At 73.1% G+C, this 111,393-nt stretch carries 101 protein-coding genes and 1 pseudogene (1 of these 102 cut by a window edge); 48 read left to right on the plus strand and 54 right to left on the minus strand.

Annotated features, from left to right (window positions below; genetic code table 11):
- On the plus strand, positions 1-102 hold the final stretch of the coding sequence (locus QA634_RS12970) for an inositol monophosphatase family protein (RefSeq protein WP_012332403.1). It extends 708 nt beyond the left edge of the window; 102 of the gene's 810 nt are visible here — the last part of the coding sequence; the start codon falls outside the window, past its left edge; its stop codon occupies positions 100-102.
- Here the strand turns inward: QA634_RS12970 and QA634_RS12975 are convergent.
- From QA634_RS12975 to QA634_RS12995, 5 genes are all read right to left on the minus strand, one after another.
- Positions 62-598: an autotransporter domain-containing protein gene (locus QA634_RS12975; protein WP_150108641.1), complete on the minus strand. Its 537-nt coding sequence runs from the start codon at positions 596-598 to the stop codon at positions 62-64. The genes QA634_RS12970 and QA634_RS12975 overlap by 41 nt on opposite strands.
- Before the next feature lie 203 nt (positions 599-801).
- Positions 802-1,026: a hypothetical protein gene (locus tag QA634_RS12980; protein WP_012332404.1), complete on the minus strand. Its 225-nt coding sequence runs from the start codon at positions 1,024-1,026 to the stop codon at positions 802-804.
- Positions 1,027-1,093: 67 nt separating this feature from the next.
- On the minus strand, positions 1,094-3,328 hold the full coding sequence (locus QA634_RS12985) for a xanthine dehydrogenase family protein molybdopterin-binding subunit (RefSeq protein ID WP_012332405.1): 2,235 nt from the start codon (positions 3,326-3,328) through the stop codon (positions 1,094-1,096).
- The gene (locus QA634_RS12990; protein WP_012332406.1) at positions 3,321-4,379 is read right to left on the minus strand and encodes an FAD binding domain-containing protein; all 1,059 of its coding nucleotides are present in this window, start codon (positions 4,377-4,379) and stop codon (positions 3,321-3,323) included. Before QA634_RS12990 ends, QA634_RS12985 begins: the two co-directional genes overlap by 8 nt.
- Positions 4,376-4,882 (minus strand): (2Fe-2S)-binding protein, encoded by a 507-nt coding sequence (locus QA634_RS12995; protein ID WP_012332407.1) that lies wholly within the window; start codon positions 4,880-4,882, stop codon positions 4,376-4,378. Before QA634_RS12995 ends, QA634_RS12990 begins: the two co-directional genes overlap by 4 nt.
- Before the next feature lie 378 nt (positions 4,883-5,260).
- Between QA634_RS12995 and QA634_RS13000 the strand changes: the two genes are divergently transcribed.
- Entirely contained in the window at positions 5,261-6,490 is a 1,230-nt protein-coding gene (locus QA634_RS13000; RefSeq protein WP_012332408.1) for a sensor histidine kinase, read from the plus strand.
- 111 nt (positions 6,491-6,601) lie between these two features.
- Here QA634_RS13000 and QA634_RS13005 read toward each other — a convergent pair whose 3' ends face one another.
- Positions 6,602-7,675: a patatin-like phospholipase family protein gene (locus QA634_RS13005; RefSeq protein WP_012332409.1), complete on the minus strand. Its 1,074-nt coding sequence runs from the start codon at positions 7,673-7,675 to the stop codon at positions 6,602-6,604.
- 158 nt (positions 7,676-7,833) lie between these two features.
- Between QA634_RS13005 and QA634_RS13010 the strand changes: the two genes are divergently transcribed.
- From QA634_RS13010 to egtD, 4 genes are all read left to right on the plus strand, one after another.
- Positions 7,834-8,454: a DUF1989 domain-containing protein gene (locus tag QA634_RS13010; protein ID WP_012332410.1), complete on the plus strand. Its 621-nt coding sequence runs from the start codon at positions 7,834-7,836 to the stop codon at positions 8,452-8,454.
- A gap of 179 nt (positions 8,455-8,633) precedes the next feature.
- Positions 8,634-9,401, plus strand: a complete 768-nt coding sequence (gene gntA / locus QA634_RS13015) for a guanitoxin biosynthesis heme-dependent pre-guanitoxin N-hydroxylase GntA (RefSeq protein ID WP_012332411.1) — start codon at positions 8,634-8,636, stop codon at positions 9,399-9,401.
- Positions 9,401-10,348, plus strand: a complete 948-nt coding sequence (locus QA634_RS13020; RefSeq protein ID WP_012332412.1) for a methyltransferase — start codon at positions 9,401-9,403, stop codon at positions 10,346-10,348. The genes gntA and QA634_RS13020 overlap by 1 nt, the downstream gene beginning before the upstream one ends.
- Entirely contained in the window at positions 10,345-11,310 is a 966-nt protein-coding gene (gene egtD / locus QA634_RS13025) for an L-histidine N(alpha)-methyltransferase (RefSeq protein ID WP_012332413.1), read from the plus strand. The genes QA634_RS13020 and egtD overlap by 4 nt, the downstream gene beginning before the upstream one ends.
- A gap of 248 nt (positions 11,311-11,558) precedes the next feature.
- Here the strand turns inward: egtD and QA634_RS13030 are convergent, their stop codons facing one another.
- Positions 11,559-11,897 (minus strand): hypothetical protein, encoded by a 339-nt coding sequence (locus QA634_RS13030; protein ID WP_012332414.1) that lies wholly within the window; start codon positions 11,895-11,897, stop codon positions 11,559-11,561.
- A gap of 174 nt (positions 11,898-12,071) precedes the next feature.
- Entirely contained in the window at positions 12,072-13,886 is a 1,815-nt protein-coding gene (locus QA634_RS13035; protein ID WP_012332415.1) for a hypothetical protein, read from the minus strand.
- A gap of 389 nt (positions 13,887-14,275) precedes the next feature.
- Here QA634_RS13035 and frc point away from each other — a divergent pair, with 389 nt between their 5' ends.
- The gene (frc, locus tag QA634_RS13040) at positions 14,276-15,553 is read left to right on the plus strand and encodes a formyl-CoA transferase (protein ID WP_012332416.1); all 1,278 of its coding nucleotides are present in this window, start codon (positions 14,276-14,278) and stop codon (positions 15,551-15,553) included.
- Positions 15,554-15,675: 122 nt separating this feature from the next.
- On the plus strand, positions 15,676-16,608 hold the full coding sequence (locus tag QA634_RS13045; RefSeq protein ID WP_012332417.1) for a methionyl-tRNA formyltransferase: 933 nt from the start codon (positions 15,676-15,678) through the stop codon (positions 16,606-16,608).
- Positions 16,609-16,662: 54 nt separating this feature from the next.
- Here QA634_RS13045 and QA634_RS13050 read toward each other — a convergent pair whose 3' ends face one another.
- Both QA634_RS13050 and QA634_RS13055 read right to left on the minus strand, forming a co-directional pair.
- Positions 16,663-17,328: a glutathione S-transferase family protein gene (locus QA634_RS13050; RefSeq protein ID WP_012332418.1), complete on the minus strand. Its 666-nt coding sequence runs from the start codon at positions 17,326-17,328 to the stop codon at positions 16,663-16,665.
- A 273-nt stretch (positions 17,329-17,601) separates the two neighbouring features.
- Positions 17,602-19,140 (minus strand): sensor histidine kinase, encoded by a 1,539-nt coding sequence (locus QA634_RS13055; protein WP_012332419.1) that lies wholly within the window; start codon positions 19,138-19,140, stop codon positions 17,602-17,604.
- Positions 19,141-19,368: 228 nt separating this feature from the next.
- On the opposite strand from QA634_RS13055, the gene QA634_RS13060 reads away from it, so the two are divergent.
- The 4 genes from QA634_RS13060 to QA634_RS13075 all read left to right on the plus strand — a co-directional run bounded on the left by QA634_RS13060 (position 19,369) and on the right by QA634_RS13075 (position 24,297).
- Positions 19,369-19,824: a (2Fe-2S)-binding protein gene (locus tag QA634_RS13060; RefSeq protein WP_012332420.1), complete on the plus strand. Its 456-nt coding sequence runs from the start codon at positions 19,369-19,371 to the stop codon at positions 19,822-19,824.
- 16 nt (positions 19,825-19,840) lie between these two features.
- On the plus strand, positions 19,841-22,129 hold the full coding sequence (locus QA634_RS13065; RefSeq protein WP_012332421.1) for a xanthine dehydrogenase family protein molybdopterin-binding subunit: 2,289 nt from the start codon (positions 19,841-19,843) through the stop codon (positions 22,127-22,129).
- 112 nt (positions 22,130-22,241) lie between these two features.
- Positions 22,242-22,856, plus strand: coding sequence for a uracil-DNA glycosylase family protein (locus tag QA634_RS13070; protein ID WP_012332422.1), 615 nt, complete (start codon positions 22,242-22,244; stop codon positions 22,854-22,856).
- A gap of 121 nt (positions 22,857-22,977) precedes the next feature.
- Positions 22,978-24,297 (plus strand): Hsp70 family protein, encoded by a 1,320-nt coding sequence (locus QA634_RS13075; RefSeq protein WP_012332423.1) that lies wholly within the window; start codon positions 22,978-22,980, stop codon positions 24,295-24,297.
- Positions 24,298-24,397: 100 nt separating this feature from the next.
- Here QA634_RS13075 and hemH read toward each other — a convergent pair whose 3' ends face one another.
- Positions 24,398-25,480 carry a ferrochelatase gene (gene hemH, locus QA634_RS13080; protein WP_012332424.1) on the minus strand — a complete coding sequence of 361 codons (1,083 nt, stop codon included), beginning with the start codon at positions 25,478-25,480 and terminating at the stop codon, positions 24,398-24,400.
- A 269-nt stretch (positions 25,481-25,749) separates the two neighbouring features.
- Between hemH and QA634_RS13085 the strand changes: the two genes are divergently transcribed.
- From QA634_RS13085 to ung, 4 genes are all read left to right on the plus strand, one after another.
- Positions 25,750-27,795, plus strand: a complete 2,046-nt coding sequence (locus QA634_RS13085; protein ID WP_012332425.1) for a hypothetical protein — start codon at positions 25,750-25,752, stop codon at positions 27,793-27,795.
- A gap of 23 nt (positions 27,796-27,818) precedes the next feature.
- On the plus strand, positions 27,819-28,397 hold the full coding sequence (locus tag QA634_RS13090) for a hypothetical protein (RefSeq protein ID WP_012332426.1): 579 nt from the start codon (positions 27,819-27,821) through the stop codon (positions 28,395-28,397).
- 74 nt (positions 28,398-28,471) lie between these two features.
- On the plus strand, positions 28,472-29,989 hold the full coding sequence (locus QA634_RS13095; RefSeq protein ID WP_012332427.1) for a bifunctional metallophosphatase/5'-nucleotidase: 1,518 nt from the start codon (positions 28,472-28,474) through the stop codon (positions 29,987-29,989).
- 12 nt (positions 29,990-30,001) lie between these two features.
- Positions 30,002-30,706: a uracil-DNA glycosylase gene (gene ung / locus QA634_RS13100; RefSeq protein WP_012332428.1), complete on the plus strand. Its 705-nt coding sequence runs from the start codon at positions 30,002-30,004 to the stop codon at positions 30,704-30,706.
- 18 nt (positions 30,707-30,724) lie between these two features.
- Here ung and aqpZ read toward each other — a convergent pair whose 3' ends face one another.
- Both aqpZ and QA634_RS13110 read right to left on the minus strand, forming a co-directional pair.
- A complete protein-coding gene (gene aqpZ / locus QA634_RS13105) occupies positions 30,725-31,456 on the minus strand; it encodes an aquaporin Z (protein ID WP_012332429.1) in 732 nt (243 codons plus the stop codon).
- Positions 31,457-31,683: 227 nt separating this feature from the next.
- Complete coding sequence (locus QA634_RS13110; protein WP_012332430.1) at positions 31,684-32,772, minus strand: inositol-3-phosphate synthase; 1,089 nt, start codon at positions 32,770-32,772, stop codon at positions 31,684-31,686.
- A 427-nt stretch (positions 32,773-33,199) separates the two neighbouring features.
- Here QA634_RS13110 and QA634_RS13115 point away from each other — a divergent pair, with 427 nt between their 5' ends.
- Positions 33,200-33,658, plus strand: a complete 459-nt coding sequence (locus tag QA634_RS13115) for a MaoC family dehydratase (protein WP_012332431.1) — start codon at positions 33,200-33,202, stop codon at positions 33,656-33,658.
- Positions 33,659-33,693: 35 nt separating this feature from the next.
- Here QA634_RS13115 and QA634_RS13120 read toward each other — a convergent pair whose 3' ends face one another.
- Positions 33,694-34,581, minus strand: coding sequence for a peptidylprolyl isomerase (locus QA634_RS13120; protein WP_012332432.1), 888 nt, complete (start codon positions 34,579-34,581; stop codon positions 33,694-33,696).
- A 141-nt stretch (positions 34,582-34,722) separates the two neighbouring features.
- A complete protein-coding gene (locus QA634_RS13125) occupies positions 34,723-35,037 on the minus strand; it encodes a hypothetical protein (protein ID WP_012332433.1) in 315 nt (104 codons plus the stop codon).
- A gap of 200 nt (positions 35,038-35,237) precedes the next feature.
- Between QA634_RS13125 and QA634_RS13130 the strand changes: the two genes are divergently transcribed.
- The 7 genes from QA634_RS13130 (at position 35,238) to alr (ending at position 44,014) form a co-directional block, all read left to right on the plus strand.
- The gene (locus tag QA634_RS13130; protein ID WP_012332434.1) at positions 35,238-37,994 is read left to right on the plus strand and encodes a bifunctional acetate--CoA ligase family protein/GNAT family N-acetyltransferase; all 2,757 of its coding nucleotides are present in this window, start codon (positions 35,238-35,240) and stop codon (positions 37,992-37,994) included.
- A gap of 605 nt (positions 37,995-38,599) precedes the next feature.
- Positions 38,600-39,004 (plus strand): 30S ribosomal protein S6, encoded by a 405-nt coding sequence (gene rpsF, locus QA634_RS13135; RefSeq protein WP_012332435.1) that lies wholly within the window; start codon positions 38,600-38,602, stop codon positions 39,002-39,004.
- Between the two features lie 2 nt (positions 39,005-39,006).
- Entirely contained in the window at positions 39,007-39,258 is a 252-nt protein-coding gene (gene rpsR / locus QA634_RS13140) for a 30S ribosomal protein S18 (protein ID WP_012332436.1), read from the plus strand.
- Positions 39,259-39,367: 109 nt separating this feature from the next.
- Positions 39,368-40,327 (plus strand): DUF2232 domain-containing protein, encoded by a 960-nt coding sequence (locus tag QA634_RS13145; protein ID WP_012332437.1) that lies wholly within the window; start codon positions 39,368-39,370, stop codon positions 40,325-40,327.
- 58 nt (positions 40,328-40,385) lie between these two features.
- Positions 40,386-40,955 (plus strand): 50S ribosomal protein L9, encoded by a 570-nt coding sequence (gene rplI, locus QA634_RS13150; RefSeq protein WP_012332438.1) that lies wholly within the window; start codon positions 40,386-40,388, stop codon positions 40,953-40,955.
- Between the two features lie 273 nt (positions 40,956-41,228).
- A complete protein-coding gene (locus QA634_RS13155) occupies positions 41,229-42,716 on the plus strand; it encodes a replicative DNA helicase (RefSeq protein WP_012332439.1) in 1,488 nt (495 codons plus the stop codon).
- Positions 42,717-42,919: 203 nt separating this feature from the next.
- Positions 42,920-44,014, plus strand: coding sequence for an alanine racemase (alr, locus tag QA634_RS13160; protein ID WP_012332440.1), 1,095 nt, complete (start codon positions 42,920-42,922; stop codon positions 44,012-44,014).
- On the opposite strand, the gene QA634_RS13165 is transcribed toward alr, so the two are convergent.
- Positions 44,002-44,574 carry a cytochrome b gene (locus QA634_RS13165; protein ID WP_012332441.1) on the minus strand — a complete coding sequence of 191 codons (573 nt, stop codon included), beginning with the start codon at positions 44,572-44,574 and terminating at the stop codon, positions 44,002-44,004. The two genes, alr and QA634_RS13165, sit on opposite strands and share 13 nt — an antisense overlap.
- Before the next feature lie 241 nt (positions 44,575-44,815).
- Here QA634_RS13165 and radA point away from each other — a divergent pair, with 241 nt between their 5' ends.
- The 4 genes from radA to QA634_RS13185 all read left to right on the plus strand — a co-directional run bounded on the left by radA (position 44,816) and on the right by QA634_RS13185 (position 49,468).
- Positions 44,816-46,249 (plus strand): DNA repair protein RadA, encoded by a 1,434-nt coding sequence (gene radA / locus QA634_RS13170; RefSeq protein WP_012332442.1) that lies wholly within the window; start codon positions 44,816-44,818, stop codon positions 46,247-46,249.
- Between the two features lie 182 nt (positions 46,250-46,431).
- Positions 46,432-47,028 carry a CvpA family protein gene (locus QA634_RS13175; RefSeq protein WP_012332443.1) on the plus strand — a complete coding sequence of 199 codons (597 nt, stop codon included), beginning with the start codon at positions 46,432-46,434 and terminating at the stop codon, positions 47,026-47,028.
- A 172-nt stretch (positions 47,029-47,200) separates the two neighbouring features.
- Complete coding sequence (gene purF / locus QA634_RS13180; protein WP_012332444.1) at positions 47,201-48,700, plus strand: amidophosphoribosyltransferase; 1,500 nt, start codon at positions 47,201-47,203, stop codon at positions 48,698-48,700.
- 6 nt (positions 48,701-48,706) lie between these two features.
- Positions 48,707-49,468: an SDR family NAD(P)-dependent oxidoreductase gene (locus QA634_RS13185; RefSeq protein ID WP_012332445.1), complete on the plus strand. Its 762-nt coding sequence runs from the start codon at positions 48,707-48,709 to the stop codon at positions 49,466-49,468.
- A 4-nt stretch (positions 49,469-49,472) separates the two neighbouring features.
- On the opposite strand, the gene QA634_RS13190 is transcribed toward QA634_RS13185, so the two are convergent.
- Entirely contained in the window at positions 49,473-51,098 is a 1,626-nt protein-coding gene (locus QA634_RS13190) for a methyl-accepting chemotaxis protein (RefSeq protein WP_150108643.1), read from the minus strand.
- Between the two features lie 293 nt (positions 51,099-51,391).
- Here QA634_RS13190 and QA634_RS13195 point away from each other — a divergent pair, with 293 nt between their 5' ends.
- Both QA634_RS13195 and QA634_RS13200 read left to right on the plus strand, forming a co-directional pair.
- Positions 51,392-51,799: a dihydrofolate reductase gene (locus tag QA634_RS13195; RefSeq protein WP_012332447.1), complete on the plus strand. Its 408-nt coding sequence runs from the start codon at positions 51,392-51,394 to the stop codon at positions 51,797-51,799.
- A 21-nt stretch (positions 51,800-51,820) separates the two neighbouring features.
- Positions 51,821-51,988, plus strand: coding sequence for a hypothetical protein (locus QA634_RS13200; RefSeq protein WP_012332448.1), 168 nt, complete (start codon positions 51,821-51,823; stop codon positions 51,986-51,988).
- A gap of 3 nt (positions 51,989-51,991) precedes the next feature.
- Here QA634_RS13200 and der read toward each other — a convergent pair whose 3' ends face one another.
- The 3 genes from der to QA634_RS13215 all read right to left on the minus strand — a co-directional run bounded on the left by der (position 51,992) and on the right by QA634_RS13215 (position 54,835).
- A complete protein-coding gene (der, locus tag QA634_RS13205; protein ID WP_012332449.1) occupies positions 51,992-53,332 on the minus strand; it encodes a ribosome biogenesis GTPase Der in 1,341 nt (446 codons plus the stop codon).
- A gap of 115 nt (positions 53,333-53,447) precedes the next feature.
- Positions 53,448-54,158, minus strand: coding sequence for a tetratricopeptide repeat protein (locus tag QA634_RS13210; RefSeq protein ID WP_012332450.1), 711 nt, complete (start codon positions 54,156-54,158; stop codon positions 53,448-53,450).
- Between the two features lie 83 nt (positions 54,159-54,241).
- A complete protein-coding gene (locus QA634_RS13215) occupies positions 54,242-54,835 on the minus strand; it encodes an NnrU family protein (protein ID WP_012332451.1) in 594 nt (197 codons plus the stop codon).
- Between the two features lie 136 nt (positions 54,836-54,971).
- Here QA634_RS13215 and QA634_RS13220 point away from each other — a divergent pair, with 136 nt between their 5' ends.
- On the plus strand, positions 54,972-56,129 hold the full coding sequence (locus QA634_RS13220; protein WP_012332452.1) for a hypothetical protein: 1,158 nt from the start codon (positions 54,972-54,974) through the stop codon (positions 56,127-56,129).
- A gap of 19 nt (positions 56,130-56,148) precedes the next feature.
- Here the strand turns inward: QA634_RS13220 and QA634_RS13225 are convergent, their stop codons facing one another.
- The 7 genes from QA634_RS13225 to rimP all read right to left on the minus strand — a co-directional run bounded on the left by QA634_RS13225 (position 56,149) and on the right by rimP (position 64,659).
- On the minus strand, positions 56,149-56,574 hold the full coding sequence (locus QA634_RS13225; RefSeq protein ID WP_012332453.1) for an acyl-CoA thioesterase: 426 nt from the start codon (positions 56,572-56,574) through the stop codon (positions 56,149-56,151).
- A complete protein-coding gene (gene truB, locus QA634_RS13230; RefSeq protein ID WP_012332454.1) occupies positions 56,567-57,631 on the minus strand; it encodes a tRNA pseudouridine(55) synthase TruB in 1,065 nt (354 codons plus the stop codon). Before truB ends, QA634_RS13225 begins: the two co-directional genes overlap by 8 nt.
- Before the next feature lie 104 nt (positions 57,632-57,735).
- Positions 57,736-58,155: a 30S ribosome-binding factor RbfA gene (gene rbfA / locus QA634_RS13235; RefSeq protein WP_012332455.1), complete on the minus strand. Its 420-nt coding sequence runs from the start codon at positions 58,153-58,155 to the stop codon at positions 57,736-57,738.
- A 149-nt stretch (positions 58,156-58,304) separates the two neighbouring features.
- Positions 58,305-61,250, minus strand: a complete 2,946-nt coding sequence (infB, locus tag QA634_RS13240; RefSeq protein WP_012332456.1) for a translation initiation factor IF-2 — start codon at positions 61,248-61,250, stop codon at positions 58,305-58,307.
- Positions 61,251-61,390: 140 nt separating this feature from the next.
- Positions 61,391-62,164: an RNA-binding protein gene (locus QA634_RS13245; protein WP_012332457.1), complete on the minus strand. Its 774-nt coding sequence runs from the start codon at positions 62,162-62,164 to the stop codon at positions 61,391-61,393.
- Positions 62,165-62,349: 185 nt separating this feature from the next.
- Positions 62,350-63,984 carry a transcription termination factor NusA gene (gene nusA, locus QA634_RS13250; protein ID WP_012332458.1) on the minus strand — a complete coding sequence of 545 codons (1,635 nt, stop codon included), beginning with the start codon at positions 63,982-63,984 and terminating at the stop codon, positions 62,350-62,352.
- A 69-nt stretch (positions 63,985-64,053) separates the two neighbouring features.
- Complete coding sequence (gene rimP, locus QA634_RS13255; RefSeq protein WP_012332459.1) at positions 64,054-64,659, minus strand: ribosome maturation factor RimP; 606 nt, start codon at positions 64,657-64,659, stop codon at positions 64,054-64,056.
- A 314-nt stretch (positions 64,660-64,973) separates the two neighbouring features.
- Here rimP and QA634_RS13260 point away from each other — a divergent pair, with 314 nt between their 5' ends.
- The gene (locus QA634_RS13260; protein WP_012332460.1) at positions 64,974-65,720 is read left to right on the plus strand and encodes a hypothetical protein; all 747 of its coding nucleotides are present in this window, start codon (positions 64,974-64,976) and stop codon (positions 65,718-65,720) included.
- 33 nt (positions 65,721-65,753) lie between these two features.
- Here the strand turns inward: QA634_RS13260 and urtE are convergent, their stop codons facing one another.
- From urtE to urtA, 5 genes are all read right to left on the minus strand, one after another.
- Positions 65,754-66,449: an urea ABC transporter ATP-binding subunit UrtE gene (gene urtE / locus QA634_RS13265; protein ID WP_012332461.1), complete on the minus strand. Its 696-nt coding sequence runs from the start codon at positions 66,447-66,449 to the stop codon at positions 65,754-65,756.
- A gap of 14 nt (positions 66,450-66,463) precedes the next feature.
- Positions 66,464-67,258, minus strand: a complete 795-nt coding sequence (urtD, locus tag QA634_RS13270) for an urea ABC transporter ATP-binding protein UrtD (protein ID WP_012332462.1) — start codon at positions 67,256-67,258, stop codon at positions 66,464-66,466.
- Positions 67,255-68,403 carry an urea ABC transporter permease subunit UrtC gene (gene urtC, locus QA634_RS13275; protein WP_012332463.1) on the minus strand — a complete coding sequence of 383 codons (1,149 nt, stop codon included), beginning with the start codon at positions 68,401-68,403 and terminating at the stop codon, positions 67,255-67,257. The genes urtD and urtC overlap by 4 nt, the downstream gene beginning before the upstream one ends.
- Positions 68,404-68,405: 2 nt before the next feature.
- Positions 68,406-70,043 (minus strand): urea ABC transporter permease subunit UrtB, encoded by a 1,638-nt coding sequence (gene urtB, locus QA634_RS13280; RefSeq protein ID WP_012332464.1) that lies wholly within the window; start codon positions 70,041-70,043, stop codon positions 68,406-68,408.
- Between the two features lie 198 nt (positions 70,044-70,241).
- Complete coding sequence (gene urtA / locus QA634_RS13285; protein WP_012332465.1) at positions 70,242-71,528, minus strand: urea ABC transporter substrate-binding protein; 1,287 nt, start codon at positions 71,526-71,528, stop codon at positions 70,242-70,244.
- 404 nt (positions 71,529-71,932) lie between these two features.
- Between urtA and QA634_RS13290 the strand changes: the two genes are divergently transcribed.
- The 3 genes from QA634_RS13290 to guaD are packed head-to-tail and all read left to right on the plus strand — an operon-like array spanning position 71,933 to position 76,388.
- Complete coding sequence (locus QA634_RS13290) at positions 71,933-73,597, plus strand: alpha-amylase family protein (RefSeq protein WP_012332466.1); 1,665 nt, start codon at positions 71,933-71,935, stop codon at positions 73,595-73,597.
- 41 nt (positions 73,598-73,638) lie between these two features.
- Positions 73,639-74,982, plus strand: a complete 1,344-nt coding sequence (gene gltX / locus QA634_RS13295; RefSeq protein ID WP_012332467.1) for a glutamate--tRNA ligase — start codon at positions 73,639-73,641, stop codon at positions 74,980-74,982.
- Between the two features lie 41 nt (positions 74,983-75,023).
- Positions 75,024-76,388 (plus strand): guanine deaminase, encoded by a 1,365-nt coding sequence (guaD, locus tag QA634_RS13300; RefSeq protein ID WP_012332468.1) that lies wholly within the window; start codon positions 75,024-75,026, stop codon positions 76,386-76,388.
- 24 nt (positions 76,389-76,412) lie between these two features.
- Here guaD and otnK read toward each other — a convergent pair whose 3' ends face one another.
- The 3 genes and pseudogenes from otnK to ltnD form a co-directional block, all read right to left on the minus strand.
- The gene (gene otnK / locus QA634_RS13305) at positions 76,413-77,681 is read right to left on the minus strand and encodes a 3-oxo-tetronate kinase (protein ID WP_026190651.1); all 1,269 of its coding nucleotides are present in this window, start codon (positions 77,679-77,681) and stop codon (positions 76,413-76,415) included.
- 41 nt (positions 77,682-77,722) lie between these two features.
- Complete coding sequence (otnI, locus tag QA634_RS13310; protein ID WP_012332470.1) at positions 77,723-78,505, minus strand: 2-oxo-tetronate isomerase; 783 nt, start codon at positions 78,503-78,505, stop codon at positions 77,723-77,725.
- Between the two features lie 123 nt (positions 78,506-78,628).
- Positions 78,629-79,526 (minus strand): annotated as a pseudogene (gene ltnD / locus QA634_RS13315) (L-threonate dehydrogenase).
- A 263-nt stretch (positions 79,527-79,789) separates the two neighbouring features.
- On the opposite strand from ltnD, the gene QA634_RS13320 reads away from it, so the two are divergent.
- The 4 genes from QA634_RS13320 (at position 79,790) to QA634_RS13335 (ending at position 82,641) form a co-directional block, all read left to right on the plus strand.
- Positions 79,790-80,839 (plus strand): LacI family DNA-binding transcriptional regulator, encoded by a 1,050-nt coding sequence (locus QA634_RS13320; protein ID WP_012332472.1) that lies wholly within the window; start codon positions 79,790-79,792, stop codon positions 80,837-80,839.
- Positions 80,840-80,852: 13 nt separating this feature from the next.
- Complete coding sequence (otnC, locus tag QA634_RS13325; RefSeq protein WP_012332473.1) at positions 80,853-81,509, plus strand: 3-oxo-tetronate 4-phosphate decarboxylase; 657 nt, start codon at positions 80,853-80,855, stop codon at positions 81,507-81,509.
- Positions 81,510-81,571: 62 nt separating this feature from the next.
- On the plus strand, positions 81,572-82,282 hold the full coding sequence (pyrF, locus tag QA634_RS13330; protein ID WP_012332474.1) for an orotidine-5'-phosphate decarboxylase: 711 nt from the start codon (positions 81,572-81,574) through the stop codon (positions 82,280-82,282).
- Positions 82,283-82,296: 14 nt separating this feature from the next.
- Positions 82,297-82,641 carry a DUF1330 domain-containing protein gene (locus QA634_RS13335; protein WP_012332475.1) on the plus strand — a complete coding sequence of 115 codons (345 nt, stop codon included), beginning with the start codon at positions 82,297-82,299 and terminating at the stop codon, positions 82,639-82,641.
- Between the two features lie 167 nt (positions 82,642-82,808).
- Here the strand turns inward: QA634_RS13335 and QA634_RS13340 are convergent, their stop codons facing one another.
- Entirely contained in the window at positions 82,809-84,023 is a 1,215-nt protein-coding gene (locus QA634_RS13340) for an NADP-dependent isocitrate dehydrogenase (protein ID WP_012332476.1), read from the minus strand.
- A 277-nt stretch (positions 84,024-84,300) separates the two neighbouring features.
- On the opposite strand from QA634_RS13340, the gene QA634_RS13345 reads away from it, so the two are divergent.
- Positions 84,301-85,053, plus strand: coding sequence for an RNA methyltransferase (locus QA634_RS13345; RefSeq protein WP_012332477.1), 753 nt, complete (start codon positions 84,301-84,303; stop codon positions 85,051-85,053).
- A 98-nt stretch (positions 85,054-85,151) separates the two neighbouring features.
- On the opposite strand, the gene QA634_RS13350 is transcribed toward QA634_RS13345, so the two are convergent.
- The 7 genes from QA634_RS13350 to QA634_RS13380 all read right to left on the minus strand — a co-directional run bounded on the left by QA634_RS13350 (position 85,152) and on the right by QA634_RS13380 (position 91,512).
- A complete protein-coding gene (locus QA634_RS13350; protein WP_012332478.1) occupies positions 85,152-86,447 on the minus strand; it encodes an O-acetylhomoserine aminocarboxypropyltransferase/cysteine synthase family protein in 1,296 nt (431 codons plus the stop codon).
- A gap of 16 nt (positions 86,448-86,463) precedes the next feature.
- A complete protein-coding gene (locus QA634_RS13355) occupies positions 86,464-86,871 on the minus strand; it encodes a response regulator (protein ID WP_012332479.1) in 408 nt (135 codons plus the stop codon).
- Positions 86,872-87,136: 265 nt separating this feature from the next.
- Positions 87,137-88,417 carry an O-acetylhomoserine aminocarboxypropyltransferase gene (locus QA634_RS13360; protein WP_012332480.1) on the minus strand — a complete coding sequence of 427 codons (1,281 nt, stop codon included), beginning with the start codon at positions 88,415-88,417 and terminating at the stop codon, positions 87,137-87,139.
- Positions 88,418-88,540: 123 nt separating this feature from the next.
- The gene (locus QA634_RS13365; protein ID WP_012332481.1) at positions 88,541-89,008 is read right to left on the minus strand and encodes an arsenate-mycothiol transferase ArsC; all 468 of its coding nucleotides are present in this window, start codon (positions 89,006-89,008) and stop codon (positions 88,541-88,543) included.
- A 38-nt stretch (positions 89,009-89,046) separates the two neighbouring features.
- Positions 89,047-89,535, minus strand: coding sequence for a UPF0262 family protein (locus QA634_RS13370; protein ID WP_012332482.1), 489 nt, complete (start codon positions 89,533-89,535; stop codon positions 89,047-89,049).
- A gap of 86 nt (positions 89,536-89,621) precedes the next feature.
- Positions 89,622-90,917 (minus strand): histidinol dehydrogenase, encoded by a 1,296-nt coding sequence (hisD, locus tag QA634_RS13375; RefSeq protein ID WP_012332483.1) that lies wholly within the window; start codon positions 90,915-90,917, stop codon positions 89,622-89,624.
- 154 nt (positions 90,918-91,071) lie between these two features.
- A complete protein-coding gene (locus tag QA634_RS13380) occupies positions 91,072-91,512 on the minus strand; it encodes a DUF2948 family protein (protein WP_043702376.1) in 441 nt (146 codons plus the stop codon).
- 182 nt (positions 91,513-91,694) lie between these two features.
- On the opposite strand from QA634_RS13380, the gene QA634_RS13385 reads away from it, so the two are divergent.
- Entirely contained in the window at positions 91,695-92,006 is a 312-nt protein-coding gene (locus tag QA634_RS13385; RefSeq protein ID WP_415926906.1) for a hypothetical protein, read from the plus strand.
- Between the two features lie 36 nt (positions 92,007-92,042).
- Here the strand turns inward: QA634_RS13385 and murA are convergent, their stop codons facing one another.
- Together murA and QA634_RS13395 are read right to left on the minus strand one after the other, a co-directional pair.
- Complete coding sequence (gene murA / locus QA634_RS13390; protein WP_012332486.1) at positions 92,043-93,332, minus strand: UDP-N-acetylglucosamine 1-carboxyvinyltransferase; 1,290 nt, start codon at positions 93,330-93,332, stop codon at positions 92,043-92,045.
- 128 nt (positions 93,333-93,460) lie between these two features.
- A complete protein-coding gene (locus tag QA634_RS13395; RefSeq protein WP_168169152.1) occupies positions 93,461-93,613 on the minus strand; it encodes a hypothetical protein in 153 nt (50 codons plus the stop codon).
- A 182-nt stretch (positions 93,614-93,795) separates the two neighbouring features.
- On the opposite strand from QA634_RS13395, the gene hemA reads away from it, so the two are divergent.
- Complete coding sequence (hemA, locus tag QA634_RS13400; RefSeq protein ID WP_012332488.1) at positions 93,796-95,040, plus strand: 5-aminolevulinate synthase; 1,245 nt, start codon at positions 93,796-93,798, stop codon at positions 95,038-95,040.
- A gap of 117 nt (positions 95,041-95,157) precedes the next feature.
- On the opposite strand, the gene QA634_RS13405 is transcribed toward hemA, so the two are convergent.
- The 6 genes from QA634_RS13405 to QA634_RS13430 all read right to left on the minus strand — a co-directional run bounded on the left by QA634_RS13405 (position 95,158) and on the right by QA634_RS13430 (position 102,103).
- On the minus strand, positions 95,158-95,667 hold the full coding sequence (locus tag QA634_RS13405) for a GNAT family N-acetyltransferase (protein ID WP_012332489.1): 510 nt from the start codon (positions 95,665-95,667) through the stop codon (positions 95,158-95,160).
- Complete coding sequence (hisG, locus tag QA634_RS13410) at positions 95,664-96,647, minus strand: ATP phosphoribosyltransferase (RefSeq protein ID WP_012332490.1); 984 nt, start codon at positions 96,645-96,647, stop codon at positions 95,664-95,666. The genes QA634_RS13405 and hisG overlap by 4 nt, the downstream gene beginning before the upstream one ends.
- The gene (locus QA634_RS13415) at positions 96,644-97,780 is read right to left on the minus strand and encodes an ATP phosphoribosyltransferase regulatory subunit (protein ID WP_012332491.1); all 1,137 of its coding nucleotides are present in this window, start codon (positions 97,778-97,780) and stop codon (positions 96,644-96,646) included. The genes hisG and QA634_RS13415 overlap by 4 nt, the downstream gene beginning before the upstream one ends.
- A 100-nt stretch (positions 97,781-97,880) precedes the next feature.
- On the minus strand, positions 97,881-99,479 hold the full coding sequence (hisS, locus tag QA634_RS13420; RefSeq protein ID WP_012332492.1) for a histidine--tRNA ligase: 1,599 nt from the start codon (positions 99,477-99,479) through the stop codon (positions 97,881-97,883).
- A gap of 125 nt (positions 99,480-99,604) precedes the next feature.
- Positions 99,605-100,864 carry an O-antigen ligase family protein gene (locus QA634_RS13425; RefSeq protein WP_012332493.1) on the minus strand — a complete coding sequence of 420 codons (1,260 nt, stop codon included), beginning with the start codon at positions 100,862-100,864 and terminating at the stop codon, positions 99,605-99,607.
- Between the two features lie 231 nt (positions 100,865-101,095).
- The gene (locus QA634_RS13430) at positions 101,096-102,103 is read right to left on the minus strand and encodes a bile acid:sodium symporter family protein (RefSeq protein WP_012332494.1); all 1,008 of its coding nucleotides are present in this window, start codon (positions 102,101-102,103) and stop codon (positions 101,096-101,098) included.
- 129 nt (positions 102,104-102,232) lie between these two features.
- Here QA634_RS13430 and QA634_RS13435 point away from each other — a divergent pair, with 129 nt between their 5' ends.
- The 6 genes from QA634_RS13435 (at position 102,233) to QA634_RS13460 (ending at position 107,674) form a co-directional block, all read left to right on the plus strand.
- Positions 102,233-103,084, plus strand: a complete 852-nt coding sequence (locus QA634_RS13435) for a LysR substrate-binding domain-containing protein (protein ID WP_012332495.1) — start codon at positions 102,233-102,235, stop codon at positions 103,082-103,084.
- Between the two features lie 216 nt (positions 103,085-103,300).
- Positions 103,301-103,462 (plus strand): YqaE/Pmp3 family membrane protein, encoded by a 162-nt coding sequence (locus QA634_RS13440; protein WP_083784669.1) that lies wholly within the window; start codon positions 103,301-103,303, stop codon positions 103,460-103,462.
- Between the two features lie 60 nt (positions 103,463-103,522).
- Entirely contained in the window at positions 103,523-105,529 is a 2,007-nt protein-coding gene (gene uvrC / locus QA634_RS13445; RefSeq protein WP_012332497.1) for an excinuclease ABC subunit UvrC, read from the plus strand.
- Positions 105,530-105,688: 159 nt separating this feature from the next.
- The gene (gene pgsA, locus QA634_RS13450) at positions 105,689-106,291 is read left to right on the plus strand and encodes a CDP-diacylglycerol--glycerol-3-phosphate 3-phosphatidyltransferase (RefSeq protein ID WP_026190647.1); all 603 of its coding nucleotides are present in this window, start codon (positions 105,689-105,691) and stop codon (positions 106,289-106,291) included.
- Positions 106,288-106,539 (plus strand): molybdopterin converting factor subunit 1, encoded by a 252-nt coding sequence (gene moaD, locus QA634_RS13455; RefSeq protein ID WP_012332499.1) that lies wholly within the window; start codon positions 106,288-106,290, stop codon positions 106,537-106,539. Before pgsA ends, moaD begins: the two co-directional genes overlap by 4 nt.
- A gap of 106 nt (positions 106,540-106,645) precedes the next feature.
- Positions 106,646-107,674 carry a DUF3616 domain-containing protein gene (locus QA634_RS13460; RefSeq protein ID WP_012332500.1) on the plus strand — a complete coding sequence of 343 codons (1,029 nt, stop codon included), beginning with the start codon at positions 106,646-106,648 and terminating at the stop codon, positions 107,672-107,674.
- Between the two features lie 148 nt (positions 107,675-107,822).
- On the opposite strand, the gene QA634_RS13465 is transcribed toward QA634_RS13460, so the two are convergent.
- The 3 genes from QA634_RS13465 to QA634_RS13475 all read right to left on the minus strand — a co-directional run bounded on the left by QA634_RS13465 (position 107,823) and on the right by QA634_RS13475 (position 111,097).
- Positions 107,823-108,728 carry a metal ABC transporter substrate-binding protein gene (locus QA634_RS13465; protein ID WP_012332501.1) on the minus strand — a complete coding sequence of 302 codons (906 nt, stop codon included), beginning with the start codon at positions 108,726-108,728 and terminating at the stop codon, positions 107,823-107,825.
- Positions 108,729-108,810: 82 nt separating this feature from the next.
- Positions 108,811-110,391 (minus strand): hypothetical protein, encoded by a 1,581-nt coding sequence (locus tag QA634_RS13470; protein ID WP_012332502.1) that lies wholly within the window; start codon positions 110,389-110,391, stop codon positions 108,811-108,813.
- 34 nt (positions 110,392-110,425) lie between these two features.
- Positions 110,426-111,097 carry a cysteine hydrolase family protein gene (locus QA634_RS13475; RefSeq protein WP_012332503.1) on the minus strand — a complete coding sequence of 224 codons (672 nt, stop codon included), beginning with the start codon at positions 111,095-111,097 and terminating at the stop codon, positions 110,426-110,428.
- Positions 111,098-111,393 lie beyond the last annotated feature (296 nt).

Consider the following 111,393-nt stretch of genomic DNA (forward strand, 5'->3'; position numbering starts at 1 on the left):
CTCCGCCGGCGCGGCGCCCTGCGCGCCGGGTCCAAGGCCATGGTCGAGGACCTGCGCCGGCTCAGCGCCGGCCTCGACGACGCGGTCGGAACCGCATCGTGAGCCCGCCGCTCACCGCGAATCCGTCGCCGCCGGCCCGGGCGACGCTCGTGCCGCCGGCGAGCGTGGCGCTGAGGACCGGGATGATGTCGGCGCGCAGGCCGGCCTCGACCTGGCCATAGGTCGCGCGGCTCGCCCGCCCGAGCTGCGTCCGGATCGGGAGCGCCGGCAGCGTCGTGACGGAGGTGACGATCGTGCGCGCACCGTCGAGGAATTCCCGCTCGGCGGTCAGGTGCAGGAAGCCCGTCACCGTTCCTGCGAAGGCCGCGAGGGGCGCCGTGCGCGGCTGCGCCCCGGCCCGCGCCACCAGCGAGGCGAGATCGGTGCCGCGCACGCTCTGGGTCTGGGCCGCGTCGCCGGCCTCGGTGTAGCCGTCGACGCGCGTGGTCGCGTCGGTCAGCGCGGTGACCGGGCCGAGGCGCCGGCCGTCCGTCGCGCTGGCCCCGCAGGACGCCGCCGCGTCCGCCTCGCCTGCATCCGCCCCTTGGTTCCATAAGATCCCTTATGCGAATCGGGTGTGTCGGCGCAAAGGAGACTTGTCGTCCGACATCTGGTTGATGGCTTGGCCATCTCCCATTTCGGCAATGCGGATGTCGGCGTCGCTCAGGCGCCGTGCCGGATCGCACGACCGGCCTTCCCCGCCGGGCAGCACAATCGAAGGCCCAGAGCAGGCTTGCGGCTTCGGCCCGAGCGAAGCCTGCCCTAGCGGTGCACCGGCCCTTCCGACTTCGCCGTGCCCAGGATGCACAGCGACACCCCGACCACGCCCACGACCGTGCCCAGCGCCGATTGGTGGATGAAGGACCAGTAATAGCCCGGGCCGCCGACGGCGATCCCGGCGAGGGTCAGGAGCAGGCCGCGGAGGAAGACCGGCGGCTTGGCCTCCGGGAGTTTGGCGTGCGGCGTATAGGTCGGGGTGGCGTCCATGCGCGGCCTCGCGGAGCGTCCCCCGTCAACGTCCGGCGCGCGGCCCGGGGTTCCGGGCCGCGCGCCGTCACAGCAGCTGGTCGAGCGTGATCGGCAGGCTGCGCACCCGGATGCCCGTCGCGTGCCAGACCGCGTTCGCCACCGCGCCCGCCGTTCCGGTGATGCCGATCTCGCCCACCCCCTTGATCCCGAGGGCGTTGACGTGCGGGTCCGCCTCCTCGACCAGGATCGCCTCCAGGGCGGGCACGTCGGCATTCACGGGCAGGTGGTACTCGGCGAGGTTCGCGTTCATGATCCGGCCGGTGCGGGGATCGTGGACGGCCCTCTCGTGCAGGGCGAAGGACAGGCCCCAGATCATCCCGCCGTAATATTGGCTGCGCACGAGGCGCGGGTTGATCACGCGCCCCGCCGCGAAGGCGCCCACGAGCCGCGTGCAGCGCACCTGCCCGAGATCCGGATCGACCTTCACCTCCGCGAAGACGGCGCCGTGGGCGTGCATCGCGTAGGCCTCGCGCGCCGCCGGATCGCCCGCGCCCTTGCCCCGCCCCTCGACGGAGGCGCGGCCCGCCCGGGCCAGGATCTCCGTGAAGGCCTCGCCGCGGCCCTCGTCGTCGCGGCGCAGCAGCCGGCCGCCGCGGGCGACCACCCCGGCATTGCCGGCCCCGAAGAGCGGCGAGCGCTCGTCCGCGGTGGCCAGCGCGGCGAGTGCGGCGATCGCGGCGGCGCCCGCCTCGTGGATCGCCGCCCCGGCCGTCGCCGTGTGGGCGGAGCCGCCGGCGATGCCGCCGTTCGGGAGCCGGGAATCGCCCATCCGGAACGCGACGGCGTCGATGTCGAGGCCGAGGGATTCGGCGGCGATCTGGGCCAGGGCGGTCCAGGCCCCCTGCCCCATGTCGTGGGCGCCGATCTCCACCGCAGCCCCGCCATCCGCCCGGATCTCGGCGCGCGCCTCGGCCTCGAACATCAGCGCCGGGAAGGTCGCGGTCCCGAGGCCCCAGCCCACCAGGAGCCCGTCGGTGTCGCGGCGCTGCCGCGGCGCGCGCGGGCGCCCGGCCCAGCCGAAGCGCTCCGCGCCCTGCCGGTAGCACTCGCGCAGGGCCTTCGACGAGAAGGGCCGGCCGGATGCGGGCTCGCGCTCGGCGTAGTTGCGCAGGCGGAATTCCAGCGGGTCGAGCCCGCAGGCCTCGGCGAGTTCGTCGACCGCGCTCTCCAGCGCCGCGCTGCCCGTCGCCTCGCCGGGCGCACGCATGAAGAGCGGCGTGCCGGTGTCGAGGCGCAGGGCCCGATGCGTCGTCCTGAGGGCGGGCGTCGCGTAGAGCGTGTGCGACACGCCGCCCGCCGGCTCGATGAAGTCGTCGAAGCGGCTGGTCGCGGTCAGCGTGCCGTGGTCGAGGGCGGTGAGCCGGCCCTCGGCATCGGCGCCGAGCCGCAGCCGCTGGCGGGTGGGCGCGCGGTGCCCGACCGGCCCGTACATCTGATCGCGGCGCAGCACCAGCTTGACCGGCCGCCCGGCGAGGCGGGCCGCCATGATGCCGAGCACCTGCGGCCCGGAAATCATGCCCTTCGAGCCGAAGCCGCCGCCGAGGAAGGGGCTCCGGATGTGGACGTCGTCGGGCGCGATGCCGAACAGGCCGGCGATCCGCCCCTGGGCCATCGCCATGCCCTGGCTCGGCGTGTCGAGGGTCAGGCGGTCCCCGTCCCAGGACACCACCACGGCGTGGGGCTCCATGGCGTTGTGGTACTGCGCAGGCGTCTCGTAGGTCGCGTCGATCCGCGCGGTCGCCCGGGCGAGGCCGTCCTCGACGTCTCCGACCGCGAGGTCGGCCGGCTCCCCGACCCCGACCGCGGGCGGCGCGAAGGCAGGCCCGGCGTCGAGCCCGATCGCGGGCGGCTCGCTCTCGTAGGTCGGGGCGAGCAGCGCGGCGCCCTCGGTCGCCGCCTCCAGCGTCTCGGCGATCACCACGGCGATCGGCTGGCCGGGATAGCGCACCTCCGGGCCCTGGAGCAGGTCGAGCCGGAAGGTGAAGGGGTCGTGCTTCTCGTCGGGGTCCTGCGCCAGGGGCGGCGCGTTCTCGGGCGTCATCACCGCGACGACCCCCGGATGCGCCAGGGCGGCCGGCGCGTCGAGGCCCGCGACGCGCCCGCGGGCGATGCTGCTCGTCGCGAGCACGGCGTGGAGCAGGCCCTCCGGGTGGTGGTCCGCCGCGTAGCGCGCGGCCCCCGTCACCTTGAGGGTCCCGTCGCGCCGCGTCAGGGGCTGGCCGAGATTCGAGCCGTGGCGGAGGCGGGCGGGCTCAGGCATGGGCGTGCTCTCCGGGGGCGGGGGCGAAGACCGAGGCCGGCAGGGCCGGCAGGCGCTCCGGCGTGCCGGCGGCCGCGCGGGCGAGCGCCCGGGCGACGAGGCGCCGCGCGAGCGGGATCTTGAACGCGTTGTCGCCCGAGGGGACCGCCCCGGAGAGCGCGGCCTCGCCCGCGCGGGCGAAGACTTCCGGCCCGGGAGCCGCGCCGGCGAGGAGCGCCTCCGCCTCGCGCGCGCGCCAGGGCTTCGCCGCCACCCCGCCGAGGGCCAGGCGCGCCTCCGCGATCCGCTCTCCGTCGAACCGCAGGGACGCCGCCGCCGACACCGACGCGAAGGCGTAGGACGTGCGCTCGCGCAGCTTGAGGTAGCGCGAGTGGCCCGCGAAGGCGGCGGCCGAGGGCGGAAGCCGGAGGGCGACCACGAGCTCGCCCGGAGCCAGCAGCGTCTCCCGCTCCGGGTGATTGCCGGGCAGGAGGTGGAAGCCGTCGAGGGGCAGGTCGCGCCGCCCCTGCGGGCCCTCCACCTCCGCGACCGCGTCGAGGGCGACCAGGGGCACGCAGAAATCGGACGGGTGAGTGGCGATGCAATGCGCGCTCCAGCCGAGCACCGCGTGCGCGCGGGTCTCGCCCCCGCGCGCGTCGCAGCCCGCGCCCGGGACGCGCCGGTTGCAGGCGCTCGCCGGGTCGTAGAAGTAGGGGCAGCGCGTGCGCTGCAGGACGTTGCCGGCCGCGGTGGCGGCGTTGCGCAGCTGCGCGGAGGCGCCCGACAGCAACGCCTCGGCCACGGCCGGACAGGCGCGGGCGAAGTCCGGGTCGGCGGCGAGGTCGGCGTTGCGCACCAGCGCACCGATGCGGAGGGAACCGTCGGGCAGGGTCTCGATCCGGTCGAGACCGGGCAGCCGCGTGAGGTCGACGAGCCGCGTCGGGCGCTCGATCCCTCCCTTCATCAGGTCGACGAGGTTGGTGCCGCCGGCGAGGAAGGCGGAGCCCGCCCCGGCGCCGGCCGCCACCGCCTCCGCGATCGTGGCCGGGCGAAGGTACTCGAACCGGTTCATGCCGCCTCTCCCCGGCCCTGCTTCTCCGCTCTGGCGAGGCGCGCCCGCGCGTCGCGCACCGCCTCGGTGATCCCCGCATAGGCGCCGCAGCGGCAGAGATTGCCGCTCATGCCCTCGCGGATGCGCTCGGGATCGTCCCCCGCCAGCCCCTCGCGGATCAGCCCGATCGCCGACATGATCTGCCCCGGGGTGCAGTAGCCGCATTGCAGCGCGTCGTGGTCGAGGAAGGCCTCCTGCACCGGATGGAGCGCCCCGTCCCGCGCCACGCCCTCGATCGTCACGACCTCGGCGCCGTCGAGGCTGACCGCGAGCGCCAGGCAGGCATTCACGCGCCGCCCGTCGACCAGCACCGTGCAGGCGCCGCACTGGCCGCGGTCGCAGCCCTTCTTGGTGCCCGTGAGGGCGAGCCGCTCGCGCAGGAGGTCGAGGAGCGTCACCCGCGCATCCTCCAGGACGAGCGCGCGCGCGTCGCCGTTCACCGTGAGTGTGATCGGTATGGTCATGCCGGCTTCCTGTTCGGAACCCTTACACTAGGTGCCGCGGCGGGGCCGGCCAGCCCCGCTCGTCCCCGGCCCCGCTCCCGCGACACCGTGTCGGCCGGTCCTCGACCATTCCGGCCGCCGCGGCGCCGGCGGGAAGACCAGTTCAGACCCCGCGCGCCGCCCGCTCGCGCCGGACCGCGCAAGGTGGCGACCGGGGGCAATGCTCCGGCACGGCGTCGCTCCACTGCATGGTCGGAATCCTGACAGTCAACGCGGCCGGCTTGCCTTTGCGGACGGCCCATGCCACGCCCCGCGAAGGCATCGCTCGGCTTGGTCGCGGTCCGTCGATCTTTGGGGTGAGCCCGCGAGACTTGCGAGCGGCGACGGCGGGAGTTCCGGTTGAGTGAGCGTGAGGAGCCGGCCGCCGTCGCGGCCGAGCGGGTGACGGAGCTGGAGGCCGAACTGGCGCGGCTGCGCCGCTCCCTCGACGAGGCGACCCGGCGCGCCGCGGCGGAGACGCCGACGAGCCATGCCGGGCACGAGCGGGAACTGGCGGAGGCGAGGGCCGAACTCGCCCTCGCCCAGGCCCGGCTCGCCGAGCTCGAACAGTCCAATGCCGGTCTCCACGCCGAGCGGCTGAGTCTGACGGCGAGCGAGGCGCGCTACAGACTCGCGGTCGAGAGCGCCCGCGACTACGCGATCTTCACCACGGACCTCACCGGCCGCATCACCGGCTGGAACACCGGGGCGGAGGGCCTGCTCGGCTGGAGCGAGGCCGAGGCCCTGGGGCAACCGCTCAACCTCATCTTCACGCCCGACGACGACCGCGCCGCCATCGCGGAGGCGGAGATGCGCCTCGCCGTCACCGAGGGCCGGGCCGAGGACGACCGCTGGCACCAGAGGCGCGACGGCAGCCGGTTCTGGGCCAACGGGGTCATGATGCCGCTGCGCGACGACGCGGGCGCGCTCGCGGGCTTCCTGAAGATCCTCCGCGATCGGACGGCGCAGAAGAAGGCCGAGGAGCACCAGGCGCTGCTGCTGAACGAGCTGAACCACCGGGTGAAGAACACGCTCGCCACCGTCCAGGCCTTCACCACCCAGACCCTGCGCAGCGCCGCCTCCCTGGCGGAGGCCCGAGAGGCGATCACCGCCCGCCTGATCGCCCTGTCCAAGGCGCACGACGTGCTGACGGACGAGAACTGGCAGGGGGCGGACCTCGCCCAGATCGTCGCGGACGCCCTGCGCCTGCACGGCGACGGCCAGCGCTGCCGCTGGCAGGGCAATCCGATCCGGGTCTCCGCGCGGATCGCGCTCGCCCTCGCGATGGTGCTGCACGAACTCGCCACCAACGCGACCAAGTACGGCGCGCTCTCGAACGCCCACGGGACCGTGGCGGTGACGTGGCGCATCGCCGAGGAGGACGGGGAGCCGCGCCGCGCGCCGCGCCTGAGCCTTCACCTGCGCTGGGAGGAGCGCGGCGGCCCGCCCGTCCTGCCGCCGACGCGCCAGGGCTTCGGCTCGCGGATGATCGAGCGCGGCGTCGGCAGCGAACTCGGGGGCACGGTGCGGCTCGCCTACCCGCCGGAGGGCGTCGTCTGCGACCTTCACCTGCCGCTGGAGATGGGCTGATCCGCCGTCCGGACGCTCAATTCCGGACAGCGGATGACACGCCCGCGCGGCGCTTGAGCGACGCCGACATCCGCGTGACGACGCAATCCGTCGGGTGTCGTGTGACGCCCCTCAGGGCAGGCGCGCCCGCCCGAGTCCGTCCCCCGCCCCGTCCGGGACCGACAGGTAGGTGAGCCGGTCCGGTCCGGGCGCGGCCTCGCGCAGGCGCTCGAGGCCGCGACGGATGTCCCGCCGCCCCGCGGCCCAGCGGTCGCGGATCGAGGATGGGGAGAAGTCGAGGGTCTTGGCCGAGACCTCGTCGGGTCCGCCCTGATAGGCGAGATGCAGCAGGGTGGCCCGGGCGCCGTCGGGCTCCAGCCGGGCATGCAGCGCGTAGTCCCGCCGCAGCGCGGCCACGCTGCGCCGCGTCGCGCTCGCGAAGATGAGGTCGTGCGCCCGCTCCAGCACGGCGTCGAGGCTGCGCGGGCGCGGCGCCCGCAGGCTGAACAGCTCGGCCGCGATGCAGAGGAGGTCCCGCTCCGGCGGATCCGCCAGCACCAGGTCGAGCGGCACGTTGTTGGTGTAGCCCGCGTCGCAGTAGAGGCGCCCGGCGATCTCCACCGGCGGGAAGGCCGGGATGATCGAGGCGCTCGCCAGGATGTGGTCCGGCCCGATGCCCCCATCCGCCGTGTCGAACCGCACCTCGTCGCCGGTCTCGACATCGACCGCGGTGACCGTCAGCCGGGTGTCGCCCCGGTTCAGGCGGTCGAAATCGACAAGCCGCGTCAGGGTCGCGCGCAGCGGCGCGAGATCGTAGAGGGCGACGTCGTTCGGCATCCAGGGCAGGGCCGACCACAGGCCCGGGAAGCGCTGGCGGAAGAGCGAGGGCCGGCCGGCCAGGGCCGCGAGCGCGGAGTGGAGGCCGTTATAGGTCTGGCGCAGCTTGGTGGCGCCGGTGGGTTCGCGCAGCGAGTGGACGGCCGCCTCGGCCCAGAATTCCCGCAGGCGGTCGAGGCGGGCCTCGGGCGGGTTGCCGACCAGGAGCGCGCCCGTCACCGCGCCGATCGAGGCCCCGACGATGCGGCGCGGCCGGATCTCCTCGGCGATGAGGTGCTCGCAGATGCCCGCCAGGTAGGCGCCGAGGGCGTTGCCGCCGCCCAGAACCAGGGCGACGTCTTGCGGCAGGGTTCGAGAGGGTGACGGCAAGGCGGGATCCGGGCTGAGGGCGTGTCCGGCTCAATGTCGCGGTTTCGGGCCGGTTCCCCTTCGGGAGCCGGCGGGTGCGGCGCCTCCCGCGCGCTTTCGCCGCGCATCCGCCCGCCCGTCCGGACGTTGCCGCCGCGGTCGTCGAGAGGGGCAGAGGCATGTCGCAGCCGGGTGAGCCGCCGGTCCCGGGTCGGGTCTACGAGATCCCGCCGCGCTCGGGGGTCGCCTTCGCGCTCGACCGCGGGCAGCGCCTCACCGTGATCGATCCGCAGGGGGAGCAGGTCGCGGACCTCCTGGCCTTCCGCCGCGGCGACGTGGAGGAGGTGATCTCCTCGGGGCGCACCATCGACTATGTCGGGCGCATCTTCCTGAGCACGGGCGACCCGCTCTACTCGAACCGGAGCGCCGTGCTCCTGCGCATCGTCGAGGACACGGTCGGCCGGCACGATTTCCTGCTGACGCCCTGCTCGGCCGACACGTTCCGCATCATCTACGGCGACGCGCACCCGCATCACGGCTGCTTCGGCAACCTCGCCCGGGCGCTCGCGCCCTACGGGGTGACGCCCGACCGGATCCCGGTCGCGTTCAACGTCTTCATGCACGTCACCGTGGACGGGGCGAGCGGCGCGATCGCCGTCAGGCCACCGCTCAGCCGCGCCGGCGACCGGGTCGTGTTCGCGGCCGAGGCCGATCTGGTGATCGGGCTCACCGCCTGCTCGGCGCTGCAATCGAACAACTACGCCTTCAAGCCGATCCACTACCGGGTGGATGCTGCCTGATTCCGCGGTGATCGCCCGACCGGGGGCAGGAACAACCCCTACCCGACGAGGTTGTCCCGCCGCCGTGGATGCGTCGCGCGCGATTCTTTCACCGCGTTCTGTTTTCGGCACCCGCCGCGCCAGCGCGCGGCGACGCCGTCGACGGCTCCCTCACCCTGGAAAACCTTGTCCTGCGTGCCATGACCTTTCCCGAGGATGATGCCGACCACCCCCTGGCCAACCGCTTCAGGGCCTTCCTGCGCCGCCCGGCCTTCCCCTGCGTCGGCGCGAAATCCGCCCTGCAGCGCGGGCAACTGCGGCTCGTGGTGGCGGGCGACCTCGCGGCGGGGCGCGACGACGACCGGATCTACCCGGCGCTGCTCGCCTTCGTGGCGCGCACCCGCGAGGCGCCCGGGCTGTTCCAGAGCTTCGCGGTGCTGTTCGAGGGGCCGACCTCCCTGACCGAGGAGGCTTTCGAGACGCATCTCTGGGCGCGCATCCAGGCCCTCTCGGACCGGGACAGCCGGGTCGGCCTGCCCTACGACCCGCGCGTGCGCGCGGACCCGGACGACCCGCACTTCGCCCTGAGCCTCGGGGGCGAGGCCTTCTTCGTGGTCGGGCTGCATCCCGGCGCGAGCCGGCCGGCCCGGCGCTTCGAGGCGCCGGCGCTGGTGTTCAACCTGCGGGAGCAGTTCGTGCGATTGCGCGCGGAGGGGCGCTACGAGAGCCTGCGCGCCGCGATCCTGGACCGGGACCTGGCCTGGACGGGCTCGATCAACCCGATGCTGGCGCGGCACGGCGAGACCTCGGAGGCGCGCCAGTACAGCGGGCGGCTGGTCGGCGAGGCCTGGACCTGCCCGTTCCGCCGCCGCGAGACCGCGCCGCGCGGCGATCCCGACCAGGTGGCGCGCGACCTGCGGGCGGGCGCCTTCCTGGCCCCGCCGCGGGCCCGCACGGAGCAGCTGTGATGATGGCGCTGGACCAGGGCAAGGAGGCGGCGCTGCTGGCGCTGGTGGAGGCCGTCCGCGCCACCGGCTACCGCTTCACCACGGTGACGCCGGCGACGCATGCGCGGGTGAACGGCCGCCCGCAGAACCGGGAGGCGCGCAACCTGCGCGACGTTCTCGGCTGGAGCCGGCCGTTCCGCCCGCACCTCCTGCCCCCGCCGCTGCTGGCGGCCCTGCGAGAGGCCGCGGCGGTCGTGCCCGAGGGCGATCTCCTGCGGCCGGCGCTCAGGCTGTCCAGCCTCGACGGCGAACTCTTCCTGCACTCGGCCTTCCCGCCGCTCGCCGCCGATTCGGTCTTCTTCGGGCCGGACACCGTGCGGTTCGCCGCAGCCGTGCTGGACCATCTCGCCGCGCGCGAGCGCCCGGTGCGGCGCGCCGTCGACATCGGCTGCGGCTCGGGCGCCGCCGGCATCCTGATCGCCAAGCGCGCCCCCGGGGCCGAGGTGGTGCTGGTCGACATCAACGAGAAGGCGCTGCGGGCGGCGCGGCTGAACGCGCGGGCCGCCGGGGTCGCGAACGTGCGCGCGCGGCCCAGCAACATGCTGTCCGGCGTCGAGGGCGCCTTCGACCTCATCGTCTCGAACCCGCCCTTCATGGTCGACGCGGCCGGCCGGGCCTACCGGGACGGCGGCGGCGCCCTCGGCACGGGGCTCTCCCTCGCGGTCGTGCGCGCGGCCGCCGAGCGCCTCGCCCCGGGCGGGACGCTGGTTCTGTTCACCGGCGCCGCGATCGTCGAGGGGGCGGACCCGTTCCGGGAGGCGGCGGCCGCCGCCTGCGAGGCGGCCCGCCTCGCCTGGACCTACCGGGAGGTCGACCCGGACGCCTACGGCGAGGAACTCGACGGGCCGGCCTACGCGGCGGCCGAGCGGATCGCCCTCGTCGTCCTGACCGCCACGAGGCCGGAATGACCGACGTGACCGCAATGCCCGCCGCGCCCGATCGCGCCGCCGAGACCGAGGCCTTCCGGTGCGACGCGCTCGCCGGGCTCGGCCGCACGCCGAGGTCCCTGCCCGGCAAGTACCTGTGGGACGAGACCGGCTCGACGCTGTTCGACCGGATCTGCGGCAGCCGCGACTATTACCCGACCCAGCAGGAGATGGGGCTGCTGCCGGAGGTGGCGGCCGAGGTCGCGGGCGTGGTCGGGCGCGGCGCCACCATCGTCGAGTACGGCAGCGGCGCGAGCCGCAAGATCCGCACCCTGCTCGACCGGCTCGAGGCCCCTGCCCGCTTCATCGCCCTCGACATCTCCTGGGACTTCCTGGTGGCGGCGATCGACCGGCTCGCCCGGGATTACCCGGCCGTGGCGATGCGGCCGGTCCACGCCGACTACGCCCGGCCGATCCGGCTGCCGATCGACCTCGGCGGCGGCCCGGTCCTGGGCTTCTTCCCGGGCACGAGCATCAGCAACTTCGCGCCCGACGGGGCCGTGGCCTTCCTGGGGCGCGTGCGCGACACGCTCGGGCCGAGCCGCCTCCTGATCGGGGTCGATCCGACCCACGACCCGGACCGGCTCCTGCGCGCCTACGGCGGCAGCGACGGCCTGATGGCGGCGCTGCACCTCAACCTGCTGGCGCGCGCCAACCGCGAGATCGAGGCCGGCTTCGATCTCGACGCGTTCCGGCACGAGGCGCGGGTGGTGGAGGATCCGTTCCGGGTCGAGGCCCATCTGGTGGCGCGGCGGCCGACCGCGTGCCGGATCGCCGGTCGGGTCATCGACTTCGCGGCCGGCGAGAGCATCCACACCGACAATTCCTACAAGTACGCGCCGGACGCCTTCCGGGCCCTCGCTTTCGCGGCGGGCTGGGTGCCGAAACGGGTCTGGGTCGACGCGGAGGGGCTCTTCAGCCTGCACCTTCTCAGATGCGATTAAGCGATTGCGGGAGAAGGACGAAGCGGCGCCCCGCGCCGGGCCGAGGCGAGCCGCGGCGGGGTGTCAGCATCGTCCCGTAACTGTCTGATCAAAAGTGACTTTCATGCACCGGAGCCGGGCGCCGATCCGTCCCGGCGGGCGGGGGTGCCCCGCCTCTGCCGCGAGGCGCCCCGGCCCGCATGGCCCGCTCCGTCGTGGACGGGCCGGGAGCGAACCCCCGCCCCGCCCCGCGGATCGCGCCGCGCGCCTCAGCGGTAGCCGTCGTAGCGCTCGCTGCTCCGGCTCATGCCGCGGGCCACGTAGTCGCCCGTGATCGAGCGCTGGCCGAACATCAGCCACGCGAGGCCGAAGCCGATCGCGCCGGCGACGAACCAGCCCGTCATCGTGGCCCCGTCCACGTCGCCCACGTAGTCGCGCCCGCGCTGCACGTAGCGCGAGCCCTGCTCGGCGACGTCGTCCCAGCGGTCAGAGGCCTGGTCGGCGAGATTGCGCGCCGCGCTCGTCGCCTGATCGTAGAGGCTCTCGCCGCCCTGGCCGCCGCGGCCCGTGGTGCTGCGGGGGCCTCCGGCTTGTGTTCCACCAGCCATGTCCATCCTCCTCCGGTCTGACGGCCGGGGACCGGGCCGGCCCCACGGCGATGGCGCCCCCACAACGCCGTGCCGCGCGACGGTGTTCCGCCGGGCGTCGGCGCTCCGCCGCGCGACGGAGCGCCGACGCGGGACGGTGGTGCGGAGCGGGGTGCGCGACCGCAGCGGGCGCCGTCACTCGGTCGGGGACGCGGGGGCGTCGATCTCCTCGGGGTCCGGCCCCCAGGCGCCGAGCGTGTGCGTCTCCGCCCGGACGAGATGCTCCGGCGGCGCCCCGTCAGGGCACGCCTCCGGCGGGCCCTCCGCCAGCGCCGCGAAGGCGGCGCGGATCTCCGGATCGCCGAGGGCCCGCGCGAAGGCGTCGCGGTCCGCGCAGGTGAGCCTGCGGCCCTCGAAGCGGGCGTAGACCAGCCCCGTCGCGGGCTCGGCGAAGCGGATCAGGCGCATCTTGCGGGCGCAGTCGCGCAGGAAGCCGGTGTTGCGGGAGGGCGCCATCGCGTCGGCGCCCGGATAGACCTGCGGCGGGCCGCCGGCGTCGACGTTGATGCGCCGGAAGCGCTCGATGTCGAGGAGGCGGGCCGGATCGAGGATCGTCATCTCGCCGTTCCAGCCGAAGGCGACGGTGCGCGGGCGGCAGCCCTGCGCCACGCTGTTGTCCAGGAACTCCGTGTGCACCCGCCGGTCCGGCTTCAGCGCCCAGGTGAAGAACAGCCGCGGCATGCCGGTGAAGGCCTCGACGTTGTGGGCGAGGAGGTCGTCGACGGCCTTGTAGCGGCCGAAGCGCTCGCCCCGCAGCCATGCCCGCTCGACCGTCGCGTCCGGCGGCGTGATCATGAACAGCATGTAGATCCGGTCGCCGAAGCGGGTGAGGAGCTGACTCCCGTCCTCCGCCCGCGAATCCGCCGCGAAGCTGTCGAACCGGAACCGGTCGATCAGCAGGTGCGACATCCGTCCCTGGCGCGCCTTGGCCGCCATGTAGCGGTCGAGCTTGGTGTTGACGATCTCGACCTCGTGGCCGGTCAGCGTCCCCGCGTAGCGCCGCGCAGGGCCGAGCGAGGCGTAGTCCAGCAGGAACTTGCGCCAGATGTCGGGGCTGATGAGGGCGAAATCGGACCAGTCCGCGCCGATCCGCCCGGCCAGCGCCCGCTGCAGGGGCCGCATCGTGCTCTTGCCCGAGGCCGAGGCGCCCTTGACGTTCATGACGATCGGCCGGGCCTGCGGGGTCAGCACGCGGTAGCCCTCGCGCAGAGCCGCCTCCCGGAACCACGGGTCGAGGAGCCGGCCGATCTCCCGGCTGCCGTGCCCGTTCGAGACCAGCGGCGCGGCGATCCGCAGGATCAGGGCACGGTCGCGCAGCAGCCGGCCGCGCTGGCGGATGATCCCCGCCACGGCCCGGCGCAGCGCCTCGCAGGCGGCGCGCGCGAGGGAATCCTCCTCCCGCGCCGCCCGCTCGCAGGATTCGGCGAGGATCCGGAGCGCCCGCTCCTCGACCGGCTCCGCCGCGGGGCCGGGCGCCGGAGCGGCACGGAACCGCGACAGCCAGCCCTTCCTCGCCGGCGGCGGCGGCGGCGCGAAGATCGCGTCGAGGACGCGCTCCATCCGGGCGGAGGCCCGCGCGTCGACGCCGTCGAGGGCCGCGCGGAGCTCGGCGTGGCGGGGCCGGATCGCGGTCGCCAGGATCCGCTCGGTCATCCGGCGGAAATTCACCCCGAGATCCGCGTATTCCTGCCCGGTCGGGACCGAGAGGTCGGCGGTGACGCGCACCAGAACCTCGTGCACGGCCAGCCGCTCGGGCCGGAACGCGACCAGATCCTGCGGCGCCAGACCGCAGACCCCGGCGAGGTCCTCCGCGTCGGCGAGCCGGGTCGAGACGTTCTCGGGCCGAAACACCGTCGCGAGGGGCAGGAAGGCCCGCGGCAGAGTCGATTCAATCCCCGGATTCCAGGGACCGAAGGCGGTCAAGGTCTCGTCGGACGGGTCGCTGAGCATCGGCGGGGCCCTCCTCGCGAAGCGTCTCCTATTTGACACATGGTATCTGGTATGCCAACTTCCCATTGACGCCGCCGCGAGGCGGTGCAAGACCGGCCGCCCGGGTGCGCCGCGTCGCTCGGCGCCGGATCCTGTCCGGCGAGGGCGGCGCAGCCGCGAGGGCGCACCGGCGCGAGCGAGGGAGCGCCCGATGGTGAGAGAGTCGAGGTCGTTCGCGACCCGTCCGACGTCCGGACGCGTCGCGCCGGGGCCCGCCGCCCGCCCGCTCCCCGCCGCCTGCCCGAATCCCCCGCGAGACCGCCGTGGAGCCCGGATCACGCCTGCCGTGACTCGGGCCGTCTCATCCGGCTCCGGCCGGCCCCGCAACCGCTCAAGGTGAAGACACGCGCATGACCAAGGCACTCGAAGGCGTGAAGATCCTGGATTTCACGCATGTCCAGTCCGGGCCGACCTGCACGCAGCTGCTGGCGTGGTTCGGCGCCGACGTCATCAAGGTCGAGCGTCCGGGCGTCGGCGACATCACGCGCTCGCAGCTGCAGGATGTGCCCGACGCGGACAGCCTGTATTTCACGATGCTGAACTCGAACAAGCGGTCGATCACGCTCGACACGAAGAACCGGAAGGGCATGGAAGTGCTCGAGGATCTCGTGCGGACCTGCGACGTGCTGGTCGAGAACTTCGCCCCCGGGGCGCTCGCCCGGATGGGCCTGACCTGGGAGCGCATCCAGGCGCTCAACCCGCGCATGATCGTCGCCTCGGTCAAGGGCTTCGGCCCGGGCCCGTACGAGGATTGCAAGGTCTACGAGAACGTCGCGCAGTGCGCCGGCGGCGCCGCCTCCACGACCGGGTTCCGGGACGGCCTGCCGCTGGTGACCGGCGCGCAGATCGGCGATTCCGGCACCGGCCTGCACCTCGCGCTCGGCATCGTGACGGCCCTCTACCAGCGCACCCATACGGGCCGCGGCCAGCGCGTCGACTGCGCCATGCAGGACGGGGTGCTGAACCTGTGCCGGGTGAAGCTGCGCGACCAGCAGCGCCTGAGCCACGGGCCGCTCAAGGAGTACAGCCAGTTCGGCGAGGGCGTGCCCTTCGGCGATTCCGTGCCGCGCGCCGGCAACGATTCCGGCGGCGGCCAGCCGGGCCGCATCCTCAAGTGCAAGGGCTGGGAGACCGACCCCAACGCCTACCTCTACTTCATCACGCAGGCGCCGGTCTGGGAGAAGATCTGCGACGTCATCGGCGAGCCGGAATGGAAGACCCATCCCGACTACGCCAAGCCGGCCGCCCGCCTGCCCCGCCTGAACCAGATCTTCGAGCGCATCGAGCAGTGGACGATGACGAAGAGCAAGTTCGAGGCGATGGAGATCCTCAACCGCTACGACATTCCCTGCGGCCCGATCCTGTCCATGAAGGAGCTGGCCGAGGAGCCGTCGCTGCGGGCGACCGGCACGATCGTGGAGGTCGAGCACCCGGTGCGCGGCGCGTACCTGACCGTCGGCAACCCGATCAAGCTGTCCGACAGCCCGACCGAGGTGAAGCGCTCGCCGCTGCTCGGCGAGCACACCGACGAGGTGCTGCGCGAGGTGCTCGGCTACGGCGAGGAGCGGATCGTCGACATCGCCGCCTCGGGGGCGATCGGCGCCTTGCCGAAAATCGCCGCCGAGTAGGCCCTGACGCCGCGGCGCCCGCTCCCCGGGCGCCGCCCACCGGACGCGACGGCCGCCGCGCCTCCCGCGGCGGCCGAACGGGGAGGCTTGCGCGCGACGAAGCTCCCCTGACGGAGGCCTTTATGCGCATCGCACTCATCGGTCAGCAGGATTTCGGCAAGGCCGTGCTCGAGGCCTTCCTGGAGCGGGGCGACACGGTCGCGGGCGTGTTCTGCGCGCCCGACCGGGAGGGTGCCAAGCCCGACGCGCTGAAGCGCGAGGCGGAGGCCCGCGGGCTGCCGCTCCACCAGTTCCCGAGCCTCAAGAGCCAGGACGCGGCCGACACGCTGCGCGCCCTCGACGCCGATCTCGGCGTGATGGCCTACGTGCTGCAATTCGCGCCCCAGAGCTTCGTGACGATCCCGCGGCACGGGACGATCCAGTACCACCCGTCCCTGCTGCCGGCCTATCGCGGTCCCTCCTCGATCAACTGGCCGATCGCCAAGGGCGACGCGCGCACCGGGCTAAGCATCTTCCGGCCGACGGACGGCCTCGACGAGGGACCGGTGATCCTGCAGAAGACCTGCGAGATCGGCCCGGACGACACGCTCGGCGACGTCTATTTCGGCCGGCTCTTCCCGATGGGCGTTGCCGCGATGCTGGAGGCCGCCGATCTCGTGGTGGCGGGACGCCACCGGGAGGTGGTGCAGGACGAGGCGCAGGCGAGCTACGAGGGCTGGTTCTCGGCCAAGGCCGCGCGCCTGTCCTGGGACTCCCATATCGATCACCTCTACAACCTGATCCGCGCCGCCAACCCGGCGCCGGGGGCCTGGACCACCCTGGAGGGGCGCAAGCTCCAGTTCTTCGACTGCCGCAAGCACCCGGTGCGGCGGATCGCCGAGGTGAAGGGGGCGCTCGGCGAGGTCGTGGCGGTCGGCGAGGAATCGATCCGCATCACCGCCCAGGGCGGCCAGATCGAGCTGTTCAAGCTGAAGCCGGAGGGCGGGTCCAAGATGTCGGCCGGCGCCTTCGCGCGCGAGGGCGGGATCCGGGTCGGTCATATCCTCGGGACCTGAGGGGGAGACGGGGCGGCGTCCGATCGCCGCCCCCGCCGCGCGCGGGCGCCGCGCCTATCCTCCGAGCGGCGCCGGGCGCGGCGAGACGCCCTGCGCGAGCGCCGCGTCGCGCTCCGCCGCGCAGGCGCGGGCGTGGGCCGGACGCGCGCGCAGGCGCGCCAGGTACGCCCTGGCGAAATCCGGGACCTGCTCGTCCAGCCCCGCCATCTCGGCCAGCATCAGCGCGTAGCCGAGGCTGATATCCGCCGCGGTGAAGCGGTCCGCCGCCGCGTAGGTCCGGTCCCCGAACAGGCTGCCGAAGGCGCGCAGGCGCGAGCCGAACCAGCGGGCGTAATCCTCCACCACCTGCGGCAGGCGCCGCTCGGGCGGCTCGAAGCGGCCGTAGCGGAGCACCAGCGTCTGCGGGACGGTCAGCGTCGCCTCGCCGAGATGCAGCGCGTTCAGGTAGGCGCCGTACTCCGCCTCCTCGGGCGCGACGCCGAGGTTCCCCGGGCTGTAGCGGGCCCCCAGATAGGCGCAGATCGCCGCCGACTCCGTCATGACGGTGTCGCCGTCGCGGAAGGCCGGGATCGTGCCGAGCGGGTTGACCGCGAAGAAATCCTTGCGGTGGGCCCGCGGCGGGAAGGGCAGCACCACGAGTTCGTAGGGAAGGCCGATCTCCTCCAGCATCCAGAGCGGCCGGAAGGAGCGCGCGCCGACGCAGTGATGCAGCCTGATCATGCGGTCGCCTCCCCGCGCGAGAGCATCGTCCGACGAAGGGATGCCGGTTCGTCGCAGACAATGCGGCCCTATCAAAGACCGGGAGCGGCGACCGACGCCGCATGACCGGGCGCTGCTTGACGTCTTTGGTTCTGCCGCATGTCCTACGCTGAACCGGCATCCCCCTTCAGCGGGACATGCTCCAGCCTCGCGCGGGCGGGGCCGCATGGCAAGGCGCGCGGTCCCGCTCCTCGGGCGGATCCCCGGTGCCGGATCGATCGCCGGAGAACCGCCTCACGCGGCCCGGGCCGGGCGGGTCGGCGGCTTGTCCTCGGTCACGTCCACCGCCGGCAGCGCGTCCATGACCCGGGAGGCCGGGAAGGTCACGATCACCTCGGTCCCCTCCCGCGGCTTCGACTTCAGCTGGAAGCCGCCGCCATGCAGGTCGACGAGCCCCTTCACGATCGGCAGGCCGAGGCCGGACCCCTGCTCGGCCGTCTTGATCGCCAGAGAGCCGCGGCCGAAGGAGGACATCACGGTCGGGATCTCGTCTTCCGGGATGCCCGGCCCCGTATCCTTGATGCTGACGTACTGGCCGCCCGACGAGGTCCAGCCGACCTTGATGGTGATCTCGCCCCCGGGCGGCGTGAACTTGATGGCGTTCGACAGGATGTTGAGCACGATCTGACGGACGGCGCGCTCGTCGGCCCAGAGCCGCGGCAGGGACGGGTCGACGAGTTCCCGGAAGTTCTGGTTCTTCGCCCGCGCCCTGAGGCCCATCATGTGCCGGCACTCCTCGACCACGTAGGCGAGCTGCACCGCCTCCTCGTTGAGTTCGTAGCGCCCGGCCTCGATGCGCGACAGGTCGAGGATCTCGTTGATCAGGTTGAGCAGGTGCAGGCCGCTCTCGTGAATGTCGGTCGAGTATTCCTGGTAGGAGGGCGAGGCGTGCGGCCCGAAGACCTCGTTCTTCATCACCTCCGAGAAGCCCAGGATGGCGTTGAGGGGCGTGCGCAGCTCGTGGCTCATGGTGGCGAGGAAGCGCGACTTGGCGAGGTTCGCCTCCTCGGCGCGGCGGCGCGCCTCGTCGGAATTGGCCTTGGCCTGTTCGAGCTCGCCGAAGATCGCGTCCTTCTCGGCCCGCGATTGCAGCGCCGCCACGGTCGAGCGGAAGAGATGATTCGACAGGACCAGGAAGAAGAGCTGGGCGCCGACCGCCATGGCGACGAGCATCACGGATTCGAAGCCGCGGGTCACCAGGAGCAGGCCGAGCGTCGCGAGGCTGAGCGGAACCAGCCCCGCCCCGGCCGCGAGCGGCACGGTGGCGGCGAGCATCGTGGTCCCGGCCGCGACGATGACCAGCACGAACAGCACGAAGGTCTGGGCGTTCGCGGCCTCGACCGAGAAGGGCAGCAGCGCGAGGAGCGCCCAGGCGGTGCTCTGGGTCACCTCGCCGATCACGGCACGCCGCCGCGAGCCGCGCAGGGCCACCGAGTCCGGCGCCTGGCGCAGGAAGCTGCGCGCGAAGACCGCGACCGCCGCGATGCTGCCGAGCACCCCGCAGAGCCACACCGCGCTCCACACCAGCGGCAGCCAGACCGCGGAGGCGGCGGCGACGCAGAGCGCGAACAGCGTCAGCGGCAGGAACGCCCCGATCCGGTACTGGGCGAAGATGCGCAGCAGCTCGTAGTCGAAGGCGCGCTCCAGCCCGATCGAGGAGGTCAGCCGCTCGCGGGCCGAGCGCACGTCGCGCGCGCGCTGGCGCCGCCGCGCCGCCTCCTCGGCGGTCGGGCCCCGCCCGCGCCGCACCATCTGGGCCGTGACTTCGGACATGGGCTCGGGTCGCGCCGCTCCTGCCTCCCGGACGGGGACGAGGACCGAGGCTTGCGGAAAATTATTAAGGTTGCCCTGCCCTGACCGGAGAAACACCGGCCTATCCCGGGCCTGCGCACCGCGCACGCGCATGTGCGGCAGCGCACAAACGCCGCGCTTGCGCCCGTGCCAGGTGTCGCGGCACACCAGCCGCGCTGGAACCACTCCAGAGTATCGTCGGAGCGTGCGATGCCGAAGCTCACCGTCAACGGCAGAACCGTCGAGGTCGATGCCGATCCCGAGATGCCGCTCCTGTGGGCGATCCGGGACCACCTGAATCTCACCGGCACCAAGTACGGCTGCGGCATCGCCCAGTGCGGAGCCTGCACCGTCCACATCGACGGCCAGCCGGCCCGCGCCTGCCAGGCACGCATCGGCGACCTCGCCGAGGCGAAGATCACCACGATCGAGGGCGTCTCCGGCAAGGTGGCGGAGGCGGTCCAGGCCGCGTGGCGCAACCTCGACGTCGTGCAGTGCGGCTATTGCCAGTCCGGCCAGATCATGTCAGCGATCGGGCTGCTCTCCGAGAACAAGGCGCCGAGCGACGCGGAGATCGACGGCGCGATGGACGGCAACATCTGCCGCTGCGGCACCTACCAGCGCATCCGGGCGGCGATCCACGACGCCGCCCGCGCCCTCGCCTGACCCCCGGAGGCTGTCCATGGTCCACGTGCTGGGCGCCAAGCGCCCCTCCGAGCGCCCCTCCGAGCGCGCCCCCGAGCGCCCCTCGGCACCCTCCCGCCGCGCCTTCCTGGCGGGCGCCGCCACGGCCGGCACCGCCCTCGTCGTCGGCTTCCATCTCGGCTCGTCCGGAGCCCGGGCCGAGGCCGCGGGCCCCGACCTCTCGAAGGTCCCGGCCAAGCCCAACGCCTTCGTGCGCATCGCCGCCGACGACAGCGTCACGGTGGTGATCAAGCACCTCGACATGGGCCAGGGCAACACGACCGGGCTCGCCACGATCCTGGCCGACGAGCTCGATGCCGACTGGGCGCAGGTGCGCACCGCCTTCGCGCCCGCGGACGCCTCGCTCTACAACAACCTCGCCTTCGGCCCGATCCAGGGCACCGGCGGCTCCACGGCCGTCGCCAATTCCTGGATCCAGCTGCGCAAGGCCGGGGCCGCCGCGAGGGCCATGCTGGTCTCCGCCGCCGCGGCCGCCTGGCAGGTGCCGGCCGCCGAGATCACGGTGCAGAAGGGCGTGATCCGCCACGCCGCAAGCGGCAAGGAGGCCCGGTTCGGCGCCTTCGCGGCGGCCGCGGCCGCGCAGCCGGTGCCCGAGACCCCGCGCCTCAAGGAGCCCGGGGAGTGGACGCTGATCGGGACCAAGCTCCCGCGGCTCGATTCCGCCGCCAAGACCGACGGCAGCGCGGTCTACGCCCTCGACATCCGGCGCCCGAACCAGCTGACCGCCGTGGTGGCGCGCCCGCCGCGCTTCGGCGCTGCGCTGAGGTCCCTCGACGACGCGGCCGCCCGCAAGGTCGCGGGCGTGGTCGACGTGGTCAGGATCCCGATGGGCGTCGCGGTCGTCGCCCGCGACACCTGGTCGGCCATGAAGGGCCGCGAGGCCCTGCGGATCACCTGGGACGACGCGGGCGCCGACCGGCGCTCCTCGGAGCAGCAGCTCGCGGAGTACAAGGCGCTCGCCGCCAAGCCCGGCCTCGTCGCCGCCAGGCAGGGCGACGCGGCGGGCGGGATCAAGGGGGCGGCCAAGGTGCTGGAGGCGGAGTTCGCCTTCCCGTTCCTCGCCCACGCCCCGATGGAGGTGCTCAACGCCACGATCGAGAAGGCGGCGGACGGCACCTACCTGATCCATGCCGGCTCGCAGTTCCAGACCATCGAGCAGGTCGTGGCGGCGCAGATCCTCGGCACCACGCCCGACCGGATCCGCATCAACACGGTCTGGGCCGGCGGCTCCTTCGGCCGGCGGGCCACCACCTCGGCGGATTACATCGCGGAGGCGGCCGCCATCCTCAAGGCGACCGGCGAGGGCCGGCCGATCCACCTCGTCTGGACGCGCGAGGACGACATCACGGGCGGCTATTACCGGCCGGCCGCCTATCACCGCATCCGCGCCGGTCTCGACGCGGCGGGCGCCATCACGGGCTGGGAGCACACGCTCGTCGGCAAGTCGATCCTGATCGGCACGCCCATGGAGGCGATGCTGGTCAAGGACGGCGTCGACGCGACCACGGTCGAGGGCGCCGCGGACACGCCCTACGCCCTGCCGGCCTATCGCTTCGAGGTGCACAACGTGCGCGACGCGGTGCCGGTGCTGTGGTGGCGCTCGGTCGGCCACTCGCACACCGCCCAGGCCATGGAGGTGTTCATCGACGAGCTCGCCCACGCGGCGGGCAAGGACCCTGTCGCCTACCGGCTCGGCCTGCTGCAGAAGGCGCCGCGGCTGTCGGGCGCCCTGCGCCTCGCGGCCGAGAAGGCCGGCTGGAGCGAGCGCCAGGAGAAGCCCGGCCAAGCGAAGCCCGGCCAAGCGAAGCCCGGCCAAGCGAAGCCCGGCCAGGGCCTCGGCGTCGCCGCGCACGAATCCTTCGGGTCCTACGTGGCGATGGTCGCCGACGTGACGGCCGAGGCCGGCAAGGTCAAGGTGAACCGCATCGTCGCGGCGGTCGATGTCGGCGTGCCGGTGAACCCGGACGTGATCCGGGCCCAGGTCGAGGGCGCGGTCGGCTTCGCGCTCTCTTCGGTGCTGCGCAACCGCATCACCTTCCGGGACGGCGTGGTGCAGGAGACGAACTTCGACGCCTACGAGCCGACCCGGATGAGCGAGATGCCGCGGGTCGAGGTGCACATCGTGCCCTCGCGGGAGGCGCCGACCGGGATCGGCGAGCCCGGCGTGCCGACGCTCGCGCCGGCGATCGCGAACGCGATCTTCGCCGCGACGGGCCAGCGGCTGCGCTCGCTGCCCCTCGACCTCGCGGCCCTGCGCGGGGTGTGATGGCGCACCGCGCCCAGGCTTCCCGGGCGCTATCCCGGACCTGACCAGACGTTTCGAGACTTTCCCCAGCGCGGCTCCGGCCGCGCTTCTTTTTTGAGCCCCGCCCCCGACCATGACCGAATTCGACGAGGTGGCCGCCGCCCTGAGAGCCTGCCGCCTGTGCCGGGACGCGCCCCGCCACGGCGGGCCGCTCCCGGTCGAGCCGCGGCCGATCGTGCAGGGCAGCGCGACGGCGCGGCTCTGCATCGCCAGCCAAGCGCCGGGCCACCGGGCCTTCCGGAGCGGACGGCCGTTCCAGGACCCGTCCGGCCGGCGCCTGCGCGCCTGGCTCGGCCTCGACGAGGCGACCTTCTACGACCCGGCCCGGATCGCGATCCTGCCGATGGGGGCCTGCTTCCCGGGCCACGACGCGGCGGGCGGCGACCTGCCGCCGCGGCGCGAATGCGCCGAGACCTGGCGCGCCCGCCTCCTCGCCGGGCTGCCCGCCCTCGACCTCGTCCTGGTGATCGGGCAATACGCGCAGGCGTGGCACCTCGGCCGCGCGCCGGGCGGCCTGACCGGGACCGTCGCGCGCTGGCGGGAGCTGTTCGCCGAGCCCCGTCGGCCCCGCGTGCTGCCCCTGCCCCACCCGTCCTGGCGCAACAGCGGCTGGCTCAAGCGCCATCCCTGGTTCGAGGCGGAGCTCCTGCCGGTCCTGCGCCGCGAAGTCGCGCGCCTGACCGGCTGAGCGACGGTCCGGCGAGCTTGACGGCGGCGCGCCGCCGCCGGATGAGCAGCGCCCCCCACGGGTCGCGGGCGCGCCGCGCCCGGCCGCCCAGCCCGCTCGCCCCCTGATCCGGAGCCGCCCGATGCCCCAGCCCGTCTCCATCGGGATCGATTTCGGCACGACCAACACCGTGCTGGCGCTGGCCGGCCCCGAGGGCGGCGTCGAGGCGGTCACCTTCCGGCACGGCGCGGAGGAGCGGCGCACCTACCTGTCGGCGCTGGCCTTCTGGCAGGAGGGGCGCGGCGCCGCTGCGGGCACGCGGCTCGCGGGCGGGCCCTTCGCGGTCGAGGCCTTCCTGGAGGGCCATCTCGGCCTGCGCTTCATCCAGTCCTTCAAGAGTTTCGCGGCGAGCGCGGCGTTCCGGGAGACCCGGATCTTCCGCGAGCGCTACCAGTTCGAGGACCTTCTCACAGCCTTCCTGCGCACGCTCCAGCGCGATGCCGGGGCGGGGCTCGACCTCACGGGCGCCCGGGTGGTGGTCGGCCGCCCGGTGCGCTTCGTCGGCCAGAACCCCGACGAGGCGCTGGCCATGCGCCGCTACGCCGCCGCCTTCGCGCGGCTCGGCCCCGGCGAGACGCTCACCGCCTACGAGCCGGTCGGGGCCGCCTTCTTCTTCGCCCGCCGCCTGGAGGGCGCGGCCACGGTCCTGATCGCGGATTTCGGCGGCGGGACCAGCGACTTCTCCGTGATGCGGTTCTCCCGGGAGGGCGACGGGCGGCTCACCGCCACCCCGCTCGGCCACAGCGGCGTCGGCGTCGCGGGCGACGCCTTCGACGCGCGCATCGTCGAGCACCTCGTGGCCCCGCGGCTCGGCAAGGGCGGCAGCTACCGCGGCATGGGCGGCAAGGTCCTGCCCCTGCCCTCGCACTACTACGCGAACCTGTCGCGCTGGCATCAGCTCGCGCTGATGAAGTGGTCGGGCGACCTCCAGGACCTGCGCGACCTCGCCCGCGCGGCGGTGGATCCGGCCCCGCTGGCGGACTTCGTCGCCCTGATCGAGAACGACCTCGGCTTCCCGCTCTACCAGGCCGTCTCCGCCACCAAGGTGGCGCTCTCGGCGCGGGACGAGGCGGAGTTCCGCTTCGTCGGGCCGGGGACGGGGCTCGACATCCGCGCGACGCTCGACCGCGCGACCTTCGAGTCGCTGATCGCCCCGGAGGTCGCCCGGATCGCGGCGGCGGTGGACGACGCGCTCGCCGCGGCGGCGGTGCCGGCGGGGGCGATCGACCGGGTCTTCCTCACCGGGGGCACCTCGCTCGTCCCGGCGGTCCGGGCCCTGTTCACGGAGCGGTTCGGGGCCGGGCGGGTGGCGAGTTCGGACCAGTTCGAGTCGATCGCGCACGGGCTCGCCCTGCTCGGGCAAATGCCGGATGCGGAGCGCTGGGCGACCGGGCGGCTCTGATCCGCCATCCGGTTGATGGCTCCGCCGCGCGGATGTGGGCTTCGCTCACGTGCCGCGCAGGCTCGTGATCCGGGATCCGCTTGATCAAGCCGATCCCGGATCAGTCGATCCAGCCGCGCAACTCGCGCTGCACGACGTGCTCGATCACCCGCATGCCCTCCGGCCCGTCGTTGAGGCAGGGCAGGTAGGCGAAGTGCGTGCCCCCGCCCTCCTCGAAATAGTGGCGGTTCTCACCGTCGAGTTCTTCCAGGGTCTCCAGGCAATCCGCCGTGAAGCCCGGCGCCACGATGGCGAGGCGCTTCACCCCCGAGGCGGCGAGTTCCTTGACGGTCTCGTCCGTGTAGGGCTTCAGCCACTCCTCGTTGCCGAAGCGGGACTGGAACGTCACCCGCATGCGCTCGGGCGCGTAGCCGAGCGCCTCGCGGATCAGCCGCCCGGTCTTCACGCATTGGCAATGGTAGGGGTCGCCCTTCAGCAGGTAGGATTTCGGCACGCCGTGGAAGGAGGTGAGGATCACCTCGGGCTCGAAGTCGAGCTTCTCCAGGTCGCGCCGGATCGCGCTCGCCACCGCGTCGATGTAGACCGGGTCGTCGTGGTAGGGCGGCGAGACCCGGACGGTCGGCTGCCAGCGCATCTTCATCAGGGCCCGGAAGGCCTGGTCGCAGGCGGTGGCCGAGGTGGCGGCGGCGTATTGCGGGTAGAGCGGCACCAGCAGGATGCGGTCGCAGCCCTGGTCGAGCAGCGCCTGGATGCGCCCCTCCACCTCGGGCTTGCCGTAGCGCATCGCCCAATCGACCACGACGCGCCCGCCCATGGCGGCCTGCAGCTTCTCGGCCTGACCCCGGGTGATGGTCTTGAGCGGACCCTCGTCGAGGTCGTTGTTCCAGATCGAGGCGTAGTCGCGGCCCTTCGGCCCGGGCCGCTTCGTCAGGATCACGAGGTTGAGGAGCGGCCACCAGATCGCGCGCGGCACCTCGATGACGCGCCGGTCCGACAGGAACTCCTTGAGGTAGCGGCGCATCGGCCAGTAGCTGGTGGCCTCGGGGGTGCCGAGATTCATCAGCAGCACGCCGACGCGTCCCCAGGCCACGCGCGCATGCTCCGCCGGCAGGGCGCCGGGCGCGACCGGGCTCACGGGCGTGGCACCGCGTTCGAGCACCGCCGGCTTCGTCACCTCGTTCATGTCCGTCCGATCAGGTTACGCCGGAGCCTCGCCGCGGCGTCGTTCCGCACCGCGCCCTACATAGCGCGGCGCCGGCCCGATCCAACGCGTCGAGACGCAGCAGCCCCGTGGCGAAGGTCGCGCGGCGCCCGCGCGGCGACAACGAAATCTTGACCATGACGGCGCTTTCCTGGTGACCGCGCCGCCGGCCCAGCGTCGCCGCGTCGCGCAGACGCGGGATCCCGGCCTCCGGGGCGAATCTCGGCAAGGTTGATCCGGACCACTCAGCGGTGCTCAGTCTCCCCTACGACGTCCCCGGCACGCTGCTCGCCGGGCTCCTGGCCGGGCCGGTCCTGCTCGGCCCCGGGGCGCTGCTCGCCCAGGGCCTGGCGATGCCCGGCTGGCAGGAGGCGCGCACGCGCCTCGACCGGGCCGCGCTCGCGCTCCTCGCCGGCCTCGCGGGCCTGCCCGTGCTCCTCGACCTCGCCGGGCGGCTCGGCCCCGGGGCGATGGTCGCGGCCGCGCTCGCCCTGGCGGTGCCGGGCACCGTCCTGCTGGCGCGGCCGGCCCCCGATCCCGTGCCGCGGGGCGTGCTGGTGCGGACCTTGCTCGGGATGGCGCTCTACGCCGCCTTCGCGACGCTGATGCTGGTCGACTGGCCCGTGACGGGCGGGGCCCTGCGCAGCGTGCTGATGGCGGATTACGTCAAGCACGCCGCCGCAACCTGGGCCATCGCGGAGGCCGGCACGCCTCCCTACGACCCGACCTTCCTCACCGCGGAGCGGCCGGCGGTCTACTACTACTTCTTCTACACGCTGACTGCCGCGGTCGAGCGCCTCGGCCTGGGAGCGATCGCGGGCCGGCAGGCGGCCTTCGGGCTCGCCCTCTGGACGGGGCCCGTGCTCTTCGCCCTCGCCCGGACCGTCTACGCCGCCGCCCGCCTCGACCGGCCGCGTCCCGGCGCCTGGAGCATCGGCGCGTGGCTGGTCCTCCTCCTGCTCACGACCGGGCTCGACATCCTCGGCGTGGCCGCGATCGGCGTCCTGTCGGGCGGCGAGAACTGGCTCGCCGATTTCGAGCAGTGGAACGAGCAGGTCGCGGCGTGGCTCACCAGCGCGCTCTGGGTGCCGCACCACGTGGCCGGCCTCGTCGCCGCCATGGTGGGCCTGATGGCGCTCGCCGCCGAGGACGAGGCGCCGGCCGACCGCTCGCGCAGCCTGCGCCGGGTCGCGCTCGCCGGCCTCGCCTTCGCGTCCCTCGCCGGCCTCTCGATCTACCTCGCGATCGGGGCGGCGGCGACGCTTGCCCTCTGGCTCGGGCGGCTCGCGTGGCGGCGACGCTGGGCGAGCGTCGCGCGGGGCCTCCTCTCGGGCGCCCTCGCCCTGGCCCTCGCGGGCGCGTGGCTCGCCTCGATCCTGCGCGGCCGCGTCCTCGGCGCCGAGCCGCCCCTCGCCCTGCAGATCCGCAAGTTCATCATCGCCGACACGGTCCTGCCGCCGGACAGCGCGATCCAGTCCCTCACCAACCTGATCGCCCTGCCCCTCAGCTACGGCCTCGAATTCGGCGCCTTCCTGATCGGCACGCTCGCCTTCTGGCGCGACGGCGCCCTGTCGCGCCCGCGCAGCGAACTCGCGGTGCTCCTCGCCCTCGCCGCGCTGGCGTCGCTCCTGATCGGCTCCTTCCTGCGCTCCAGCGTCCTGTTCAACGACCTCGGCTGGCGGGTCATGCTGTTCGCGCAGCTCGCCGCGCTGCTCTGGACGCTCGCCGCCCTGCGGGCGAGCTTCGCGCTGCGCCCCTCGCCGGTCCTCGGCGGGTCGCGCCGGGCCGCCCTGGGCTTCCTCGCCTGCATGGGGCTCAGCTTCGTCGGCGAGGCCTACGGGATGGTCCAGTACCGGCGAAACTCCGTGATGACGGCCGAGGAGATCGCCCTCCTGCCCCAGGAGCGCGCCGCCTGGGACTGGCTCGACCGCAACCTCCCGGCCGGCACCGTGGTGCAGGGGCGGCCCGACCCCACCCGCAACCGGGCCTTCGGCTACGGGCTCTACGGGCGCTTCCGCACGGCGGTGTCGGATCCCTACAACGGCATCCTGTTCGGCGCCGCCAGGCAGGAGGTGGCGGCCCGCATCGCGCGCCTTTCCCCGATCTTCGCCGATCCCTCCCTCACTCTCTCCGAGGCGATGGGCCGCGCCGCCTCCGCGGGCGTCGACGTGCTGGTGGTGACGGCGCTCGATCCGGTCTTCGCGGCGCCCGGCGCCTGGCCGCGCGCCGCGACGCCCCGCCACGCCAACGCGGGCGTGATGCTGTTCGCGGTCCCGCCGGCCGCCCGCGCGCCATGAGTGTCGGGCCGGAAGATCGGACGATGACGGGCAGGTTCCTGCGCGGCCTCCTGGCGGCCGCCCTCACCTACGGACTCGCGCTCCTCCTCGGCGCGGCCCTGTTCCTGGCGGTCATCCGCCTCGGCGTGTTCGGCTTCCTGCCGATCCTGTTCTACCGCGGCCTCGCCGGGCTCGGCCTGACGCTCCTCCTCCTCGGCGCCGCGATGGCCTGGGTGACGGGGCGCCGCCGCTTCGGCCTCGACCTCGCGCGGCGGGACGCGCTCGGGGCGAGCGTCACCGCGGTGGCGCTCCTGCTCGCCTTCTTCACCCTCGGCCCGGTCACGATCGACCGCTCGATCTCCGTCTTCCTGCTCGGCCGCTTCGCCGGGGCGCCCGAGGGGCTCGAGCGGCGCGCCGTCGAGGACGCGTTCCTGCGCGTCTACGTCGCGGATTGGGCCCAGATCCCCCGACGCCTCGACGAGCAGGTGGCCTCCGGCAACCTCGTGCGCGAGGGCGACCGCTACCGCCTGACGCCCCAGGGCGCGCGCTTCATGGGCACGGCCCGCGCCATGGCGCGGCTGTTCGGGACGGATCCGCGCTTCGTCGGCCCAGCCCCGCCCTGACCGCGGGGCGTCTTTCCCCGGTCAAGAAGCTCGGCCACAGAGGGGCGGATCCTCTCCCAGCCGAAAGGTCGCCCATGCCGCGCCCCAGCCGCCGCGAGACGTTCGGCCTCGGCCTCGCCGGTCTCTCCGCCACGCTCGCGGGCGGGCCGGCGCGGGCCTTCGGCCCCGACGTCGACTTCACCCTGGTCCTCGTCAACGACATCTACCGGATGGGCGCGCGGGACGGGCGCGGCGGCTTCCCGAAGCTCGCCGCCATCGTCAAGCAGGAGCGCGCCCGCGGGGTGCCGGTCCTGGTCTGCCACGCCGGCGACACGCTCTCGCCCTCGCTGATGTCGGGCTTCGACCAGGGCCGGCACATCGTCGCCCTCACCAACCTCATCCGTCCGGACGTGTTCGTGCCCGGCAATCACGAGTTCGATTTCGGCCAGGCGGTGTTCCGCGAGCGGATGGCGGAGGCGAATTTCCCGGTCTTCGCCGCCAACCTGCGCCAGGCGGACGGGTCGCGGCTCCCGGGCCTGCAGGATGCCGAGGTGCTGGATCTCGGCGGCGTCAGGGTCGGCGTGGTCGGCATCGCCCTGCCGGAGACGCCCTCGAAGTCGCAATCGGGCGATTGGCGCTTCGGCCCGGCCCTGGAGACGCTGCGCCGCGAGACCGCGTCGCTCCGGGCCGCCGGGGCCGAGTTCGTGGTCGCCGTCGCCCATACGGACCGGGCCACCGACCAGGCGCTGGTGGCGAGCCGCCTCGCCGACGTGGTCCTGTCGGGCCACGACCACGACCTCGCGCTCGGCTACGACGGCCGCACCGTCTTCGTGGAATCGAGCGAGGAGGCGAACTACGTCACGGCGGTCGACATCCGGATCGAGGTCCGCGGCACCGGCCAGGAGCGCCGGGCGATCTGGGTGCCGCGCTTCCGCATCCACGATTCGAGCGCGATCGAGCCGGACCCGGAGGTCCAGGCCGCCGTGGACCGGCTGGAGGCGGAACTCTCCCGCGAACTCGACCTGCCGCTCGGCCGCACCGGGACGGATCTCGACACCCGGATCTCCACCGTCCGGGCCTCCGAGTCGACCTTCGGCAACCTCGTGGCGGACGCGCTGCGCGACGCGACCGGCGCGGCCCTCGCCATCACCAACGGGGGCGGCATCCGCGGCAACCGGCTCTACCGGGCGGGCAGCGTGCTGAGCCGCCGCGACGTGCTCACCGAACTCCCCTTCGGCAACACGACCGTGCTGGTCGAGATCAGCGGCGCGCAGGTGCGGGCGGCCCTGGAGAACGGCCTCGCCGAGGTGGGGCATCCCGCGGGACGCTTCCCGCAGGTCTCGGGCCTCACCGTCACGGTGGCGGCGAAGGCCCCGGTCGGCCAGCGCGTGATCGAGGTGCGGGTCGGTGCCGAGCCCCTCGATCCGCAGCGGCGCTACACCGTGGCGTCGAACAACTTCATGCTCGGCGGCGGCAACGGCTACGGCATGCTGGCGGAGGGCCGCACCCTGATCGGCGCCACCGACGGGACGCTCGTCGCCAACGCGGTGATGACCTACATCCGCACGCACGCGCCGGTCTCGATCGAGGCCGGGCGCATCCTGATGCGCTGAGTCCGAGTCCCGATGCGAGATGCCGACACCGTCGCGGGGGCGCTCTCCCGCTTCCGCGCGAGCGGCTCGCCCTGGCTCGCCCTGCCCTTCTTCCAGGACGGCAGCGCCGAGCGGGTCGCGGAGGCGGTCGATGCGAGGCGGGCCCAGGGCGCCGTGATCCTGCCCCCGCCCGACAGCGTCTTCGCCGCCCTGACCCTGACGCCGCTCCCCGAGGTGCGGGCCGTGATCCTCGGCCAGGACCCCTATCCGACGCCGGGCGACGCGCACGGCCTCGCCTTCTCGTATCGCGGCGCCCGGCGCCTGCCGGCCTCGCTGCGGGTCATCCTCGCCGAGATGGCGGAGGATACCGGCGCGCCGATGCCGAAGACGGGCGACCTCAGCGCCTGGGCGCGCCAGGGCGTCCTCCTGCTCAACACGGCGCTGACCGTCGAGGCCGGACAATCCGGCGCCCACCTCGCCCTCGGCTGGTCGGACCTCACCGATCAGGCCGTCGCGGCGGTCTCCGCGCGGCAGGAGGCGGTCGCCTTCCTGCTCTGGGGCGCGCCGGCCCGGCGACGGGCGGCCCTCGTCGACCGCGACCGCCACCTCGTCCTCGAAGCCGGCCACCCCTCGCCCCTCAACCGCCGGGGCGACTTCCGGGGCGCCCGGCCGTTCAGCCGGGCGAATGCCTGGCTCGCCGAGAAGGGCAGGCCCGCGATCGACTGGCGTCTGGCCTGAGGACGTCTGGTGTGAGGCTCACGGGACGGCGGGCTTCGGGGCGGCGCCCGTGACCTCGGCCGCGGGTTCCTCGCTCAGCCAGCGGAAGAGCTTGCCCCCGAGCGCGCCGCCCAGGATCGGCGCGACCCAGAACAGCCAGAGCTGGAACACCGCCCAGCTGCCGGCGACCAGGGCCGGTCCGGTGCTGCGGGCGGGGTTCACCGACAGGTTGGTGATCGGAATGCCGACGAGGTGGATCAGCGTCAGGCCGAGCCCGATGGCGATCGGCGCGAAGCCGGCCGGCGCCTTCCCGTGCGTGGCGCCCATGATGATGAACAGGAACATCATGGTGAGCACGACCTCGGCCAGGAAGGCGGAGCCGACCCCGTAGCCGCCGGGCGAGTGCGCCCCGTAGCCGTTGGCGGCGAAGCCCTTGGCGGCGTCGAAGCCGGGCGCCCCGCTGGCGATCACGTAGAGCAGCATGGCCGCGACCACCGCCCCCGCCACCTGCGCGCCCACGTAGGGGCCGATCTCCTTCGAGGGGAACCGCCCGCCGACCGTGAGCCCGATCGTGACCGCCGGGTTCAGGTGGCAGCCGGAGATCGGCCCGATCGTGTAGGCCATGGTGAGCACGGTCAGTCCGAAGGCGAGGGCGACGCCCAGGAGCCCGATCCCGACCTGCGGGAAGGCGGCGGAGATCACCGCGCTGCCGCACCCGGCGAATGTCAGCCAGAAGGTGCCGATGCCTTCGGCGACGCATTTGCGAAACATCGTGACGCCTCCCATGGAGTCCGAGCGTCGCGCGCCATCGACAGCAAGTTCACGAAAGCCTGCTGTGAGCCTTGACGCAGCACCGACCGGTTCGTGGTCCCGGGACAATACGCGAAGCGCCGAGGCAGGCAAGTGGAGGCGAGATCACGGGCGTGCGATCCGATCGCGAGCTCTCGCACGGCGATCAACCGGCCGCATTCACGCCGGTCGCGCGAGATGGCGGGCGCTCAGCCGGGCTCGGATTCCCCGGCCACGAAGCGGAGCGTGCGCCGATGCGCCTCCTCGTCGCTGAATTGCTGCGGGGGCGACTTCATGAACCAGCTCGACGGGCCGGTGAGCGCCCCGCCGAGGCGGCGGTCCAGGGCGAGCTTGGCGCAGCGCACCGCGTCGATGACGATGCCGGCCGAGTTCGGCGAATCCCAGACCTCAAGCTTGAGTTCGAGGTTGAGCGGCACGCCCCCGAAGGCGGTGCCTTCGAGGCGGATATGCGCCCATTTGCGGTCGCTCAGCCAGGGCACGTAGTCGCTCGGCCCGACATGGATGTCGGAGGGATCCAGAGGCCGGTCGACCTGGCTGGTGACCGCCTGGGTCTTCGAGATTTTCTTCGATTCGAGGCGCTCGCGCTCCAGCATGTTGCGGAAGTCGGAATTGCCGCCGAAATTGAGCTGGTAGGTGCGGTCGAGGCGCACGCCTCGCTCGCCGAACAGGTGCGCGAGCGTGCGGTGGACGATGGTCGCGCCGACCTGGCTCTTGATGTCGTCGCCGATCAGCGGGAGGCGGCGCGCCGCGAAGCGCGCCCGCCACTCGGGGTTGGAGGCGATGAAGACCGGGATGCAGTTGACGAAGGCGCAGCCGGCCCTGAGCGCCGCCTCGGCGTAGTGCTCGGTGGCGGCCTGCGACCCGACCGGCAGGTAGGAGACCAGGATCTCCGCTCCCGCGCGCTCCAGCGCCGCCGCCACGTCGACCGGGGCCTCGCCCGATTCCGGCACCATGTCGCGCAGGTAGCGCCCGATCCCGTCGAGGGTCGGGCCGCGGGCGACGGTCACGCCGGTCGGCGCGACCTCGGCGAAGCGGGCCGTGTTGTTCGGGGGCGCGGCGATCGCCTCGGCGAGGTCGCGCCCGACCTTGGCGGCCGACACGTCGAAGGCCGCCACCACCTCCACGTCCGCCACGTGGTAGCCCCCGAGCACCACGTTCATCAGCCCCGGAACCACCTCGTCCGGGGCGGCGCCGCGGTAATAGGTGAGGCCCTGGACGAAGGACGACGCGCAGTTCCCGACGCCCGCGATGGCGACCCGCAGAGTCCTCTGTCGCAACGCACGCACTCCCCTGTCGCGAGGCGGCCCGGCGGGGCATCCCCGGGCCGAACCGACGGGCCCCGGCCCTCGCGCCCGGCGCCCCAGGGGGTAAGTAGAACACTCTCCAGGAGTATCATCCCCCCGTCGAACGCGGATGCATCGCGCCCGGCGAGGCTCTCATGCGCTGTCCAGACGTGATCGTCCGGACAGCGTACGACAAGCTCGCGCGGCGCGTGAGCGACGCCGACATCCGCATGGCGACGCAATCCGTCGGATGTCGGATCTATGCCGGCGGCCCGGGATGCCGACGCATCGGGCCGCCGACCACCTCGAAGTGGCGGCACACGCCGATGGTCTGACGAAAAATGGCCTGGCGAAAATTCCAGAACGGCCCCAACGGTCCTGCGAGGTGACCGTTGAGATCGGCTCCGGGCGGGAGGATGGCATGCAGGCATTCGACGGGCCGGAGGCCCTGGCGGCGGCGCTCGGGCAGGAGTTGGGCGTCGGCGGCTGGATCACCGTGGATCAGGCGATGATCGACCGCTTCGCGGAGGCGACCGGGGATCGCCAGTGGATCCACGTCGATCCGGAGCGGGCCGCGCGCGAATCGCCCTACGGCACCACGGTGGCGCACGGCTACCTAACCTTGTCGCTGGTGCCGCTGTTCATCGCCGAACTGCGCCGGCTGGACGGCCTGCGGCTGAGCCTCAATTACGGGCTCGACCGCGTCCGGTTCCCGGCGCCGGTCCTGGCGGGCGCGCGCCTGCGCGGCCGGGTGCGGCTCGCGGCGGCGACCCCCGTGCCGCCGCGCGGGCTGCGGGTGACCTACGGCGTCACGGTCGAGATCGAGGGCCAGGAGCGACCCGCCTGCCTCGCCGATGCGGTGGTGCTGCACCATTGGTGACGGGACGGCCCGAGGGCCGCCCGCGCGGCGGGCCGCTACTTGGCTTCGGCCGGCTTGGCTTCCGTCGGCTTGGCTTCGGTCGGTTTGGCCGGCGCGGGCGCCTCGGTCTTCTCGATCTTCGCCTGCTCGCGCAGCTTGGTGATGATGTCCTGCTGCGTCTTGCGCGTCAGGTAGGTGTCGATCTGCTCCTTCATCTCGTCGAAGCCCGGCACCGGCTTGGTGCGCTTCTCCTCGACCTTGATGACGTGCCAGCCGAACTGCGTCCTGACCGGGTCCGACACCTTGCCCTGGTCGAGCTTGAAGGCCGCCTCGGCGAAGGCCGGGACCATGCGCTCCTTGGTGAACCAGCCGAGATCGCCGCCCTCGGCCTTGGAGCCGGGGTCCTTGGAGGTCTCGGCCGCCACCTTGGAGAAGTCCTCGCCGCCCTTGATCCGCGCCGCGATCTTCTTGGCGTCGGCCTCGTTGTCGACGAGGATGTGGCGCGCATGCACCTCCTCCTCGGGCTTCAGCGTCTTGACGGTGTCGTCGTAGAGCTTGCGCGCCGCCTCGGGCGTCACGGCCTTCTTGGCCTCCCGCTCCAGGTACTCGTCGAGCAGCAGCTTGTCGCGGAAATAGGCGAGCTTGCGGGTGAAGTCCGGGCTCTCGGCGACCTTGGCCTTCTCGGCGGCCTGGGCGCCGAGCTTGAGGTCCACCATGTAGTCGACGAGGAGCCCCTTCTTCTGCTCGTCGCTCACGCCCGGCAGGGAGAGCGCCGGGTCGTCGGCCGCGACCGCGAGGTCGGCGGCCGTGACCGGGCTGCCGTTGACGCGGGCCACCACCGTGTCGGGCGCCGGGTTCGGCGCGGGCGCCGTCTGGGCGACGGCGGGCAGGGCGAGGCCGAGCACGAGGGCGGCCGTGCGCCAGGAAAGGGAAACTGTCTGCATCGGACGATCCTTGCGCCGCGAAGGTCGGGTTGGTCCCGGACGGACGCGGCGGACAGGTGGCGCAGTTCGCCCGACAACACAAGAGAGTCCCGCGGACGCAGCCCCGCGGGGGCGGAGCGGCGTCCCGGGCCCCCGTCGCGCTCAGAAGCCGGGCGCCATCACCTCGACCCGGTCGCCCCGGCGCGCGAAGGCGATCTCGGCCGGGGCCTCGTCGCGCTGCCCCGGAACCGACAGGCTGACCCGCTGGTCGGGGGCCAGGGTCGCCACGAGGCGGACGGGCCGCTCCGCCGAGGCGAGGGTCGCCACCACCCGGTACCCGTCGCGCTCGACCGTGTAGTAGGCGACGCCCCGGTAGGGGCCGAGATCGAGGTTGTGGGCGTGACCCGGGCGGAGCTCCGTCGCGCCGGCGGCGCCGGCCGAGAGGAGGACGAGGGCGAGGGAGACACGAAGGCGCATGAATCTGCTCGGTGCGGTTCTGTCCGGCGCGATGGGCGCTCCGGAAAGCCGGATGACCGGGAGACCTCAATTTATTTTAGCCATGCTGCGCCGCAACGCAAATTTTTGCATTGCCACCTTGCGGCCGCGGAATGGCAAAGCTGGACGTTGCGAGGCGCCGCGCCATCTCGGCGCGGCCGGCCGATTGGGGGGCCTCACCGATGAGCACCTATCGCTTCGACCGCATCCTCTCGCCGCGCAGCGTCGCGCTCGTAGGGGCGAGCGAGCGGCCCGGATCGTTCGGCGCCGCGATCCTGCGCAACCTGCGCGAGGCCGACTTCCCGGGACCGATCTGGCCCGTGAATCCCCGGCACGACACGGTCGACGGGCTGCCCTGCCACCGCTCGCTGGAGGATCTGCCGGAGCCCGCGGACCTCGTCGTGGTGGTCTCGCCGGCCGAGAGCGTGCCCGGCGTGGTCGCGGCGGCCGGGGCGCGCGGCTGCGGCGGGGCGCTGATCATCTCGGCCGGCCTCGGCGCGGGCGAGGGCTCGCTCGCCGAGGCGGCGCGCCTCGCCGGGCGGGCGCACGGCCTGCGCCTGCTCGGCCCGGAATGCATGGGGCTCGCGGTGCCGGCGGCGCGGCTCAACGCGAGCCTGCTCGCGCATCGGCCGCCCCGGGGCGACCTCGCCCTCATCACCCAGTCCCGGACCGTGGCGGCGGGCATCGCCGAATGGGCCTCGGGACGGGGCTACGGCTTCTCGGGCGTGCTCTCGGTGGGCCAAGCGGTCGACGTCGACATCGCCGATTGCCTCGACCACTTCTCGGCCGATCGCGGCACCCGGGCGATCCTCCTGCACCTGGAGACGATCCGCGACGCGCCGAAATTCATGTCGGCGGCCCGCGCCGCCGCCCGCGCCAAGCCCGTGGTGGTGCTGCGCTCGGGGCGGCACGAGACGGCGCGCGCGGACGGCCGGCCCGTCACCCACAGCGGCATCCTGGCCAAGCCCGATGCGGTCTACGACGCGGCCTTCCGGCGGGCCGGGCTGCTGCGGGTCAACGCGCTCCACGAGATGTTCTCGGCGGTCGAGACGCTCGGGCGTCAGCGGCCCTTCCCCGGCAAGCGCCTCGCGATCGTCACCAACGGCCGCGGCGTCGGGGCGCTCGCGGTCGACCGGCTCGCCGATCTCGGCGGCACCCTCGCGACCCTGTCGCCGGCCGCGGCCGAGCGGCTCGACGCGGCGCTCCCGCCGACCGGTCTGCCGGCGCGCCCCTGGGCCAACCCCCTCGACCTCGATGCGGACGCGGACGGCACCCGCTACGCCGCCGCCCTCGACGCGCTCATCGCCGACCGGGAGAACGACGCCGTGCTGGTCATCAACGTGCCGACCGCCCTGTCGGGCGGCGAGGCGGTGGCGGGCGCCGTGGCCGAGGCGGTGCGCCGCGGGCGCAAGGCGAGCCTGCGCGCCAAGCCGGTCTTCGCCGTCTCGGTCGGCGACAGTCTCGCGGCGACCGAGGCGCTCGGGGCGGCGGGCATCCCGCGCTTTCCCACCGACGCCGAGGCGGTGGAGGGCTTCATGCACCTCGTGCGCTACCGCGAGGCGCAGGACGACCTGATGAAGACGCCCGACTCGCTGCCCAAGGACTTCTCCCCGGACGTGGCCGCCGCCCGGACGATCGTCGCGCGGGCGGTCCGGGAGGGCCGGACCTGGCTCGACCCGCGCGAGGTGGCGGCCCTGTTCGCCGCCTACGCGATCCCGATGCTGCCGGTGCACTTCGCCGCCGATGCCGACGCGGCCGCCGAGACCGCCTGGCCGATGATCGCGGCCGGCGCCACGGTGGCGCTCAAGGTCGTCTCGCCCGACATCGTCCACAAGTCCGACATCGGCGGGGTGCATCTCGACCTCACCAGCGAGGCGGCCGTGCGGGAGGCCGCCGCCGATATCCTGGCCCGGGCCGCCCGCGACCGGCCCGAGGCGTGCGTGAGCGGCTTCGTGGTCCAGCCGATGCTGCGCCGGCGCAAGGCGCGCGAGCTGATCGCCGGCCTCACCGACGACCCGGTCTTCGGTCCGGTGGTGGTGTTCGGGCGGGGCGGCACCGCGGTCGAGGTCATCGACGACCGGGCGCTCGCGCTGCCGCCCCTCGACCTGCGCCTCGCCGCCGAGCTGATCGGGCGCACCCGCGTCTCGCGCCGGCTCAAGGCCTACCGGGACGTCGCCGCGGCGGACGAGCGGGCGATCGCGCTCGTCCTCGTCAAGCTCGCGCAGCTCGCCGCGGACCTGCCCGAGGTGCGCGACCTCGACATCAACCCGCTGCTGGCCGACGAGACCGGGGTGATCGCGGTCGATGCGCGCGTCGCCGTGGCGCCGAGCCCGGCCGCGGGGCGTCGCGATGCCGGCCGCGGCCCGAGCCACGCCCGCTTCGCGGTGCGGCCCTACCCGACCGAGTGGGAGCGCAGGATCGCGCTCGACAGCGTCAGCGCCTTCATCCGCCCGGTGCGCCCGGAGGACGAGGGCCTGTTCGAGGACTTCTTCCGGCACGTGAGCGAGGCGGACTTGCGCCTGCGCTTCTTCGCGCCGGTGCGCGACTTCAGCCACGCCTTCCTGGCCCGCCTGACCCAGCTCGACTACGCGCGGGCGATCGCCTTCGTGGCGCTCGACGACGAGACCGGCGCGATGATGGGGGCGGTGCGGCTCCACGCCGACGCCAACCACGAGACGGGCGAGTACGCGATCCTGATCCGCTCCGACCTGAAGGGGATCGGGCTCGGCTGGGCGCTGATGGGGCTGATGCTCGACTGGGCCCGCGCCGAGGGCATCCGCCACGTCGAGGGGCAGGTGCTGCGCGCCAACACCACCATGCTGACCATGTGCCGCAAGCTCGGCTTCGCGGTGGGGACGGACCCGTCGGACCCCGAGGTGATGCTGGTGCGCCTCGATCTCGCCGCCGCGAGCCCGGCCGAGCCGGTCGAGGCCGGCTGACGCGGCGAAGCGGCCCTCTGCCCGCCCGAGCGGAGCCTGCCTCCGCCATCCCGCAGCGATTGCGGCAGCCATCGCCGAGGGATCGGGCTGCTTCGGGATGACGCGACGGTCACGAACCCAGGAACGCGTCCCGGCGACGTGCGGAATTCCGATTCATGACGCAGCCGCTCCCCGGGTGCACGGGGTCCGGCTGCTGGCCGACTGCACGGCCGAGCCGCCCGCTCTCGACGATGGGTCTTGGGCCGTTGACCTTGGGCCGTTGACCTTGGGCCGTTGACCTTGGGCCGTTGACCTTGGGCGGTCGAACAGGCGGACGCGTTCATCGCCTGAGTGCCATCCGCGCGTCGGCGGCCGCCGCCTTGCCATCCCGCGAAAACCTGCTATAGCCCGCGCCTCGCGTTCGCTCCGGCCGGGGGCTGAACGGACGGTGCCGCTCGCCGGCACAGGGGTTCGCGCCCCGGCGTCCCGTGTCTCCGCCTTCGAACAACCGCTCGGGCCTCTGCAGGCTCGAAGGGCTTGGCGCCGTGCGACGCGAGTGAGAACCGGCCCGAACGCCCGTCGTCAGACATCCGGCAGGACGGCTCCATTCCGACGAAAGGCCCACCATGGCTCTGTACGAGCACGTGTTCCTGGCGCGCCAGGACGTGACCTCGCAGCAGGTCGAGTCGATGATCGAAGCCTACAAGGGCGTCATCGAGTCGAACGGCGGCAAGGTCGAGAAGACCGAGATGTGGGGCGTGAAGTCCCTCGCCTACCGCATCAAGAAGAACCGCAAGGCCCACTTCACCCTGCTCAACATCGACGCGCCGCCGGCCGCCCTGGCCGAGATGGAGCGCCAGATGCGGATCTCGGAGGACATCCTGCGCTTCCTGACCATCCGGGTCGACGCGCTGGAGGGCGAGCCCTCCGCGATGATGCAGAAGCGCGACCGCGACGAGCGCAAGGACCGCGAGCGCGGCCGTCGTCGGGACGATGACGGCTACGTCGGCGAGCGGAACGAGGAGGGCTGATCATGGCATTCGGTGCTGGTGGCGGCGGGGGCCGCCGTCCGTTCTTCCGTCGGCGCAAGACCTGCCCGTTCTCGGGCCCCAACGCCCCGAAGATCGACTACAAGGACGTGAAGCTCCTCTCCCGCTACGTGTCGGAGCGCGGCAAGATCGTTCCCTCCCGCATCACCGCGGTCTCGGCCAAGAAGCAGCGCGAACTCGCCCAGGCGATCAAGCGCGCCCGCTTCCTCGGCTTCCTGCCCTACGTCATCCGCTGAGGCGGAACGACGCGCACCAACCCGGCGGTCATCGGGCCGCCGGGGTCGCTGGGGCAGAGTGGCCCCTAACCCTGCCGATCCCCGGCAGCGGGACAGCGGACCGGATTCGATGGCTTCCTCCCTCGGCATCGGCGTCGTCGCCGGCCTCGCCTCGGCCCTGCTCATCGGGGTCATCGTCACGGCGACGCCGCTCGCGCTCCTCCTCTACCTGCTCGCGCCGCTGCCGATCCTGATCGTGTCGCTGGGCTGGCGCCACCGCACCGGGCTCGTCGCCGCCGCGACCGGCACGCTCGCGCTGATGCTCGCCGCCTCGCCCCTGCGCGGCCTCGCCTTCCTGGTCTCGACGGCCCTGCCGGCCTGGTGGCTCGGCTACCTCGCCCTGCTCGGCCGCCCGTCCGGGTCCGGCGCCCCCGGCGCGATGGAATGGTACCCGCTCGGCCGCCTCCTCGCCTGGATCGCCGGCACCGCCGCGGTCGCGCTGATCCTAGTGGTGGTGATCTCCTCGGGCGATTTCGCCGCCTACGAGGAGCGCATGCGGCGCATCGCCCGCGGCGTGACCCAGATCGAGATGCAGTCGGTCCGGCCGGACGCCGAGACCCTGCCGGAGGGCGACCTCGCCCGCATCGCCGACCGGCTCTTGCGCATCGCGCCGGCCGTGATGGGCACGACCTTCACCCTGCTGCTGACCTTCTATCTCTGGGCGGCCGGCCGCATCGTCCAACTCTCGGGCCGCCTGCCCCGGCCCTGGCCGGACCTGCCGGCGACCGCCATGCCCCGGGCCGTCGTCGCCGGGCTCGTCGCGGCCGCCGCCCTCGGCCTCGCCCCCGGCTTCCCTGGCATCTTCGGCATCGGGCTCGCGGGAGCGCTGGGGGCCGCCTTCGCGCTCCAGGGGCTCGCCGCCCTGCACGACCGCAGCCGCGGCAGGCCCGGCCGGGCGCCGCTCCTGATCGGCCTCTACCTGCTCGTGTTCCTGACCCAGGGGATCGCGCTCACCGCCCTGGCCCTGTTCGGGCTCGCCGACACCCTGTTCCGCCTGCGCCGCCGCCCCGCGGAGGTGCCCGCCCCCTGACCGGTTCCGGGCCCGAACCGGCCCGGTCCCCTCCATCCGCTGACAAGGAGTGACGACGATGGAAGTGATCCTGCTCGAGCGCGTGGCCAAGCTCGGCCAGATGGGCGAGACCGTGAAGGTCCGCCCGGGCTTCGCCCGCAACTACCTGCTCGCCCGCGGCAAGGCGCTGCGCGCCACCGAGGCGAACAAGAAGCGCTTCGAGGACCAGCGCGCCCAGCTCGAGGCCCGCAACCTGGAGCGCCGCACCGAGGCGCAGGCCGTGGCCGAGAAGCTCGACGGCCAGAGCTTCGTGCTGATCCGCCAGTCCGGCGAGACCGGCGTCCTCTACGGCTCGGTCTCGACCCGCGACCTCGCCGAGGTGCTGACCCAGAACGGCTTCACGGTGGGCCGCGAGCAGTTCAGCCTCAACCAGCCGATCAAGACGCTCGGCCTGCACAATGTCCCGGTGGTGCTGCACCCGGAGGTCGAGGTGACCGTGACGGTCAACGTCGCCCGCAGCCCCGAGGAGGCGGAGCGCCAGGCCCGCGGCGAGTCGACCACGGTGCGCGACGAGCTCGACCTGGAGGAGCTCGGCCTCGAGGTCGGCGCCGCCCTGGCCGAGGCCGGGCCGGACGCCGGGGAGCGCTGAGCGCGCGTCGGGGCGCGAGTCTGGGAAAGCCGGGAGAGCGGGGACAATCCGCCCTCCGGGCTTGACTTGTTCCGGTTTCGTTCCAGCATGGCGGGGCTCGATGCCGGCGGCATCGGGCCCCGTTTGCGTTTCCCCCGGCACGATGGTGGGGTGCGCGGCCCGCAGCCGCGGGTCGCGCTCCGCGGAAAGCTTCGGTCAACCATGCCGGTGCAAGGGTCGCCGGATCGTCCAGGGGCACGCGCCGCCCCGGGCGCAACCACACGGAGACGCCGGATGGCCATTCCCAGCACCCTGACGGCGAACCTGGAGCCCGTGCCCCAGGAATACCGGGTCGCGCCCCACAACATCGACGCGGAGCAGGCCCTGCTCGGCGCCATCCTGGTCAACAACGACGCCTATTACCGCGTCTCGGACTTCCTCCTGGCCGAGCACTTCATGGAGGAGGTGCACCGGCGGATCTTCGAGGTGGCGGTCAGCCTGATCAAGGCCGGCAAGCTGGCGAGCCCGATCACGCTCAAGACCTTCCTGGGCGACGCGGATCTGGGCGGGCTCACGGTGAGCCAGTACCTCGCGCGGCTCGCCGCCGAGGCGACGACCGTCATCAACGCCGAGCATTACGGGCGCACGATCTACGACCTCGCCCTGCGGCGGCGCCTGATCACGATCGGCGAGGATCTGGTCAACGGCGCCTACGAGGCGCCGGTCGAGACCTCGCCCCGCGACCAGATCGAGGCGACGGAGCGGCGCCTCTACGAACTCGCGGAGACCGGCAAGTACGACGGCGGCTTCCAGAAATTCTCCGAGGCGCTCACCGCCGCCGTCGACATGGCCGCCAAGGCCTACCAGCGCGAGGGGCGGCTGTCGGGCATCGCCACCGGCCTTTCGGACCTCGACGGCAAGATGGGCGGGCTGCAGCCCTCCGACCTGATCATCCTCGCGGGCCGCCCCGGCATGGGCAAGACCTCGCTCGCCACCAACATCGCCTTCAACATCGCCAAGGCCTATGCCGGCGAGAAGCAGCCGGACGGCACGATGAAGACCGTCAACGGCGGCGTCGTCGGCTTCTTCTCGCTCGAGATGTCGGCCGAGCAGCTCGCCACCCGCATCATCGCGGAGCAGTCGGGCGTCGCCTCCTACAAGATCCGCCGGGGCGACATCCGCCCGGAGGATTTCTACAAGATCACCGACGCCGCCCGGGACATGCAGACGATCCCGTTCTACATCGACCAGACCGGCGGCCTCTCGATCGCGCAGCTCGCCGCGCGGGCGCGGCGGCTGAAGCGCCAGCGCGGCCTCGACCTCCTGGTGGTCGACTACCTCCAGCTCCTCTCCGGCGCCTCCAAGAAGGGCGACAACCGCGTGCAGGAGATGACCGAGATCACCACCGGCATGAAGGCCCTCGCCAAGGAGCTGGAAGTGCCGATCGTCGCCCTGTCGCAGCTCTCCCGCCAAGTCGAGTCCCGCGACGACAAGCGGCCCCAGCTCTCGGACCTGCGCGAATCGGGCTCGATCGAGCAGGACGCCGACGTGGTGCTGTTCGTCTTCCGCGAGGAATACTACGTCAAGAACAAGAAGCCGCGCGAGGGCACCGAGGAGTTCTTCACCTGGGAGGCGGAGATGAACCGCGTCTACGGCAAGGCCGAGGTGATCATCGGCAAGCAGCGCCACGGCCCGACCGGCACGGTCGAGCTCCAGTTCGACGCCGAGATCACGCGCTTCTCGAATCTCGCGCAGGGCGACCGGCTGCCGGAGCCGATGTGATCCGGCATCCGCTTGATCGCAGCGGATCCCGGATCACGCGCCTGCGCGGCGCCTGCGCGCGGCGCCTGAGCGAAGCCGACATCCGCCTTGCCGAAATGCGAGATGGCGAAGCCATCAACCGGATGGCGTATGATCCGGCTATAAGCCGGGCCGGGGACGATCCCGCCGGATCGCCCCGCCCCCTCCGCTGCGGACCAGAGGCGATGACGGCCACCTCCCCCCACGGCGCCCGCCTGACCATCAACCTTCGCGCCCTCGCGGCGAATTGGCGGCGCCTCGCCGAGGAGGCCGCGGGGGCCGAGTGCGCCGCGGTGATCAAGGCCGACGCCTACGGGACCGGCATCGACCGTGCCGGCCCGGCCCTGTGGCGGGCGGGCTGCCGCACGTTCTTCGTCGCCCACCTGTCCGAGGCCGAGCGCGCCCGCGCGGCCCTGCCGGAGGCGGTGATCTACGTGCTGAACGGCCTGCCCCCGGGCAGCGCGCCGGCCTACCGGGACCGCGCCCTGCGGCCCGTGCTCGGCTCCCGCGAGGAGATCGAGGAATGGGCGGCCTTCTGCCGGGCGCGGGGGGAGCGGCTGCCGGCGGCGTTGCACGTCGATACCGGGATGAACCGGCTCGGCCTCTCCCCCGACGAGGCCCTGGCGCTCGCCGGCGGCGCCGCGCTAGAGGATGTCGCGGCGAGCCTGCTGGTGAGCCATCTCGTCAGCGCCGAGGTGCCGGGCGACGCGGTCACGGCGCGCCAGGTCGCGGATTTCGCCAGGGTGGCGGCGGCCTTCCCGGGCCTGACGGCCTCCCTCGGCAACTCGGCCGGCACGTTCCTCGGCGCGCGGGCGCGCCACGAGATGGTGCGGCCCGGCTACGCCCTCTACGGCGGCAACCCGCGCCCCGGCGGTCCGAACCCGATGCGGCCGGTGGTGCGGCTCGACGCGACGATCCTGCAGGTGCGCGACGTCCCGCCCGGCGCGACGGCGGGCTACAACGCCCGCTGGACGGCGCCCGGTCCGCGCCGGCTGGCGACGCTCTCGCTCGGCTACGCGGACGGCTACCCGCGGGCGGGCTCCGGGCGGGCGGAGGCGGTGGTGGCCGGCCGGCGCTGCCCCGTGGTCGGCACGATCTCGATGGACCTCGTGATCCTGGACGTGACCGACGCGCCGCCGGAGGCCGCGCGGCGCGGCGCCCGCGCGACCCTGATCGGCGAGGGTCTCGACATCGACGAGGTCGGGCAGCGGGCCGGCACCATCGGCTACGAGATCCTGACCAATCTCGGGCGGCGCTCCGAGCGGGCCTATATCGACTGAGCGCCGCGGGCGCGCCGCCCGGGCCACATCCGCGCCAGCACCTCGTCGCGCCGCACGAGGGCGTGCCACGCCACCGCCAGGAAGTGGAGCGCGAGGAGGAGACCGATCGCCCAGGCCCCCCAGAGGTGGATCTCGCCCCCCAGATGCGACAGCGGCTTGTCGATGGGCACGAGCCGGGGCCAGGAGAACAGGCCGAACCAGGGCAGCGCGTAGCCGCCGGCGCCCGAATCGACGTAGCCGCTCAATGGCATCAGCAGCATCAGGGCGTAGAGGCAAAGATGGGCCGCGCGCGCCGCCGCGCCGGCGAGGCGGGACGGCCGCACCCGGAATCCGGGCGCCCCGGCGATCCAGCGGCAGAGGACGCGCAGGGGCAGCAGCACCAGCACGGTCATGCCGATCGACTTGTGCAGGTCGAGGAGTTCCCGCCGGGGCGAGGTGCCGGGCGGCAGGGTGCTCGCCCAGACGCCGATGGCGAGGGCGACCAGGATCAGGGCCGCCATGCCCCAGTGGAAGGCGCGGGGGGCGCCGGCGTAGTGGTGGGCTTGACCGTCGGGGGACATCGTGGCGATCCGTGCGTGCGATCTCCCCCGCGCTGTCCGGCCCGATTGCGGCCGCAGCGCGACGCTCAGGTTGCTGGCGCGTGACTGTTGCGATCCCGGGACGGCGGGGACATATCGGGAACATCGGCGACCTCCGGCCGCGTTCCGCGAGACGACCGTGGCGGCACCGTCGCATCCTCGCGCCGCGCCCGCCCCGGACCGCGGCGACCATCCCGACCTTCCCGCGCGAGGCAGACCATCGATGGCCAAATCCCACCAGACCTTCGTCTGCCAATCCTGCGGTGCGGTCTACAATCGCTGGCGCGGGCGCTGCGAGGCCTGCAACGGCTGGAACTCGATCGTGGAGGAGACCGGCGCCGGGACCCAAGCCGCCGGGCCGGTGGCGACGCGGCCGAGCCGGGCCAAGGGCCGGGTCTTCCCCCTCGAAGGGCTCGCCGGCGAGGTCAAGGACGCGCCCCGCACCCCCTCGGGCATCGCCGAGCTCGACCGGGTCACCGGGGGCGGCTTCGTGCGCGGCTCGGTCATCCTGCTCGGCGGCGATCCCGGCATCGGCAAGTCCACGCTGCTGATGCAGGCCTCGGCGGCCCTCGCCGCCCGGGGGGAGCGCGTCGCGTACATCTCGGGCGAGGAGGCGGTCGGGCAGGTGCGGCTGCGGGCGGAGCGGCTCGGCCTCGCGGGGGCGCCGGTCGAGCTCGCCGCTGAGACCAACGTCGAGGACATCGTCGCCACCCTGAGCCAGGGACGGCCGCCGGCCCTCGCGATCATCGACTCGATCCAGACCATGTGGACCGAGACGGTCGAATCGGCGCCGGGCACCGTCACGCAGGTGCGCGGCTCGGCCCAGAGCCTGATCCGCTTCGCCAAGACCAGCGGCACGGCGGTGATCCTGGTCGGGCACGTCACGAAGGACGGTCAGATCGCCGGGCCGCGCGTGGTCGAGCACATGGTCGACGCGGTCGCCTCCTTCGAGGGCGACCAGGGCCACCACTTCCGCATCCTGCGGGCGGTCAAGAACCGCTTCGGTCCGACGGACGAGATCGGCGTCTTCGAGATGACCGACGGCGGCCTCGCCGAGGTGCCGAACCCCTCGGCCCTGTTCCTGGCCGGCCGCGACCTCGCCGCGCCCGGCACCGCGGTCTTCGCCGGCATGGAGGGCACGCGGCCGCTCCTCGTGGAGATCCAGGCCCTCGTCGCCCCCTCGGCGCTGGGCATGCCGCGCCGCGCCGTGGTCGGCTGGGATCCCAACCGGCTCTCGATGGTGCTGGCGGTGCTGGAGGCCCATGCGGGCATCCGTCTCGGCACCCACGACGTCTACCTGAACGTGGCGGGCGGCCTGCGCATCGGCGAGCCGGCCGCGGACCTCGCGGTCGCCGCCGCCCTGGTCTCGTCGCTCTCCGCCACGCCCCTGCCCTCCGACGCGGTCTATTTCGGCGAGATCGGCCTGTCGGGGGCGGTGCGGCCGGTGGCGCAGGCGAATGCGCGGCTGAAGGAGGCGCAGAAGCTCGGCTTCGCCCGGGCGCTGATGCCGCAGGGACGCGGGGAGGCCGGCGAGCGCGGCTTCCCCGCCGAGGCGCTCGCGCACATCACCGACCTCGTGGCCGGCATCGCCTCGGGCAGGCCGGTCGGCCGCGGCGCCAAGCGCCCCTGCCTGCCGGCCTACGATCCGGAGGGGTGACCGTCGCGCGGCGCGCGGCACGGCGCGTGGAAGCGGGCCGCCCGGCCGCCGCGGACCCCGTCCGCGGGGCGCGCCTCCGGTCCGCCGGGTGACGGATCGGCCATGGCGGAGTATAGGTCTGGCGCGGCCAGGAGCAGCCGCGCCCACGAACCAACGCCGCCCGCTCCCGGTGCGTTCCTGCGATGCCCTTCTCCGTTCTCGATCTGGTCGTCCTCGGCGTGGTGGTCATCTCGGCGCTGCTCGCCGCGGTGCGGGGCTTCACCCGCGAGGTTCTGGCGATCGTCGCCTGGGTCGTGGCCGCCGCCGTCGCCTGGAAACTCCACCCCGTGCTGCAGCCGCTGGTGCAGCAGCACGTCTCCAGCGAGACCGTCTCGCGCGTCGTCGCGATCGCGGCGATCTTCCTCGGCACGCTGCTCGTCGTGTCGATCATCACCGTGAAGGTCTCGGACCTGATCCTCGATTCCCGGATCGGCGCCATCGACCGCAGCCTCGGCCTCGCCTTCGGCGCCGCCCGCGGCTTCCTCATCTGCGTGATCGGCTGGGTCTTCCTGGCCTGGCTGGTCCAGGGCAAGGTTCCGGACTGGGCCCAGCAGGCGCGCAGCCGCGAGATCCTGGACAATACCGGCCAGAAGCTGGTGGCGATGCTGCCCGGCAACCCGGACGAGCTCCTGAAGCAGTTCCGCAAGCCCAAGCCCGAGGCCGACCCCGGCACGGAGGCCCCGGCCGAGGCCGATACCACGCCCCAGCGCCGGACGGATGCCACCCCTGCGCGCCGGTAGCGGCCGGCGCCTTGGCTCGGCCGCACTCCGCGCCTACATGACGAACTCGTCACCGGGCCGGTTCGGCCGACCCGGTCAATCCGTCGTGGACGAGTCGGGAACCGGCCTCGCGCCCGGGCGCCGCGTCGTCTAGCGAGGGCGGTGGCAGGGCCGGCCGCGAGGGACTTTCATCATGGCAGCACGGTGGGAATCGGGCCGGACGGCCTCCGCGGGCAGCGCGGATTTCGGCGGCCTCGACCTCGACGGCGACACCCTGCGCGAGGAATGCGGGGTGTTCGGCATCCACGGCCATCCCGACGCGGCGGCCATCGTGGCGCTCGGCCTCCACGCCCTCCAGCATCGCGGCCAGGAAGCGGCCGGCATCGTCTCCTTCGACGGGAGCGTGTTCCATTCCGAGCGCCGGATGGGCCTCGTCGGGGATTCCTTCTCGGATCTCGCCACGATCGAGCGCCTCAAGGGCCTCTCGGCGATCGGTCACGTGCGCTACTCGACCACCGGCGAGACGATCCTGCGCAACGTGCAGCCGCTCTTCGCCGAGCTGGAGACCGGGGGCCTCGCGATCGCCCATAATGGGAACCTGACCAACGGCCTGCTGCTGCGCCGCCAGCTCGTGCGCGACGGCGCCATCTGCCAGTCGACCTCCGACACCGAGGCGATCCTCCACTTGGTCGCCCGCAGCCGGCACGTGCGCATCATCGACCGGGTGATGGACGCCCTGCGCCAGATCGAGGGCGCCTACGCGCTCGTCATGCTGACGAACAAGAAGCTGATCGGCGCCCGCGACCCGCTCGGCATCCGTCCGCTCGTCCTCGGCGAGCTCGACGGCCGCTACATCCTCGCCTCCGAGACCTGCGCCCTCGACATCATCGGCGCCCGCTTCGTGCGCGACATCGAGAACGGCGAGATCGTCGTCATCGACGACGACGGCATCCGCTCGATCCGCTTCGCCGCCGAGGCGCCGATGCGGCCCTGCATCTTCGAGTACATCTACTTCGCCCGCCCGGATTCGGTGGTGAACGGCAAGAACGTCTACGCGGTGCGCAAGAGCATCGGCGTCGAGCTCGCCAAGGAGGCGCCGGCCGAGGCCGACATCGTGGTGCCGGTGCCGGATTCCGGCGTGCCGGCGGCGCTCGGCTACGCCCAGGAGACGGGGCTGCCCTTCGAGATGGGCATCATCCGCAACCACTATGTCGGGCGCACCTTCATCCAGCCGACGCAATCGGTGCGCGAACTCGGCGTGCGCATGAAGCACTCGGCGAACCGCGCCGCCATCGCGGGCAAGCGCATCGTCCTCGTCGACGACAGCCTCGTGCGCGGCACCACCTCGGTGAAGATCGTGCGGATGATGCGCGAGGCCGGGGCGAGCGAGGTGCATTTCCGCATCGCCTCGCCGCCCATCACCCATCCGGACTTCTACGGAATCGACACGCCCGAGAAGGAGAAGCTGCTCGCCGCCACCCACGACCTCGAGGGCATGCGCCGCTACATCGGCGCCGACTCGCTCGCCTTCCTGTCGATCGGGGGCCTGTACCGGGCGATGGGCGAGGAGGGCCGCGACCCGGCCTGCCCGCAATACACCGACCATTGCTTCACGGGCGATTACCCCACCCCGCTGACCGACCTCGCCGTCGCCTCGCCGCGGCGGATGGCGCTCCTCGCCGAAGCCGACTGAGACCCGATGTCCGACCTCCCGTCCGCAGAGACCAAGCCCCTCGCCGACCGCATCGCCGTGGTCACCGGCGCCTCCCGCGGGATCGGGCGCGCGGCCGCCCTGGCCCTCGCCGCCGCGGGCGCCCACGTGGTCGCGGTGGCGCGCACGCAGGGGGCGCTCGAGGAACTCGACGACGCGATCCGGCAGGGCGGCGGCACGGCGACCCTCGTCCCCCTCGACGTGACCGATTACGACGCCATCGACCGGCTCGGCGCCGCGATCCACGAGCGCTGGGGGCGGCTCGACGTCCTGATCGGCAATGCGGGCAATCTCGGCCGGCTGATGCCCCTCGGCCACGTCGAGCCGAAGCTGTGGGCGAGCGTCATGGACGTGAACCTGACGGCGAATTGGCGCCTGATCCGCTCCCTCGACCCGCTGCTGCGGCGCTCGGATGCGGGCCGGGCGATCTTCATCACCTCGGGCGCCGCGGCGAGCTGCAAGGCCTATTGGGGGCCCTACGCGGTGTCGAAGGCGGCGCTGGAGGCGCTGGTGCGGACCTACGCGGCCGAGACCGCGTCCACGCCGATCCGGGCGATGCTGGTCAATCCCGGGCCGCTGCGCACGGCGATGCGCCGGGCGGCGATGCCCGGCGAGGATCCCGAGACCCTGCGCACGCCCGAGGACCTGGCGCCGCACGTGGTGCGCCTCGCGAGCCCCTCCTGGCAGGAGACCGGGCTCATCTACGACTTTCCGAGCGACCGGGTGCTCACGCCCCAGCGCCCGGCCTGAGCGCTCAGGCGGCCCGGACGGCCGCCAGGAAGGCGCCGACCTCGCCGACCAGCCTCTCGGACTGCCCGGAGAGGTCGCGGGCCGCGTCCTGCACCTGGGCGGCCGCCGCACCGGTCTCCTCCGCCCCGTCGCGCAGGACGAGGACGTTCGCCCGGACGCTCTCGGTCCCGCGCGCCGCCTCCTGCACGTTGCGGGTAATTTCCTGCGTGGCGGCTCCCTGCTCCTCCATGGCGGCCGCGATGCTGGCGGCGTGCCGCGCCATCTCGGCGATCACCTCGCCGATCTGCCGGATGTCCCCGACGGCCGCCTGGGTGGCGGCCTGGATCTCGCCGATCTGACCGCCGATCTCGTCGGTGGCCCGGGCGGTCTGGCCGGCGAGTTCCTTGACCTCGGCGGCGACCACTGCGAAGCCGCGCCCCGCCTCCCCGGCCCGCGCCGCCTCGATCGTGGCGTTCAGCGCCAGCAGGTTCGTCTGCGCGGCGATGCCCGAGATGGCCGAGACGATGCCGCTGATCCGCTCCGCGGTCTCCGCCAGACGCCGCACCGTGGCGTCGGTGCGGCGGGCATCCTCCACCGCCCGTCCGGCGATGCGCGAGGATTGCGCCACCTGGCTCACGATCTCGTGGATCGAGGCCGCCATCTCCTCGCTCGCGGCGGCCACCGTCTGCACGTTGGCCGTGGTCTGCTGCGCGGCCCCGGCCACGGCGGCCGCCTGGACCGCGCCCCGCTCCGCGACCGAGGCCATCACACCGGCCGTCGCCTCCATGCCCCGCACGGCGCCCGAGAGGCCCTCGCGCAGGGCCGCCACCGTCCCTTCGAGCCTGCGCGTGAGCGCGTCGAGCTGGCCGGCGCGGGCGAGCTTCGCGCGGGCCTCCGCCGCCTCGCGGGTCTCCAGTTCGCGCCGCGCGAGGGCATCGTCCCGGAAGACCTGGAGGGCGCGGGCGAGCGCGCCGACCTCGTCGCGCCGCTCGGTCCCGCCGACCGCGACCGCGAGGTCGCCGCTCGCGAGCCTGCTCATCGCCGCGGTGGCACGGCCGAGCGGGCGCGAGACGCCCCGCACGGCGACGAGCCCGAGCAGGGCGCAGGACAGCGTGAGGCCCGTCACGGCCAGGCCCAGCTGGCGCCAGGACGCGGCGGTGACGCTCTCGTGAGCCCTGTCACGGGCGGCGGCGAGTTCGCCGAGATTGGCCTCCACCCGGCTGCGAACCGCGCGGAGCGCGGCCTCGCGCGCGCGCTGCCCCTCCTTGGAGGCCAGCGCGAAGGCCGCCTCGTTCTCGTTGCGAAGCGCGAACGCCACCACCCGGTCGGCCACTGCGAAATAAGCTGCGATCTGCTGCCCGACCGCCTCGGCGGTGCTGCTCCGCGCGGGCGTGTCCGCGAGCCGCGCGAGCCGGTTTTGGGCGGCGCCGGCCGCGTCCTTCGCGGCCACGTAGCGGTCGTGGTAGCCCCGCAGCGCCGCCGGATCGGTCTCGATGATGATGTTGCGCTCCTGGATCGTCGTCTCGCCGACGGCGAGCGCGACCTCGAAGGCCCCGACGACGCGGGCCGCCTGCAGGTCGACGAGCCGCTGGGTGGTCCGGTCGAGCTCGGAGAAGACGCCATCCGCCAGGCCCAGCAGACCGATCGTCACGCCGATGAGAATCAGGATTGGGATTGCAATTTTTCCCAGGATAGGAATATCATCTATGATTCTCCGCACGATACCCTCCTGGGAGCGCCGCTCCGGTGAATTAATCTTTCTTATACGGCTCGATTGCAAGTTTATGCATCGGGTATTAACAAAAGGTTATTGACTTACGTTACGTCATCAGATCCCCTTGGTCGGGCCGCGGCCTGGGCGGCGCGGCCGAGCGACCGTGGCGCCGGCCCCGTCGACCCGGCCCCGTCGACCCGGTATGACGCGGTGCAAGGCGGAGAGACGCGATGATCGACGTGCGGGCGATGTGCGCCATCGGGCAGCGGGGCCAGCTCGGCCTCGACGGGCGGCTGCCCTGGGAGGGCAACGCGGATCCGCTCTACGTCGAGGACGTGACCCGCTTCTTCGCCGAGACGCAGGGCCACGTGCTGATCGCCGGCCCGAAGACGATCGAGGCGGTGCCCGCCTTCGCGTACCGGGACCGGACCATCGCCATCATCCGCTCGCACGAGGATCCGGCCGCGGTGCTCGCCCGCTACAGCGGGCGGCGGATCTTCGTCGGCGGCGGGGTGGCGGTGTGGAACGTCTACGCGCCCTTCATCCAGCAATGGGACATCACGCGCCTGCCCTACGACGGCGAGGCGGATCGCTGGTTCGACCCCGCTTGGCTGGTGGGCGGCAAGCTGCGAGGGTGACGGCGCGAGGGGATCGATTCGATGACCGCACAGGACCAGTTCAAGCGCCAGCCGCGCCGCAAGGCGGAGAAGGGGCGCGTCCTCACCGTCTCGGCGGAGCAGAAGGCCGCCTACGAGGCGCTGATGCGCGAGAAGGAGGAGCGGGAGGCCTACGCCAAGCACCTGCCCGGCGACCTGAAGCCCCGCTGAGCCTCACTCCCCCTTGTCGAACGGATTGCGCGACGTGCGCAGGGACAGCCGGATCGGCACGCCGGGCAGGTCGAACGCGTCCCGAAGCCCGTTCACGAGGTAGCGCGTGTAGGATTTCGGCAGCGCGTCGAGCTGGTTGCCGAACAGCGCGAAGTGCGGCGGCCGGCTCTTCACCTGGGTCGCGTAGCGGATCTTGATGCGCCGGCCCGACACGGCGGGGGGCGGGTTGGCCTGGACGGCCTCGGACAGCCACTGGTTGATCCGCGCCGTCGGCACCCGCCGGTTCCAGACGTCGGAGGCCGAGACGACGCCCTGCATCAGCCGGTCGATGCCCTCGCCCGCGAGCCCGGAGAGCGGCACGATCGGGGCGCCGCGCACCTGGGGCAGGAGCCGCGCCGCCTTCTCCCGCAACTCCTTGAGCAGGCCGGGCTGGTCGGCGACGAGGTCCCACTTGTTGAGCCCGATGACGAGGGCGCGGCCCTCCTGCTCGACGAGGTCGACGATGGTGAGGTCCTGCTTCTCGAACGGGATGGTGGCGTCGAGGAGCACCACCACCACCTCGGCGAAGCGCACCGCCCGCAGCCCGTCCGAGACGGCGAGCTTCTCCAGCTTGTCGTCGACCCGGGCGCGGCGGCGCATCCCCGCCGTGTCGTGCAGCTTGATGCGGCGGCCGCGCCACTCCCAGTCGAGGGAGATCGAGTCGCGGGTGATGCCCGCCTCCGGCCCGACCAGCAGCCTGTCCTCGCCGAGCATCCGGTTGATCAGGGTCGACTTGCCGGCATTGGGGCGCCCGACGATGGCGACCCGGAGCGGCTTGCCCTCGCCCTCCTCGTCGTCGTCCTCGGCCTCGGGCAGGATGTCGGCCAGCGCGTCGATGAGCTGCCCCATCCCCTCGCCGTGCTCGGCCGAGACCGGGACCGGGTCGCCGAGGCCGAGCCCGAAGGCCTCGTAGGCGCCCGCCAGGCCGGCGCCGCCCTCCGCCTTGTTGGCGAGCAGGATCACCGGCTTGTCGGCGCGCCGGACGAGCTCCGCGAAGGGCTGGTCGGCCGGCAGCAGGCCGGCGCGGGCATCGACCACGAAGAGCACCGCGTCGGCCTCCGCGATGGCGGCCTCGGTCTGGGCGCGCATCCGGCCGGCCAGGGATTCCGCGTCGGCCTCTTCGAGGCCCGCCGTGTCGATGATCGTGAAGCGCAGGTGCCCGAGCCGCGCCTCGCCCTCCCGGCGGTCGCGGGTCACGCCCGGACGGTCGTCCACGAGGGCGAGCTTGCGGCCGACGAGGCGGTTGAACAGCGTCGACTTGCCGACGTTGGGACGCCCGACGATCGCGACGATGGGCATCGACATGGGAGAGGTCCTGGGCGAGGGGCGCAGTGCAGGTGCAACGCGGAGGGCGCGGGGTCCGTCCTCTCGGACGGAGCCCCCCGCGCCGGTGGATCTCGGGACGGTCGGGCAGGCGCGGCTAGCGCGTCACCTCCGGCGGCGGCGGGGCGGCGGGCGCGGCCGGGCCCGCGTCGCTGACCTGGACCGGACCGCCCGCCGCGAGGGCGACGTAGACCTCCAGGCGCTGGCGCAATCCGGGCGGCGTCTCGCGGTCGGCGGCGATCTGGTCGAACCAGCGGCCGGCGCCCTCGAAGTCGCCCTTGCGCATCGCCGTCAGGCCCAGCATCTCGCGGGCGGTGTGGCGGAAGGCGTTGCCGGAGGCGGCGAGCCCCTGGAGCGTGTTCAGCGCTTCCGGGTCGTCGGAATCGAGGCGCAGGAGCGCCCCGCGCAGGCGCGCCGCGTCGCGCAGGCCCGGCCCGACCCCGGTATCGGCCGCGATCGCCGCGTAGGCCCTGGCGCCGGCCGCCGGATCGGCCTTGCCGGCCTCGGCCGCGGCGCGGAACTGGGCCAGGATCCGGTAGCCGTGGGGGGAATCCGCCGCGAGCGTCTCGAAGGCCTTGGCCGCCTCGCCGCCCTTGTCCTTGCTGGCGCGCACCGCCTCGTCGAAGCGCCGGCTCGCCGCCTCGGCCTGGACCTGCTGCTCGTGCTGCCAGAAGCGCCAGCCGCCGACGCCGATCACCACGAGCACCGCGATGCCGATGAAGACGCCGCTGTAGCGCTTCCAGATCTCGGCCGCGCGGTCTCGCCGGTAATCCTCGTTGACCTCGCGTATGAACTCGTCTTCTTTCATCTCGGACCCGCTCGCCGGAAGCATGCCGCGCGCGCCCGCGACAGGGCGGTCCGCCTAGCACGAACGCGCGCGGATGGCGAGGCTCAGGCCTGTCCCGGCCACACCGCGACGCCGATCAGCCAGGGATGCAGCACCCGGGCGAAGACGAACCACGCGACGACCCCGATCCCCACCGCGAGCGCGTCGTTGCGCCAGCCGGCGGGCGCCGCCGCCGGACCCGCATGGGCCTTCACCTCGTCGCGGCGCTTGACGCTGATGCGGGCCGCCACCGCCCAGGCCAGGATGCTGCCGAACAGGAGGATCGAGCCGAGATCGCCGTTGGCGAGGAGGTGCGCCGCCGCCCAGATCTTCACGCCCGCCAGCATCGGGTGCTTGAGCGCGCCCTTGATCCGCCCCGGCAGGTAGGCCGCCGCGAAGGCCACGAAGGCGACGAGAACGAGGAGGAGCGCGAGGTGGCGCGTCCAGACCGGCGGCGACCAGATGTCGATGTAGCCCTCCGACCGGTAGCGCCCGTAGCCGATGCCGAGCACGATCAGGCCGACCAGGGCGAGCACCGAGTAGCCGAGCTTGTAGGGCCCCTCCCCGACCCGCGCGATCAGGGCCGCGCGCGGCCCCCGCAGCATGGTGAAGGCGTGGGTGCCGAGGAACAGCGCGAGGCCCAGGAGGAGGACCGGCATGGGCGAAAAACTCCCTGGGCGAGCACTCCCCGGGCGAGCACTTCCCGGGCGAGGGCTCCGTGAATCGGCGCCGTCGGGCTAACCGGCCCGCAAGGAATTCTCGGCCAAGCTCCCCGCCCCTGTCCAGGTCGAGACGATGCGTCGCCTGCTCCTTGCCGCGTGGCTCGGCGTCGCGGCCTGCCGCGCCGTCGCCGAGCCGGGCCCGCCGCTCTCGGCGCTGACGCTGGTCGGTCCGGCCCGGCCGGTCTTCCGGGCCCGGGTGGATGCCTGCGACGGGCACGACGTGCCGGACGCGCCGGTGCGCGCCTTCCGGGATGCCGGGGGCGGCCTGGTGATGTTCGGGCTGCACTACCGCAACCGCGCCCTGCGGGGGCCCGACCTCGATCACCTCGCGATCGATTGCCGGATCGTGCTCGATTCGGGCCTCGCGGCCGAGCCCGAGCGCTACGACGACCGCAGCTGGGTCACCGCGACCTGGACCGAGGACGGGCGCGCGGTCGCGGCCCTCCTCCACCACGAGTACCATGCCGAGGCGCATCCGGGCCGCTGCCGCTCGGGCGAGATGATGGCCTGCTGGTACAACACCATCCTGGCGGCCCGCTCGGGCGACGGGGGCGCGCGCTTCGAGCGGGCGAGCCCGCCCGCCGTGGTGGCCGCGCCGCCCTTCCGGCAGGAGGTCGAGCAGGGCCGCCACCGTGGTTTCTTCAACCCCTCGAACATCGTGCGGGACGGGCGCTACTGGTACTTCCTCGCCTCGAACACCGGCTGGGACGGCCAGCCCTTCGGCGTCTGCCTGTTCCGCTCGGACGACGTCGCCGATCCCGGCCGCTGGCGGGCCTGGGACGGAACCGGCTTCACGGTCGCCTTCCCGGACCCCTACCGCAAGGGTGCGAGGCCGGCCGGCGCCTGCCGGCCGGTCTGGCCCTTCCCGGCCCCGGTCGGCTCGGTCAGCCGCCACCGCGGCACCGGCGCCTGGATCGCGGTGTTCCAGGCGGAGGCGGGCGGCGCCTTCCCGCGCTCCGGCTTCTACTGGACCACCTCACGCGACCTCCTCGCCTGGGACGAGCCGCGCCTCCTCCTCGAGGGCCCGACGCTCTACGGCGATCCCTGCCGGGCCCGGGGCGACCTCATCAGCTACCCGTCGCTGCTCGATCCGGGCGCGCGGGGCCGCAACTTCGACGACGTGGGCGAGCGCGCCGAGCTGTTCTACGCGGTGCTGCGCCGGAACGGGTGCGAGATCACCTCCGACCGCGACCTCGTGCGGCGGCCGGTGGCGATCAAGGTGTGGCCGTAGGGGCGAACCGGGCCGCGCGTCACGCCACGCGCAGCCGCTCCGCGGCCTCGCGCGCCGCGCCCTCCAGCGGGCGCGGCCGGCGGCTCTCCGCGTCGATGACCACGCAGGCCGCCTCCGCCTCCCCGACCAGGCGTCCCTCGGCGAGGATGCGGTTGCGGAACCCCAGCGAGCTGCGCCCGATCCGGGCGAGCCAGGTCCCGGTGCGCACCCGGCCGGGGAAGTGCAGCTCGCCCCGGTAGTCGATGACGAAGCGGGCGATGACGAGGGCGCAGCCCTCCGCCAGCACCGGCCTCAGATGCGCGGCGAAGAACTGGACCCGGCCGCTCTCGCAGAAGCCCGCGAAGACCGCGTTGTTGACGTGGCCGTTCGCGTCGCTGTCGCGGTAGCGCAGGACGTCCTCGGTCCAGAGGATCCGGGAATCGTCGGGCGGCGCGGCCTCAGCCATGGCGCGGAGCGGTGCCGCCGAGGTGGAAGACCCGGTGCGGCACGAGTTCGCCCCGCTCGACGTCGCCCACCGCCACCAGCACCCCGTTGCAGGTCGCGTAGGCCTTGCCGGCCACCGGCGCGTCGCGCCCGCGCAGGATCACCGATTGGCCCCGCATCAGCCGCATCGCCATGTCGCGGGAGACGGGCACGCAGGCCACGGCGTCGAGGGCGGTCTCGACGGGCCGGAGCACCGCCGCCACCTCGTCGCCCTGCGCCGCTTCGAGCGCGCCGAGGGTGCAGGACTGGTCCTCCGCGAAGGGACCGACCCGGGTGCGGCGCAGGGCCGAGACGTGGCCGAGGCACCCGAGCGCCCGGCCGAGATCGCGGGCGATGGCGCGCACGTAGGTGCCCTTGCCGCACTCGGCCTCGATGATCGTCCGCTCCTCCGCATGGGCGACGATCGCGAGCCGGTCGATCTGGACCGGCCGCGCCACGAGCTCGACCACCTCGCCGTCGCGGGCGAGGTCGTAGGCGCGCTCGCCCTGGATCTTGATCGCCGAGTAGCGCGGCGGCACCTGCTCGATCGCACCGACGAAGCGCGGCAGCACCGCCTCGACCTCCTCGCGGGTCGGGCGGCTCTCGGAGGTGGCGACGGCGCGGCCCTCCGCGTCGTCCGTGTCGGTCTCCGTGCCCCAGGTCACCGTGAAGACGTAGGCCTTGCGCCCGTCCATCACGAAGGGGACGGTCTTGGTCGCCTCGCCGAGCGCGATCGGCAGGATGCCGGAGGCGAGCGGGTCGAGGGTGCCCGCGTGGCCGGCCTTCTTGGCGTTGAGCGCCCGCTTCACCGCCGCGACCGCGTGGGTCGAGGTCATGCCGACGCCCTTGTCGAGGATCACCCAGCCGCTGATCTCGCGGCGCTTGGGACGGTCGCCTTTGGGCCGGTCGCCCTTCGGCCGGTCACTCTTGGGGCGGTCGCCGCCGGGCCGGTCGCCCTGCGGGCGCCCGCGGTCGCGAGGCGGCCGGCCCTCGCGCGGTGCGGCCGGACTCGACCCGGCAGCCTGGTCCTCGTGCATCATCGCTTCCCGTCCCATCCAAAGCCGGGCGGACGCGGCCCGGCTCGCCGGCGCGCTCCCCCCTGGTCAATCCTCGCGGAAGCGCGCCGTTGCGGCGGCGCGGCAGCTCACGCGTCGGGATCGCCGGCGTCGTCCTGCTCGCCGCCGAGGTCCCGCTGCACCTTCTCGCTGCGCAGCAGCCGATCGATCCGCGCCGCCTCGTCGAACGTCTCGTCGCGGCGGAAGCGCAACTCGGGCGCGAACTTGAGGTTCACGCGCCGGGCCACCTCCTGCCGGAGCGCCTTGCGGTTGCGCTCCAGCGCCTCCAGCACCGGGGCCTCGTCCTGGCCGCCGAGCGGCATGACGTAGGCGGTGGCGAGCTTGAGGTCCGGCGACATCCGGACCTCCGGCACCGTGATGACGTGCCGGCTCAGCACCGGGTCCTGCAGGTCGCCGCGGCTCAGCACCTCCGCGATGGCGTGGCGGACGAGTTCGGCCACGCGCTGCTGACGCTGCGAGGGGCCGGCGGTTTCGGTCGGTTTGCGCATCGTGTCTCAATCCGGGCTTGAACCGGGGCCGCCGGGCGGCCGGGGTGACGCCTTCAGGGTTCTGAACCGACGAGCCCGGGGCGAGGGCGCCCCGGGCTCGGCAGAAACGGGGCCGCCCGGCGGGGCGGCCGAACGGCGTCAGGGGCGGATCAGAGCGTCCGCCGCTCCTCGTGCACGATGTAGCACTCGATCACGTCCCGGACGCGCATGTCCTGGTAATTCTCGAACGCCATGCCGCATTCCTGGCCGGCCGAGACCTCGCGCGCGTCGTCCTTGAAGCGCTTGAGCTGCGAGAGCTTGCCCTCGTGGACGACGACGTTGTCGCGGATGAGCCGGACGTTGGCGCCGCGCTCGACGCGGCCATCCTCGACCCGGCAGCCCGCGATCTTGCCGACCTTCGAGACGTTGAAGATCTCGAGGATCCGCGCCTCGCCCAGCCGCTCCTCGCGGAGCGTCGGCGGGAGCAGGCCCGACATCGCCGCCTTCACGTCATCCACGAGGTCGTAGATGATGTTGTAGTAGCGGATCTCGACGCCGGAGCGCTCGGCGGCCTCGCGGGCCTCCTTGTGGGCGCGCACGTTGAAGCCGATCACCACGGCGCCGGAGGCCTGGGCCAGGGTGATGTCCGACTCCGTGATGCCGCCCACGCCGGTGTGCAGGATGCGCGCCCCGACCTCCTCGTTGCCGAGCTTGTCGAGGGCCCCCGCGATGGCCTCCACCGAGCCCTGCACGTCGCCCTTGACGACGAGCGCGAACTCCTTGCGGCCGGCGCCCTCCTTGAGGTCGCGCATCATGTCCATCAGCGAGCGGCCCGAGGCGGCACCCGCCGCGGCCGCGCGCTCGCGCTTCACGCGGGCCCGGTACTCGGTGACCTCGCGGGCGCGGGCCTCGTTCTCGACCACCGCGACGCGGTCCCCCGCCTCGGGCGTGCCGTTGAAGCCGAGCACCTCGACCGGGACCGCCGGGCCCGCCTCGCGCACGTTGCGGCCGGTATCGTCGATCAGGGCGCGCACGCGGCCCCACTCGGCGCCCGCCACCACGATGTCGCCCGTGTGCAGCGTGCCGCGGGCGACCAGCACGGTGGCGACCGGGCCGCGGCCGCGGTCGAGCTTGGCCTCGATCACGGTGCCTTCCGCCGAGCGGTCGGGATTGGCGCGCAGGTTCAGCACCTCGGCCTGCAGGGCGAGGCCCTCCAGGAGTTCGTCGAGGCCCTGGCGGGTCTTGGCCGAGACCTCGAATTCGAGGGTCTCGCCGCCCATCGATTCCACCTGCACGTTGTGCTGGAGGAGTTCGGTGCGCACCCGCTGCGGGTTGGCGTCGGGCTTGTCGACCTTGTTGATCGCCACGACGAGCGGCACGTCGGCCGCCTTGGCGTGGGCGATCGCCTCGATCGTCTGGGGCATGACGCCGTCATCGGCCGCCACCACCAGCACGACGATGTCCGTCACCTTGGCGCCGCGGGCGCGCATGGAGGTGAAGGCGGCGTGGCCGGGGGTGTCGATGAAGGTGATCTTGCCGCCGGAGGGCGAGGTCACCTGGTAGGCGCCGATATGCTGCGTGATGCCGCCCGCCTCGCCTTCCACGACGTTGGCGTTGCGGATCGCGTCGAGGAGCGAGGTCTTGCCGTGGTCGACGTGGCCCATGATGGTCACGACCGGGGGCCGCGGCTGGGTGTCCTCGTCGACGTCCGGCTCGTCGAAGAGCCCCTCCTCGACGTCGGATTCCGCCACGCGGCGCACCGTGTGGCCGAGTTCCTCGGCGATCAGCTGGGCCGTGTCCGAGTCGATCACGTCCGTGATCTTGTGGATCTGGCCCTGCTTCATCAGCAGGCGGATGACGTCCACCGCCCGCTCGCTCATGCGGTTGGCGAGTTCCTGGATGGTGATCGTCTCCGGGATGACCACTTCGCGCGACAGCTTCTCTTTCTGCTCCATCTGCCGGTGGCCGGTGAGGCGCTGGGTCCGGCGACGGAAGGAGGCGAGCGAACGGGTCCGCTCATCCTCGCCCGAGGTCGCGGTGGCGATGGTCAGGCGGCCGCGGTTGCGGTCGCCGCCCGGGGATTTCGGCGTCTTGGGCGGGCTGATGATCTTGAGCGGCATGCCGGGCCGCCGGATCACCCGCTTGGTGTCGGCCTCGTCGTCCGCCGGGGCGGCGGCCGGGCGGCCGGTGGCCGGGGCGGCCCGCGCGGGCGTCGCCGCGGTCGGCTGCGCGCTCGCGGCCGGCTTCGGCTCGGGCTTGGGCTCGGGCGGCTTCGGGGCCGGCCGGGCCATGAAGTTCAGGTCGCGGGGCTTGCGCGCATCCGCCGTGAGGACGCGGCGCGGCTCGGCCGGGGTCGCGGGCCGGGCCGCGGCGGCCGGCCGGCCGGGAACCGCGGCCGGGCGCGGGCCCGGAGCAGCGGGGCGCTGGCCCGGAGCGGCGGGGCGCGGGCCCGGTGCCGCGGCGGTCGGGCGCGGCGCCGCCGCGGCGGGCCGCGGGGCGACGGGGGCCGCCGGTGCGGCAGCCTGCGCGGCGGGCGCGGGCGCCTCGAAGGCGGCGGTGGCGGCCGCAGCCCGGGCCGCCTCCTCGTTCGCGCGGCGCTCGGCCTCCTCGGCGGCGCGGCGCTTGCGCGCGTCCTCCTGGCGGCGGCGCTCCTCCTCCTCGCGCTTGCGCGCCTCGGCGGCCTCGCGCTCGCGGGCTTCCGCGGCCTCGCGCTCGGCGCGGCGGCGGGCCTCGTCGGCGGCGCGGCGGCGCTCGTCCTCCTCGCGCCGGCGCGCATCCGCCAGCGCGGCGAGGCGGGCATTCTGCTCCTGGTCGCTCAGCGTGCGCAGCACCACGCCCGAGCGGGCCGGCGCCTGGCGCGGCTCGCCGGAGCGCGGCGGGGCGCCCGAGGCCGGCCGGCTCGGGGCCGGCGCCGGTGCGGTCTCCTTCGGGGCGGCAGCCGGCGCCTGTGGGGCACCGATGACGCGCCGCTTCACTGTCTCGACCACGACCGACTTCGAGCGGCCATGGGAGAAGCTCTGGCGTACGATGCCCTGCTCGACCGGACGCTTCACCGAGAGCGTCTTGGCGGGGCCACCGTGCAGCGTCTTGTCGCCCGGATTCTTCGTCTCACTCATTCAGTTCAGATCCTGGGGGTTCTCAGCGTCCCGGGATCCGGCCTCCCGGAGGCCGCCTCCCACCTGCATCCCGGGAACGCACCCGGGAGGGGCCGATCCCATTCACTCAATCACCGGCCTTCCGGGGACCGGTCACGATCTCATTCCGTCGCCTGGACATCGTCCGGGAGGGCCGTGTCGGCGTCGCCGTGCGGCGCCAGCCCGACATCCCCCGGCGCGGCCTCCGCACCGCGGAAACGGCGGAGCCGACGCCAACGCGCGAGCAAGCCGGCCGTGCCGGCCCCCGCGGTGAGGGCAGCGTGTATCACATGATCCCGGCCCAAGGCCATGTCCAATTCAACACCGGACAGGTCGTCCACCACCGGGATCTCGCATATGGCATCGCCGTAGCGGCGGCGCAATGCCTGGGCGAGCTTGCGCCGCCCGTCCGGGCTGGCGTCGCTGGCGTGCAGGAGGGCCGCCACGCCCTCCCGGCTCGCCACGGCGCTCTCCACCTTGGTGAAGCCCGTGACGACGCAGCCCGCCTTGTTGGCGAGCGAGAGGCCCTGGCGCAGGTCCTGGCGCAGGGCCGCCTCGATCACATCCGCGAGATCCGGCGGCACGGCCGTCGCCTTGCCCTTGAAGGCGCGCTGGAACAGGCGCTTGCGCAGCGCCTCGGCGACCGCCGCGCGGGTCGCGCTGACCCAGGCGCCCCGCCCCGGCAGGCGCGCCCTCAGGTCCGGCACCACCGTCCCGTCCGGCGCGAGCGCGAAGCGGATCATCCCGGAGGGGTTCTGCGCCTCCCGGGTGACGAGGCAGGTGCGCTCAGCCCGCGCGCGGCCGCGCCCGATCCCGGCATCGAGGATGTCGGGCGGCAGATCGTCGGGCAGCGAGTCGTCGGGCGACAGGTCTTCGGGGATCGCGGCGTCCTGCATGGGGGGCCAAGGGTGGGGGCCAAGGGTGGGGGCCAAGGGTGGGGGCCAAGGGTGGCGGGCAAGGGTGGCAGCAAGGGTGGCGGGCACGAGTGGCGGGTCTTGGATGATCGGGGAACGTCGGAGGCGCGGCGCCGGATCCCATCCCTGCCGCGAGAGGCGGGGCGCCGCGCGGCAGCGGCGGCCGATCAGGTCGGCTGGCCCTCGGCCTGAGCGGGCTCGGCCTCGGCCTCGTCCTGCTCGGCCTGCTCGTCCTCGGCGGGCGCCTCCTCCGGGGCCTCGATCCAGCCGGCCCGCACGCGGGCGGCCACGATCATCGCCTCGGCCTCGGCGCGGGAGAGGTCGAACCCGTCGAGGTAGCCCGGGTGACGCACCGCCTCGGGCCCGCGGCCCTCGGTGTAGCCGACGAGATCGTCGGTGGCGCATCCGGCCAGGTCCTCGACCGTGCGCACCTCGTTCTCGCCGAGCGCCACCATCATGGGCGTGGTGATGCCGTCGATCTCGCGCAGCTCGTCCTCGACGCCGAGTTCGCGGCGGCGCGCGTCGTTCTCGGCCTCGATCCGGGCGAGGTATTCCTGGGCCCGGCTCTGGATCTCGGCCCCGGTCTCCTCGTCGAGTCCCTGGATGTTGGCGATGTCGCCCGGCTCGACGTAGGCGATCTCCTCGACGGAGCGGAAGCCCTCCGCGGCCAGGAGCTGGCCGACCGTCTCGTCGACGTCGAGCGCCTGCATGAAGGTGTTGGTGCGCTCGACGAACTCCTTCTGCCGGCGCTCGGATTCCTCGGCCTCGGTCAGGATGTCGATGTCCCAGCCGGTGAGCTGGGAGGCGAGCCGCACGTTCTGGCCGCGGCGGCCGATCGCCAGCGAGAGCTGGTCGTCCGGCACCACCACCTCGATGCGGTCGGCCTCCTCGTCGAGCACGACCTTGACCACCTCGGCCGGCTGGAGCGCGTTGACGATGAAGGTCGCCTGGTCCTGCGACCACGGGATGATGTCGATCTTCTCGCCCTGCAGCTCGCCGACCACGGCCTGGACGCGCGAGCCGCGCATGCCGACGCAGGCGCCGACCGGGTCGATCGAGGAGTCGCGCGAGATGACCGCGATCTTGGCGCGCGAGCCCGGATCGCGGGCCACCGCCTTCACCTCGACGATGCCGTCGTAGATCTCGGGCACCTCCTGGGCGAAGAGCTTCGCCATGAATTGCGGGTGCGAGCGGGACAGGAAGATCTGCGGCCCGCGCACCTCGCGGCGCACGTCGAACAGGTAGGCGCGGATGCGGTCCCCCGGCCGGAAGGTCTCGCGCGGGATCGATTCGTCGCGGCGCACGATGCCCTCGCCGCGGCCGAGATCCACGATGGTGTTGCCGTACTCGACGCGCTTGACGAGGCCGTTCACGATCTCGCCGATGCGGTCCTTGTACTCCTCGTACTGGCGGTCGCGCTCGGCGTCGCGGACCTTCTGAACGATGACCTGCTTGGCCGACTGGGCGGCGACGCGGCCGAAATCGAAGGGCGGCAGGGTGTCGGCGATGACGTCGCCGATCTGGGCTGCCGGGTTGTGCCGGCGGGCGGTCTCGAGGTCGATCTCGCGGGCATCGTTCTCCACCTGCTCCACCACCAGGAGGTGGCGCGAGAGGCGCAGCGCGCCGGTGCGGGGGTCGATCTCGGCATGGACGTCGGTCTCGGCGCCGTAGCGCGAGCGGGCGGCCTTGGCGATGGCCTCCTCCATCGCCCCGATCACGATGGACCGGTCGATGACCTTCTCGCGGGCGACGGCGTCGGCGATCTGGAGCAGTTCGAGTCGGTTGGCGCTGACGACGGCCATGGCTGCTGATCCTTCCCTGGATTCGAGGGCGCCTCGCGGCGCGGATGCCGTTTCGTGTGCGTGGTGCGGTCAGAGGGGCGCGCCGGGCGCCTCGTCCTCGCCCTCCTCATCCTGCGCCGGGGCCGAGCCGCGGCGCAGGGATTCGCGGATGAGGTCGTCGGTGAGCACGAGGTGCGCCTCCCCGATATCGGCGAGGCGCAGCTCGTAGGAGGCGGGCGTCCCCTCCTTCGCGTCGGGCAGGTCGATGCGCACGGTCGCGCCCTCGGGCGCCCGGATGAGGCCGCGGAAGCGCTTGCGCCCCTCCAGCGGCACCGCGAGCTCCACCTTGGCCTCGTGCCCCGCCCAGCGGGCGAAGTCGCCGGCGCGCACCAGCGGCCGGTCGATGCCGGGCGAGGAGATCTCCAGGTGATAGGCCCGGCCGATCGGGTCGTCGACGTCGAGGAGCGGCGAGATGGTGCGGCTCACCGCCTCGCAATCCTCGACCGTCATGGTGCCGTCCGGCCGCTCGGCCATGATCTGGACCGTGCAGCCGTTCTGGCCGGTGACCCGCACCCGCACGAGGCGGAAGCCGAGCCCTTCGAGCGAGGGCTCGACGATCTGCGCCACGCGGGCGGCGACGCCGGTCTCGGTGATGAGCCGCTTCTCGGTCGCGTGATGGTCTGGGGCGTCGGTCATGGTGCTCGCCGGGGCGTCCTCGGGGACGGGCTGGCGTTCCGCTCGCGCTCGCCCGAGGCCGCGGCAATAAAAAAGAGCGGGTCCCGAGGGGCCCACTCCCGCACCGCAGCCTCATCGACCGCGAACAGAACTGATGGCGGAGAGATAGTCCCACCGCGCGAAAAATGCAAGCAGACCGGCCACGACGCCCGCGGCGTTCGGCCGCCCGGCCGGCGCCGCCAAGATCGGGACGGAGCGCCCGCCGAGACTCCGTTGACACTCCCCCCGGAAGCAGTCAATCCAGTGTGACTTCATCCAAAAGCCGGGGCTGCGGGATGAACCCTGTCGAATATCTCCGGGATTTCGCCAAGCAATACCCCACTCAGGGTGCGATTCTCGCCTCGGCAATCGCCTGCTTCGCGGCGGTGGCGCTCATCGAGCAGTTCGGGACGCGGCTCGAGAGCGCGATTCCCGCGGTCGTCTACGTCCTCGCGGTCGGGGTCGTGCTCTTTCTGCTGGTGAGATTCCTCAGCGAGCCGATCGCGCAGCGCGCTTCGGGCTGGTTCATCGCGCTGCTGATCGTCGCGTGGCTGCCGCTCTTCGTGTGGAGCCGGTCCCGGCCCGAGAATGAGCGGCTCGCCTGCGTCGTGTATTTCTGGCTACCCTGCCGCATCGCCGCCGACGCCGCCGCCTCGCAGGCGCAAGCCGCGCCGCCGGCCGGCATGCCGGCACCTGCGAAGCCGGCCGGCGCGACGGCAGCTCTGGCCGGTCCGGCCGCCGAGGCCAGGGCGAAGTACCAAGTCTACATCCAGTTCGCGGGCTTCCCGCGGCCCGCCATCGCGGCCCTCGCCAACGCCCTGGCGGCCCAGGGCTGGGCCGTGCAGGGGGCCGGTGCCGGCGGCGAGCGGGTCGCGGCCGCCGCGACCCTCGCCGAGGTGCGCTACGGCGACCCCGCCGCCAAGCCCGCCGCCGAGGCGCTCGCCGCCGCCCTCAATCAGAGCGGGATCGTCCCCAGGACCGTCAGGGCGGTCCCGCTGGCGATCATCAGGCCGAACGTGCTGGAAGTCTGGATCGGGCAGTAGCGCGGCGCCCCGCGGGCGCGCCGCGGCGGCGGCTCACACCGACAGCCAGCGCCGCACCTGCGCCTCGACCATCTCGGATCTCGGCCCGGCCTCCACCACCTGCCCGCGATCCATCACGGCGTAACTGTCGCACAGGTCGCGCGCCCACTCGAAATACTGCTCGACGAGGACGATCGCCATCTCGCCCTTGCCGCGCAGGTAGTCGATCGCCCGGCCGATATCCTTGATGATCGAGGGCTGGATGCCCTCGGTGGGCTCGTCGAGGACGAGGAGGCGCGGGCGGGTCACCAGGGCCCGACCGATCGCGAGCTGCTGCTGCTGGCCGCCGGAGAGGTCGCCGCCGCGGCGCCAGAGCATGTCCTTCAGCACCGGGAACAGGTCGTAGATCTCCGCCGGCACGTAGCGGTCGCGGCGCGTCAAGGGCGCGAACCCGGTCTCCAGGTTCTCCTTGACGGTGAGCAGCGGGAAGATCTCGCGGCCCTGGGGCACGAAGGCGACGCCCCGGCGCGCGCGGTCGTAGGGGGGAAGCCGGCTGATCTCCTCGCTGGCCAGCCGCACCGCGCCCTTCGAGACCGGCTGCTGGCCCACGATGGCGCGCATCAGCGAGGTCTTTCCGACGCCGTTGCGGCCGAGCACGGCCGTCACCTTGCCGACCTCGGCGGTGAGGGAGACGCCGCGCAGGGCCTGCGCCGCGCCGTAATGCAGGTCGATCGCCTCGACGGTGAGCATGCTGCCGGACCCCCTCAGCGGCCGAGATAGACCTCGACCACCCGCGGGTCGGCCGAGACGGAATCGATCGAGCCCTCGGCCAGCACCGCGCCCTCGTGCAGGCAGGTGACGCGGCAGCCGAGGGCGCGCACGAAGTGCATGTCGTGCTCGACCACGATCACCGCGTGGTCGCGGGCGATGCGCCGCAGCAGCGCGGCGGTCGCCTCGGTCTCCGCGTCGGTCATGCCGGCCACCGGCTCGTCCACGAGGAGCAGCTTCGGGTCCTGCGCCAGCAGCATGCCGATCTCCAGCCACTGCTTCTGGCCGTGGGAGAGGTCGGCGGCCGGCCGCGCCCGGTGCGCCAGCAGGCCGGTCGTGCCGAGGATCGCGTCGATGCGCTCCGCCTCGACCCGGTTGCGCCAGCCGAACAGCGAGGCGGTGGCGCCGCGCGGCCCCTTGAGGGCGAGCAGGATGTTGTCCGCCACGCTGTGGCTCTCGAACACGGTCGGCTTCTGGAACTTCCGGCCGATGCCGAGTTCGGCGATGTCCGCCTCGTCCATGCGGGTGAGGTCGTGCACGCCGTCGAACATGACGGTGCCGGAATCCGGCCGCGTCTTGCCGGTGATGCAATCCATCATGGTGGTCTTGCCGGCCCCGTTCGGGCCGATGATGGCGCGCATCTCGCCGGGCATCAGGGTCAGCGACAGGCCGCGCAGGGCGCGGTAGCCGTCGAACGTGACCCGGATGTCATCGACGTAGAGGAGCGTGCTGGTGAGGCGCCGCTCCTGGGCGGGACCCGCCGGGGGGTCGAGGGCGATCGCCGCGCTCATGAGCCGCGTCCTTCCTCGGCGAGGGCCGGCTCGACCTCCCCCGGCGCCGGCCCGGGCAGGGTCGCCCGCGCGCGCCGGCTCCCGAGCCGCTCGACGAGCGTGCCCACGATGCCGCGCGGCAGGAACAGGGTGACGACGACGAAGAGGGCGCCGAGCATGAACAGCCAGGCGTCCGGCATCGCGCCGGTGAGGAGCGTCTTGGCGTAGTTGACGAGGACGCCGCCGAGGGCGGCCCCGACCAGGGTGCCGCGGCCGCCGACCGCGACCCAGATCACCGCCTCGATGGAGTTGGCCGGCGTGAACTCGGACGGGTTGATGATGCCGACCTGCGGCACGTAGAGGGCGCCGGCCACGCCCGCCATCATGGCCGAGACCGTGAAGGCCAGGACCTTGAAGTGGGCCGTGCGGTAGCCGAGGAAGCGCGTGCGCGATTCCGCGTCGCGGATCGCGATCAGCACCTTGCCGTAGGCGGAGGTCGTCATGACGCGGGCGACCAGGTAGGCGAGCGCCAGGGCGGCGGCGGTGAGGACGAACAGCGTCACCCGGGTGCCCTGCGCCTGCACGTTGAAGCCCAGGATGTCCTTGAAGTCGGTGAGCCCGTTATTGCCGCCGAGGCCCATGTCGTTGCGGAAGAAGGCGAGCATCAGCGCGAAGGTCATCGCCTGGGTGATGATCGACAGGTAGACCCCGGTCACCCGCGAGCGGAAGGCGAGCCAGCCGAACACGAAGGCGAGCAGGCCCGGCACCAGCAGCACCATCAGCGCCGCGAAGGGGAACCAGTCGAAGCCGTGCCAGTACCAGGGCAGGTCCTTCCAGTTCAGGAAGACCATGAAGTCGGGCAGGATCGGGTGGCCGTAGACGCCGCGCGGGCCGATCTGGCGCATCAGGTACATGCCCATCGCGTAGCCGCCGAGGGCGAAGAAGGCGCCGTGGCCGAGGGACAGGATGCCGCAATAGCCCCAGACGAGGTCGAGGCTGAGCGCCAGGATCGCGTAGCAGAGGTACTTGCCCATCAGCGAGACCGCGTAGGTGGGCACGTTCGCCGCCGAGCCCTCGACGGTCGCGAGGTTGAGGACCGGCACCGCCACCGCGAAGGCGAGGAGGACGGCGAGGAAGACCCAGCCCTTCCGGTCGATCAGGGTCATGCTCACGCCTCCACCGCCCGGCCCTTCAGCGCGAACAGGCCGCGCGGGCGCTTCTGGATGAACAACACGATGAAGATCAGGAGCAGGATCTTGCCGAGCACCGCCCCCGCGTAGGGCTCCAGGAACTTGTTCGCGGCGCCGAGGGTCAGGGCCGCGACGAGCGTGCCCCAGAGATTGCCGACGCCGCCGAACACCACGACCAGGAAGGAATCGATGATGTAGCTCTGGCCGAGGTTGGGCGAGACGTTGTCGATCTGCGACAGCGCCACGCCCGCGATGCCGGCGATGCCCGAGCCCAGCCCGAAGGTGAAGGCGTCGATCCAGGGCGTGCGGATGCCCATGGCGGCGGCCATGCGCCGGTTCTGCGTCACCGCCCGGGTCTTCAGGCCGAAGGAGGTCGCCTTGAGGATCAGGTTGAGCCCGACGAAGACGGCGAGCGCGAAGACCACGATCCAGAGCCGCCCCCAGGTGATCGCGAGGCCGAACACGTCGACGGCGCCGGACATGTAGGACGGCGCCCCGACCTCGCGGTTGGTCGGCCCGAACAGCGAGCGGACCCCCTGCTGCAGGATCAGGCTGACGCCCCAGGTGGCGAGCAGCGTCTCGAGCGGCCTGCCGTACAGGAAGCGGATGATGCCCCGCTCGATCACGATGCCGACCGCGCCCGCCACCAGGAAGGCGAGCGGGATGGCGATCGGCAGCGACCAGTCGAACAGGCCGGGCGCCCGCTGGCGGATCACCTCCTGCACCAGGAAGGTCGTGTAGGCGCCGAGCATCACCATCTCGCCATGCGCCATGTTGATGACGCCCATGACCCCGAAGGTGATGGCGAGCCCGATCGCCGCGAGCAGCAGCACCGAGCCGAGGGAGATGCCGTACCAGGCGTTCTGGAGGTTCGCCAGGATGGCGAGGCGGAACGCGATGCCGGCGACCGCCTTGGCGCCGGCCTCGCGCAGGGCGGCCGGCGCGTCCGCCGGCAGGCCGCGCAGGATCGCGAGCGCGTCGCCGTCGCCGCGGGCCTGGAGCACCGCCACGGCGGCGACGCGCTGGGCCTCGCTCGCGTCGGGCTTGGCGAGGAGGGCGGCGGCGCGGGCCTCCTCCAGGGCGCGCCGCACGCCCGCATCGCTCTCGCGGGCGAGCGCCGCGTCGAGGGCCGGCAGGGCGGAGACGTCGCGCGCCTTGAACACCGCGTCCGCGGCGGCGCGGCGCCGGCCGGCCTCGGGCGCGACCAAGTTGAGGGTGCCCTGCGCGGCGTCGATGGCGCGGCGCACCCGGTTGTTGACGCGCACGGGCCTGAACCCCTCCGCGCCCGGCACCGCGGCGCCCGTGCGGGCGAGCGTCAGCGCGGCGCCGTCCCGGATCGCCAGGGCCCGGTCCTCGGGGCGGTACAGGAGCCTTCCGTCGGCGAGCGCGCCGAGGACGAGGCCGGCCCGCGCGTCGCCGCTCGCGGCGAGCGCGGCGATGCCGGCCTCGATCTCGGCGTAGCTGTCGCTCGCGAGCCGGGCGTAGGCGGCCTCCGCCGGCGCCGGCGCCGGCGCCGGCGCTTGGGCCTGGGCCTGGGCCTGGGCCTGGGCGTGCGCGGCCGGCAGGGCGGCGGCGAGGACGACGAGGGTCAGGACGAGGGTGAGCCAGCGACGCATTCGGTGTTCCGATCGTTGAACCGGGCCGCGCCGCGGATCAGGCGCGAGATCCCTCCCCGCGCGGCGGAGGGGCCCGCGCCGCGCGGCGCGGGGGGATTGCGCATCACGCGCCGGGCCGGCCCCCGGCCCGGCGCGCGACGGTGGGGGAACGGGAGCCCGGCGGACCCGCCCGAGGCGCAGCCGCCGGGGAAGGGCGGCTCACGCGCCGCCGCACTTCTTGGTCTTGGTGTTGTAGTTGCCGCAATTGAGCTTCACCCAGTCGGCCTCGAGCTCCTTGGAGCCGTCGAGCTCCTTCGACCACGCATCGCCCGGGACCAGGCCGTCCGTCTTCCACACCACGTCGAACTGGCCGTCGCCCTTGATCTCGCCGATGAAGACCGGCTTGGTGATGTGGTGGTTCGGCAGCATCTCCGACGTGCCGCCGGTCAGGTTGGCCTGCTTGGTGCCGGGCAGCGCCGCGATCACCTTGTCCGGATCGACCGAGCCGGCCTTCTCGACCGCCTTCACCCACATGTTGAAGCCGATGTAGTGGGCTTCCATCGGGTCGTTGGTCACCCGCTTCGGGTTCTTGGTGAATTCCTTCCACTTGGCGATGAACGCCTTGTTGTCCGGCGTGTCGATCGACTCGAAGTAGTTCCAGGCCGCGAGGTGGCCGAGCAGCGGCTTGGTGTCGATGCCCGCCAGCTCCTCCTCGCCGACCGAGAAGGCCACCACCGGGATGTCGGTCGCCTTGATGCCCTGGTTGGCCAGCTCCTTGTAGAACGGCACGTTCGCGTCGCCGTTGATCGTCGAGACCACCGCCGTCTTCTTGCCGGCCGAGCCGAAGGCCTTGATCGCGGCGACCCGGGTCTGCCAGTCGGACTGACCGAATGGGGTGTAGTTGATCGAGATGTCCTCGGGCTTCACGCCCTTCGACCTGAGGTAGGCTTCGAGGATCTTGTTGGTCGTGCGCGGGTAGACGTAGTCCGTGCCCTCCAGCACCCAGCGCTGAACCTTCTCCTCCTTCATCAGGTAGTCGACGGCCGGGATCGCCTGCTGGTTCGGGGCGGCGCCCGTGTAGAACACGTTGCGCTCGCTCTCCTCACCCTCGTACTGCACGGGGTAGAACAGGACCGAGTTCAGCTCCTTGAAGACCGGCAGGACCGACTTGCGCGACACGCTGGTCCAGCAGCCGAACACCGCCGATACCTTGTCCTTCGAGATCAGCTCGCGCGCCTTCTCGGCGAAGAGCGGCCAGTTCGAGGCCGGGTCGACCACGACCGCTTCGAGCTTCTTTCCCAGCACGCCGCCCTTTTTGTTCTGCTCATCGATCAGCATGAGCATGACGTCCTTGAGGGTCGTCTCGGAGATGGCCATCGTGCCCGAGAGCGAGTGCAGGATGCCGACCTTTATCGTCTCCTGCGCGAACGCGGCGGTGGACGCCACCGTGCCGAGCGCGAGCCCGCCCGCGACGGCGGCGCGCGAGAGCCATGCCTTCCAGGACATCGTCATGTTTTCCTCTTCCCCCGACCTCTCGTCCGGTCGCCCCCCACCGGCAAGCGATGTGCCAATTTCGCGTGCGCCGACAGCCTAGGCCGGGGGGCCGGATTCGGTCCGAACCGCGGCCGGACGCCGGCATTGCAGCGCAAACGGGCAGGCCTGCGCCGCCGTCGAGCCCAAAGGCGCGTCACGCTGCCCATCAGGCCGGCAATTTGCCGCCGAAGTGGCGCGGCCGCCGCGATTCCGCGCCGGGACGGCACCCAGATCGGCCGATCGCGCTCGCGAGCAGGCCTCGCTCGGGTCGAAGCCTGAAGCCTGCCCGAGGTCTCCGCCTGTGCCGCGTAACCTCCGCTGAGCCGGCATCCCCTTCGTCGGGAAATGCTCTAGCTGTGCGGCCAGGGGAGACGCCGATGATCGAGGACCTCTGGTACAAGAACGCCGTCATCTACTGCCTGTCGGTCGGCACCTTCATGGATGCGAACGGCGACGGCATCGGCGACTTCTCCGGCCTGGAGCGGCGCCTCGACTACCTGGTCGGGCTCGGGGTGACGGCCCTCTGGCTGATGCCGTTCCAGCCCTCGCCGATGCGCGACAACGGCTACGACGTCAGCGACTATTACGGCGTCGACCCGCGCTACGGCACGCTCGGCGACTTCGTGGCCTTCACCCACGCGGCCAAGCAGCGCGGCCTCAAGGTCCTGATCGACCTCGTGGTCAACCACACCTCCGACCGCCATCCCTGGTTCCAGTCGGCCCGCTCCGACCCGGATTCCCCGACCCGCGACTGGTACGTCTGGTCGAAGACCAAGCCCCCGCACGCCGACAGCGGCGTCGTCTTCCCGGGGGTGCAGAAGACCACCTGGACCTACGACCGGGCGGCGCGGGCCTATTATTTCCACCGCTTCTACGATTTCCAGCCCGACCTCAACACCGCGAACCCGCGGGTGCAGGCCGAGATCCTGAAGATCATGGGGTTCTGGATCCAGCTCGGCGTCTCGGGCTTCCGCATGGACGCGGTGCCCTTCGTGATCGCCGAGAAGGGGCCGGAGGTGACGGGGGCGCCGGTCGAGCAGTTCGGGATGCTGCGCCAGTTCCGCGAGTTCCTGCAGTGGCGCCAGGGCGACGCGATCATCCTGGCCGAGGCGAACGTGCTGCCGCGCCAGGACCTCGACTATTTCGGCGAGGACGCCGACCGCATGCACATGATGTTCAACTTCCAGGTCAATCAGGGCCTGTTCCACGCCCTGGCGACCGCCACGACGGAGCGCCTGCTCGACTGCCTGGAGAAGACGCGGGCGCGGCCGGCCTCGGCGCAATGGGCGCAGTTCCTGCGCAACCACGACGAGCTCGACCTCGGGCGCCTGTCGGCGGAGGAGCGGGAGGCGGTCTTCGCCGCCTTCGGTCCCGACCCGGACATGCAGCTCTACGGGCGCGGCATCCGCCGGCGCCTGCCCCCGATGCTGAGCGGCGACCGGCGGAGGCTCGAACTCGCCTACAGCCTGATGTTCACCCTGCCGGGCACGCCGGTCCTGCGCTACGGCGACGAGATCGGCATGGGCGACGACCTCCGGCTGCCCGAGCGCGAATGCGCCCGCACGCCGATGCAGTGGTCCGACGAGCCCGAGGGCGGGTTCACCAAGAGCGCGCGCCCGGTCGCGCCGCCGATCCGCTCCGGCCCCTACGGCTACCCGCACGTGAACGCCGCGGTCCAGCGCCACGACCCGAACTCGCTGCTCAACTGGCTGGAGCGGATCATCCGGATGCGCAAGGAGGTGCCGGAGATCGGCTGGGGCGATTTCACCGTGCTGAGGACCGGGGCCGAGAGCGTGCTCGGCCTGCGCTACGAGTGGCGCAACAACGCGGTGGTCTGCCTGCACAACCTCGCGGCGGAGCCGATCGAGATCCGCTTCGCGACCGGCCTTCCCGGCGAGGGCGGGGCGCTCACCGACCTCCTCACCGGCGAGCGCAACCGCCCGGACGAGAGCGGCCGGCACACCTTGCTCCTCGAAGGCTACGGCTACCGCTGGTACCGGGCCGGCGGGCTCGACTACCTGCTGAAGCGCAGCGAGGTGTGAGCCCCTGTGACAGCGCCCGCGCGCTTGCGTAGAAGCGGCCCATGGCTCCCGTCGTCCGCTTCGCGCCCTCCCCCACGGGCTACCTCCACATCGGCAATGCCCGCCCGGCCCTCTTCAACGCGCTCTTCGCCCGGCGCGCGGGGGGCCGCTTCGTGCTGCGCCTCGACGACACCGACACGGCGCGCTCGACGCCCGAATTCGCCGCGGCGATCGTCGAGGACCTCGCCTGGCTCGGCATCGTGCCGGACGAGACCCTGCGCCAGTCCGACCGCATCGCCCTCTACGACGCGGCGGCGGAGCGCCTGCGCGCGGCGGGCCGCCTCTACCCGGCCTACGAGACGTCCGACGAGCTCGAGCGCCGGCGCCGCCGCCAGCTCGGCCGCGGCCTGCCGCCGGTCTACGACCGCGCCGCCCTGCGGCTGACGGCCGAGGAGCGGGCCGCCTTCGAGGCCGAGGGACGGCGGCCGCACTGGCGCTTCCGCCTCGATCCCGGCCCGGTCACCTGGACCGACCTCGTGCGCGGCCCCTGCCACGTCGAGGCCGATTCGCTCTCGGACCCGGTGCTGGTGCGCGAGGACGGCAGCTACCTCTACACCCTCCCCTCCGTGGTGGACGATGCCGAGATCGGCATCACGCACGTGATCCGGGGCGAGGACCACGTCACCAACACGGCGGTGCAGATCCAGATCTTCCGCGCGCTCGGCGCCGCCGTGCCGGTCTTCGCCCACCACAACCTCCTCACCACGGCGAGCGGCGAGGGCCTGTCGAAGCGCCTCGGCCACCTGTCGCTGCGCGGCCTGCGCGACCAGGGCTACGAGCCCGGCGCGGTCGCCTCCCTGGCGGTGCTCACCGGCTCCTCGGAGGCGGTGCGGGCCGTCCCCGACCTCGATGGGCTGGCCGCGCTCCTCGACCTCGCCCACGTCTCGCGGGCCCCCGCCAAGTTCGACCCGCACGACCTCGACCAGCTGAACGCGCGCCTCCTGCACGAGATGCCCCTCGCCGCCGCGGCGCCGCGGCTCGCCGCCCTGGGCATTCCGGCCGCGGCGGCGGAGCCGTTCTGGGCCGCCGTGCGGGCGAACCTCGCCACGTTCTCCGACGCGGCCGGGTGGTGGCGCGTCGTCGCCGGCCCCGCCGCGCCGCTGATCGCCGATCCGGCCCTGGCGGCCCGCGCGGCGGCGCTCCTGCCCCCGGAACCCTGGGACGCGACGACCTGGAAGAGCTGGACCGAGGCCGTGAAGGCCGCGACGGGGCTCAAGGGCAAGGCGCTGTTCCTGCCGCTGCGGCTCGCCCTGACCGGGCTCGATCACGGCCCCGACCTCTCGGGCCTGCTCCCGCTGATCGGGCGCGAGCGGGCGCAGCGGCGCCTGCGCGGCGAGGCGGCCTGAGCCGCGCGCGATCCCCGCTCCCCTTCCTCGCAGGTGACCCCATGCCCCCCGAGCCACGGCCCCGCCGCGCCGCCCTGCGCGGGCAAGCGATCAGCTTCTCGGGCAATCCCTTCCTGCAGGCGCCGCGGGACTGCTTCGTCCACCACGAGGACGCGCTGATCCTGATCGAGGACGGGCGGATCGCCGCCTTCGCGCCCTACGATCCCGCCCTGCTGCCGCCGGGCGTGACGCCGGTCCACTACGAGAACGCCCTGATCACGGCGGGCTTCGTCGACGCGCACGTGCACTACCCGCAGGTCGGGATGGTGGGCGCCTTCGGCGAGCAGCTGCTCGCCTGGCTCGAGCGCTACACCTTCCCGGCCGAGCGCGCCTTCGCGGACCCGGCCCATGCCGAGGCCGCCGCCAGGATCTTCCTGCGCGAGATCCTGCGGGCCGGCACCACCACGGCCTCGGTCTACTGCACGGTCCATCCCCACTCGGTCGACGCCCTGTTCGCCGAATCCGAGCGGTTCAACACCCTCATGGTGGCCGGCAAGGTGCTGATGGACTCGCACGCGCCGGACGACCTGCGCGACACGGTCGAGAGCGGCTACGAGGACAGCCTCGCGCTGATCCGCCGCTGGCACGGGCGCGGCCGGCAGCATTACGGGGTGACGCCGCGCTACGCCGGAAGCTGCAGCGCGGCGCAGCTCGACTCGGCCGGGGCGCTGCTGCGCGGCCATGAGGGCCTGTTCCTGCAGACCCACCTGAGCGAGAGCCCGGCCGAGGTCGCCTGGGTGCGCGACCTGTTTCCGGCCCGCTCCAGCTACCTCGACATCTACGCCCATGCGGGGCTGGTGCGGCCGCGCGCGATCTTCGGGCACGGCATCCACGTCGGCGAGGAGGAGTTCTGCACCTGCCACGCGGCCGGCGCGGCGCTCGCCCATTGCCCGACCTCGAACCTCTTCCTCGGCAGCGGCCTGTTCCGGCTCTTCGACGCCCTCGATCCCCGCCGCCCGGTGCGGGTCGCGATCGGCACCGATATCGGGGCGGGGACCAGCTTCTCCGCCCTGCGCACGCTCGGCGAGGCCTACAAGGTCGCCGCCCTGCGCGGCGACGCCCTCGACGGGCTGAGGGCCTTCCACCTCGCGACGCTTGGGGGCGCGGCCGCGCTCCACCTCGACGACCGGATCGGCCGGATCGCGCCGGGCTACGACGCCGATCTCTGCGTGCTCGGCCTCGACGCGACGCCGTTCCTGGCCTTCCGCACCGCCCGCTGCGAGCGCGTCGAGGACCTGATGTTCGTCCTGATGACGCTCGGCGACGAGCGCGCGGTGCGGGCGACCTGGGTGGCGGGCGAATGCGTCTACGACGCCGCCCGCCGGCCGGACCCGTTCCGCTACGTGGACGGCGCGGCGGCCGGATGAGCCTCCGGCGCAGCGCCTCGCGCGTCACGGCATCAGGGCGAGCGCCTGCGCGAAGAAGTCCGGCCCGCCGAAATTTCCCGACTTCAGGGCGAGCCGCATCGGCCGGTCGACCGTGCCGAGCACCGGCACGCCCGGCGCGATCTCGGGGCCGACCCGGAAGGCCGGGAGCCCGAGCGCGTCGACCACCGCGCCCGAGGTCTCGCCGCCCGCGACGACGAGGCGGCGCACGCCGCGCCGCACCAGCCCCTCGGCGAGGCGGGCCATCGCGGCCTCGATGGCGTGGCCGGCGGCCTCGCGCCCGTGCCGGGCCTGCAGGTCCGCCACGGCCTGCGGCGTCGCGCTCGACGCGATCAGGACCGGGCCGGCCCCGATCCGCTCCGCCGCCCAGGACAGGGCCTCCTCGACCTCGTCGGCGCCCGCGAGCAGCCGCTCGGGGTCGAGGCGCCGCACCGGCATCGCGGCCTCGGCCGCCGCGATCTGGCCGAGGGTGGCCTGGGAGCAGCTGCCCGCGAGGCAGGCCGCCGGCCCGCCGACCGGGGCCCCGAGCCCCTCCGCGGCGTCGGCCGGCCGGACCCGGCCGCTCGCCACCAGCGCCCGGGCGAGGCCGAGCCCCAGGCCCGACGCCCCCGTCGAGACCGGATCGGACAGGCAGGCCTGCCCCAGCACGGCGAGATCCGCGTCGAAGACCGCGTCCGCGATGGCCGCGCCCTTGCCCTCGGCCGCGAGCGCGTCGAGGCGGGCGCGCACGGCCTCGGCCCCGCGCGCGACGGTGGCGAGGTCGACGAGCCCGACCGGATCGCGGCTCTGGCGCGCCAGCACCCGGGCGAGGTTGGAATCCCGCATCGGGTTGAGGGGATGGTCCTTGAGCGGGCTCTCGTGCAGCGGCACGGCGCCGACGAAGAGGTGGCCCTGGTAGACGGTGCGCCCCGTCTCCGGGAAGGCCGGCGTCACCAGGGCGATCGCCGCCCCGGAGGAGCGGCGCAGCGCGTCGGTCACCGGGCCGATATTGCCCGCGTCGGTCGAGTCGAAGGTCGAGCAGATCTTGAACAGGACGTGGGCCGCGCCCCGCGCCCGCAGCCAGGCCTCCGCCTCGCCCGACCGGGCGACCGCCTGCTCGGCCGGGATCGAGCGGCTCTTGAGCGAGACCACGACGGCGTCGATCCCCGGCAGGTCGAGGTCGTCGCCCGGCACGCCGATGGTCTGGACCGTGCGCAGGCCCGCCCGGGTGAGGGTGTTGGCGAGGTCGGACGCGCCCGTGTAATCGTCGGCGATGCAGCCGAGGGCGAGGCTCATCGGGGCGGAGGTCATCGGGGCGGAGGTCATCTGAACGGAGGTCATGGGCGCGCCTCCCGGTAGGGCGCGAACCAGCCGAGGCCCTCGCGCGTCCCGGCCTTCGGGTTGTACTCGCAGCCGACGAACCCCCCGTAGCCGAGCCGGTCGAGCTCCGCGAACAGGAAGGCGTCGTTCATCTCGCCGGTCCCGGGCTCGTGCCGGTCGGGCACGCTCGCGGTCTGCACGTGGCCGATCAGCGGCATCAGGGCGCGCAGCCGGGCGGTCACGTCCCCGTGCAGGATCTGGCAATGGTAGAGGTCGAACTGGAGCTTGAGGTTCGGCGCCGCGAGGTCGCGGATCAGCGCGGCGGCGAAGCCGAAATCGTCGAGGAAGTAGCCCGGCATGTTGCGGCCGTTGATGGGCTCCAGCAGGACGTCGATCCCCTCGCGCCCCAGTCGCTCGGCGGTCCAGGTCACGGCGCCGCGATAGGCGTCGCGGGCCGCGGGATCGGCCTTGTCGGCCATCCCGGCCATCAGGTGGAGGCGGCGCACGCCGGTCTCGGCCGCGTAGGCGAGCGCGGTCTCGATTCCGGCCTTCAGCTCGTCGGCGCGCCCCGGCAGGGCGGCGAGCCCGCGCTCGCCGGCGGCCCAGTCGCCCGGCGGCAGGTTGAACAGCGCCTGGGTGAGCCCGTGGCGGCGCAGGCGCTCGCCGATCGCCGCCGGCGGGTGCTCGTAGGGGAACAGGAACTCGACCGCGGTGAAGCCCTCCCCCGCGGCGGCCGCGAAGCGGTCGAGGAAGGGGAGTTCGGTGAACATCAGCGTGAGGTTGGCGGCGAAGCGCGGCATGGCTCCTCCCTCTCGGATCGGGCGGTCCGGCCGGACCGGCACGATGCGCGTCCGACCGGATTGGTGTCTGCGCATCGCGCCCGCGGCCGCACCGGCGACCGCTGCGGCGCGTGATGCTCCGGGTCAGGGCAGCGCGGTGCCCGTCACCTGCGCGTAGAGCCGGGCCACGGAGGAATCGTCGTCCCGGCCCATCCCGGCGGCCGAGGCCATCAGGAACATCTGCAGGGCGGCCGCCGCCACCGGGACCGGAAAGCGCTGCGCCCGGGCCATGTCCTGGACGATGCCGAGGTCCTTCACGAAGATGTCGACGGCGCTGCGGGGCGCGTAGTCGCCCGCGAGGACGCGCGGCATGCGGTTCTCGAACATCCAGGAATTGCCCGCCGAGGCGGTGATGACCTCGTAGACCTTGCCGAGGTCGAGACCCTGGCGGGCGGCGAAGGCCATGGCCTCGCTCGCCGCCGCGATGTGCACCCCGGCGAGCAGCTGGTTGATCATCTTGAAGGCGGCGCCCTGCCCGGCGGACTCGCCGAGTTCGTAGAGCGTGGCCGCCATGGCGTCGAGGGCCGGCCGCGCGCGGGCGAAGGCCGCGCCGCTCCCCGAGGCCAGGATGGTGAGCGCCCCCTCGGAGGCGCGCTGGGCGCCGCCGCTGATCGGCGCGTCGAGGTAGAGCCGCCCGGACGCTTCCAGCCGGCCCGCGAGGCGGCGGGCCGCCTCCGGATCCATCGTGGCGCAGGAGACGAACACCGCCCCCTCGGGCATGGCGGCCGCCACGCCCCCTCCCCGAACAGGACCGCCTCGGTCTGGGCCGCGTTCACGACGACGCTGACGACGATGTCGGCCCCGGAGGCCGCCTCCGCCGGGCTCGCCGCCCCCGCCCGCCCTCGCCCGCGAAGCGCTCCACCACCGCCCGGTCGAGGTCGAAGCCCGCCACGGCGAGGCCGGCGCGGCGCAGCGACTGCGCCATGCCGTAGCCCATCGATCCGAGGCCGATCACGGCGGCGCGGACGGACCCGTCGGTCATCACGGCATTCTCCTCCCTGATGCGCCGTCTCGGGCCCCGGGGGGCCGCCCGCGGCGCGACGCGCGAGCACTCTGAACACGGCGGCGCCGCACGGCCAGCCCCGGCCTTCGGGGTGCTTCGTTCTGATCAGTCTAGCAACTCGTGGCAGCGCTTCCAATCTGAAGCAGCGGCCCCCGCGCACGCGTTGAGCGAGCCCGGGACTCGTGACATCGTGCAACCGCGGCGGGGCGGCGGTCTCGGCCCCGTCCGCGAGGGGGGGCTGCATGGAGGACCTGGACGGCCGGTGCGCGCTCGCGGGCGACCCGCCGGCGGCCCGCGAGGCGGTGGCGCGGCGCCCGGTGACGCTCGCGGACGTGGCCCGCGAGGCGCGGGTCGGCGAGAGCACGGTCTCGCGCGTGCTGCGCAGCCACGGGTCGTTCTCGGAGCGGACGCGCGCCCAAGTGGAGGCGGCCGTGGCGCGGCTCGGCTACGTGCCGAACCGGATCGCCGGGACGCTCGCCTCGACGGGCTCGCGCCTGATCGGCATCGTGATCCCGTCGCTCACCAACATCGTGTTCCCGGACGTGCTGCGCGGCGCCACCGGCGCCCTCGACGGGGAGGGATTCCAGTCGGTCATCGCCGTCACGGATTACGACGACGATCGCGAGGAGGCCCTGGTCGATTCCCTGCTGAGCTGGCGCCCGGCCGGCCTGCTGATCACGGGGTTGGAGCACAACCAGGGGACGGTAAGACGCCTCCACGCGAGCGGCGTGCGCGTGGCCGAACTCCTCGACCTCGACGGGCCGGGGCTCGACATCGTGGTCGGCTACTCGAACCGCGCCGCCGGCGAGGCCAGCGCCCGCTACCTGATGGCCCGCGGCTACCGGCGCATCGCCTATCTGGGCCACGACCTCGCCCGCGACCGGCGGGCCGGCAAGCGCTACGCGGGGTTCCGCGCGGCCCTGGCCGAGGCGGGGCTCGCGCTCCACGCGGAGGAGCGCATCACGGCCCCCTCCTCCGTCGAGGCCGGACGGCACGGGCTCTCGGCCCTGCTGGCGCGGGCGCCCGACTGCGACGCGGTCTACTTCTCGAACGACGACATGGCGCTCGGGGGCTACTTCCACTGCCTCGCGGCCGGCATCACCGTGCCGGACCGGCTCGCCCTGTTCGGCTATAACGGGCTCGACGTGGGGCGGCTGATGCCCCAGCCGCTCACCACCATCCGCACCCCGCGCGTCGAGGCGGGCGCGACGGCGGCGCGCCTCCTCTGCACGGACGCGCCGGCCACCCGGGTCGATCTCGGCTTCGAGCTGATCGTGGGGGCGACCGCGTGAGCCGGGCCGCGCGATGAGCGAGACCGCCCTGCGCGAGGCGATCTGCCGCTTCGGCCGCTCCCTGTTCGAGCGCGGCCTCACCCCGGGCTCCTCGGGCAACATCTCGGTGCGCCTCGACGACGGCGGCTGGCTGGTGACGCCGACCAACGCCTCCCTGGGCTTCCTCGACCCGGCGCGGATCTCGCGCCTCGACGGCGGCGGGCGGCTCCTCTCGGGCGATCCGCCCACCAAGGAGATCCCGCTGCACGGGGCGCTCTACGACTCGCGCGCGGCGTCCCGCGCCATCGTGCACCTGCACTCGACCCACGCGGTGGCGGTCTCGATGCTGCCGGAGATCGATCCGCGCGCGGTGCTCCCGCCGCTCACCGCCTACTCGGTGATGCGGGCCGGCACGGTCGCCCTGGTCCCCTACTACCGCCCGGGCGACCCGGCGGTGGCCGACGCGATCCGGGGCCTCGCCGGGGCCTATTCCTCGGTCCTGCTCGCCAATCACGGGCCGGTCGTGGCGGGCGACACGCTCGAGGCCGCGGTCTTCGCCACCGAGGAACTGGAGGAGACGGCCAAGCTCTACCTCCTGCTGCGCAACCTCAATCCGCGCCACCTCACCCCGGCGCAGGTGCAGGACCTCGTCGCGCATTTCGGGCTGAGCCTGCCCGACCACGACCATTGAGGCGCCGGCTTGATTTCCGGGCGCCGGCCGTGATCGGTGGGGGTCCCACGCAGCGAGAGCCCATGACCGAGCCCCTGACGCCCCGCGACCGGCTGATCGTCGCCCTCGACATGGCGAGCCGCGACGAGGCCGAGCGCCTGATCGACCGCATCGGCGACGCCGCCGCCTTCTACAAGATCGGCTACCGGCTCGGCTACGCGGGCGGGCTCGCCCTGGCCGAGCGGCTCGCCGCCTCCGGCGTCAAGGTCTTCCTGGACCTGAAGCTCCACGACATCGGCAACACCGTCGAGGAGGGCGTGCAGTCGCTGGCGCGCCTCGGCGCCCACCTGCTCACCGTCCACGCCTACCCGCAGACGATGCGGGCGGCGCGGCGCGGGAGGGACTCGGTGCCCGGGAGCGCGCTCAGGCTCCTCGCCGTCACGGTGCTCACCTCCTACGACGATGCCGACCTGCGCGAGGCCGGCTACGCCGGCGGCGTAGCCGACCTCGTGGCGTCCCGCGCGGCCGCCGCCCGCGACATCGGCATCGACGGGATCGTCTGCGCGGCGACCGAGGCCGCCGCCGTGCGGGCGGTGATCGGGCCGGACCGCCTGATCGTCACCCCCGGCATCCGCCCGGCGGGCGCCGCGAGCGGCGACCAGAAGCGCGTCGTGACGCCGGCCGCCGCCATCCGGGCCGGGGCCGACCACCTCGTGGTCGGCCGGCCGATCACCGAGGCCGCCGATCCGCGCGCGGCGGCGCGGAGCATCGTTTCCGAGATCGCCGAGGCGTGAGCAGGGAGAGTCGAATGCCGAGAGGGTACTGGATCGCCCGGGTCGATGTGCACGACGAGGACGCCTACAAGAACTACGTCGCGGCCAACGGCGCGGCTTTCGCCAAGTTCGGCGGGCGGTTCCTCGTCCGCGGCGGCGCGTTCGAGGCGGTGAGCGGCACGAGCCGCAAGCGCAACGTCGTGCTGGAATTTCCGAGCTACGCCGACGCCCTGGCCTGCTGGAACTCGCCCGAGTACCAGGAAGCGCGGGCCAAGCAGCAGGGCGGCGCGGAGATCGACCTCGTCGTCATCGAGGGCTACGACGGGCCGCAGCCGACCCTGTCGGCGCCGCCGCAACCGGACAACCCGGCCTCCGAGTGATCCGGGATCCGCGTGATCGAAGCGGATCGCGGCTCACGAGCCCGCGCGGCGCCTGAGCGACGCCGCCATCCGCATGGCCGAAATCGGAGATGGCGAAGCCATCAACCGGAGGTCGGACGAGGCGGCGGAACCCCGCGCGGCGCGCCGCCGCGCGGGGCTGCTGGCCGTCAGGCCGCCATCGCGGCCTTGAGGTTCTCGTCGATCTTGTCGAGGAAGCCGGTCGTCGAGAGCCAGCGCTGATCGGCGCCGACGAGCAGCGCGAGATCCTTCGTCATGTGGCCGGCCTCGACGGTGTCGACGCAGACCGTCTCGAGCGTGGCGGCGAACTTCGCCAGCTCCGCGTTGTCGTCGAGCTTGGCGCGATGGGAGAGGCCGCGGGTCCAGGCGAAGATCGAGGCGATCGAGTTCGTCGAGGTCTCCTTGCCCTTCTGGTGCTCGCGGTAGTGGCGCGTCACGGTGCCGTGGGCGGCCTCGGCCTCGACGGTCCGGCCGTCCGGCGTCAGCAGCACCGAGGTCATCAGGCCGAGCGAGCCGAAGCCCTGCGCCACGGTGTCCGACTGCACGTCGCCGTCGTAGTTCTTGCAGGCCCACACGTAGCCGCCCGACCACTTCAGGGCCGACGCCACCATGTCGTCGATCAGCCGGTGCTCGTAGGTGATGCCGGCCGCGTCGAACTTCGCCTTGAACTCGTTCTGATAGACCTCCTCGAAGATATCCTTGAAGCGGCCGTCATAGGCCTTCAGGATGGTGTTCTTGGTCGAGAGGTAGACCGGGAACTTGCGGGCGAGCCCGTAATTCATCGAGGCGCGGGCGAAGTCGCGGATCGAGTCGTCGAGGTTGTACATCGACAGGGCGACGCCGGCGCCCGGGAACTTGAAGACCTCGCGCTCGATGACGGTGCCGTCCTCGCCCTCGAACTTGATGGTGAGCCGGCCCTTGCCCGGAACCTTGAAGTCGGTGGCGCGGTACTGGTCGCCGTAGGCGTGGCGGCCGACGACGATCGGCTGCGTCCAGCCCGGCACGAGGCGCGGCACGTTCCGGCAGATGATCGGCTCGCGGAAGATCACGCCGCCCAGGATGTTGCGGATCGTGCCGTTCGGCGACTTCCACATTTCCTTGAGGTTGAACTCCTTCACCCGCGCCTCGTCGGGCGTGATAGTGGCGCACTTCACGCCGACGCCGTGCCGCTTGATCGCCTCGGCCGCCTCGATGGTCACCCGGTCGTTCGTGGCATCGCGATGCTCGATCCCGAGATCGTAGTACTCCAGAGGGATATCGAGATAGGGATGGATCAACTTGTCCTTGATGTTCTGCCAGATGATCCGTGTCATCTCGTCCCCGTCGAGCTCCACGACGGGATTCGTCACCTTGATCTTCGCCATGATCGACCAGCCTTCCCTATGCGGCGAGCGTGCCCGCTGTTGCAGCGGATGATGTCCGCCGGCAAGGACCGGGCCGTCGCGCGGTCATAGCGCGCTGCAGCATCACGGGGAAGCCGGGCGGCGCCGGCAATCGCCCACAGAAAAAGGCCCCGGCGCGGTCGCCGGGGCCGAGGAGGTCTCATCGGGAAACGCGCCCGGAGCCGCGCGGTTCCCATGCGGGCTGGCCCGCCGGCGCGCCCGCGCCTAGAAGCGCCGGACAATCCGGAACCGCCTCCCCATGTTCGAGCACCCGCCCCGCCCCGCCGTCATCCTGGTCGAGCCGCAGCTCGCCGAGAATATCGGCATGACCGCCCGCGCGATGGCGAATTTCGGCCTCTCGGAGCTGCGCCTCGTCGCGCCGAAGGGCGGCTGGCCGAAGAAGGGCGTGCGCGAGACGGCCTCGGGCGCCACCCACGTCCTCGACGGGGCGACCATCCACGCCACGGTCGCGGAGGCGATCGGCGACCTCCATCACGTGCTCGCCACCACGGCGCGAGAGCGCGGGCAGATGAAGCGGGTCATGGGACCCGACGAGGCGATGGGGAGCGTGGTGGCGCGGCAGGCGGCCGGCGAGCGGGTCGGCATCCTGTTCGGGCGCGAGCGGGTCGGCCTGTCGAACGACGAAGTCTCGCTGGCGGACGCGATCGTGACCTTCCCGGTCGACCCGCGGCACGCCTCCCTCAACCTCGCCCAGAGCGTGCTCCTCGTCGCCTACGAGTGGCGGCGCGCGTCCGGCCTCGCCACCCTGCCCTTCGACGGCGAGATGCGCTCGCCGCCGGCCCCCCGGGAGGCGCTGCTGTCGCTGTTCGAGAGCCTGGAGGGGGCCCTCGACGCGGTCGGCTACTTTCCGCCCGAGAAGCGGGGCGGGATGGTGCGCAACCTGCGCGACATTCTCCACCGCATGGCGATGACCGAGCAGGACCTGCGCAGCCTGCACGGCGCCCTCCGGGCGCTGACCCGGCGCGCCCCGGCCGAGCGGGAGCCGGATTAGAGCATTTTCCGACGAAGTGGATGCCGGTTCGTCGCAGAACATGCGGCAAGATCAAAGACCTAGAGCAGCACCCGATTGCAACGTGATCGGGTGCTGCTCTAGGGCAGTTTCGCCAAGGATTGCTCGACGTCGGCGATCAGGTCCTCGATGCTCTCCAGCCCGATCGACAGGCGCACCGTCTCGGGTCCCACGCAGGCCGCCGCCTTCTCGTCCTGGCGCAGCTGCCGGTGCGTGGTGGTGGCCGGGTGGATCGCCAGCGACTTGATCTCCCCGATATTGACGAGGTGGGAGATCAGGTCGAGGCCGCTGATGAAGGCGAGCGCCGCGGGCTCGCCGCCCTTCAGCGCGAAGGTGAAGATCGCGCCGGCGCCCTGGGGCACGTAGCGGTTCGCCACCGCCTCGCCGGCCTGGCCCGGAAGCGAGGGATAGCTCACCCAGGCGACCTTCGGATGCGCCTTGAGGCGGGCGGCCACGGCCCGCGCGTTGGCGCAGTGGCGCTCCATGCGCAGCGGCAGCGTCTCGATCCCTGTCAGGGTCAGGAAGGCGTTCATCGGCGAGAGGCCGGGGCCGAGGTCGCGCAGGCCGAACAGCCGGCAGGCCGTCGCGAAGGCGGTCTCGGGGAAGCGCTCCGACACGACGAGCCCGTCGTAATCGGGCCAGGGCTCGTTGATCAGGTTGTAGCGGCCGGTGGCGCGCCAGTCGAAGCGGCCCGCGTCGCAGACGATGCCGCCGATCACCGTGCCGGACCCGGACAGGAACTTCGACGTCGAGTGCACGACGATGTCGGCCCCGTGCTCGATCGGCCGGATCAGGGCGGGCGAGGCGAGGGTGTTGTCGACGATGAGCGGCAGCCCGTGCCGGCGCGCCACCGCGGCCACGCCCGCGACGTCGACGACGGTGCCGCAGGGATTGACGATCGACTCGCAGATGATCGCCCGGGTCCGGTCCGTGATGGCGCGCTCGAAATCCTCGGGGGTCAGCCCGCGGCTGAATTGCGGGGTGAGGGCGTAGCGGGTCTCCAGGCGGCGCATCAGGCCGAGCGAGCCGCCGAACAGCCGCGCGGAGGCCACGTAGGAATCCCCGGCCTGCAGCAGCGTCAGCAGCACGAGGAGCATGGCGGCCTGGCCGGAGCCCACCGCCACCGCCGCCTTGGCGCCTTCGAGGGAGGCGACGCGCCGCTCCAGGGCCGCGACGGTCGGGTTCGAGCCGCGCGAATAGGAGAACCCCGTCGCCCGCATGGCGAAGATGTCGGCCGCCTGCTCGTTCGACTCGAAGACGAAGCCGTTGGTGAGGTAGATCGGCTGCGCGCGCGCGCCGGTCGCCGGGTCGGGGGCCGCCCCGCCATGGACGGCGCGGGTGGCGAAGGCGAGGGACGCGGGGTCGAGGGGCGGCATCGCGGCGGTCCGGGGATCAGGCGGCGCGCCGCACGCAATCGTGCAGCGCCTGGACGAGGTTGCAGGGCGCGTAGGGTTTCGGGATGAAGCGGGCGCCGTCCGGCATGTCGTGCGGCCCCGGCGTGCCCATGCCGGAGACGACGAGCACCGGGATCCAGGGCCAGCGCCGCGCCACCAGCCGGGCCAGCGCGAGCCCGTCGATCGAGCCCAGCGGCATGTCGACGTCGGTCATCAGCGCGTCGACCTCCTGGGCGCTCTCCAGCACCTGCAGGGCCTTGTCGGCGTGGGGCGCCTCGACGACCTGGAACCCCGCCTCCGCCAGCGTGTCGGCGGCCTCCATCAGCAGCAGCCCGTCATCCTCCACCAGGAGGATGACGGGGGGCTCCGGGGCGGCGCAGTCCGGCGGGTTCGGGCTCACTGTCATGGGCGGCAACGGCTGAGGGGATGGCTGGTTGCTGCCTATGGGCAGCCATCCCCTGGGTCAAGCGCGGCCGGACCGATCGCCCGACGCCCGCGCCGCCCGTCATCCGGTTGATCTCTTCGCGATGCGGATGTCGGCCCCGCTCACGCGCCGCACAGGCTTTTTATCCCAAATCCGCATGATCCCTTCGGGATGGCGGCTTTGGGCTTCGCTCAAGCGCCGCGCGGGCTCGTGAGACGGGATCCGCTTCGATCGCGCGGATCCCGTCTCAGCCGGCGAGGGCCTGGTCGAGATCCGCGATCAGGTCGGCCGGGTCCTCGATGCCGACGGAGAGGCGCACCACCTCCGGCCCGGCCCCGGCCCGGACCTTCTGCTCGTCGCTGAGCTGGCGGTGCGTGGTCGAGGCCGGATGGATCACGAGCGAGCGCGTGTCCCCGATATTGGCGAGGTGCGAGAACAGCTTGAGGTTCGACACGAGCCTCACGCCGGCCTCGTAGCCGCCCTTCAGGCCGAAGGTGAAGACGGCGCCGGCCCCGAGCGGGCAGTAGCGCTTGTGCAGGGCGTGGTAGCGGTCGCTCTCCAGGCCCGGATAGCTGACCCAGGACACGAGCGGGTGCCCCGCCAGGTGCTGGGCCACCACGCGGGCATTGTCCGAGTGGCGCTGCATGCGCAGCGGCAGGGTCTCGATGCCGTTGAGGATCAGGAAGGCGTTGAAGGGCGAGAGGGCCGGCCCGAGGTCGCGCAGGCCCAGCACCCGCACCGCGATGGCGAAGCCGAAATTGCCGAAGGTCTCCGACAGGACCATGCCGCCGTATTCGGGCCGCGGCTTCGAGAGCATCGGGTAGCGGTCGTCGCCCGCCCAGGAGAAGCTGCCGCCGTCCACGATCACGCCGCCGATCGAGTTGCCGTGGCCGCCGAGGAACTTCGTGGCGGAATGGACCACGATGTCGGCGCCGTGCTCGAAGGGCCGGATCAGGTACGGGGTCGCCATCGTGTTGTCGACGATGAACGGGATGTTGTGGCGCTTGGCGACGGCCGCGACGGCCGCGAGATCGGTGATCACGCCGCCCGGATTGGCGATCGATTCCACGAAGATCGCCTTGGTGCGCGGCGTCACGGCGGCCTCGAACGAGGCCGGATCGTCCGTGTCGGCCCAGACCACGTTCCAGCCGAAGTTCTTGTAGGAATGGTTGAACTGGTTGATCGAGCCGCCGTAGAGCTTGTTGGCGGCGATGAACTCGTCGCCCGGCTGCAGCAGGGCGTGCATCACCAGGAACTCGGCGGCGTGGCCGGAGGCGACCGCGAGGGCGGCGGTGCCGCCCTCCAGGGCGGCGACCCGCTCCTCCAGAACCGCGTTCGTCGGGTTGCCGATGCGGGAGTAGATGTTGCCGAAGGCCTGAAGCCCGAACAGCGAGGCGGCGTGGTCGACGTCGTCGAACACGAAGGACGTCGTCTGGTAGATCGGCGTCGCGCGCGCGCCCGTCGCGGCGTCCGGCGCCGCCCCGGCATGGATGGCGAGGGTGTTGAAACCGGGCAGGCGGTCGGTCATGGGGCGGCTCCTCGGCGGGAATGCCCGTGCTCTAGGGTGCGGGCGCGGCGGGGGTCAAGGGCGAGCCCGGCTCGCAGGGATCGAGGGCGAGCCCGGCTCGCAGGGGGCAAGGGCGAGCCCGGCTCAGCGCAGCCGCTTGCGGATCCGCGCCGCCAGCCCGTCGCGCACTTCGCGGTAGGCGTCGAGCCGCTGCTCCCGCGAGCCCTGGCTCGCGGTCGGGTCCGGGGTCGGCCAGTACTCGACCTCGGCCGCCACGGTGCGGGTCAGTTCGAGGGCGGCGTGGTGGGCCTCCGGCGACAGGGAGATGATGAGGTCGAAGTTCAGCCCCTCCCACTCCTCCAGCTCCTCCAGGGTGCGGGGCCGGTGGCGGTGCGCGTCGATCCCGATCTCGTCGAGGGCCGCGATCATGAACGGGTCGGTCGGCTCGCCGGAGCGCACGCCGGCGGATTGGACGTAGACCGAGCGGCCGAAATAGTGCCGGGCCAGCGCCTCCGCCGCCGCGGAGCGCACGGCGTTGAAGTTGCAGACGAACAGCACGGATTGCACCCGCCGGCCGGCCCTCGCCGCCGGATCGCCCGGGGCGCCGGTCACGGCCCGCCCCCGGTCGCGGCCGCCTCGCCCATCCGGCGTCAGCCCTTCCAGTGCAGGGCGAAGATGAGGGTGAAGAGGCGGCGCGCGGTGTCGTGGTCGACCTCGACCTTGCCGTCGAGGCGCTGCTTGAGCAGTTCCGACGCCTCGTTGTGGACCCCGCGCCGACCCATGTCGATCGCCTCGATCTGGCTCGGGGAGGCGGTCCGGATCGCCTTGAAGTAGCTGTCGCAGATCATCTCGTAGTCGCGGATCACGCCCCGGAACGGCGTCAGCGACAGGAGATGCGTCATCACCGGGGCGCCGTCCGCGGTCGAGATCGCGAAGGCGAGCTTGTTCTCGACGAGGCCGAGCCGCAGCGCGTAGGGGCCGCCGTCGTGGTTGGCGACGGCGAAGTGGTTGGATTCCAGTATGTCGTAGATCGCGATGGCGCGCTCGTGCTCCTGGTCCGGGTTGCCCCGCCCGATCGAGTCCTCGTCGAGCTTGACCGCCGCAAGGCGCCGGTGCGGATCGGGAGCATCGCTCGACATCGGTTCTGGTCCCCGGATTGGTCTTTGGGTCGCCGCGGCGTGGCGCTACCTGACGCGCAAGCGCGCGCCCGCGCAAGCCGGCGGCGTCAGAGGTTCAGGCGGATGGCGACCGAGCGGGCATGGCCGTCGAGGCCCTCGGCGCGGCCGAGCGTCACCGCGGCCGGGCCCAGCGCCCGCAGGGCCTCCGGCGAGCAGGACAGGATCGAGGTGCGCTTCATGAAGTCGAGGACGCCGAGCCCGGAGGAGAACCGCGCCGAGCGCGCGGTCGGCAGCACGTGGTTCGGCCCGCCGACATAGTCGCCGATCGCCTCCGGGGTGTGGGCGCCGAGGAAGATCGCCCCCGCATTGCGCACCCGCGCGCCCAGGGCCTCGGCGTCCCGCGCCTCGATCTCCAGGTGCTCCGGGGCGAGGCGGTCGACGAGGGGGATCGCGTCCGCGAGGCGCGCCACCCGCACGATGGCGCCGTAGTCGCGCCAGCTCGCCCGGGCGATCGCTGCCCGCGCCAGCGTCGCGAGCTGGCCCTCCACCGCCGCCGCCACGGCCTCCGCCAGGGCGTCGCTGTCGGTGATCAGGATCGCCTGCGCGGCCGGGTCGTGCTCGGCCTGGGCCAGGAGGTCGGCGGCGACCCATTCGGGATTGGCGCCCTCGTCGGCGAGGATCAGCACCTCGGACGGCCCGGCGATCATGTCGATCCCGACCTGCCCGAAGACCCGGCGCTTGGCCGCCGCCACGTAGGCGTTGCCGGGGCCGACGATCTTGGCGACGGGCGCGATCGTCGCCGTGCCGTAGGCCAGGGCCGCCACCGCCTGCGCGCCCCCGACCCGGAAGATCTCGTCGACGCCGGCGATCCGGGCCGCGGCGAGCACGAGCGGGTTGGTCACGCCGCCCGGCGTCGGCACCACCATGGCGAGGCGCGGCACGCCCGCGACCTTGGCGGGGATCGCGTTCATCAGAACCGAGGACGGGTAGCTCGCCGTCCCGCCCGGCACGTAGAGGCCGACGGATTCGAGGGCGGTCCAGCGCCAGCCGAGGGTGACGCCGAGCGCGTCCGTCTCCCGGTGGTCGGCGGGGCGCTGCGCCCGGTGATAGGCCTCGATCCGCTCCCGGGCGAGGTGGAGGGCGTCGAGCGCCTCGCGGGGGGAGGCCGCGACTGCCGCGTCCACCTCCGCTTGCGTGACCCGGATCGAGGCCTCGGTGAAGTCGGCGCCGCGGCCGTCGAAGCGCCGGGTATAGGCGACGAGGGCGGCGTCGCCCTCCCGCGCCACCGCGGCGATGATCGCCCGCACGGCCTCGTCGACATCCTCCGCCACCTCGCGCTTGACCGTGAGCAGGCGGGCGAAGTCGGCGTCGAAGGTGGGGGCGCGGGAATCGAGGCGCAGCATCGGGATGTCCGGAGGCGGGAGCCGGGGTCGGTCGCGCCCACTGGCAGAGAATGCCGGTCCTGTCCAGGCGGAGGATGGAGGGGACCGACCCCGCGCCGGATCGCCCGGGACGGGGGCTGCCAGACCCGCGGCCGCGCGCTGCGGGGGAGCGGTCTCAGGCCGCGTCGAGCGGGATCGGGTGGACCGGGCGGCTCTCCGCCCCCCAGACCGGGCCGAGATCCCGCATGCCGGCCTCGATGCATTCGAGCTCGAGCCGGATGGCGCCGCCGCCCGCGAAGACCAGCGTCGCGGTGCCGGAGGGCGGCTCGCCGGGCTCGAAGGTGATGGCGAGGAGTTCCATCGCGGCGTCGGGCGTCTCGCGCGGGATGCCGCGGCAGCGCACCGCCATCACCCGGTCGAAATGCAGCCCGGTCAGGCGCCGCCGCGGCGGGGCGCCGTCCGGGGCGGTCCAGTCGAACCGGCGCGCCACGAGGGCGAAGCGACGCTCGCGGGGCAGGTAGGCGAGGTCGCCCGCCCGCAGGACGGCGTCCTGCAGATGGGCCGAGATGACCGCGAGGTCGTCGGCGTCGAGGGCAGCGAGCTTCAGAAGCTCCATCTCCGCGTCCTTCACTGTCGGCGTCCTTCAGGCAGGGGGCCGGCCGCCGGGCGAAGTCCGGTCCCGGGGCCTCTACTCCTGGTAGGTAGCGACGGCCCCCGCCCCGAACAACCGCCCCCGCCGGCTCACCCACCGTTCATCTCGTTGCCGTTAGATCTGCCCGGCATGACAGGAGACCACGCGTGAGACCGGTGACGCTCGCGGCCCTCGCCGCACTGACCCTCGGCGGCGGCATCGCCCCTGCCCTCGCCCAGTATTACGGCGACGGGTACGACCGCCCGCGCCGCCGCGAGTTCCGCGAGGAGTACGAGCGGCCGCGGCGCGGCCCCGAGGGCTACTATTACGGACGCGAGCGCGCGCTGCGGCGGGAGGGGTTCGGGCGCATCTGCGTGACGGCGCGCGGCAATTGCCCGACCCGGCCGGGGCCGATCAACGCGCCCTGCGGCTGCGAGATCCCGGGCTTCGGCCTGAAGCGCGGCCAGATCGGCTACTGAGGACGACGGTCGGGGCGGGCCGCGCCCGCCCCCGGCTCAGGCCCGCTCGCGCCGGATCTGGGCGCCGCAGCGGCCGAGCTTGGCCTCCAGGGCCTCGAAGCCGCGGTCGAGGTGGTAGACCCGGTTGATGGTCGTCTCACCCTCGGCGGCGAGGCCGGCGATCACCAGCGACACCGAGGCGCGCAGGTCGGTCGCCATCACGGGCGCGCCCTTCAGGCGCTCGACCCCGTCCACCACCGCGAGATCCCCGTCCAGGCGGATGCGGGCGCCGAGCCGGGCGAGTTCCTGGACGTGCATGAAGCGGTTCTCGAAGATCGTCTCGCGGATGCGGGACTGGCCCCGGGCCCGGGTCATCAGGGCCATGAACTGGGCCTGCAGGTCGGTCGGGAAGCCGGGGAACGGGTCGGTGGTGACGTCGACCGCCGCCACGCCCGCGCCGTTGCGGCGCACCCGGATGCCGTCCGGCAGGGCCGTCACCTCGGTGCCGGTGGTCGCCAGCACGTCGAGGGCGCTGTGGAGCAGTTCCGCCCTGGTGTCGCGCAGGATCACGTCCCCGCCGGTCATCGCGACCGCCATCGCGTAGGTGCCGGTCTCGATCCGGTCCGGCAGCACCTCGTGGCGGGCGCCGCCGAGGCGCGAGACGCCCTCGACCACGATCCGCGGAGTGCCGACGCCCTCGATGCGGGCGCCCATCTTGGTCAGGCAGGCGGCGAGGTCGACCACCTCGGGCTCGCGGGCGGCGTTCTCGATCACGCTGGTGCCCTGGGCGAGGGCGGCCGCCATCAGGGCGACGTGGGTGCCGCCCACCGTCACCTTCGGGAAGACGATCTCGGCCCCGCGCAGGCCGTTGCGGGTGCGGGCGACGACGTAGCCGCCGTCGATCTCGATCGAGGCGCCGAGCCGCTCCAGCGCCATGAGCAGCAGGTCCACCGGCCGGGTGCCGATGGCGCAGCCGCCCGGCATCGAGACCTTCGCCTCGCCGAAGCGGGCGAGGAGCGGCGCCACGACCCAGAAGCTCGCCCGCATGGTGGAGACGAGTTCGTAGGGCGCCGTCGTGTCGATCACGTTGCTCGCCGTGAGGCGGATGGTCTGGCCGGTCTCGCTGGTCTGGCCGGGGCGCTTGCCGACCACCATGTGGTCGACGCCGTGATTGCCGAGGATGCGCAGGAGCGAGGCGATGTCGGCGAGGCGCGGCACGTTGGCGAGCTCGACCGTCTCGCCGGTCAGGAGGCTCGCGATCATCAGCGGCAGCGCCGCGTTCTTGGCGCCCGAGATCGGGATCTCGCCCTGGAGCGGTGCGCCGCCCGTGATGTGAATTCGATCCATCTGCGTTCCCTGAAACGGGCCGCGCCCGTCACGCGCGGCCGTCCTGCGCCTGAAGTCGTCCCGCCCGCGCCGCGCCTCCGCGCATCCGCGCACGCCATCGTCCACTCGCGGCCTTAAGGCCACGCTTCTCAACGCTCGGGCCGGCCCGGCGGATCCGCCTCGGCCGGGCGCGGCGCCTCTGCCCCCGCCCGCCCGCGGGCCTGCGCCTTGCGGCGCTTGAGGTTGTCCCGCAGCGCCGCCTTCAGGCGCTCGGCCCGGTCGTCCTTGGCTCTCTCGTCCATCTCGCGACCCATCGTCGCCGTCGCGCATTTGGCCTTCCTCCCCCGCCCCGGAGGAGTCAGATACGGCGCACCCCGCCTTAACCTGATCCAGTTACAAAGCCAGCCGGATTTGAGCGAGATCAAGGCGTGACCCGGGCAGAAGCGTGCCCCGTCGCGCATTCCGGCGAGCCGAAGGGATCCTGATGCCTCAGACCGATTACCAGGCCATCTTCCGCTCCGCCGTGGACCGCCTGCACGACGAGTGCCGCTACCGCGTCTTCGCCGACATCGAGCGCGTCGCCGGCCGCTTCCCGGTCGCCCGCTGGCGCCTGCCCGACGGCAGCTGCCGCGACATCACCGTCTGGTGCTCCAACGACTACCTCGGCATGGGCCAGCACCCCGACGTCGTCCAGGCCCTCACCCGGACCGCCGCCCGCTGCGGCGTCGGCGCCGGCGGCACCCGCAACATCGCCGGCACCTCCTCCCCGCTGGTCGACCTCGAGCGCGAACTCGCCGACCTCCACGGCAAGGAGGCCGCCCTGGTCTTCACCTCCGGCTACGTCTCCAACCAGACCGGCATCGCCACCCTGGCCCGGCTGATCCCCGACTGCCTGATCCTGTCCGACGCCTACAACCACAATTCGATGATCGAGGGCGTGCGCCAGTCCGGCTGCGACAAGCGCGTGTTCCGCCACAACGACCTCGCCCATCTCGAGGCGCTGCTGGCCGAGGCCGGCGCCCGGCCCAAGCTGATCGCCTTCGAGAGCGTCTACTCCATGGACGGCGACGTCGCCCCGATCGCGGCGATCTGCGACCTCGCCGCGCGCTACGGGGCGATGACCTACATCGACGAGGTGCACGCGGTCGGGCTCTACGGGCCGCGCGGGGCGGGGATCGCCGAGCGCGACGGGGTGATGCACCGGCTCGACGTGATCGAGGGCACCCTGGCCAAGGGCTTCGGGGTGGTGGGCGGCTACATCGCCGGGAGCGCGGTGCTGTGCGACGCGGTGCGCAGCCACGCGCCGGGCTTCATCTTCACCACGGCGCTGCCGCCGGCGATCGCGGCGGCGGCGACGGCCTCGATCCGTCACCTGAAGCGCTCGGGGGCGGAGCGGGCGGCGCATCAGCGCCAGGCGGCGCGCACGAAGGCGGCGCTGGCGGGGGCGGGTCTTCCGGTTCTGGCGACGCCGACGCACATCGTGCCGGTGATGGTGGGGGATGCGGAGCGCTGCAAGGCGGCGGCGGACCGGCTGCTGGAGCGGCACGGGATCTACATCCAGCCGATCAACTACCCGACGGTGCCGCGGGGGACGGAGCGCCTGCGGATCACGCCGTCGCCGTTCCACGACGAGGCTGACATCGCGCGGCTGACGGCGGCGCTGGTGGAGGTCTGGGACGCGCTCGACCTGCCCCGGGCCGGCACGGTCCTCGCCGAGGCGGCCGAGTAGCGGGGCGCCGCGCCGCACGCCTCTCTCGATGCGGCGCAGGTCCGGGCCTCGCGGCCTCCGCGCGCGATCGGCAGCCTCGACACCCGGACCGCGATCCTGTCGGCCGAGCCGCTCTGCCTAGCCCCGCTCCCAGACCAGGAGTCTCCGCCCCGGCCGGCTGCCGCTCTCTCCCGACGCCCGGAAGCCGAGGGCGTGGAGCAGGCGCCACGAGCGCTGATTGTCCTCCCGGCATTCCGCCACCGGGAGGCGCCCGGGCACAGCCTGGCGCAAAGCCGCGACGAGGGCGGCGGCCGCCTCGCGGGCGAGGCCCCTGCCCTGCGCGGCGGGCGCGAACCAGTAGCCGATCTCGACCCGGTCGTCGCCGCGCAGATGCGCCCCGAGCACGCCGACCAGGGTCTCGTCGGCGCAACGCCACGCGCCGAGGAAGCGGTCCCGGCCGCCGTCGGCCCCGGCGATCAGGGCGCGCGCCTCCGCGATGGCGAAGGGCGAGGGCAGGAAGTGGATGGCCCCGGTGATGGCCGGGTCGTCGGTGAGCCGCTGCAGGGCGGGCGCGTCGGCTTCGGCGAGCCGCGCCAGCCGCAGCCGCGCCGTGCGCAGGACCGGCAGCGCCTCCAGGTCGTGGCTCACGGTCCGATCCGGGCGAGGAGGCGCTCGATCAGCGGGTTCTCGGCCGCGAAGGCGTAGTCGACGCGGCGCACGCTGACCCCGAGCGCCCCGGCCCGGGCGAGCGCCTCGGCGAGGTCGAAGACCGCCTCGCCCGGGCAGCGCAGGACGATCTCGGCCCGCCCCTCCGGCAGGCCGTAGGGCAGTTCGGCCTGGTGGGCGGCGGCGAGGGCCGCGAGGTCGATCGGGGCCGCGGGCATCCCGGCCCGGACCTCGCGGCTCGTGCGCGCCCGCTCCTCGGCGCTGATGCGGCCGAGCACCGCCTGGACGGCCGCCCGCGCGGTCGGCCCCCAGGAGGCGCCGAGCGAGGCGACGAGGTTCGCCTCCGAGCGCAGGATGACGCCGTCGTCCAGCACCTTGAGGGCGTTGGCCGTGAGGGTGGCGCCCGTCGTGGTGATGTCGACCACGATCTCGGCGCTGCCCGCGGCCGGCGCGCCCTCGGTCGCGCCGAGGCTCTCGACGATGCGGTAATCCGCGACCCCGTGCCGGGCGAAGAAGCGGCGGGTGAGGTTGACGTATTTCGTGGCGATGCGCAGCCGCTTGCCGTGGCGCAGGCGCATGTCGGTGGCGACCTCGTCGAGGTCGCTCATGGTGCGCACGTCGATCCAGGCCTGCGGCACGGCCACCACCACGGTGGCGTTGCCGAAGCCGAGCGGCGTCAGCAGCTCCACCTGGGCGCCGGAATCCGGCAGGGTCTCGCGGATCAGGTCCTCGCCGGTCACGCCCAGATGGGCCGCGCCGCTGGCGAGCTGGCCGGCGATCTCCGAGGCCGAGAGGTAGCGCACCTCCACGTCCGCCACGCCCTTGAGGCGGCCGCGATAGTCGCGGGCGCCGCTGGTCTGGGCGAGGACGAGGCCGGCCCGGGCGAAGAAGGCGGCGGCGTTCTCCTGCAGGCGCCCCTTCGAGGGCACCGCCAGGACCAGGGGACCGTCGGCACGGGTCATCGGGCGCTCTCCCGGGCGCTGAGGCGGTCGAGCCAGAACGAGCAGCCGACCGCCGGCAGGGGCTCCGGGCTGCCGAGATGCTGCAGCAGGCCGTCGTAGCGCCCGCCGCCCACCACCGGGCGCTCGCCCTCCGGGACGGTGATCTCGAAGATGAAGCCCGTATAATAGTCGAGGTTGCGGGCGAAGCGGCCCGAGAAGGTGAAGCGGTCGAGGGGCAGGCCGCTCGCCGCGATGAAGCCGTTGCGCTCCTCGAACAGGGCGACCGCCTCGCGCAGGGATGGGGCGGAGAGCCCGGCCGAGGCGACGAGGTCGCGCAGGCCGGCGGCGGCCCGGTCGGGATCGCCCGTGAGGGCGAGGTAGCCCTCGATCACCGCGCGGGCCTCGCCGCCGAGCCCCGCCCCGCCGCCCGCATGGGCCGCCGCCTTGGCGAGGAAGCGCTCGGCGATCTCGCCCGCGCTGCGCCCGCCGACCCGGCTGATGCCCGCGATGGCGAGCACGTCCTCCACGAAGGCGCGCACGCCCTGCGGGTCCTGGCCCTGGATCGCGCTGAGGAGCCCGGCATGGGCCTCCCCGACCGGGACCGGCGCGGCGATCTCGTCGAGGGAGCGCCCGGCCGCGATCGCGCGCAGGCAGCGCCGCTTGGCGGCGGGCGCGACGCCCAGCGCGTCGAGGAGCGCGGTGATCAGGCCCATGTCGCCGAGGCGCACCCGCGGCTCGCCGTGGCCGAGGCGCTCCAGCCCCTCGACGGCGAGGCCGAGGATCTCCGCGTCCGCCGCCGGCACGTCGACCCGGCCGATCGACTCGATGCCCGCCTGGTGGAACTCGTTCGGCTCCCCCGCGCGCAGACGGAAGACCGGGCCCAGATAGCTGTAATCGGCGGCCTCGGCGCCCGCCACGGCGCGGTGATGCCGGCCGACCGGGATCGTGTATTCGGGCCGCAGGCAGAGTTCGGCCCCCGCCTCGTCCTGGGTGATGAAGATGCGCCGCCGGATGTCCTCGCCCGAGAGTTCGAGGAAGGGCTCGACCGGCTGCAGCACCGGCGGCTCGACGCGCGCGTAGCCCCGCCCTTCGAACAGGGCGAGCAGCCGCTCGTGCGCGGCCGTCCTGGGTTGCGCGGCTCCGTTGCCTGTCATGTCGACCGATCCGTCCTCAGGTCCTGTACCAATCCGGGCCGCCCCCGGCGATCCTCGCGACTGCTTAGGCGGGCCCCGAGCGGACCTCCGCCCCCGCGGCTCACCCGAAATGCCGGCCCAGCACCTCGCGCAGGCGGGCGACCATCTCGGCCCCCGGCACCGAGAACTGCGCCGGCCGGGCGGCCTTCCACTCGGCGTTGCTGGCGATCGCCTCGGCGGCGCGGGCGCCCTCGATCAGGTCCTTGATCTGGACCTCGCCGCGGGCCCGCTCGTCGCTGCCCTGGATCACCACGGCCGGCGCGCCGCGGCGGTCGGCGTACTTCATCTGCGCCTTGAGGCCGGCGGCCCCGAGATAGAGTTCGGACCGGATGCCGGCCTGGCGCAGGGCGGCGACCAGGGCCTGGTAGCTCGCGATCTCCTCGCGGTCGAGCACCAGCACCACCACGGGTCCGGGCCCGGCCGCGCCCGCCACGATCGGGCTCCCGACGATCTGCAGGGCCGCGAACAGGCGCGACACGCCGATCGAGAAGCCCGTCGCCGGGACGGGCTCGGCCCGGAAGCGCCCGACCAGGCCGTCGTAGCGCCCTCCCCCGGCCACCGAGCCGAAGCGCACGGTCTGCCCGTCCTCGCCCACGACCGGGAAGGTCAGCTCGGCCTCGTAGACCGGCCCCGTGTAGTATTCGAGGCCGCGCACCACCGAGGGGTCGGCCCGCACCCGGTCGTGGCCGTAGCCCGCCGCCTCGCACAGGCGCAGGATCGCGTGCAATTCGGCGATGCCCTGGCGGCCGGTCTCGGAGCCGCCCACCACCTCGGCCCAGCCGCCGAAGAAATTCTCCCAGAAGGCGAGCCGGTCGCCCCCGTCCGTGGGCGCCGCCTGGAAGGAGACGTAGCGGATGATGCGGTCGATCGCCTCGTCCGGGAGCCCGGCCCCCTTGGTGAAGTCGCCGCTCTCGTCCCGGCGGCCCGGCCCCAGCAGCAGCCGCACCCCGTCCACCCCGAGGCGGTCGAGCTTGTCGATGGCCCGCAGCACCGTGAGGCGGCGCCCGGCCTGGTCGTCACCGCCGAGCCCGATCGCCTCCATGACGCCGTCGAGCACCTTGCGGTTGTTGACCTTCACCACATAGTCGCCGCGGGCGATGCCGACCCGCTCCAGCGTGTCGGCGGCCATCATGCAGATCTCCGCATCGGCCGCGACGGTCGGGGCGCCGACGATGTCGGCGTCGAACTGCATGAACTGGCGGAAGCGGCCGGGCCCCGGCTTCTCGTTGCGGAAGACGTAGCCCGCCCGGTAGCTGCGGTAGGGCTTGGGCAGGGCGTCGAAATGCTCGGCGACGTAGCGGGCGAGCGGCGCGGTCAGGTCGTAGCGCAGGGACAGCCACGCCTCGTCGTCGTCCTGAAACGAGAACACGCCCTCGTTCGGGCGGTCGAGGTCGGGCAGGAATTTCCCGAGCGCCTCGGTGTACTCGATGAAGGGGGTCTCCACCGCCTCGAAGCCGTAGAGTTCGAAGCTCTCGCGGATGGTCTGCAGCATCCGCTGGGTCGCGGCGATCTCGGCCGGGCCGCGGTCGACGAGGCCGCGGGGCAGGCGGGGCTTGAGGGTGCCGGGCTTCCCGGAGCCGGGCTTCCCGGAGCCTGCCTTGGCGGCGCTGGCCTTGGCGGGGCTGGCCTTGGCGGAACTGGCCTTCGCGGAGTTGGACATGGCGGCGGACATCCGGTCGTCGTGGGGGCGGCCGCTCCGGCGCGGGTCCGGCGCCGCGTCCGGCGCAGGGGCGAGGTCCGGCGGCGCGGCCGTCACGGCCGGCCCGCCGGGGCCGCGCGCCGCCTCTAGACCATTTGGACGCGGGAGGAAACCGCGCCCCCGCCCCGACTGCGGACCCGGGCGGCTTCGAGGGCCCAGACCAGGCCCAGCATCATGTGGACGTGGCGCCACTTCTCGATGTCGATCTGGAATCCCTGCAGGAAGAACATGATCAGCACCGGCACGACGATCTGGGCGTGGCGCCGGACCGGGCTCGCCTCGGCCATCAGCCGCCAGCCCACCCGCGCGGTCGAGAGGACGAGCAGGATGAAGGCGGCCCCCGCCACCCAGCCCCCGTTGGCGAAGGCGCCCAGGTAGGAATTATGCGGCTCCAGGTTGAAGATCAGGCGCCAGCGCAGGGGGCCGAAGCCCATCGGCTCCTCCATCAGCAGGCCGAAGCCGCGCATCTGGTTGCCGAACCGTCCGGTCTCGCCCTCGTCGTAATCCTGCGTGACGGCGGCGCGCTTGTGGAAGGTCTCGGCGACGCTGCCGATCGACAGCAGGCCGCCGAGGGCGAGGCCGCCGAGCACCAGGGTGACCAGCGTGCTGCGCAGGATCCGCCGCCGCAGCGCCATCGAGGCGCTGGTGCGGTAGATGCTCGACACCATGAGGGCGACCGCCACGACCGTGCCGCCCCAGGAGCCGCGCGAGAAGGACAGGAAGATGCCGGCCAGCAGCAGCAGCAGGCCGGCGAGCGACAGCGGCGGCCGCCGCGCGCGCCCGGTCATCAGGTTGTGCATCAGGTAGAGGGCACCGAGCGTGAGGAAGGAGCCGAACACGTTCGGGTCCTGGAAGGTGCCGGACGCGCGCCCGTACTTGCTGAACAGGTCCTCGTTGCCGATCAGGTCGAGGTAGCCGCCGATCCCGAGGGCGCCGGAGAACAGGGTGCTCGCCGTGTAGACCTTGAGCGCGAGCTCCACCCGGCGCTCGGTCTCGTCGGCGAAGAACATCGCGAAGAACAGGGTGGTGACGGCCAGGTAGCAGAGCTGGACCGTCCAGGTCACCGGCCGCTCCTCGTCAAGGTAAGGCAGCAGGGCCAGCACGGTGGCGCCGACGAAGACGGTGAGCAGGATGACCAGGGGCACCGCGCCGCGATGGAGCCGGATGCCGAGGAGCAGCCACAGGGCGATGGTCGGCAGCGCCACGAGGTCGTAGGGCGAGGCCTCCGAGAAGGCGAAGCACGCGAAGAAGACGAAGGCCGTGAAGAGGGCCAGGCCGAGCCCGTGCAGGACCCGCAGCAGCGGCAGCGCGGCGAGGCCCCGGTGGGGCAGGACGGCACTGGTCATCGGACGGCTCCGGTCGGACGCGCTCCGTCCGGATCCTGCCGCTCAAATCCTCTGCGCCGCCTCAAGCAAGATGGTGAAGGGAGCGTTGCGGCGGGCCCCCGCCCGGGGATGCGCCCGGGGCGCGCCGCTGCCCCGCCGCGCAGGGGGCGCGACGGGGCCGGTCGTTCGGGGAACGGAGCCGATACGCAACCTGACTCTCCCGGAGTATCGGCGCGGGCGGTGAATCAATTCTCAACGGGACGCCAGCGGAAGCGCGGAAAGCGCCGCCGGGGCCGTTCGATAGCTCCCGCCGCGGGCGGCGTAGCGCCGGGCCAGGGCGGCGCAGGCCGCGATCTGGATCTGGTGGAACAGCATCACCGGGAGGAGCAGACCCCCGACATCCTGCCCGGCGAAGAGGACGTTCGCCATCGGCACGCCGGCCACGAGGCTCTTCTTCGAGCCGCAGAACACGATGGTGATCTCGTCCGCCCGCGAGAAGCCGAGCAGCCGGCTCGCGGCCGCGGTCAGGGCAAGCACGCTCGCGAGCAGGATCCCGTCGACGAGCAGCATGGTGGCGAGCGCCGGCAGCGGCGTGCGCGACCACAGCCCGCTCGCGCTGGCGTGGCTGAAGGCGAGGTAGACGACGAGCAGGATCGAGCCGCGGTCGACGAGGGCGGTCACCCCCTTGCGGGAGGCCAGGAGCGGCGCGAGCCGCGGCCGCAGCAGCTGCCCGAGCAGGAAGGGCGCGAGCAGCTGCAGGAGGACCTTGCCCGCCCCGGACCAGTCGAAGGCGCCCTGGGCCCGGAACAGCAGGGAGGCCAGGAGCGGCGTCAGGACCATGCCGAGGATGTTCGAGGCCGAGGCGGCGCAGACCGCCGCCGGCACGTTGCCGCCCGCCACCGAGGTGAAGGCGATCGACGATTGCACGGTCGAGGGCAGGACGCACAGGAACAGCACGCCCGCCGCGAGGGCCGGCGTCAGCAGGCTCGGCGCGAGCAGGCCCGCCGCGAGGCCGAGGAGCGGGAAGAGCCCGAACGTCGTCGCCAGCACCACGAGGTGGAGCCGCCAATGGACGAGCCCGGCCAGGGCCGTGCGCCGGTCGATGCGGGCGCCGTGCAGGAAGAACAGGAGCGCGATCGCGCCGGTCGCCACGCTGCCGAGCCCCTCCGCGAGCCCGCCGCTCACCGGCAGGAACGCGCCGAGGAGCAGGCAGGCGAGGAGCATCAGCATGAAGGGATCGGGGCGGAAGCGCGCGCGCATCGGGGGGATCCTGGCCGAGGGGTGACCTAAAGGTAATCCCGCGGCGCACAAGGCGGAATGCTGCGGCGCGGGATTACAGCTATCACGAGACGCGATAACCTGCCCGCCGTCTATGCAGGAGGACCGGCGGTGGCGCCCTTGATCGATCCCGTCCTGCTGCGCACCCTGACGGCGGTGCTGCGCAGCCGCAGCTTCAGCCGGGCGGCCGAGCAGCTCGGCCTGCGCCAATCCACGGTGAGCCAGCACGTGCAGCGGCTGGAGGCGCAGCTCGGGCGCCGGCTCGTCGCCCGCGACACCCACTCGGTGGCGCCGACCCCGGAGGGCGAGGCGGTGCTCGGCTTCGCCCGCACGGTGCTCGACGCGCATGAGCGGCTGGAGCGCACGCTCGCCGGCCAGGCGGTGCGCGGGCGGCTGCGCTTCGGCGCCTCGGAGGATTTCGTGCAGACGCGGCTCGCGGAGGTGCTGCGCGATTTCCGGACCACCTACCCGTCGGTGGATCTCGAACTGAGCGTGTCGTTCACGCACCTCCTCGCCGAGGCGGTGGAGCGGGGCGAACTCGACCTCGTGCTGGGCAAGCGGCGCCTGGGCGAGGCGCAGGGCCTGCCGGTGCGGCGCGACCGGCTGGTCTGGTGCGGGCTCCCCGACGCGGTGCCGGCGCGCGACGAGCCGGTCTCCTTCCTGTCCTTCCCGGCCCCGAGCGTGACCCGCACGCTCGTGCTCGAAGCCTGCGCGCGGGAGAGCCGCCCCTGGCGCATCACCTGCACCTGCGCCAGCCTGAGCGGCCTGCGGGCTGCCGCCTTCGCGGGGCTCGGGCTGATGGCGCAGGCGCGCAGCCTCGTCCCGGAGGGGCTGCGGGAGATCGCGGATCCCGACCTGCCGCGCCTGCCCGAGGTCGAGTTCATCCTGGCGGGGCCCGGCCTGCACCGGGAACCGAGCCGCAGCCTCGCCCACCGGATCCTGAACGCCGACATCTGGGATTGAGCCGGCCAAGGCGCGTGACGGAGGGGAACCGGCGCGCGCCGCGGCCGTTCTCAGGGGAGCTTGGCCTTGGACCGGCGGCCCGGGATGCCGACGCATCGGGCCATCGATCGTCTCGACGTCTCGATGCAAGCCAGTGGCTCGGCGACGATTCGAGAACCGACGCGGCGGTCAGGGGCCATGACCGCCGGTGTGACCCCCCTCGGCACGGAGATCCCCATGGGCGACCTGATCCGCATCATCCTCCTCGTGATCATCCCGCCGGTCGGCGTGCTGTTCACGGTCGGCCTCGGCCTGCAGTTCTTCATCAACGTGATCCTGACCCTGTTCGGCTACATCCCGGGCCTCATCCACGCGGTCTGGGTCGTGACCCGGCGCTGACGCCCGATCGCGCGCGGGCCGCCCTTCCCTCCCCGCGCGCCGTCGCCTAAATCCTGGGCGATGACGCGCATCCCCGGGAACGACGTACCGCTCGACGCCCTCGACCTCGACGACGACGGCGAGGACGCCGCGGTCGATGCCCGCGACGACGCGCCGGAGATCGATTTCGACCCGCAGGCCGGGGCCGGCCTCGTGGAGGCCGGCACCGAGGTGATCCGCCGCTTCTGGTCGACCCTGCCGCCCTCCCCCGGCGTCTACCGCATGCTCGACGCCAAGGGCGACGTGCTCTACGTCGGCAAGGCCAAGAACCTGAAGAACCGCGTCGGCTCCTACGCCCGCGGCCAGGCCCATTCGAACCGCATCGCCCGGATGATCGCCGAGACGGCCTCGATGGAGTTCGTCACCACGGTCACCGAGACCGAGGCGCTGCTGCTCGAAGCCAACCTGATCAAGCAGCTCAAGCCCCGCTTCAACGTGCTGATGCGGGACGACAAGTCGCTGCCGTACATCCTGCTCACCGCCGACACCGAGGCGCCCCAGCTCGTCAAGCACCGCGGCGCGCGGCGCCGGCCGGGCCACTATTTCGGCCCCTTCGCCTCGGTCTGGGCGGTCAACCGCACGGTGAACGCGCTGCAGCGGGCCTTCCTGCTGCGCTCCTGCTCGGACAGCTACTACGAGAACCGCAGCCGCCCCTGCCTGCTGTACCAGATCAAGCGGTGTTCGGGTCCCTGCACCGGGGAGATCGCGCCGGCCGACTACGCGCTGCTGGCCGACGAGGCGCGCGCCTTCCTGTCGGGGAAGTCGACCAGCGTGAAGGAGCGCCTCGCCGCCGACATGCAGGCCGCCGCCGAGGCCTGGGAATTCGAGAAGGCGGCGCGCTACCGCGACCGCATCGCCGCGCTCGCGGCCATCCAGGGCGTGCAGGGCGTCAACACCCAGGACATCGAGGAGGCCGACGTCTTCGCCCTCGACGAGCAGGCCGGGCAGTTCTGCATCGAGGTGTTCTTCTTCCGCAACTGGCAGAACTGGGGCAACCGCGCCTACTTTCCCAAGGCCGACCGCTCGATGTCGGCCTCGGAGGTGCTCGGCTCCTTCATCGGCCAGTTCTACGACGACAAGCCGGCGCCGCGCCTGATCCTGGTCTCGCACGAGATCGAGGACGCGGAACTGCTCGCCGCGGCGCTCTCGACGCGGATCGACGCCCGGGTCGAGATCCACCAGCCCAAGCGCGGCGAGCGCAAGAACCTGATCGACTACGCGGCCCGCAACGCCCGGGAGGCCCTGGCAAGGCGGCTCGCCGATACCGCCTCGCAGGGCAAGCTGCTGGCGGCGCTGGGCCAGGCTTTCGGCCTGCCGAGACCGCCGCGGCGGGTCGAGGTCTACGACAATTCCCACATCATGGGCACGAACGCGGTCGGCGCCATGGTCGTCGCCGGGCCGACCGGGTTCATGAAGACCCATTACCGGACCTTCACCATCAAGTCGCCGGACGTGAAGCCGGGCGACGATTTCGGCATGATGCGCGAGGTGCTGCACCGGCGCTTCGCCCGGCTGGTCAAGGAGGCGCCCCGGCAGGAGGGCGAGGCCGAGCCGGCGGATGCGGACGCCTTCCCGGCCTGGCCGGACCTCGTCCTGATCGACGGCGGCAAGGGCCAGCTCGAGGCCGCCCGCGCCGCCTTGGCGGAGGTCGGCGTCACGGGGGTGCCCCTCGTCGGCATCGCCAAGGGGCGGGACCGGGACGCGGGCCGCGAGACCTTCTTCGTGGAGGGTCAGCCGCCCTTCAAGCTGCCGCCCCGCGACCCGACGCTCTACTTCGTGCAACGCCTGCGCGACGAGGCGCACCGCTTCGCGATCGGGGCGCATCGGGCCAAGCGCAAGCGCGAGCTGGTGAAGAACCCGCTCGACGAGATCCCGGGGATCGGGCCGACGCGCAAGCGCGCCCTCCTGCACCATTTCGGCACCGTGAAGGCCATCGAGCGCGCGGCCCTGGAGGATCTCGCCAAGACGCCGGGCGTCAACGCCGCCACGGCCCGCGCCGTCTACGACTTCTTCCACGCGAATGCGTGAGACGAGGCCCGGACGGTCCTTTCGGGACGCGGCGTCAGGCGCCCGCGCGGCGCCCGGGCGAGGGCGATTTCCGCCCCGCGCGGCGATCGGTCGGAAATCGCGTGACCCCGCGCGAGTCGCGGTTGACGCGTCCCCGGCCCCGTGGTTTCACCGGCCGCGATGACCATGGTCGTACCTCGGCGCCGGTCGGTCGCCCTCAACCTCGCCAATCTGCTGACCTACGGCCGCGTGGCGGCGGTGCCGGTCGTGGCGGGCCTCCTGTTCTGGCCGCAGGAGCCGACGGCGCGCTTCGCGGCCCTGGCGGTGTTCATCGCCGCGGCCATCACCGACTACCTCGACGGCTACGTGGCGCGCACCTACGCGCAGAGCTCGGCCCTCGGGCGGATGCTCGATCCGATCGCCGACAAGCTCCTGGTCGCCGCCTGCCTGCTGATGCTCGCCGCGGACGGCTCGATCCCCGGCACCTCGCTCTGGGCCGCGATCGTCATCCTGTGCCGGGAGATCCTGGTCTCGGGCCTGCGCGAATACCTCGCCGAGCTGAAGGTCGGGGTGCCGGTGAGCCGCGTCGCCAAGTGGAAGACCGCCGCGCAGCTCGTCTCCCTCGGCTTCCTGATCGCCGGGCCGGCGGGCGAGCGGATCCTGCCCGGCACCGTCACGATCGGGCTGACCCTGCTGTGGATCTCGGCGGCGCTCACCCTCTACACGGGCTGGGACTATCTGCGGGCGGGCCTGCGCCACATGATGGAGGACGACGCCCGATGAAGCTCGTCTACTTCGCCTGGGTGCGCGAGCGGATCGGCCGGCCCGAGGAGAGCGTGGAGCCGCCCGGCTCGGTCGCGACCGTGGCGGACCTCGTGGCCTGGCTCAAGACGCGCGGCGAGGAATACGCCTACGCCTTCGAGAACGAGGGCGTGGTGCGGGCCGCGATCGACAGGGTGCATGCCCGGCCCGAGACGCCGCTCGCGGGGGCGCGGGAGATCGCCTTCTTCCCCCCCATGACCGGCGGCTGATCGGCGCTGCCGGAGCGGAATAGCAGTTGAACGAAATCGCGGCTGCGCGATCTTCACCCGGACCGGCCGGGCAACGAGGATGGCCGGGTTGACGGGGAGGACGATCATGGTGCGCCTGAGGACGCTCGTCTCTGCGTTCGTACTCTGCCTGCCGGCGACGGCGGGCTTCTCGCAGGTCCGGACGGGCCCGGTGCTCGTGCACTGGGGCATGTGCGAGGCGTCGGGGGCCGTGCCGGTGCCGGCCGGCAGCTTCGGCGACCGCTTCCTGGTGGTGAACGACGAGGACAACACCCTGCGCCTCTACAGGGCGGAGGAGACGGGCGCGCCCCTCGCCCTGGCCGGGGCCGACCTCGACCCGGTCTTCGCGCCCAAGCCCGGCGGCAAGGTGAAGAAGGCCGATCTCGAAGGGGCGGCCTGGCTCGGCGGCGACGTGGTGGTGATCGGCTCGCACAGCCGGGACAAGGACGGCGAGGCGGAGGAATCCCGCCGGCAGCTCCTCGCCGTCACGCTCACCGGCGCGCCGGACGCGCCGGTGCTCAAGCGGCGCGGCGCCTCGTTCCGGGGCTTGGCCAAGGCCCTCTCGGACCTCGACCCGCAGCTCGCGGCGCGCATCGCCCTCGACGCCGACAGCAAGCCCGACCTCGCACCGAAGCGGCGGGGCCTCGCGGTCGAGGGGCTCGCGCCCACGGCCGACGGGCAGGGCCTGCTGATCGGGCTGCGCAATCCCCTCAACGCCGACAACGACGCCCTCGTCGTGCCGCTGCAGAACCCCGCCGAGGTGCTGGCGAGCGGCGCCGCGCCCAAGCTCGGCAAGCCGATCGCCCTCGACCTGAAGGGCCGCGGCATCCGCGACATCGCCTACGCGCCCGGCGCCAAGGCCTACTTCATCATCGCGGGCGGCGCCGGGAGCGGCGGCGAGGCCTTCGACCTCTACCGCTGGTCGGGCGAGCCGGGCGCCGCGCCCGCGCGGGTGCCGGGCGCCGCCCAGGCGCTCGCGGGGATTCCCGACTTCCAGCCCGAGGCGCTGCTGGTCGCGCCCGACGGCAGCCGGGTCCGGCTCCTCAGCGACGACGGCGCCTCCTGCCCGGACAAGGCGCCGAAGAGCTTCCGCAGCGTCCTGCTCGACCTGAAATAGAGCCTCGTCCGACGAAGCGGAATCCGGTTCGTCGAAGACGACGCGGCAAGTTCAACGACCTGGATCAAACGACCTGGATCAAACGACCTGGATCAAACGACCTGGAGCAGCGCCCGATCGTCGCGTGATCGGGCGCTGCGCGAGCGGCTCAGCCCGGCATCAGGGCGGCGGAAAACTCGCGCAGATTGTGGCGCATCATGTCCAGGTAGGTCGGGGCCGGACCGTCCGGCTCCGACAGCGCGTCGGAGAAGACGCGCCCGCCGGCCTTGGCGCCGCTCTCGCGGGCGATCTGCTGCATCAGCCGCGGATCGGCGATGTTCTCCAGGAACACCGCCGGGATCTTCTCCCGCTTCACCTGCGCGATGATGCGGGCGACGTCCTTGGCGGTGGCCTCGCTGTCGCTCGACACGCCCTGGGGCGCGATGAAGTGCATGGCGTAGGCGCGGGCGAAGTAGCCGAAGGCGTCGTGCGTGGTGATGACGCGGCGGCGCGCCTCCGGGATCGCGGCGATGCCGGCGCGGATCTCCGCCTCGAGCGCGTCGAGCTTGGCGAGGTAGGCGCTGGCCCGATCCTCGTAGGCCGCCTGGCCCTCCGGGTCGACGCGCACGAGCGCGTCGCGGATCGCCGCCACGTAGAGCTTGGCGTTGGCGACGTTCTGCCACGCGTGCGGGTCGATCGGGTGCGCCTCGTGCCCGCCATGCGCGGGCGCGTCCTCCCGGATCGGGTTGACCCCCGCCGAGGCGACCACCACCGGCGCCCGGGTGCCGGAGGCCTTGACCAGCCGCTCGATCCAGCCCTCGAAGCCGAGCCCGTTCACTACCACGAGTTGCGCATCCGCGAGCTTGCGCGCGTCGCTCGGGGAGGGCGAGAAGGTGTGGGCGTCGCCGTTCGGGCCGACCAGCACCGAGACCGCGACGCGCTCGCCCCCGACCTGATGCACGAGGTCGCCGAGGATCGAGAAGCTCGCGACGGCCTTGAGCGGATCGGCCAGGGCCGGCGCGGCGCCGGACAGCAGCGATGCCAGCGCGAGCGCCGCGATTCTCCACTTCACCATAGGGGTCCCCCGCTTCCTCGAGCGTGGGCAGCTTAGCGGATGCGGCGGAACATGCAACGTTATTACATGGCGATGCCGCTTCTCACTCGGCCGGGACCGCCTGGACGGCGGGCTGGGCCGCCTCGGCCGCCCGGGACGCCGCGAACAGGATCCCGGCGACCATGAGGTAGGCGGCGGCGAGCGCCGGCTTCACCGCGATCCCGACCGCCGGCCCGTGCATGAAGCCGAAGAAGGTCAGCACCGCGCCCGCCAGCGCGAAGCCGGCCGCCCGCCGGAAGTCGCGCTCGATGATGAAGACCGCGACGGCGCCGAGGATCAGCCCGCCCAGGATCGAGCCCTCGCCCAGCACTTCGAGGCCTCCGTAGAGCACCCCCGCCTGGGCGAGCGTGTCGAGCCCGACCGCCGCCGCGCTGGTGCCGGCGGCGCCGAGCGCCCCGTCGATCAGGGTCTTGCCCCAGGCGGCGAGGTGCGGCGCGAAGGCCAGCACGATGGCGGGCGCGTGGTCGTGCGGCGTCTCCTGGAAGGCCTGCGCCCCGATCAGCATGCCGATGTAGAGGAGGATCGGGGCGATCGCCACGACCGGCACGAGGCTCGACAGGAGCGAGATCAGGTTGAGCCAGGCGAGCACCAGGACCACGAGGCCGGTCACGAAGGAGTAGCCGATCCGCCCGCCCATCGCCTTCCAGCCCGGATGGCCGATATAGACGGCGTTGATGAAGGGGTTTCCCATCAGGCAGCCGATCAGGCTCACGACCCCGTCCGCCGTCAGCACGCGCGTGGTCGGGTAGGCGTCGCCCGCGACCTCGGCGCTCTCGACGTTGTCCATCGCCTCGACGAGGTCGTAGATGCCGAAGGGGATCGCCGTCACCAGGATGACGCCGACGAACTGGAAGCCGCCGAAGACGTGGTCGACGGCCGGCAGGGGCACCGCGAAGCCGATCCCGGCGAGCGCGCCGACGAGGCCGCCGCCGCTGACGCCGCCGACGTCGAGGCCGAGGAGCTTGGCGCCCCAGGCGACCACCATGCCGAACAGGATGGCGACGAGCCCGGCCGGCAGGCGGCCCGGGTAGCGCACGCCGCCGAACCACGCGAGCAGGATGATCGCGAAGGCGACGATTCCGATCACCGGGGTCAGGATCAGCTCCAGGGCCGGCCGCATGGCGATGAAGGTGACGGAGACGCCCGCCAGCGTGCCGAGCAGCGCCGCCCGCGGGGTGATGCGCCGCACCAGGGGGGCGACGAAGCCGCCCAGCATCAGGATGAAGCTCTGGATGAACACCCAGGCCAGGCCCGCCTCCCAGCCCTTCACCGGGTCGCCCGTCTGCAGCTTGATCGGCAGCATGATCACGAAGACGACGATGAACATGTGCGGCACGCTGATCCCGGAGGGCAGCGCGCAGACATCCGCGCGGCCGGTCCGTGCCGCCAGCCGCCAGGCCAGCCACGCGTAGTAGGCCGTGGAGAGGCACAGCATCAGGCCGACCGCCGGGAGGATGCGCCCGAAGGTGATCGCGTCCGGCATGCCCAGCACGAAGCGCAGCAGCCCGGTCAGCACCAGCAGGTTGACCAGGATGTTGGTGCCGAAGCCGAACAGCGCGTTCCAGTCCCCCGGCACCCAGAGCGCCGGCCTGAAGCCCGGCGGGGCACTCGTCGCCATCGCCATCCGAAATGCTCCTCTCGCCTGCGCGGCGGCAGCCTCAGGCCGCCCTGATCGCCGCGATCGCCGCGGCGGTGTTCGAGACCCAGCCGAAGATCCCGCCCTGCGCCTTGATCATGGCGAGGCCGACCTCGTGGAAGTGCGGGACGTAGGAGCCGCAGGCATCCGCCAGCACGACGCAGCGGTAGCCGCGGTCGTTGCCCTCCCGCACCGTGGTGTGGACGCAGACCTCGGTGGTGACGCCGCAGACCAGCAGGGTCGCGATGCGCCGGGCAGCCAGGATCTCGCCGAGGGCGGTGGCGTAGAAGGCGCCCTTGCCGGGCTTGTCGATCACCACCTCGCCCGGCGCCGGCGCCAGTTCCGGGATGATGGCGTGGCCCGGCTCGCCGCGGATCAGGATGCGGCCCATCGGTCCGGGCGCGCCGATCCGGGCGCTGGGCGCGCCGCGCGCCACCTTGGCGGGGGGCGCGTCCGAGAGGTCGGGCGCGTGGCCCTCGCGGGTGTGGACGACGAGGAGGCCGACCTCCCGCGCCGCCGCCAGCACCGCCCGGCAGGGGCCGATCGCGGTCCCGAGGAGCCCGACGTCGTTGCCCAGCGTCTCGCCGAAGCCGCCGGGCTCCAGGAAGTCCCGCTGCATGTCGATGATCACCAGGGCCGTGGTCGCCCGGTCGACGGCGAGCGGTGCAGGTTCGGCATCGAGCAGGACGGACACGCGGAGATCCTCGCGGAGGGGACGGGCCGCCGCCCGCACGGTGAGGGGAGGATGGCAGCACGCGAGATCGCATGCATGACGAAAGGTTGGGCCGGGCTGCCGATAGTGGCTGCAAGTGCACCGGATTTGATCTGCTCTGGATGTGAGCGGGCCGCCCGGGCGGGCCCGCGACGTCGCGTCCCGGGCCCGCGGCCCCCGGCGCGGCGTCGGGCCGGGCTTGACGCCTTCGGAGGGGTCGCGTCTGATCCCGGTTCGGCCGCCGCTGGCCGATCAGGGCATGGAGATGGTGCCTCGCG

It is taken from the genome of Methylobacterium sp. CB376 (assembly GCF_029714205.1).
In the GTDB taxonomy this organism is placed as follows: Bacteria; Pseudomonadota; Alphaproteobacteria; order Rhizobiales; family Beijerinckiaceae; genus Methylobacterium.

Coding starts and splice junctions, on each gene's coding strand:
- QA634_RS13045 (WP_012332417.1), top strand. CDS start 15,676: ATGCGCATCGCACTCATCGGTCAGCAGGATTTCGGCAAGGCCGTGCTC.
- QA634_RS13050 (WP_012332418.1), bottom strand. CDS start 17,328: ATGATCAGGCTGCATCACTGCGTCGGCGCGCGCTCCTTCCGGCCGCTC.
- QA634_RS13125 (WP_012332433.1), bottom strand. CDS start 35,037: ATGCGCCTTCGTGTCTCCCTCGCCCTCGTCCTCCTCTCGGCCGGCGCC.
- QA634_RS13020 (WP_012332412.1), top strand. CDS start 9,401: ATGATGGCGCTGGACCAGGGCAAGGAGGCGGCGCTGCTGGCGCTGGTG.
- murA (WP_012332486.1), bottom strand. CDS start 93,332: ATGGATCGAATTCACATCACGGGCGGCGCACCGCTCCAGGGCGAGATC.
- QA634_RS13065 (WP_012332421.1), top strand. CDS start 19,841: ATGGTCCACGTGCTGGGCGCCAAGCGCCCCTCCGAGCGCCCCTCCGAG.
- otnK (WP_026190651.1), bottom strand. CDS start 77,681: ATGAGCCTCGCCCTCGGCTGCATCGCCGACGATTACACGGGCGCGTCC.
- hisG (WP_012332490.1), bottom strand. CDS start 96,647: ATGACCCGTGCCGACGGTCCCCTGGTCCTGGCGGTGCCCTCGAAGGGG.
- egtD (WP_012332413.1), top strand. CDS start 10,345: ATGACCGACGTGACCGCAATGCCCGCCGCGCCCGATCGCGCCGCCGAG.
- QA634_RS13145 (WP_012332437.1), top strand. CDS start 39,368: ATGGCTTCCTCCCTCGGCATCGGCGTCGTCGCCGGCCTCGCCTCGGCC.
- pgsA (WP_026190647.1), top strand. CDS start 105,689: ATGACCATGGTCGTACCTCGGCGCCGGTCGGTCGCCCTCAACCTCGCC.
- QA634_RS13165 (WP_012332441.1), bottom strand. CDS start 44,574: ATGTCCCCCGACGGTCAAGCCCACCACTACGCCGGCGCCCCCCGCGCC.
- QA634_RS13430 (WP_012332494.1), bottom strand. CDS start 102,103: ATGCGCGCGCGCTTCCGCCCCGATCCCTTCATGCTGATGCTCCTCGCC.
- QA634_RS13370 (WP_012332482.1), bottom strand. CDS start 89,535: ATGTCGAGCGATGCTCCCGATCCGCACCGGCGCCTTGCGGCGGTCAAG.
- moaD (WP_012332499.1), top strand. CDS start 106,288: ATGAAGCTCGTCTACTTCGCCTGGGTGCGCGAGCGGATCGGCCGGCCC.
- uvrC (WP_012332497.1), top strand. CDS start 103,523: ATGACGCGCATCCCCGGGAACGACGTACCGCTCGACGCCCTCGACCTC.
- QA634_RS13220 (WP_012332452.1), top strand. CDS start 54,972: ATGCGTCGCCTGCTCCTTGCCGCGTGGCTCGGCGTCGCGGCCTGCCGC.
- QA634_RS13195 (WP_012332447.1), top strand. CDS start 51,392: ATGATCGACGTGCGGGCGATGTGCGCCATCGGGCAGCGGGGCCAGCTC.
- QA634_RS13075 (WP_012332423.1), top strand. CDS start 22,978: ATGCCCCAGCCCGTCTCCATCGGGATCGATTTCGGCACGACCAACACC.
- urtC (WP_012332463.1), bottom strand. CDS start 68,403: ATGACCCTGATCGACCGGAAGGGCTGGGTCTTCCTCGCCGTCCTCCTC.
- urtA (WP_012332465.1), bottom strand. CDS start 71,528: ATGTCCTGGAAGGCATGGCTCTCGCGCGCCGCCGTCGCGGGCGGGCTC.
- QA634_RS13030 (WP_012332414.1), bottom strand. CDS start 11,897: ATGGCTGGTGGAACACAAGCCGGAGGCCCCCGCAGCACCACGGGCCGC.
- QA634_RS13380 (WP_043702376.1), bottom strand. CDS start 91,512: ATGGAGCTTCTGAAGCTCGCTGCCCTCGACGCCGACGACCTCGCGGTC.
- QA634_RS13095 (WP_012332427.1), top strand. CDS start 28,472: ATGCCGCGCCCCAGCCGCCGCGAGACGTTCGGCCTCGGCCTCGCCGGT.
- otnC (WP_012332473.1), top strand. CDS start 80,853: ATGAGCGAGACCGCCCTGCGCGAGGCGATCTGCCGCTTCGGCCGCTCC.
- QA634_RS13415 (WP_012332491.1), bottom strand. CDS start 97,780: ATGACAGGCAACGGAGCCGCGCAACCCAGGACGGCCGCGCACGAGCGG.
- QA634_RS13465 (WP_012332501.1), bottom strand. CDS start 108,728: ATGGTGAAGTGGAGAATCGCGGCGCTCGCGCTGGCATCGCTGCTGTCC.
- QA634_RS13215 (WP_012332451.1), bottom strand. CDS start 54,835: ATGCCGGTCCTCCTCCTGGGCCTCGCGCTGTTCCTCGGCACCCACGCC.
- QA634_RS13090 (WP_012332426.1), top strand. CDS start 27,819: ATGACGGGCAGGTTCCTGCGCGGCCTCCTGGCGGCCGCCCTCACCTAC.
- QA634_RS13115 (WP_012332431.1), top strand. CDS start 33,200: ATGCAGGCATTCGACGGGCCGGAGGCCCTGGCGGCGGCGCTCGGGCAG.
- der (WP_012332449.1), bottom strand. CDS start 53,332: ATGTCGATGCCCATCGTCGCGATCGTCGGGCGTCCCAACGTCGGCAAG.
- pyrF (WP_012332474.1), top strand. CDS start 81,572: ATGACCGAGCCCCTGACGCCCCGCGACCGGCTGATCGTCGCCCTCGAC.
- QA634_RS13185 (WP_012332445.1), top strand. CDS start 48,707: ATGTCCGACCTCCCGTCCGCAGAGACCAAGCCCCTCGCCGACCGCATC.
- QA634_RS13460 (WP_012332500.1), top strand. CDS start 106,646: ATGGTGCGCCTGAGGACGCTCGTCTCTGCGTTCGTACTCTGCCTGCCG.
- QA634_RS13120 (WP_012332432.1), bottom strand. CDS start 34,581: ATGCAGACAGTTTCCCTTTCCTGGCGCACGGCCGCCCTCGTGCTCGGC.
- QA634_RS13260 (WP_012332460.1), top strand. CDS start 64,974: ATGAACCCTGTCGAATATCTCCGGGATTTCGCCAAGCAATACCCCACT.
- QA634_RS13155 (WP_012332439.1), top strand. CDS start 41,229: ATGGCCATTCCCAGCACCCTGACGGCGAACCTGGAGCCCGTGCCCCAG.
- urtD (WP_012332462.1), bottom strand. CDS start 67,258: ATGAGCGCGGCGATCGCCCTCGACCCCCCGGCGGGTCCCGCCCAGGAG.
- rpsF (WP_012332435.1), top strand. CDS start 38,600: ATGGCTCTGTACGAGCACGTGTTCCTGGCGCGCCAGGACGTGACCTCG.
- QA634_RS13350 (WP_012332478.1), bottom strand. CDS start 86,447: ATGCCGCCCCTCGACCCCGCGTCCCTCGCCTTCGCCACCCGCGCCGTC.
- truB (WP_012332454.1), bottom strand. CDS start 57,631: ATGATGCACGAGGACCAGGCTGCCGGGTCGAGTCCGGCCGCACCGCGC.
- QA634_RS12980 (WP_012332404.1), bottom strand. CDS start 1,026: ATGGACGCCACCCCGACCTATACGCCGCACGCCAAACTCCCGGAGGCC.
- QA634_RS13060 (WP_012332420.1), top strand. CDS start 19,369: ATGCCGAAGCTCACCGTCAACGGCAGAACCGTCGAGGTCGATGCCGAT.
- QA634_RS12985 (WP_012332405.1), bottom strand. CDS start 3,328: ATGCCTGAGCCCGCCCGCCTCCGCCACGGCTCGAATCTCGGCCAGCCC.
- hemH (WP_012332424.1), bottom strand. CDS start 25,480: ATGAACGAGGTGACGAAGCCGGCGGTGCTCGAACGCGGTGCCACGCCC.
- hisD (WP_012332483.1), bottom strand. CDS start 90,917: ATGCTGCGCCTCGATTCCCGCGCCCCCACCTTCGACGCCGACTTCGCC.
- QA634_RS13360 (WP_012332480.1), bottom strand. CDS start 88,417: ATGACCGACCGCCTGCCCGGTTTCAACACCCTCGCCATCCATGCCGGG.
- gntA (WP_012332411.1), top strand. CDS start 8,634: ATGACCTTTCCCGAGGATGATGCCGACCACCCCCTGGCCAACCGCTTC.
- alr (WP_012332440.1), top strand. CDS start 42,920: ATGACGGCCACCTCCCCCCACGGCGCCCGCCTGACCATCAACCTTCGC.
- urtE (WP_012332461.1), bottom strand. CDS start 66,449: ATGCTCACCGTCGAGGCGATCGACCTGCATTACGGCGCGGCGCAGGCC.
- QA634_RS13175 (WP_012332443.1), top strand. CDS start 46,432: ATGCCCTTCTCCGTTCTCGATCTGGTCGTCCTCGGCGTGGTGGTCATC.
- rpsR (WP_012332436.1), top strand. CDS start 39,007: ATGGCATTCGGTGCTGGTGGCGGCGGGGGCCGCCGTCCGTTCTTCCGT.
- hisS (WP_012332492.1), bottom strand. CDS start 99,479: ATGTCCAACTCCGCGAAGGCCAGTTCCGCCAAGGCCAGCCCCGCCAAG.
- QA634_RS13225 (WP_012332453.1), bottom strand. CDS start 56,574: ATGGCTGAGGCCGCGCCGCCCGACGATTCCCGGATCCTCTGGACCGAG.
- QA634_RS12995 (WP_012332407.1), bottom strand. CDS start 4,882: ATGACCATACCGATCACACTCACGGTGAACGGCGACGCGCGCGCGCTC.
- ung (WP_012332428.1), top strand. CDS start 30,002: ATGCGAGATGCCGACACCGTCGCGGGGGCGCTCTCCCGCTTCCGCGCG.
- QA634_RS13070 (WP_012332422.1), top strand. CDS start 22,242: ATGACCGAATTCGACGAGGTGGCCGCCGCCCTGAGAGCCTGCCGCCTG.
- QA634_RS13200 (WP_012332448.1), top strand. CDS start 51,821: ATGACCGCACAGGACCAGTTCAAGCGCCAGCCGCGCCGCAAGGCGGAG.
- QA634_RS13055 (WP_012332419.1), bottom strand. CDS start 19,140: ATGTCCGAAGTCACGGCCCAGATGGTGCGGCGCGGGCGGGGCCCGACC.
- guaD (WP_012332468.1), top strand. CDS start 75,024: ATGCCCCCCGAGCCACGGCCCCGCCGCGCCGCCCTGCGCGGGCAAGCG.
- aqpZ (WP_012332429.1), bottom strand. CDS start 31,456: ATGTTTCGCAAATGCGTCGCCGAAGGCATCGGCACCTTCTGGCTGACA.
- QA634_RS13395 (WP_168169152.1), bottom strand. CDS start 93,613: ATGGACGAGAGAGCCAAGGACGACCGGGCCGAGCGCCTGAAGGCGGCG.
- rplI (WP_012332438.1), top strand. CDS start 40,386: ATGGAAGTGATCCTGCTCGAGCGCGTGGCCAAGCTCGGCCAGATGGGC.
- QA634_RS13010 (WP_012332410.1), top strand. CDS start 7,834: ATGTCGCAGCCGGGTGAGCCGCCGGTCCCGGGTCGGGTCTACGAGATC.
- QA634_RS12990 (WP_012332406.1), bottom strand. CDS start 4,379: ATGAACCGGTTCGAGTACCTTCGCCCGGCCACGATCGCGGAGGCGGTG.
- QA634_RS13345 (WP_012332477.1), top strand. CDS start 84,301: ATGTTCGAGCACCCGCCCCGCCCCGCCGTCATCCTGGTCGAGCCGCAG.
- nusA (WP_012332458.1), bottom strand. CDS start 63,984: ATGGCCGTCGTCAGCGCCAACCGACTCGAACTGCTCCAGATCGCCGAC.
- QA634_RS13130 (WP_012332434.1), top strand. CDS start 35,238: ATGAGCACCTATCGCTTCGACCGCATCCTCTCGCCGCGCAGCGTCGCG.
- QA634_RS13320 (WP_012332472.1), top strand. CDS start 79,790: ATGGAGGACCTGGACGGCCGGTGCGCGCTCGCGGGCGACCCGCCGGCG.
- rbfA (WP_012332455.1), bottom strand. CDS start 58,155: ATGCGCAAACCGACCGAAACCGCCGGCCCCTCGCAGCGTCAGCAGCGC.
- otnI (WP_012332470.1), bottom strand. CDS start 78,505: ATGCCGCGCTTCGCCGCCAACCTCACGCTGATGTTCACCGAACTCCCC.
- urtB (WP_012332464.1), bottom strand. CDS start 70,043: ATGCGTCGCTGGCTCACCCTCGTCCTGACCCTCGTCGTCCTCGCCGCC.
- QA634_RS13440 (WP_083784669.1), top strand. CDS start 103,301: ATGGGCGACCTGATCCGCATCATCCTCCTCGTGATCATCCCGCCGGTC.
- purF (WP_012332444.1), top strand. CDS start 47,201: ATGGCAGCACGGTGGGAATCGGGCCGGACGGCCTCCGCGGGCAGCGCG.
- QA634_RS13210 (WP_012332450.1), bottom strand. CDS start 54,158: ATGAAAGAAGACGAGTTCATACGCGAGGTCAACGAGGATTACCGGCGA.
- QA634_RS13470 (WP_012332502.1), bottom strand. CDS start 110,391: ATGGCGATGGCGACGAGTGCCCCGCCGGGCTTCAGGCCGGCGCTCTGG.
- hemA (WP_012332488.1), top strand. CDS start 93,796: ATGCCTCAGACCGATTACCAGGCCATCTTCCGCTCCGCCGTGGACCGC.
- QA634_RS13335 (WP_012332475.1), top strand. CDS start 82,297: ATGCCGAGAGGGTACTGGATCGCCCGGGTCGATGTGCACGACGAGGAC.
- QA634_RS13425 (WP_012332493.1), bottom strand. CDS start 100,864: ATGACCAGTGCCGTCCTGCCCCACCGGGGCCTCGCCGCGCTGCCGCTG.
- QA634_RS13035 (WP_012332415.1), bottom strand. CDS start 13,886: ATGCTCAGCGACCCGTCCGACGAGACCTTGACCGCCTTCGGTCCCTGG.
- QA634_RS13245 (WP_012332457.1), bottom strand. CDS start 62,164: ATGCAGGACGCCGCGATCCCCGAAGACCTGTCGCCCGACGACTCGCTG.
- radA (WP_012332442.1), top strand. CDS start 44,816: ATGGCCAAATCCCACCAGACCTTCGTCTGCCAATCCTGCGGTGCGGTC.
- gltX (WP_012332467.1), top strand. CDS start 73,639: ATGGCTCCCGTCGTCCGCTTCGCGCCCTCCCCCACGGGCTACCTCCAC.
- rimP (WP_012332459.1), bottom strand. CDS start 64,659: ATGACCGACGCCCCAGACCATCACGCGACCGAGAAGCGGCTCATCACC.
- QA634_RS13355 (WP_012332479.1), bottom strand. CDS start 86,871: ATGACAGTGAGCCCGAACCCGCCGGACTGCGCCGCCCCGGAGCCCCCC.
- QA634_RS13290 (WP_012332466.1), top strand. CDS start 71,933: ATGATCGAGGACCTCTGGTACAAGAACGCCGTCATCTACTGCCTGTCG.
- frc (WP_012332416.1), top strand. CDS start 14,276: ATGACCAAGGCACTCGAAGGCGTGAAGATCCTGGATTTCACGCATGTC.
- QA634_RS13340 (WP_012332476.1), bottom strand. CDS start 84,023: ATGGCGAAGATCAAGGTGACGAATCCCGTCGTGGAGCTCGACGGGGAC.
- infB (WP_012332456.1), bottom strand. CDS start 61,250: ATGAGTGAGACGAAGAATCCGGGCGACAAGACGCTGCACGGTGGCCCC.